The following is a 115343-nucleotide window of genomic DNA, read 5'->3' as shown; positions in this document are numbered from 1 at the left end:
CACCTTCTACCTGCCGCACCGCCCGGGTGCAGCGGTGCAGCAGCAGGCCAGCGTGGCGCTCACTTCCGTGCACGACCAGGACCGCGACCGCACCAGCAGCATTTATTCCGTCGAGTACGGCGCACACCACAAGGATGCCCTCAACCACTGGAGCGGCCACGTCGAGCTAAACCAGCTGCAGGCTGCCACCAACAGCACCAATGCCCCCGTGCTGCTGCGCGCCGAGGCACGCTACCTGCGTTACTACTCGCGCACCAAGCGGCTGCAGGTGCGCCTGTTTGGCGGCCGGTTTCTGGAGGATGCAGCGCAGTCCGATTTCGTGCTGGGCCTGAGCGGCAGCCCCGACTACCGCCGCCAAACGCCCTTCTTCGACCGCCAGCAGATTTCGCCCGCATTGGCGGCCCAGGTGCACCAGACCGACGGCCGCGACGGTGCGTTCAAGGCCTTTATTCCCGTCGCGAGCAACTCCTGGCTCAGCACCCTCAACCTGCAGGCCGACCTGCCCATTACCAGGCTGGCCGTATTTGCCGACTTCGGCGCTACTGGCAACACGCAGTACCTAGCGGGCCGCCCCCAGGGCCAGCGCCTGTTCTACGACGCCGGCCTGACTGTACCATTCTTCGGCGAAATCCTGCAGCTCTACATCCCGGTAGCCGGCTCCCAATTCCAGAGCGGGACCCCCGAAAGCCGCCAGGATTTCACCGACGCCATTCGGTTCCAGATTCACTTCGAAAAGCTGAACCCCTTTAAGCTGCTGGATGAGGGAGTGAACAAGTAGATTCCCTGTAGTTACTCGGTTGCCGCAATTGCATGCCCTCGTTTTTTATCGGTCTTAATAGGCCTTTGAATAGAAATTACCGGGCTGCAATAAAACTGCATTACCGCCTTCATCTACTCTAAATTTGGTCTCCAGCGAATTGCCCTTCCCAAAACCAGGCAGAAAACACACGAAGTGTAAGTGGGGGCCACTCGACCAACCAACATTACCACTGTAGGCAATTATATCGCCCTTTTTTACCGTCCCCCCCACGCTAAGAGAAGTGCCGTTGTACCGGATGTGCGCATACCGGGCGAAACTGCCATCGGAGTGCATTATGATGATGTAATTATTGAATTTACTGCACTCCTCCCGAGGGCAGGACTCCGTGTTATTTTTCTCAATTTGCACCACCACACCCTCCCGGGCGGCCACTATTTCCGTCCCCTCGGGCATCGTAAAATCTAAAGCTTTTTCGTCCTGATGTGAAAACGGCCCATTATATCCTTGGTGAAGCAGGAATTTTTGCCCTTTTTGAAAAGGCAAGTCATATAGAATTGACTTATCATACGTGGTGATGGTGACATCTCCCATCGTTGAGATAAACTTATAATTAAAAGTGTATCGACTAGAAGCGTCCATTACACTTAGCTCCCCTATTTTAAACTTATTACTACCCGGCGGGATAACGAATATTCTTTTCCCTCCGCCCGAAAAGGACAAATTTGATGATTCCAGATTCAGGGCAATAGACACCGGGTGCAAGGCACTGTTATTAGCATACAGCACGAACCCACCGCTTTTATTCTCATGAAACAGCTTAATTGTTTGAGCTTTAAGAACAATACTAAACAACACGAATAAAATTGTAAGCGGCAAGCGAGCTTTCATCTTTGGCAGATTAGGTAAAACGGTGTTCAACTCCCAGGTACTGATGCCCGCGAAGTTACTGCGGATGTATAGGCAGCAACTAACTGCTTAGTAGCAGCCAGTGGTTTGCTTTGCGCCTTCTTCTAGCTTTGACGCATGCCCTCCGCACCCGAAACAACCTGGCCTTCCCTGCTTTCGCAGCGCCGCTACCCCGACCGCCCAGCCGAAATGCCCGCCCCGGGCCGCTCGCCCTACCTGGCCGATTACGACCGGGTGGTTTTCTCTTCCGCGTTCCGTCGCCTTCAGCGCAAAACCCAGGTGATGCCGCTGCCCGAAACCGACTTCGTGCACACCCGCCTCACGCACTCCCTCGAAACCGCCTGCGTGGGCCGCTCGCTGGGCCGCCTGTCGGCCCGCCGGGTGCTGGAAGCCGACCCAAACCTGGCCCAGGAAATGCCCGATTTCGCCCAGGACTGCGGCGATATTGTGGCGGCCGCCTGCCTGGCCCACGACATCGGCAACCCGCCGTTTGGCCATTCCGGCGAAGATGCCGTTTCGGCTTACTTCGCCAGCCGGGCGGCCGAGCGGTTCATCACCGGCCTTAGCGCCGCCGAGCAGGCCGACCTGCAGCACTTCGAGGGCAACGCTGCCGGCTTCCGCATTCTCACCCATACTTACCCGGCACTCAGCAGCGGTTCGGGCGGGCTGGGGCTCACGTATGCCACGCTGGGCGCCTTCACCAAGTATCCGCGCCCGTCCGTTATCGACGAATCGAAAAAGCAGCGTGGGGCCAGTGAGAAGAAATACGGCCATTTCCAGACCGAGAATGCGCGCTTTAAGCGGGTAGCCGAAGAGTTGGGCTTGCGCCCCAAGGATGCCGCGGCCGGCTTCTATCACCGCCACCCTCTGGCGTTTCTGGTCGAAGCCGCCGACGACATCTGCTACCGCATCATCGACTTTGAAGACGGCCTCAAACTCGGCCTCATCGATAACGAGCGCGGCCTGCAGCTCATGCGCGACCTGCGCGCTGCCGCGCCCAATGCCCGCCCCAAAGCCAGCGGCGGCAGCGGCCTGCAGTGGCGCGACTGGCAGGAAGAGCTGGGCTACCTGCGCGCCACCCTCATCGGGCAGCTGGTGGATGAAACAGCTACCCGCTTTGCCGAGCACGCGCCCGCCATTCTGGCCGGCACCTACGATGCTTCGCTGGTGAAGGAGCTAACCGGCTACCAATTTCTGGAAGAAATCCAGCGGCTGAGTGTCGATAAGCTCTACCGCTCGCGCCCGGTGCTGGAAATTGAAGCTGCCGGCTTTGAAGTGCTGGGCGGCCTGCTCGATGCTTTCCTCTGCGCCATCTTCGACTCCAAAAGCAACCACCGCTCCCGCAAGCTGCTCGACCTGCTGCCCAACCAGTTTCGCGCTATTGGCCCGCAAGCCGGTGCGTCGGCCTACGAGCAGATTCTGCTGCTCACCGACTACGTGGCCGGCATGACCGACCAGAACGCGCTGAGCTTGTACAAGACGATTAAGGGGATTGAGTTGCCGAAGGGCTTTTGATACCCCTTCCCATCATATTCCTGATACTGTAGCCGTCACTTCGACTTTTCGAAGGCGGTTATTGCTGCGCCCAACCTTTCCACTCTGCTGCCTTCTTCTGCATCGCCATGATATTCCCCTCCCTGCAACGCATTGCCGACGAAGCAGAGCGCGTGTTGCGACGTTTCCCGCTGACGCTACTGTGCAGTTTTGTACTGGGCGGCGTGGGCATGTTCGTCATCCACTTAGATGCTGAGCGAGCCGAACAACTCACCTGGACGTTCCCGGTGCTGTCGGCGGCGGGGATGGGATTGTCGCTCACGTTGGCCCTTTCGCTGGCGGCCGAGCGCTACCGCTGGCCGAGCTCCCTGCGCTGGGCCACGCAAATAGGGGCTGTTGTATTGCTGGTAACCTGGGCCCTGCTGGCCCCGCCGAGGCCCGACAGCGTCTGGGGCATTCGGCTGCTGCTGTTGCTGCTTGGGCTGCACCTGATGGTGGCCGCTGGCCCCTATTTGGCGGAGTTGCGCCGCAAAGCCGACACGCCCGGATTCTGGCGCTACAACGAAACCTTGTTTCTGCGCATTCTCAGCGCCATGCTGTACTCGGGAGTCCTGTATGCAGGGTGCGCCCTGGCCCTGCTGGCTGTCGAAAAGCTGTTCGACGTCAACCTCGGCCATCACGTTTACCTCGACTTGCTGCTCTTGCTGGGCACAGTGTTCAACACCTGGTTTTTCCTGGCTGGGGTGCCCCACGATTTCGCGGCACTAGAGGAAGAGGCGGCTTATCCGAAAGGCCTCAAGCTCTTCACGCAGTTCGTGCTGCTGCCGTTGGTAGTGCTCTACCTGGCCATTCTCTACGCCTACCTGGCCCGCATTCTACTGGCCATGAAACTGCCCCAGGGCTGGGTGTCGACGCTGGTATTGGCGCTATCCGTAGCGGGCATTTTCGCCCTGCTGCTCATTCACCCCATCCGCCAAACCGCCGAAAACGCCTGGATTCGCACCTTCGCCCGCTGGTTTTACCGGGCATTGTTTCCCCTGCTTGCCTTGCTGGCGGTGGCTATCAGCACCCGCATTAGCAGCTACGGCATCACCGAAGAACGGTATTTCGTGCTAGTGCTAGCCGCCTGGCTGTTTGGCATGGCGGTCTATTTCTTACGGCACAGCGGGCAGGGCATTATCTGGATACCAGCCTCGCTGGCGGTGGTAGCGTTTCTGGCGGCAGGCGGGCCGTGGGGCGCTTTTGCGGTGGCCGAGCGCAGCCAGTTCAACCAGCTGGTAGCCCTGAGCCGCCAATACCGCCTGCTCAGCGCCGGGCACCTCGACGACGCGGGCCAGCGCGTACCAAACCTGCCGCTGGAAGCCCGGGTGCGCATCACGTCCATCTTCGAATTTTTCGCTGACCGCTACGTGGCCCAGCACCTACAGCCTTTGTTTGCCGCCAATGTGGCCCTCCCCGATTCGCTCACCAATACCATTTCTTTATCAACACGTTATGCCCGCTCTTTGTGGCAGGCCGACCGTCTATTCACCCTGAGCAGCCTGAAACGCACAAACAGCAACAGCGATATGATGGAGGATGAAAGTTCGATATCGTTTTTGGCTCGAAGTAGCAGTACCCGAACGTTAGGCAATGGCCAGTACTGGTTCAACGAAATCGGGGTGAATGCTTATAACCCGCAAGCTTCTAAAGTACTAGCAGAGGCCAACCTTCAGGAGGGCAATTTCCGGTTCCGCACGCAAGCCCACGCCCGCCAACTGCTGCTTGAGCAGCTCCGAGCCGACGGTAGCTGGCAACCCCAGCTTACGCTTTTCCCGGGGGCCGTGGCCGACTCCTTAGCCCGTATTCCCAGCGGCCGCACGCAGGATTTGCCCACCGAGGCGCTCACGCTGCACCGCACCGCGGGGCGCATCACCGTGCATGTGTTCATGCAAAACGTTAGTCGATACCAGCAGCACGACTCCATCCGCTATGCCTACAATGCCCAGGCGTTGCTGGAACTGAAGAAATAATGCGGCCCGTGCGTACGTGCCGTAAAACGTTAAGCAGTTGCCTCGGCATGATGCAATGCCACCAGGTTCTCCAGTAGGGTCTCCAGCAGCTTGCGCCCCTTCCACACCGATTTCAGCTTGGCGCGAATCTGCTCCGCGGTCTGCACGAATTCCTGCACCTCGGCCTGCTCGTGGTTTTCGTCGGCCATTAGCTGCTCAACCATGGGCACCGTCATTTCGGGGTGAAACTGCAGGCCAATTACGCCATCGCCCCACACAAAGCCCTGCGTCGCGCAGCCCGCCGACATGCCCACCCGCATGGCTCCCGGCGGCATCGTAAACGTGTCGAGGTGCCAGTGCAGCACAGCGGCCTTCTCGGGCCACCCGCGCAGCAGCGGATGCTCCAGCGACTTGCCCGAAAACCGCACCGTCCAGAACCCGATTTCCGGCGCGTGGTTGGGTCGCACCTCGCCGCCCAAGGCCTCAGCCACCAGCTGCGCGCCCAGGCAAATGGCCAGCGTAATCTTGCCCGCCCGCAGCACCTCACGGATGAAAGTTTTTTCCTCGCGCAGCCACGGTAGGTTTTCTTCGTCGTGCACGCTCATGGCCCCGCCCAAAATCAGCAACCCGTCAAAATCGGCCAGCGCCGGAAACTGCGGATTGGGATCGAACAGCTTCGTAAAAGTGAGCGAATGGCCGTGCGCGACCAGCCAGTCAGCCGCGTGGCCCGGCCCTTCGTGGGGCATGTGTTGGATAATACTAAAGCGCATTGTACCTAAATAATTTTGGCTAAATCAAAAGCTCCTTTTCAAATGCTAGATGTTTTCTGCGTGACGCAGCATAATGAGAATTTCTGCACCAAATGCTACTGCTATAAAGCCCAAAAAGAAAACAATCCAGAATAACGCTCCCGTTACAAGTTGCGTCCAGACATTTCTGTACTGCTTTCGGCTAAGAGTGCGATAAATCCAGACAGCAGCCATCATGTACGGGATTTCAAACACGTAAAATTCCCAATAGGACAGCAGAAACAGGAATAATTTCATTGACTTTTATAACAGAAAGTCGCTACGGTAACCCGTAGCGACTTTCTGTTATTTGCGCTACTACAAAACGCTAATTTACTCCCACTCAATCGTCGCCGGCGGCTTACTCGAAATATCATACACCACGCGGTTAATTCCCCGCACTTGGTTGATAATCTTGTTGCTCACCTCGGCCAGGAAATCGTAGGGCAAATGTGCCCAGTCGGCCGTCATACCATCCACGCTGGTTACGGCGCGTAGGGCCACCACCCGCTCGTAGGTGCGCTCGTCGCCCATTACGCCCACGCTTTGCACGGGCAGCAGCATGGCGCCCGCCTGCCACACGTGCTCATACAGTCCGTGCTGTTTCAGCAGGTTGATGAATACGCCGTCGGCACGCTGCAGCAGGTCCACTTTCTCGGGCGTGATGTCGCCCAGGATGCGGATGCCCAGGCCGGGGCCGGGGAATGGGTGGCGGTTGAGGATATCAGCCGGCAACTCCAGCGCCGCACCCACCTCGCGCACTTCGTCTTTGAAGAGCATCCGCAGCGGCTCCACAATTTTCAGGTTCATTTTCTCGGGCAGGCCGCCCACGTTGTGGTGGCTTTTGATGGTCACCGACGAGCCGTGCACCGACACCGACTCAATCACATCGGGATATATGGTACCCTGGGCGAGCCAGCGCGCGCCCTGCACCTTTTGCGCCTCGCGGTCGAACACCTCGATAAACGTGCGGCCAATGGCCTTGCGCTTGCCCTCTGGGTCGCTGATGCCGGCCAGTGCGGCGTAGAATTCGGGCGCGGCATTCACGCCGGTCACGTTCAGGCCCAGGCCTTCGTAGGCCTTGAGCACGGTGGCAAACTCATCCTGGCGCAAGAGGCCGTTATCTACAAAAATGCCGTGCAGGCGCGGGCCGATGGCGCGGTGCAGCAACAGGGCCGCCACGCTGCTGTCCACGCCGCCCGAGAGGCCCAGAATCACCTGGTCGTCGGGGCCAATGGTGTTTTGCAGCGCGGTCACGGCCGAATCCACGAAGTGGTCGGGCGTCCAGGTTTGGGCGCACCGGCATATATCGACTACGAAGTTGCGCAGCAGTTGCTTGCCCTCGGCCGAGTGCGTCACCTCGGGGTGAAACTGGATGCCGTAGGTATCCTGGCCCTCGATTTTGAAGGCAGCTATCACCACTTCAGGTGTGCTGGCAATGATGTCGTACCCAGCAGGCAGGCGCTGAATGGTGTCGCCGTGCGACATCCAGACCTGCGACTCGAGGTGCATGTTGGCCAGCAGCGGCGAAGCCGTATCGAGCGACGACAGCCGCGCCCGACCATACTCGCGGATGGTAGCGGGTGTGACCTCGCCCCCGCCCTGCTGCGCCAGCAGCTGCGCGCCGTAGCACACCCCCAGCACCGGAACCTTGCCCAGAATGTGGCTCAGGTCGGGGTTGGGCGCACCTTCCTCACGCACCGAGCACGGCGAGCCGGAAAGAATAACGCCCCGAATATCATCGCTAAGGACGAGGTTCGGGGCGTGAGTGTAGGGGTGAATTTCGCAGAACACGTGCAATTCGCGGATGCGCCGGGCTATCAATTGCGTGTACTGCGAGCCGAAATCAAGGATGATAAGTCGTTCCATGCCGCAAAGCTACTCCCGGATAATGACGGATTAGTAGGGTTAAAGGCAGATTTGTTCGATTTAGTGAACGCCCCCTAATCGTCTGGTCACTTTTTGGAAAGTCGTGAGCCGGTTCCATTTCCAAAGAAATCAGCCCCTTACCTAAGGAGCTGGTGCCCCACCCCGAAACCAGGCCATAAAATCCGACAACTCCGTGCTGAGTTCGACGAATCCGTGATTACCTTTGCATCGGCAAGTCAGAACGACCAGCTCCTGCTGAACTCCCCCAGGACCGGAAGGTAGCAAGGGTAAGTGGTTGTAGCGGTGCGATTTTGGCTTGCTTTTTTTGTCCTTTCGCATCGGCCCCGATGCTGCTCTATTCCGCAATTTTGGCGGGCCAATGAGTAGCTTTGGGGCCGATTCTTTTTCAGTGAGGAATGAAGAATGAGGAATGAAGAATGGACGCTGGCATCGTCCACTTTGCTCAGTCATTCCTCATTCTTCATTCCTCATTCCTCATTAAAAAGCATGAAATTCTTCATCGACACCGCCAACCTGGCCGAAATCCGCGAAGCCGTGGAGCTGGGCGTCCTCGACGGCGTAACCACCAACCCCTCGCTCATGGCCAAGGAAGGCATCAAAGGCCTTGATGCCGTGATGGCCCACTACCGCCAGATTTGCGAGTTGGTCGACGGCGACGTTTCGGCCGAAGTGATTGCCACCGATTTCGACGGCATGGTGCGCGAGGGCGAGGCCCTGGCCGACCTGCACCCCAACATCGTGGTGAAAGTGCCCATGATTAAGGACGGCGTGAAAGCCATCAAGTACTTCGCCGACAAGGGCATCAAAACCAACTGTACCCTGATTTTCACCGCTGGCCAGGCCCTGCTGGCGGCCAAAGCCGGTGCTACCTACGTGTCGCCTTTCGTGGGCCGCCTCGACGACATCGGCGCCGATGGCCTGCAACTGGTAGAACAGATTGTGCAGATTTTCAGTAACTACGGCTACCCGACCGAAGTATTGGCCGCTTCGGTGCGCCACGTACCGCACCTCATTCAGTGCGCCGAAATCGGGGCCGACGTGGTGACCTGCCCGCTCAGCGTTATCAACGGCCTGCTCAGCCACCCCCTGACCGACAAGGGCCTGGCTACCTTCCTGGCCGACCACAAGAAAGTCAACGCTTAATCTGTTACTTGGGGAGTCGGGGACTGGGAAACGGTTTATTCCTTTGTCGAAGCAAGCCCGCTAAGCAATTCAATTTCTCAGTCCCTACGCCCCATGTACATCATCAAAGTAAAAGGCAAGGCCAAAATTCCGGACTACATCCAGCTGCGGGACGAGGCCTTCGTGCTCATCGCCTACTTCCGGGCCGACCGGCCGCTGAAGGACCTGCACCGCTACGGCCTCGAAGGCAAGGAAAATGAGCTGGCCGCGGTGATTTCGGGCTTGGCTTTTGGCAAATTGCAGGCACTGAGTTTGTAATCGTATGACTGAGAATGTAATTGAGCTGCAGGATGCTACGATAATGCAGGAGCAGCAGGCCGTGCTGCAGGGCGTGTCGTTTACAATAGAGAAGGGTGCCTTTGCCTACCTAGTGGGTCGCACCGGCTCAGGCAAGTCGTCGCTCCTGAAAACCCTGTACGCCGACCTGCCGCTGCAAAGCGGCATGGGCACCGTAGCGGGTTACTCGCTGCCGAAGCTGTCGGCCAGCAAGGTGCCGTTTCTGCGCCGCAAGCTGGGCATTGTGTTCCAGGACTTCCAGCTGCTCGGCGACCGCACAGTGGCCGAGAACCTCATGTTTGTTCTGAACGCCACGGGTTGGAAAGGCAAGTCGCAAAAGCAGCAGCGCATTTCGGACGTGTTGGTGCGCGTGGGCCTGAGCGGGGCCGCCAACCGCATGCCGCACCGCCTCTCGGGTGGCGAACAGCAGCGCGTCGTCATCGCCCGCGCCATGCTGAATGAGCCGGTGCTGATGCTGGCCGACGAACCCACCGGCAACCTCGACCCCGACGTTTCGGCCAGCATCATGCAGCTGTTTGGCGAGATTAACAACGCCGGCACGGCCATTCTTATGGCCACACACAACTTCCAGCTGATTGAGCAATACCCGCACCGCGTGCTTACCTGCAAGGATGGTGAGCTGCTGGATTCGGCGCGCACCACGCTTCCGGGCTAATGTTGCCGGGTACCGAAGCCGGGCTATCGGTGCTCATCCCCGTGTATCAGCGGGAGGTGAGCGAATTGGTTACGGCCCTGCTTGCACAGCTGCCCGACTGGCCGGGCCCGGTAGAAATTCTCCTGTTTGATGATGGTTCGGCTAAAGAATTCCGTTCGTTAAACCGCTCGCTGGCTTCGCTACCCGGTGTGCGCTACCATGAGTTGCCGCACAACGTAGGTCGCGCCTCCATCCGCAATCAATTGGCCAACGCGGCGCAACACCAGTGGCTGCTGCTGCTCGACAACGACAGCCAACTACCCGATACGCACTTTCTGGCACGCTACGCAGCAGCCTGCAACCAAGCTCACCTCCTCATCGGGGGCACCAGCTACGAAGCAGTACCGCCCGCCGACCCGTCCCTGCTCCTGCGCTGGCGCTACGGCCACGAGCGCGAGGCCCGGCCCGCGGCCGTGCGCCAGGCGGCGCCCTACGCCCAGCTTACGATTAACAATGCCTTGGTTCGGGCCGACGTTTTCCGGCGGTTTCCGCTCGATGAAAGTCTGCAAGGGTATGGCCACGAAGACACCAAATTTGGCGCAGAGCTGGCGGCAGCGGGCATCCCCATCCTTCACCTCGACAACCCCGTGATGCATGACGGGCTGGAGCCAGCCTTGGCTTTCCTAGCCAAGAGTGAGCAGGCCGTGCGTAATCTGGCCCGCGTATACCGCGAAAGCGGGGTTGGGACCGATTCCCGACTGCTGCAAACGGCCCTGCGGCTGCGGCGAATGGGTGCGGCCCGGGTGGCACGGCGAGCGCTGGGCGCGGCGGCTCCGGCCCTGAAGCGCCAGTTGCTTTCGCAACATCCAAACCTGCTCGCTTTCGACTTGCTAAAGCTGTACTGGCTCCTGAGTGAGCTGGCAAACTAATTTTCGTTCGGCCCGGGAAGTTTAACTGGCTGCGTTCGGCCGGTATCTTTGGCGGCAATTCTTCGCTACTCCTTTGATTCTTCCCGCCCCGTCCTCCCCTATCCAACTCCTCGATTTGGCCGCCGAGCACGCGCTGCTGCAGCCGGCCCTGAACGAGGCGATGGCGGACGTGCTGAAATCAGCAGCTTTCATTCAGGGCCCACCCGTAGCACAGTTTGTGGGGGAGCTGGGTGAGTATTTGGGCGGCGCTCACGTCATCCCCTGCGCCAACGGCACCGATGCCCTCACCCTGGCCCTGATGAGCCTGAACCTACCAGCCGGGGCCGAAATCATTGTGCCCGCCTTCACCTACGTGGCCACGCTGGAGGCTGCGGCGCTGCTGGGCCTGCGCCCCGTGCTGGCCGAGGTGCAGCCCGATACCTTCAACCTCGCCCCGGCCGCCGTGGCTGCTGCCCTTACTCCCCGCACCGGGGCCATTATCGCCGTGCACTTGTTCGGCCAGTGCGCCGATTTGCAAGCCTTGCGTGCGCTGGCGACCCGCCACGGGGTGGCCCTGATTGAGGATAACGCGCAGGCCATTGGGGCCACTTTTCAATTCGAAAGCGGCGAAACTGCCTTTGCGGGTGCTGTGGGCGAGGTGGGCACCACTTCCTTCTTCCCATCTAAAAACCTGGGCTGCCTCGGCGACGGCGGCGCCCTTACTGCCCGCGACCCGGTCCGCGCCGCCCTGTTGCGCCAACTGGCCAACCACGGCCAAAGCCAGAAATACTATCACCAGCGCATCGGTCTCAACTCGCGCCTCGATACCCTGCAAGCCGCCTTGCTGAGCGTGAAGCTGCGGCAGCTGCCACACAATACGGCTGCGCGCCAAGCCGTGGCCGCACGTTACGACGCAGGCCTGGCCGCCGTGCCCGGTCTCATTCTGCCGGCCCGCGACCCGCGCAGCACCCACGTATATCACCAATACACCATTCAGGTAGCCGAAGCCGACCGCCGCGACGACTTGCAAAACCACTTACGCCGGCTGGGAGTGCCCACCATGATTTACTACCCGCTGCCGATACACGCGCAGCCCGCCTATGTTTATTTGGGCTACCGCGCCGGGCAATTTCCGGTAGCCGACCGGCTGTGCGGTGCGGTGCTGTCGTTGCCCATCCATCCGTTGCTGACGGCGGAGCAGCAGGATTATATAATCGGGAGCATTAGGGCTTTCTTTGGGAGTTAATTCTGTTTCGTGCGCAACCTTTCCCTTCCCGTCCGCTTCGCCATCTGTGGAGTGGGCCATATTGGCCGCCGCCATGCCACGCTGGTTGCCCGCCACCATGGCGCCGAACTGGCTGCGCTGATTGATGTTCGAAGCGACCTACAGCCCAGCCTGGCCGCGGAGTTTCCGGACGTGCCTTTCTTCGCTTCGCTCGAAGAATACCTGCAAAACGGCCCGGCCGCCGACGTGCTCACCGTGGCCACGCCCAACGGCCTGCACGCCCGGCAGGCAATGGCCGGCCTGCATCACGGCCTGCACGTCGTCATCGAAAAGCCCATTGCCCTGCACTCAGCCGACGCTGAAGCCATTGTGCAAACGGCCCGACAAACCGGCCGGCTGGCCTTTGGCGTGATGCAGAACCGCTACTCCCCGCCTGCCGCCTGGCTGAAGCAGATTGTGGACGAGGGCCGCCTGGGCCAGGTGTTTCTGGTGCAGCTGAACTGCTTCTGGAACCGCGACGCCCGCTACTACCAGCCCGGCGGCTGGAAGGGCACGCAGGCCCTGGACGGCGGCACGCTCTTCACGCAGTTCAGCCATTTCGTCGATTTGCTGTACTGGGTGTTTGGCGACATCACCAATATTTCGGCCCGCTTCCGCGACTTCACCCACGAAGGCCTGACCGAGTTTGAAGACAGCGGCCTTGTGACCTTCGACCTCGCGCGTGGCGGCAGCGGCACGCTCAGCTATAGCACCGCCGTGTGGGACCGTAACCTCGAAAGCTCCCTCACCGTGGTGGCCGAGCGCGGCAGCCTGCGCATTGCCGGCCAGTACATGGACAAGGTAGAGTATTGCCACCTGCAGGACTACCAGATGCCGGTGCTGCCCCCCACCAGCCCCGCCAACGACTATGGCCCCTTCCAGGGCTCGGCGGCCAACCACGTGCAGGTCATCGAAAACGTGGTGGAGACCGTGCAGCAACGCAGCCACGCCACCACCAATGCACTGGAAGGCTTGAAAGTGGTGGAAATAATTGAGCGTATTTACGCCCTGCGGTAGTAGACTTTCAAATACTCTTTTGAAATGAATTGTCTCAGAATAAGTAGCTGCTTTTTATTTATGCTCTGCTTTACGCAGTGCGCTTCGCCCGTCAAGGAGTAAGAGCAATTTACAGGGAATAAAGTACCGACTGAGTGGATTGAGAAGGTTCGCAAATACAACTATAAGCAGGACAACTTACCGCTACTGAAACAATTCGAGCAGTTCGTGAAGCCCGATACGCTGGACTGTGCGAGTGAAGCTCCACACCTTGGCAAAGGCATCATGGAGCCCGGACCAGCGGCGGAATTAACGCCGCTATTTCTCAACCTTGATGAGGACCCCGGGGAAGAATTAATTGGCATTTTGCGCTATGCACGGTGCGAACCCATGCTATTCGTGTTTAAAATGATAGGCAATTCGTGGTATTTGCTCCACCACGAATCCATCTTCGTTCATAATGAAGAGCCGGAATTACTTGTCGCGAATACTCCTTCTGCACACAAAACTTTTTATGTGCGTTTTCTCCAAGACCGAGGCTCCGGAATTTACCGCGATTCGTATCGATTTTATAAACTAATTGGCAATAAGGTGCACGGCTGTTTGGAGCTAACCAACCGCGCTTCGATTTATGGGTGGGGCCTGTACCTGAATCAGAAAGTTGACTTGAGGCTCCAGTTTAACAGCACCTACGAGGATGCTATTGCGGCGAGTTATCGATACTCATTTTTCCCAGGTGCGGTATTTGACCACGAGATGAGTTGGGCCGCCCACCCGGAAATTCCGTTCGTGCAGGGGTCCGACCTCGCCTATTACAAATGGGATGCGTCAACGCTGACATATCAGCTCATAGCGCCAGCACTTGATGAACCAACGAATTTGAATAAAGCCAAAATAGCCACGTTCGGCAACTTTGGCAACGACTCACTGTTCGTCAGAGCCTTTGCTTACGAAATTGACGAAACGCTCCGCGAAGGAACCCCCGCAGCAAAAAGGTTATTGGCCTCCTACCTGCGTTTTGTAAAGCAAAAACAACGGCCCCCGGTGCATTTTGGCGAGCTAGAAGAGAAGCAACACGTTAAGGGAACAAAATTTTACGGCCCGAAGCCCAACTAGCATTCATGCCAGTAGCAGCAGGGCCCCAACCCCAAAAAAAAGCGTCGGCCTTTCCCGGCTCTTGCGCTGCTACAGGCACTGCTGTTTTGAACTCCACCGATAACGCCCAGCCCGAGGACCTGCGCGTACGGCTCCTCACGGGCCAGGTCTTCGCCTTGGGCAGGTTGCCCAGCGCGTTTACAAATGGGCTGGTCTGGGCCGCTGTTCGCTTGCCCGGGCCGAAGAGCTTAAAGTCATGCAACCGCCGCCTGGGCTCGAGGAGAAAGCCAGGGTGGACACCCCAAAACGCTACGCCCAATGCATCGCTAGCGCTTTCCTGCTATATATTTCCCGCCGGACTTCTTTGCTCACTACCACCTCCTGCTGATGAATACAACCCGCAAAGAGTGGCTTTTTTTTGGCTGCGCATGTTGCGTTAAACTGCTGCTGACCTTTCTTATCCACCCGGGGCTGGCGAGCGGCACGGCTACGACCACCGGGATTTTCGCAGTGCGCGGCGGCGACACCTTTTCCTACCTCGACCCCATCGAGAACCTCATCAGGTACGGTACCTATGCTCAGGACCTGGGCCGGCTTGAAACCTACGCCGGCCGCATGCCCGGGTATGGAATAGTTTACGGGGCACTGCGGCTTGGATTTGGCCCCGGCGGGGCAGCCGACGGCGTAGTGCTGCTGCAAATTTTGCTGAGCTTATGCGCGCTGTATTGCCTGGGGCAGCTGGCACAAGCAGCCACGCAGCGCCGCACCGCCTTTCAATGGACGGTGCTGCTTTTCGCGGCCAATACGTTCACCACGGTTTTCGATATCCGGCTGCTCACCGAGAGTTTTGCTATAAGCACCTTGATTATTGGCATTTATGCATTTCATCGGGCACAACGGCAGGCTTCCGCCGGCTGGCTGCTGTGCACCGGCGGCTTCCTGATTTGGATGATTTTTCTGCGGCCTTTTCTAGCGCCGGTGCTGGGGCTTGCAGCGGGCTGGTATTGGGGGCAAGCGTTATTGCTGGGCCTGCGCCGGGTCCCGGCACGGCTGGCGCGCTACATGCTGCGGGGCACTTTACTGTTCCTGCCCTTACTGATAGCTGATGCCGCTTGGATGGCCCGCAACTGGCCCTGGTACCATTCGCTGGTCCCTTTGCAAAGCAATACCTGGGCTGGGTATAAGAATGCTCCGGGCCTACTCGAGCTGAACGGTTTCATGGGGGCAATCGGCGAGGAGCACGCCTGGTGGAATGAGGCCAGCGACATGGCGTGGTTCTACAAGCCCATGGCCGACCCGGCCCCGAATTTTCGGGGTGAAGCCAGTAAGTTCGCCCCCCCGGCCTACACCTACGACTCGCTGCTGCTCGTGCGACGGAACCTGGGTGTAGCCCAGGATAGCACGCAACTGCCTTCCATCCGCGCGGCTGCTGCGGCCAAAGCCAGCCGCGCGCTGGTTGCCTAAAAGCAGGCGTATCAGCAACGACGGCCCGTGCGGGCTTTTCTGCTCAATCCTTTTAAGTTGATGTACCGCATGGTGCTGGCGCATCCCGGCGACTACTTGTTTCAGCAGCCGTTCGCCCAGCTGCCACCCGGGCAAAAGGGCCTTAAAATCCTGGTTCACTTGTGGTACCTGCTGGTAGTGGCACTGGGTATGGCGGGCACTCTGATGGTAGGGTGGCGGCGCCAATTTGTTGCCTTTGCTGTGAAAGCCATTCCAATTTACCTGGTTGGTCTATTCTGCTTTATACTGCACTTAGTTGATGCCCGGTATTTTGCCATCGCCTATCCGTTTGTCCTTATCAGTGCTGTCAACTTGCTATTGCATGCAGAAGCCGCGGTTCGCAAACGCATGGCAACGGCACGCTCATAACAGGCCAAGCCATCCAGGCATCTCGACTCAATCTCCTACTTCTTCGCATCCACGTAGTTCTGGAAAGCATAGGCCACGCCAATGGTGAGCCCCTGCGAGAACTGCACGTCGTGGTCCTGGTCGTAGTCATAGAGGGCAATTCCGTTCAGGGCTACGTTCACATATTTGCCCACCTTGGCTGTGAGGGCCAGGTCGAGGCGGTGGTCGATTTCCTGGAGGTTGAGGTGCTCGTAATTCGCAAACAGCACGTACCGCGTCTTTATGTTGACGGTGGGGCTGAGGTTTTTATCGTATTCGGCCAGAATTTGGGCGGCCAGCACCTCGAAGCGGGTGCTATGGCCGGGGTTCACGCCGTAGGGCCTGTCGCCGAGGGCCTCCACAAAACGCTCAGCACGGGTTACCACAGTCAGGCGTGGGGCAAAAGGGGCCAGGCGCAAATGGAAATAAGTAGTGGGGTGGTATTCAAAGCCGTAGGCGGCCGTTAGAAAGGCCGGCGCAAAGAAATCGGACGTAAGCCGGGCGCGGGCGTTGCCCGCGGCGTCGGTATCGTATTTATAGCCGGGAGCAAACTGCGTGAGCAGGTTCAACGACAAAAACATGTCCCACCGGTCGGTAAGGGCCCGGCCATACTTGGTGTCCAGAAAGAGCCGGTCCTGCCCCTTGCGGTAACCCAGCCCTTTCGTTTGCGAGAAGGCAAAGAGCAGGTCAGCCTCGTTGTCGAAGTTGTGCGGGCCGACTTTGCGGTTGGCCTTGGCGTTGAACAATGCATTGAACCCGATGCTATTAACGCCCCCACCGCGCCAGTTGCTGCTCAGCAAGGACTCGTTCAGCCCCAGCCCCGTTTTGACGGACTTGTGCCAGGCCGGGTCGGGCGCCGGAGCGAGAGGCGCGGGCGCGGGGATAACGGCAGGCGTGGTCTGGGCCACCGCGGCGGGCGCGGCCAGCAGCAGGGCCAGGGCAAATGGTTTCATTGCGTAGCAAAAAAGGAAATAAAATCAGGGATTAGCAGCGGAAATGTACGCCAACAGCCGCAGGGAGCAGCATACCGCAGGAAGTGCGAAACGAAAATTTAAAAATAGCCCCTGCAGCCTATTGACTTCTTACCATTTTTAATTAATATTGTCCTCCTCCGCCTTCTAGCATCCTGGTTGCTTTCCTTCTGGTTGCCGGCTACCCGCTTTGTTGTTCGTTTCGTAATCGTATTCCCTACGACGATGCCTATGAGCCTGTACCAGCTTATTTATCAGAGTTATTCGCTGATTCCTTTCGAGCCCCAAGAGCTGCAGGAACTGCTGGATAAATCCCGCGTTCGCAACCAACGCCACCACATCACCGGCCTGCTGCTCTATACCCCCGATGGCCGCTTTCTGCAGGCTCTCGAGGGCCCGCGCGAGGCCGTGCGCGACCTCTATTACCAGCACATCGTGGCCGACCCGCGCCATTACAACTGCCAGGTGCTGGGCGAAGGCCCCAGCGAAACGAGCAGCTTCGCGAACAATGCCCTGGCCTTCCGGCCAGCGCAAGCCCAGGACCTCCGCCAACTGCTGGCTCCGGTGCGGCTCCAGGGGGCGGCACTGCTTGTGCCCCGGCCCCACACCCGCCCCGAGCTCACCGAGCTGCTGGTCGAATTCATGCGCGGTGAGCTAACAACGGCGTAGGAGTTGCTCGAACAGGCCGGGTTAGGCCCGGCATAGACCCCGGCATCCGGGCCCGCTCCGGTATCTTTACGTCGATGCCCGCCCGCCCTGCCTCCTACCCTGCTGCTCTTCCGGCTGCGCTTCCCGAGCGGCCGGCCTCTTTCCTGGCCACCATCGCCCGCCAGCTGCTCGACCGCTACGGCTCGGGCCCGCTCGATGAGCTCTCGGACATCATTGTGGTGGTGCCCACGCGCCGGGCGGTGGTGTACCTGAAGAACGAACTGGCACTGGCCCTGCCCATGGGCGAGCCGCTGTGGGCCCCGCGCGTGGCCGCGATGGAAGACTACATGGTGGAGCTGGCCGGTGTGCAGGTGGAAGAGCCTATTGCGCTACAATTGCTGCTCTACGACATTCTGAAGGGCATCGACACCGGGCTAAATTTCGACCAGTTCGTGGGCTGGGCCGGCCTGCTGCTGAGCGACTTCTCCAACCTCGACCAGAACCTGGCCGACACCCACAAGGTGTTTGAGTACCTGAGCGAGGCCAAAGCCCTTGAGCGGTGGGACCTAGCCGAGCTGCCACCCAAAAGCCAGGCCGCCGCGCACTCCTTCGGCTTCTGGAACCAGCTCGAACGGGTGTACCACTTGCTCAAAAAGCGCATGCTGGCCAACCACCTCGCCTACCCTGGCCTGGCCTACCGCCGCGCCGTGGAGCGGCTGGAAAAGCAGCTACAGGACCCCGCCGCGCCTACGCCCGCCGTGCACGTATTTGTGGGGTTGGGTAATTTGTCGAAGTCGGAAGAGAAGCTGGTGCGCCTGCTGCTGAATGTTGGCCGCGCCGAAATACGCTTCGATGCTGACCCCTTTTACCTCGAAAAAGACTCGCCCAACCGCGCCGGCCAGCACCTGCGCCGCTACTTCGAGCAGTGGAAGCTGCCCCTCGACACCTTTGGGGGCGGCGTGGAATGGCTGCGCGGCATGCCCCACCACGTGCGCTACCTGGGCGTGGCCAACCCCAGCATGCAGGGCAAGCTGGCCGGCCAGCTCCTGGCCGAGGCCCGCCAGCGCTACCCCGATGCGACTGTGGCCGTGGTGCTGCCCGACGAAACGTTGCTACTGCCCGTGCTGCACGGCTTGCCACCCGACGAGGTGCCCGACTACAACGTGACCATGGGCCTTAGCTTTCAGGCCACGCCGCTGTTCAACCTGGTCGATTTGCTGTTTGAGGTGCACCTCACGGGCATTCGCGAAGGCAGCGCCGAAACCGGCTACGGCGTGCCCCGTTACCATCACCTGGCCGTGAGCAAGCTGCTCAGCCACCCTTTTCTGCGCCGCTACCAGCAGTGGCAGGACCAGCAGGCCCACCAGCCCCAGTACCACGGCGTGCTGGACCAGATTTGCCGCGAAATTGTGCGCCTGAATGCCGTGCTGCTGCCCGCCGAAGAGCTACTGCGCCTTGGCGCGCACCACCCGCTCGTGGAGGCGCTGTTCAAAACCTGGAACAACTGCGACGACATCATTGCTGCCTGCTACACCGTCATCGACCTGCTGCGCCAGGTATATGCGGCCGAAGTAGCCACGACCGACCGAGAGACCAGCCTCGGGGCCGAATACCTGTACCTGTTCTATACCCTCGTCAAGCAGCTCGATTCGGCTTTCGACTGCCGCGAGCAGCGCCTGTCGGTGCGCTCGTTCCGCCGCTTTCTGTACGAGCAGATGGGCCGTACCCGCCTGCCTTTCTCGGGCGAGCCGTTGGCCGACGTGCAGGTAATGGGTTTGCTCGAAACCCGCGCCCTCGATTTCGACCACCTCATTATCCTCAGCTGCAACGAGGGCGTGCTGCCGGCGCCCAAAAAGCAACAGTCGCTGTTTCCCTACGATGTGCTCATGGCAGCCAACCTGCCGACTTATGCCGATGCTGAAGCCATCACGGCCTACAATTTCTGGCGGCTGCTGCAACGGGCCCAGCGCGTCGACCTGGTGCACGTGCTGCCCGGCGCCGAAGGCATGAAGAGCGGTGAGCGCAGCCGGTTTCTGCTGCAGCTGCAGAACGACTTGCTGCCCCAAAACCCCCAGCTTATCCTGGAGGATTTGACAGTTGCCGTAGCCGGACCGGATGTAGAAGTCGGCGTGGACCCTTACGAAGGCGACCTCGTTCTGGAGAAAGACCCCGAAATGCTGGCCGCCCTGCGCGGTGTACTCGAACGCAATATTTCGCCCTCGCGCCTCAACGATTTCCTGGCCTGCTCGCTGCGTTTTTACTTCTCGAAAGTGGCCCGGTTCCACGAAAACGACGCGGTGGAGGAGACCCTGGAAGCCAGCAGCTTCGGCACCATGGTGCACGAGGCCCTCGAAAACCTGATGTTGCCGTTCGAGCAGGATGCCCGCCCGATTACAGCCGATGACATCCCGGAGCTTATCAGGCAAGCTCCGGCCGAGGTGCAAAAGGCCCTGCGCCAGGAAGAAACCGAGAAGCACGCTCGCGCCGATGAAGGCCTGAACCACGTGTATGGCCAAGTGGCTACGCGCCTCGTGGTGCGCTTGCTCGAAAGCCTCACGGAACAGCCCGGCCTGCTCCCCATTCGCCTGTTCGGGCTGGAGAAAGAGTTGGCAGCCACCGTATTCGTCGATGTACCCGGCCAGCCTGAGCCGCTGGCAGTGCGCTTGTTTGGTTTCGCCGACCGCGTGGACGAACTTCCCGACGGCCGCCTGCGCGTGGTCGACTACAAGTCGGGGCTCGTGAAAAAGAGCGACCTGCAGCTGCGCGGCTACCGCGACAAGTTCAGCCCCGCCGAAGCCGTTGACCGCCTGCTACACGAAGCCAGCAGCAGCGCCGATAAGGTGCGCCAGCTCTGGCTTTACCGCCTCATGCTGGCCCACACCGCCAACCGCGAAACGGCCGAAACGGCCATCCTTTCGCTTCGCAACATCGACGAAGGCCTGCTCTCGGCCGACCTCAGCTTCCTCACCGAGGGTGGCGAAGACTTCTTAGCCGTTTCCGAAGCGCTGGTGCGTAAAATTGTGCTGCGCATTCTGGACCCCACCGAGCCCATCCGCAAAACCGACGACTTCACCAAGTGCGAGTACTGCCCCTACAAAGGCATTTGCGCACGCTAAACCCTTCGGTCCCTGCCCTGTGCTCGCTGTTTTATTCGCTCCACTTGCCTTCCTTATCATCAATGGCTTTTCGTTGATGTTGCTCACCGGGCTGGCACGCGTATTTCCGTGGTTAGCACCACCCACCGCTGCCAGCGGCGCTGCACCAATCATCAGCCGTCGAATCGTTAAACTCAGCCTGGCCTGGCAGTTAGCGCTGCTAGTGCCGTCGGTAGTCCTGAATCTGAACCGCGAGGTGGTGCTGTTAGTGCTGGCCCTAGCTTCTTTTGTGGTGCCGCTGGGGCTGCTCCTGCTTGCCAATCGGCGCAACGCTCTTTAACCCGCTAACTCTTTTTACTATGGATGAATTCATGCAAGCCGCCATCGACGAAGCCCGCCTGGGCCGTTCGCAGGGAGGTATTCCCATCGGCTCGGTGCTCGTGCGCGATGGCAAAATCATTGGCCAGGGCCACAACAAGCGCGTGCAGGAAGACTCCGCCATCAAGCACGGCGAGATGGACTGCCTCACCAACGCCGGCCGCCAGCGCACCTACCGCGACACCGTTATCTACACCACGCTGATGCCCTGCTACATGTGCGCCGGCACCATCGTGCAGTTCAAAATCCCAAAGGTGATGGTGGGCGAGTCGCGCACGTTCGGCGAGTCGCGGGCCTTCCTCGAAAGCCACGGCGTAGAAGTGGTTGACCTCAACCTGCAGGAGTGTGTGGACATGATGAACGAGTTCATCGAAGACGAGCCCACACTCTGGAACGAGGACATCATGGAATTGTAAGCAAGGAATTCCGCTATCGATTGCTGGAAATTATTGCACTGGCAATAAGCACAGTGAGTGCGCACTTACTCATAAGTGAGGTTATACTCATCGCGCAACGCTGCATGTTACCCTACCTTTGCTTGCAGTACCGGAAACCAGTTCACTGGTGGTTTCTAATTCCCAAATTTTCCATACTCTTTTTTCCGGGTGACTCCCACCCCATCCGGAGAATATAAGTTGAAAGCCGTTCGGTCTTCCTGCTTGCAGGAAGCTACGTTACCCGGGTTTCAACGTGTTGCAGCCGGCTAAGTCGACCACGCGTCGGTTTAGCCGGCTGTCTCGCTTTTGGGTGGTTCCGGAACAGTTTCTTTTGCGGTTCTCTCCCCTGCTTTACGCGAAGCCGACCCTGCTTTTGCGCGCTCAGGTTGTTATTTGCCGTTTCATTTACTTGGGCCCGGCCATGACCAGTCATTCCAAAATCGAGCAGGCAGCCCTGCAGCTTTTCGGCGAGAAAGGCTACGACAACACCTCCACGGCCCTCATTGCCCGTCAGGCAGGCGTATCGGAAGCCCTGCTATTCAAGTACTTTCTGAGCAAGGAAAAGCTGTTCGAATACCTCATTAAGCAGGGCTTTCGGCGCATTGTGGAGGCCAATCGGGGCATTTTGGCCGAGAACGACCCGCGCATCCTCATCGAAAACGTCATCGACTTGCCCTACAAGCTGGTGCACGACGAGCCGGATTTCTGGAAAGTACAGGACAAAGAATTCAACCGGCCGTTGGTGCAGAAGTATTTTCAGCGGTTCATGAGCCCCATCGATAACCTGCTGAAAAAGGCCTTCGTCGAAGTGGGCGCCCCGAGCCCCGAGCTCACGACGCTGCAATTATTACTGCTCATTCAGAGCCTGTGGCGCAACCTGCTCTACCCGCACGACGCCAACCTGCCCAACCTGGCCCGGCACCTGAAGCAGAGCTACGGCTTGGGCCGGCCGGCGGCGGGCTAGCTAATAGTGGAAATGCAAGGGTTGGCATGCATCCGCCGGCCCGAAATTTGCGTTGCTGTTGATGCGTCCATTTACCGCCGCCGTTTATGCCCCATCACGCCGTTCACCGCCTGTTGCGCCCGCTGCTCGTTTGGCGGGCACGCCACATCAGCGAACGGATGTACATGCTCATTTTAAGCATGCTGGTGGGCGCCACCGCGGGCTTGGCCGCCGTATTATTGAAAACGTCGGTGCGCTGGGGCCAGGAAATGCTGCGTAGCGGCATTACGGAGCCCAAACGGGTTTTTGCACTGTCGATTTATCCGGTGGTGGGCATCGGGCTCACAGCGCTGTTTACCAAGCTGTTTCTGGGTGGCAAACTGGGGCGGGGCATTGCGCCTATTATCTACAACACGGCCCGCGAGGGCAGCGTAGTGCCGCGCTCCAAGCTCTATTCGCAGCTGATAACGGCCTTTTTAACAGTAACGTTTGGCGGCTCGGCCGGTACCGAGGCACCCATTTCGGTAACGGGCGCGGCCCTGGGCTCCAATGCCGGCCGCGTGCTGCACTTGGACCGGCGGCGGCGGCGCCTGCTCACGGGCTGCGGGGCAGCGGCGGGCGTGGCGGCCATCTTCAACTCGCCCATTGCGGGGGTGCTGTTTGCCGTCGAAACCATTCTGATTGAGTTGCCGGCACAATATTTTATTCCGCTGCTGATTTCTTCGGCCACGGCCACGGTAATATCGAAGGCGCTGTACGCGGGCCAGCCGTTCGTGCTCATCACCACCAGTTGGCCGGTGAATGCCGTGCCATTTTATATACTGCTGGGGCTATTCACGGCCTTCTTCTCGGTATACATGATTCGTTCCTACGCGTGGTTCGAGCATTTCTTCGAGCGTTGGCCGGGGCTGAACTGGCGCAAGGTGCTGGTGTCGGGGGCCATGCTGGGTGGCCTGATTTTCCTGTTTCCGACGCTCTACGGCGAAGGCTACAACACGGTGGAGCTGCTGCTGCGCGGCCACGCCGAGCACATCACCGACGGCAGCATCTTCTCAGTTTATCAGGACAATAATCCGTGGTTGCTGCTGGTGCTGGTGCTGTTCAGCATGCTCCTGAAGGTAGTGGCCACGAGCATTACCGTAGGCGGCGGCGGCAACGGCGGCATGTTCGGCTCGTCGCTGTTTGCGGGGGCGCTGGCGGGGTTCTTCTTCGCCCGGCTCATCAACCTAAGTGGCGTCATTCACATTCCGGAGGTGCATTTTGTGGTGCTGGGCATGGCCGGTACGCTGGCGGGCGTTATTCACGCGCCGCTCACGGCCATCTTCCTCATTGCCGAAATCACGGGTGGCTACGCCCTGTTTGTGCCTTTGATGGTGGTAAGCTCTTCGTCTTACCTCATTACCAAGTACTTCGAGCCTTACTCGGTGTATACCCGCAAGCTCACGGCGCGGGGTGTCGACGTGTACGCCAACCGCGACCGTGGCTTGCTGGCCCAACTCGACCCGCGCAAGCTGCTCGAAACCGACTTTATGCCGGTGCGGCCCACCACCACGCTGGGCGAGCTGGTCGATGTTTTCCGACACGCGTCGCGCAACCTGTTTCCGGTGGTGGCGGCGGGTGGCCGCCTGCTGGGCGTGGTATCGCTCGATTCGGTGCGCGATGCCTTGTTCGACGATGCCCACTACAGCACCACCACCGTGGGCGAGCTCATGAAGCCCCCCCCCGCCGTGGTGGGCCCCACCGACGACCTGGAGCACACCCTGGCCTTGCTCGACCGCTACGGGGCCTGGGCCTTGCCTGTGTGCGAGGAAGACGGCCACTACCTCGGCTTCATTCTAAAATCGACTATCCTAGTGCGCTACCGCCGCCAACTCATCCAGGAAAGCGAAGCCTGACGCTACGCTCAATGAGGAATGAGGAATGAGGAATTTACTTTTGTGGAGTTGTTCATTTGCTTTCCTTCACTTTTAATTCTTCATTCCTCATTCTTCATTCTTCATTGAGCGTAGCGATAATCGGCGGCGGCCCGGCCGGGCTCATGGCGGCGCAGCGACTGGCCGAGGCGGGACACCGCGTGCAGTTATTTGAGGCCCAGGCTACCATGGGACGAAAGTTTCTGGTGGCCGGCCACGGCGGCTTCAACCTCAGCAACAGCGAGCAACTGGCTGGTTTCGCCAACCGCTACGGAGCGGAACAGGCCCGATTCTCGGTGCTACTTACCCATTTTTCAGCCGACGATTTACGCGTCTGGGCGGCTGATTTGGGCATCGACACCTTCGTGGGCACCAGCGGACGCATTTTCCCCTTGGCTGCCCACAAGCCAGCTGATTTGCTGCGCGCCTGGCTGAACCGCTTGCGGACGCTGGGGGTGGAAATATTTACCCGTCACCGCTGGCTGGGCTTTGCCGGGAGCACTGGCGTGCGGCTGCGCGATGAAAGCGCGGGACAGGAAGCGGGCCGGGAATTCATTATTGAGCCCAACGCTACGGTGCTGGCATTGGGCGGCGCCAGTTGGGCCAAAACCGGCTCCGATGGCGCTTGGGTACCCCTGTTGCAGGATATTGGGGTTGCCACTGTGCCTTTTGCGCCCGGCAACTGCGGAGCCGAAGTGGCGTGGTCGACATTCTTCCGGGAGAAAGTGGGGCGTGCGCCACTCAAAAACATTGCCCTAAGCGTGAATGGTGGCTTGGCCGTGCGTGGCGAGCTCATGCTGACGGAGTACGGCGTGGAGGGCACGCCCGTATACGCCCTGACACCGGCACTGCGCGCCGCCCCGGCCAGCGCGGAGCCAGCCATTCTGCACCTCAATCTCAAACCCGACCTGCCCCTCGGGGCGTTGCTCCAGAAGCTGCGCCAGGCGCGCGCAAAAGCCTCTTTTGCCGATTTCCTGAAGAAAACCCTGCATCTGGCCGCACCCGTGCCCACGCTGCTGCGCGAGCTTCGGCCCGACTGCGCTACCCTGAACGCCGAGGAGTTAGCGGAGCTCATCACTGCGTTGCCTATTCTGGTTAGCGGCCTGCGCCCGCTTGACGAAGCCATTTCTACGGCTGGGGGCATCTCCTTCGCCGCTGTGGACGAGCACCTGATGCTGCGGCAGCGCCCGGGCACTTATGTAGCCGGCGAAATGCTCGATTGGGAAGCGCCCACGGGCGGTTATTTGCTGCAGGGCTGCTTCAGCACGGGCGCATGGGTGGCCCGGGCCATAGCGGGCGGTGAACAAACCGCCGAAACAACAGCCTGATAGAAACAGTAGACGAAGCTTGGCGAGGCCTGAACGGCAGTTTATCCTAGGTTCAGGATTCGGTTCGCACGCGGCTTTTTTCTTCGGCTTCGCGCAGAATCTGGCGGGCCTCGCCGAGCAGGCGGCGGCCGGGGTTCAGTTCATCGCGGGCGATGAGGGCGAAGAGCAGGAAAAATGAGGCAAACGGCAACAGCCACCCCAGCGCAAACCACAGCCAAAACGAGCGGCCCCGGCTCTGGGCGCAGTAGCCCGTTAGAATCGGAATAAACGAAATGGCCACCGCCATCACGAACAGCATGTCGACAAACAACATAGGCGGGCGGGGTAAGAGGATGAAGACGAACCTGCGACGGCAGCCGGGGCATCCCGAAGATACGTCGGCGCGGGCAGCAATAGAAGCACCGAACAGGAAATTTGTTCTGAAACACCACTACTAAGGGTATTTTTCCGTAGTTCGGGGCGAAGTCGTGCCTGCAGCGGGGGGCGGCCGTTCGGTTATCGTCTATGTGGGAACACCAAAGCTTGTTTCGCGTCTCGGCTCAACTCTTTGCCGAGGGAGTTTTTAATTTGCTCGACCGCAGCCTGCGGCCCGAGGTCTTTCTGCTGGGCTTTGCCGCCGGGCGCGAGGCCGAGGCTCCCCAGGCCGTGGTGCTCGAACCTGCTTCGCACCGCTACTCACCCGCCGACTTCCGGCACGTGAAAAACCGCGCGGCCACCCTCGAAGCCAACGCTGGGCCCCAGGGCTCCGTGTACCACCTGCACCCCAACGACCACGACCGTTCCGAGAAACAGCACTGGTACGAGCTGGTGTGCCAGGCCACCGAAAGTACCCTCAACGAGCTTACCGCCACCCTTGGAGAGAACCGCCGCTCCTTCTGCTCGGCACCGGTGAACTTGCAGGGCTACCTCGTGACCGTGGTGCTGCAGCTAGCCGCCGACTGCTACGAGGGGTATTATTCCCTGCCCAAGCCCGGCAACGGCCGCCCCATCAACCTGCCCCACGCGGCGGTGCTGGAGTTTATGCACGACTGCTCCCGGGCCTTGCGCGAGGCCGATACCGCCGACAACGACCAGCCCGTGCTTGACCGCGACTACAACGAGCTGCTGCGCTCGGCGGGCCGCCGCCTGATGCTGCGCGTGGCCCCGGCCGGCACCCACGGCCTCTACGATGCCTGCAACGGTGTGGCCGCCCTGCGCCACGAGGGCGACGAGGCCATCGGCACCATGCTGGTGAGCCGGCGGCTGCACCCGGCCGTGGTGCCCGTGCTTACGCTTGAAACGCCGGTACCCATGCGCGACCACCGCTCCATCCGCAAGCTGTTGGAGCTGAGCGAGGGCCACACGGCCCTAATTTCGGACGCCTCGCACGTATTTGGCCTGGGCCAGCTGGTGCCGCAGTCCGACTCGCAGTTTGAGCCCCTGGTAACGGTGCACTTCACCAACCACTACAGCTGGGAGGTGAGCCACGCCGGCCACGTGCTGATGCGCGTGGTGAGCAACACGCCCCGCCTGCCCCAGGGCCAGGTGGCGGCCGACAACTTTGCCCGGGTCATCCGCATCGTGTTCCCGGAACTGAGCGTGGACAGCAGCGACTACCTCTGGGACCTGGCTCAGAAGGCCACCACGCAGCCCAATGGCACCATCCTCGTCATCAGCGCCGGGGCAGCACACGAAGCGCAACGCCTCACGCGGCAGTGTTTCCGGGTGGTGCCGCGGATTATGACGCCGACGGTGCTGCGCCTCGTCACCAACATCGACGGGGCCGTGCTCATCGAGCCCAACGGCATCTGCCACGCCATTGGGGCTATTCTCGACGGACTGGCAACGGCTAAGGGCGACTCGTCGCGGGGTTCGCGGTACAATTCGGCCCTGCGCTACGTGAACAGCAGCAAGTACCCGGTGCTAGCGGTGGTGGTGAGCGAGGACGGCTGGATTGACTTACTGCCGAGTTAAGGCCACTTACTAACGGTATATGGCGCAAGCATGGCGCCCTGGTAGTACATTTAACCGGCCTTTCCGACGCCGTGCTGAATATGACTACTCCTGCTGCTGATTCATCTGTTAACATTGACTACCCCCGGGCCCTGGCTGCTGCGGAGCAAAGAATCAATGAGTTGACGGCTGCGCTGGCCTACGCGCAGGCCAACGAGCAGGCCGTACAAGCCTTGGCCTACCTGCCCGACGAAAACCCCAACCCGGTGGTGCGCATCGGGGCCAACCAGCAGCAGCTCTACGCCAATACGGCCGCTCGCGCTTTAGGCAGTCACCTAAGCCGGGCCGAGCGGGTGCGGGTGCAACACATCCTCCGCGAGGGTACCCGCCAGGCCCTGGCCCAGAACACCCCTCAGCAGCTGGAGCTGCAGGTAGGCGAGTACAATTACGACGTATCGGTGGTGCCCCTGCCCGGGCAGCGGCACGCCAACCTCTACTTTGCCGACGTGACCGAGCGCGAAGCCGCCCGCTTGCAGCTGCGCGAAAACCAGCAGTTTATGGAACAGTTGCTCGACACCATTCCGTCGGCGGTGATGGTGCGCGATGCCAACCAGCAACTCGTGTTTGGCAACCAGGCCATGTACGCACTGTGGGAGATTTCGCCGCTCAGTGGCCCCCGACCCATGCCTCCGCAAACCATTGCCGAGCTCAAAAAGTCGGCGGCGCTCGATGCGCAGGTGCTCGCGACCGGCGAAGAAGTTACGCTGGAGGAGTCGCTCACGCTCAGCGATGGCAGCACGCGTTGGTTTTATGCCGTGCGCCGCCCCCTGCACCGGCCCGATGGCACCGTGCAGGTGCTGGCCGTGAGTACCGACATCACTGCCCTGAAGCACGTGCAGCACACCCTCGAGCGCAGCGAAAAGCAGTACCGCGACCTGATGACTTACGGCCAGGCCCTTATCGGAACCTGCGACATGCAGGGCACCGTGAGGACCGTGAACCCGGCCCTGGCCCGGCTGCTGCGTGAAGATGCCGCCGCAATGGTGGGCACGTCCGTAACGGCACACATGACGGAAGAAGACCGGGAAGGCTTTCCGTTTTATCTCCAACAGATTGCCCAGACCGGTGAGGCCGAGGGCGTGCTGCCGGTGTACCCCCGCGGCAGCGACCAGCTACGCTACCTGCACTACCACAACTACGTGGTGCGCGAACCCGGCCAGGACCCCTACATCGTGTCGCACGGCCACGACATCACCGAGCGCGTGCTGGCCAGCAAGGAGATGAAGCGCGCCAAAGAAGCCGCCGAAGCCGCCGTGCGCGCCCGCGAAAATTTCCTGGCCAACATGAGCCACGAAATCCGCACGCCCATGAACGGCGTGCTGGGCGTGGCCAACCTACTGGCTAAAACGTCGCTCACCCCCGAGCAGCGCGAATACGTGCGCATCATCAGGGGCTCGGGGCAGCACCTGCTCACGGTGCTGAACGATGTGCTCGACATGGCCAAAATTACCTCCGGCAAGCTGGAGCTAAACCCCGAGCCGTTCGACCTGACCACCTCAATACAAGAGGCAGTGAAGCCTTTGTCGCTGCAAGCCATCGACAAAGGCATTGCCTGCGTGATGCACCGGCCCTCGGCCCCCTACCCGCCCGTGGTGGGCGACGCGCTGCGCCTCAACCAGGTACTGCTCAACTTGGTCAGCAACGCCATTAAGTTTACCCCGGCCGGTGGGCAGGTGCTGATTACGAGCGAAGCGTTGGCCGAGACGGCCGACGAGCTAACGCTGCGCTTCGAGGTGAGCGACACCGGCGTGGGCATGGCTCCGGAAGTGGTGGCCCGCATTTTTGAAAGCTTCACCCAGGCGTACGCCGACACTGCCCGGCAGTTTGGCGGTACGGGCCTGGGCCTCAGCATCAGCCGTGCGCTGGTCGAACAAATGAACGGCACCCTCACCGTCGAAAGCACGCCGGGCGAGGGCAGCACCTTCGCCTTCACCCTCACCCTGCCCAAAGCCGACCAGCACGCTCCTGAACCTATTCCGGCCGACAACTTCGACACCGGCGTGCTGCAAGGCGCGCGTGTGCTGCTCATCGAAGACAACGAAATCAACCGCATGGTAGCGGCCTGGACGATGCAGAACTGGGGCATTGAGGTGGTAGAGGCCGAAACCGGCTTCAATGGGCTCGACCGCTTCGAGAACGACGGCCCCTTCGACGCCGTGCTGATGGACATTCAAATGCCTGGCATGAGCGGCGTGGAGGCCTCGGCCCACCTGCGCCAGCACCCCGACCCGGTGCGCGCCAGCGTACCCATCCTGGCCCTCACCGCCAACGCCTTCCGCAGCGACCACGAGCGCTACCTCGCCGCCGGCCTGAACGACTGCCTGGCCAAGCCGTTCGAAGAGCCCGAGCTCTACGCCAAGCTGCGCAAGCTCCTGCACCGCTAGCCGACACTACTTTATTCTAATGGATAGAAAAAGCTCATTTCCAAATCGGAAATGAGCTTTTTTCTTACGCGATGGAATAGAACAATTCCCGCCGCTACGCCTACACACGCTGCCTGACACGCCCAGCCGTCAAAATAGCACGGTGGATTAATACGCTAATACGGTGCCCGATTTTCCCACCACGAAGCGGGCGCTGTCAAGAACCAATGCCCCCAGCTTGTTTTTGGACCGGTATACATGCCAGACAACGGTACCAACCCGGGTTGTATCGGTGCTTTCTTTCAGCCGCTGGCCAATTTCTTCAAGTTTATCGGCTTTCCCGGCTGCAGCCATCATCCGCCGCTTGATATCGTCCTCCATTTTGGAACCGCGCTTAACAGCTTTGCTGCGTAAGCTATCGAGGCCCTGTTCAGCACGCATGACCTGTGCTCTATAAGAGGCCTCCAGCGTAGCCGCTGCAGCTAGGTCGGCATCGGATTTGCGCCACGGTTTTTCTGTGCCCCACCGCACCGGCTCGTAGCTGGCAGGGTCATTAAGCTTGGTTTTCAAATAGCCCGGTACGGCTTTCTGCGTTGGGTTTTGCGGTGAACAGGCCGAAAGAGCAATACCAAGAAATAAGAAAACAGGTAAACATTTCATGCCCGAAAGCTACAAAAGACATTGCTGGCCCTAGCCCACAGTGAGAAAATTATTCGCCAGCCACTGGCGAAGCGGAGGAAGCACCTGAGCGAGAAAAAGCCCCGAAAAACACTTGCATTAAGTATTGTCGGGGCTTTTTCAGGCAACTTGTTGAGGGGATGGGATTCGAACCCACGATGAGCTTTTGACCCATACACACTTTCCAGGCGTGCTCCTTCGACCACTCGGACACCCCTCAAGGATGGTGGTTGATGGGGCAAAGATAGGGCGACTCCGCTGGCCGGGCAAGTAGCACGCAGCCTTTGCTGCGTGGCGCCGGGTTGGTACCGAGCAACGATACGCAGCAAAGGCTGCGTGCTACAGCGTGATTTCGCCACGTAAGTCGGTGGCCAGCAACTCGCGGGTGCGCGCTTCGCTCACGCCCAGGCCGAGCACGAACATGAGCTTGGTTACCGCTGCCTCGGTGGTAATATCGTCGCCGCCCACGATGCCCATTTCCGCGAAGCGGGCACTGGTCTCGTACTTGCCCTGCACCACGCGGCCTTCTTCGCACTGGCTCACGTTCAGGAGCCACACGCCGCGCTGGCGGGCTTCGGCCAGGCAGTTGAGGAACCACTCGGCGGTGGGCGCATTGCCCGAGCCGTAGGTTTCGAGTACGCAGCCGCGCAAACCGGGCACGTTTAGTAGCGCCGAAACCACCGCCTCGGTAATGCCCGGAAACAGCGGCAGCACGGCTACGCCGGTTTCGAGGTTGGCGTGCACCTTGAGGCGGGCGCCGGGCAGCAGGCGAATGCTCTTGTCATCAAATTCGAGCCCGATGCCGGCGCGGGCCAGCTCCGGGTAATTCTCGCTCTTGAAGGCAGCAAACTGTTGGCTTTCCACCTTTTTGGCTCGGGTGCCGCGGATGAGGACGTCGTTGAAAAACACGCACACCTCGGGCACGCGCACCGTGCCGGCGCGCGGGTGGCGAGCGGCCGCGATTTCAAGGGCCGTAATGAGGTTGCGCTGGGCATCGGACCGGTTGGCACCCACTGGTACCTGCGCCCCGGTGAACACCACCGGCTTGCCCAGATGCTCGAGGATGTAGCTGAGCGCCGCTGCCGAGTAGGCCATGGTATCGGTGCCGTGCAGCACCACGAAACCATCGAAATCGGCGTAGTGCCGGCCGATGAGTTGGGCCAGAAAGAGCCAGTCGGCGGGCGTGACGTTGCTGCTGTCGATGGGCGCGGGCAGGCTGAGCAGCTCCAGCCGAAAGGGCAAGCGCGTGAGCTCGGGCATTTTGCGGTCGAGCCGGCCGAACTGCATGGGCACCAGGCCGCCGGTGCGGTTCACGGCCATGCCCACGGTGCCGCCGGTGTAGATGATGAGCAGGCGCGGGGCCGTGGTATCGGCCGCGTCGGCGCGGGTGGGCAGGGGCAACAGGGGCAGGTCGAGGTCGGGCATGGGGGCAGTCATTGAACTGCAAGTTGGACAACAAATACGTAGCACGCAGCCTTTGCTGAGTTGGCATTGCACGTGCCGAACCAGCCGCGCATATACCGTTCAGCGCGACGCAGCAAAGGCTGCGTCCTACTTCGAGGGGAAACGTTTTTTCCGCAACAACCAGCCTTGCCCCTTTGTCCGCCGTATTGCCCCCGACACCTTACCACTGCTTATGAATTCAACTGACACCTCCCCTGCCAAACCCGTTTCCGACGTCATCCTCATAGGCGCGGGCATCATGAGCGCCACGCTCGGCGTGCTGCTCAAAGCCCTTGACCCCGGCCTCACCATCAGCGGCTACGAGCGGCTCGATGCCGTGGCTGCTGAAAGCTCCGATGCCTGGAACAACGCCGGCACCGGCCACTCGGCCTTCTGCGAGCTGAATTACACGCCCGAGCGGCCCGATGGCTCGATTGATATTTCCAAAGCCGACAAAATCGCCGAGCAGTTCGAGCTGAGCAAACAGTTCTGGGCTTCGCTGGTACAGGAAGGCACCTTGCCCGACCCCACGGCCTTCATCCACAGCATTCCGCACATGAGCTTTGTGTGGGGCGAGGCCAACGTGGAATACCTGCGCAAGCGCCACGCTGCGCTGCTCCACTCGCCCCTGTTTCAGGGCATGGAATTCAGTACCGACCCCAACCAGATTGCTGAGTGGGTTCCGCTGGTGATGGACGGGCGCGACCCCGCCCAGCCGGTGGCCGCCACGCGCATGGCCGTGGGCACTGACGTGAATTTTGGCGCCCTCACCCGGGCACTGTTGGATAACCTGCAGGCCCAGCCGGGCGTGGATTTGCACCTGGGCTTCGAAGTGGAGGATTTCCGGCACAAGGACGACGGCATCTGGCGCATCAAGGTGCGGGAGCTGGCCACTGGCGAAAGCCGCATTGTGCGCGGCCGGTTCGTATTCATCGGTGCCGGCGGCGGTTCGCTGCCGCTGCTCGAGAAATCGGGCATTCCGGAAGCGCATGGCTTCGGCGGCTTCCCCGTGAGTGGGCAGTGGCTGAAGTGCCAGAACCCCGCCGTGATTGCCCGCCACGAGGCCAAAGTGTACGGCAAGCCGGCCGTGGGCTCGCCGCCCATGTCGATGCCCCACCTCGACACGCGCCAGATAAATGGCCGCAAAGAGCTGCTGTTCGGGCCTTACGCGGGCTTCAGCACCAAGTTTCTGAAGCAGGGCTCGTACACTGATTTGTTTAAATCCATCGAGTTGGGCAACATTCGGCCGCTGCTTTATGCCGGCGCGCGCAACCTGGGCCTCACCAAATACCTCATCGGCCAGGTGCTGCAATCGCCGGAAGAGCGCACCGCCGCCCTGCGCGAGTACTACCCCGAAGCCAACCCCGCCGACTGGCAGCTGGCCGTGGCCGGGCAGCGCGTGCAGGTCATCAAAAAAGATAAGAAGGAAGGCGGCGTGCTGGAATTCGGCACCGAGATGGTGACTTCGGCCGACGGCTCCATTGCCGCGCTGCTGGGTGCTTCGCCGGGCGCCAGCACCGCCGTGGCCATCATGCTGGAGTTGGTGCAGAAGTGCTTTCCCGAACGCGCGGCCTCGCCCGAGTGGCAGGCCCGGTTCCGGCAACTGGTGCCTTCCTTTGGCCAGAAGCTGGCCGATAACCCGGCGTTGGCCGCCACCGTCCGGGAGCACAGCCGTGCCGTGTTACAGTTGGAGGCATAGGGCCTTACAATGATGTAAAAACAACGTCATGCTGAGCGTAGCCGAAGCATCTCTGCCGCAGTAGTAATCCTGTCGATGGATTAGTTACGCAGTAGAAATGCTTCGACTGCGCTCAGCATGACGCACCTTTTTTATCCACTAGTTCCTACCGAAAGCTACAATTCCGGCTAGCTTTGCGCAGTACCTCTATTCTGCGCAAACATGCTGAAAGCCTACTTCTTCGCACCGCTACTTTTGGTAGCTGGTGTGGCCTATTCCCAAACCCCACCCACCGAAACCCTACTGTTGCGCGAGCCGGCCATGAGCCGCGACAAGCTGGCCTTCAGTTACGCCGGCGACATCTGGCTGGCCAACCGCGATGGCTCGAACCCGCAGCGCCTCACCGTAGGCCCAGGCGTGGAAACGAGCCCCCACTTCTCGCCCGATGGGCAGTTCATTGCCTTCACCGGCGACTACGACCGCAACGCCGACGTGTACGTGGTGGCCGTGAGCGGCGGGCAGCCGCGCCGGCTGACGTGGCATCCCTCGGGCGAAGTGGTGCGCGACTGGACGCCCGACGGCCAGCGCATCCTGTTCAGCAGCTCGCAGGAAGCCTACGCACGCTCGTTGCAGCTGTTTACGGTGCCGATGAGTGGCGGCCTGCCTACACGCTTGCCTTTGCTGATGGGTGAAAAGGGCAGCTACTCGCCCGATGGCAAGACGCTGGCCCACACCCATATTACCAACGCTACTACTACCTGGAAGCACTACCGGGGCGGCCAGACCGGCCCCATCTGGCTGACGGATTTGCAGACGCTCGCCACCGAGGAAATTCCGCATGAGAATGCCACTGATACTAGTCCGCTGTGGCTGGGCGGCAAAGTGTATTTTTTGAGTGACCGGGCCCGCACCAACAACGTGTTTGTGTACGACCCGGCCACCAAAAAAGTGGAGCAGCTGACCCGCCACAACGACTACGACGTGAAGGCGCTCAGCGGCAACGGCACCGATTTGGTGTACGAGCAGGCCGGCCGCCTGCACGTCATGAATACCGGCTCGGGCCAGACTACCGACCTAAAAATCAGCATCTCGCCCGAAGTGCTGGCCCTGCGGCCGCAGTACCGCAGCGTGGCCGGCATGCTGCGCGGGGCGGCCATCTCCCCCACCGGCGTGCGCGCCGTGGTGGAGGCGCGCGGCGACGTGTTCACAGTGCCTGCCAAAAAAGGCGAAAGCCGCAACCTGACGCATTCCGACACTTCGCACGAGCGGTACCCGGCCTGGGCTCCTGATGGCGCGCACATCGCCTACGTGTCCGACGCTTCCGGCGAGTACCAGTTGATGGTACAGGACCAGCGCGGGCTGAAACCGGCGCAGGCGTATTCGCTGGGTCCGAACTCGTTTTACTTCCGGCCGATGTGGTCGCCGGATAGCAAGAAAATTGCCTACACCGACAAGAAGCTGAACCTGTGGTACCTCGACCTGGGCTCGAAGAAAACCACCCGCGTGGCGGCCGACACCTACGGCCCATTGCTCGGCGAGCCCGCCCTCGACCCGGCGTGGTCGCCCGACGGGCAATGGTTGGCCTACGCCCAGCAGATGCCGAACCACATGCGCACCGTGTGGGTGTACCACCTGCCCAGCGGCCGCCGCGTGGCCGTGAGCGACGGTCGCAGCGATGCCACCGCGCCCGCTTTCAGCCGCGACGGCAAATACCTGTTCTTCACGGCCAGCAACGACGTGGCCCTGCGCGCCACCTGGCTCGACATGTCGTCGTACGACCGCAACAGCAAGCGCACTCTGTACGTGGCCGTGCTTAACCGCCGCGATGCTTCGCCTTTCGCGCCGCAGAGCGACGAGGAAAAGGAAGCCATCAGCAAGCCCGACTCGATTATCGTGGGCAAGCCGGTGGGCAACCGCCCCGCGCCCAAAGTGGCCGTGAAGGACTTGAAGCCGCGCAAGCCGGAAACCACCGCCAAGGTCGTGATTGACACTGTAGGCCTTGGCCAGCGCATTTTGGCGCTGCCCGGCTCGGCAGTGGGCGAGTTGAGCAACGTGCAGGTGGCCGACGGCGACAAAATCTTCTACCTGGAGCAAATGCCCGCTGCCGTGGCCGCTGGCCCCGATGCGCCCCAGCTAGCGCCCACCCAGCGCCTGCACCGCTACGATTTGAAGGAGCGCAAAAATGAGCTGTACCTGACCGAGGTGAACGATTACGCCCTGAGCGCCGACGGCAAAAAACTGCTTTATATGGCTCCGCGCGATGCTTACGGTATTGTGGAAGCGGCCGGCAAACCAGCGGCCAACGACGGCAAGCTGGCCCTCACCGGCCTTGATGCCTACGTAGACCCGCGCCACGAGTGGGCCCAGATGTTTGACGAAGTGTGGCGCCTAGAGCGCGACTACTTCTACGACCCCGGCATGCACGGCCTCGACTGGGTGGCTACCAAGAAGAAGTACGCCGGGTTCCTGCCCTACGTGGCGCACCGCGCCGACCTCAATTACCTGTTTGCCGAGATGATGGGCGAGATGGTGGTGGGCCACAACTACGTGAGCGGCGGCGATATGCCCGCCATCACGCCCAACCCGGTGGGCCTGCTCGGGGCCGACTACGAGGTAGTGAATGGCCAGTACCGCTTCAAAAATGTGTTCAACGGCGAGAGCTTCAACCCCGGCCTGCGGGCGCCCCTCACCGGCCCTGGCGTGGGCGTGAAGGCCGGCGACTATTTGCTGGCCGTGAACAACCGCCCCCTGCGCGGCACCGACAACGTGTACAGCTTCTTCGAAAACACCGTGGGCAAGCAGATTACGCTGCTGGTGAACGACCAGCCCAATACGCGCGGAGCTAGGGAGGTAACCGTAGTGCCGGTAGCCAGCGAAGCCACCCTGCGCCGCATTGCCTGGGTAGAGGAAAACCGCCGCACCGTCGACCGACTCACCGGCGGCAAAGTGGCCTACGTGTACCTCCCCAACACCGGGGCCGAGGGCTACGAATTCTTCAACCGCTACTACTTCAGCCAGCTCGACAAGCAGGCCGTGATTGTAGACGAGCGGTTCAACGGCGGCGGCTTCGTGGCCGATTACATCCTCGACCTGCTCAACCGGCCGTTGCTCAGCTACTGGGCCCCGCGCGAGGGCCGGGCGTTCACCACGCCGGGCTCGTCCATCTACGGGCCGAAGGTGATGCTGGTGAACGAGTTCGCCGGTTCGGGCGGCGATGCGCTGCCGGCGTTTTTTCGGCGGCGCGGGTTGGGCACCGTCATCGGCAAGCGCACCTGGGGCGGTCTGGTGGGCATTTCGGGCTACCCGCCGCTCATCGACGGCGGCAGCGTAACCTCGCCCAGCTTCGCTGTGTACAGCCCCGACGGCAAGTGGGAAATCGAGAACGAAGGCGTGGCGCCCGACATTGAAGTCGACGTGCGCCCCGCCGATACGCAGAACGGCGCCGACCCGCAGCTCGCCAAAGCCATCGAGGTGATTTTGCAGGACATGGCCAAGCAGCCGGCCAAGTCGCAGGGCATCCCGGCGCAGTACCCCATGCGCGGCCGGGAGTAGTTGTAGCGTGGACACTGCGAATCCGCGCGTGGTAGGACCTACTGGCGCAGCCACACGCGGACTCGCAGAGTCCACGCTACACTACCGATTATTCATCACCCGGAACTGTTCGTCCAGCTCGGCCCGCGAGGCCAGCCGCGACGTTTCCGACGTACCGAAGCCGACCTCCTGCTCGCCGGCAGCTAGGCGGCTCATCACCGAATCGGCAAACTCGTCTACGTTCACGCCGAAGGTGTGCAGGCCGGGGCCGCCGAGGTCGGTATTCACGGCCGGGGGCACAATTTCGAGCACCGCGATGCCTTCCGGCTTCAACTGGTGGCGCAGCGAGAGCGTGAATGAGTGGAGCGCCGCTTTGGTGGCGCTGTAAATCGGCACGAAGGCCGCGGGGGCAAACGAGAGGCCCGACGTGACGTTGATGATGGCCGCGCCCAGCCGGTGGCGCAGATTCGGCACCAGCAGCGTGCTGAGATGAATGGGCGCTTCGACGTTGATAACCAGCTCTTGCCGGCGGGTTTCCCAGTTGGTATCGTGGTCGTGGGCCAGCTGAATGCGGTTCTGGATGCCGGCATTGTTTACCAGCACGTTCAGGTCGGGGTAGGTTGAAGTGGCCCAGAGCACCAGTTCCTGACGCTGGGCGGGGTCGGCGATGTCGCATTGGCGCACGACCAGGCCGGGGTGATTTTGCTGGGCTTCGGTGAGTTTATCTTCACGCCGGCCCACGATGATGACGGTGCTGCCGGCCCGCAGGAAGCGCACGGCCAATGCTAGGCCAATGCCCGATGCGCCGCCGGTGAGCAGGATGGTGTTGGTAGCTAGATTCATAGCGAAACGGGAAATGAAGAAGTACGGCCTTGCCAACAAAGCGGCCGGCGGCCCGGTTATCCCCGGCCCAAAATAAGCCCGGCACTACCTGCGCCGCGTCCTTATCTTGCAGATTCATCCGCGCCAATTTCTATTTCACCATGATTAAACTCGAAGCCTTCACTTCCGACGATTTTACCCAACTCATGGAATGGGTCGACGATGAGCGGCTGATGAAAGAGTGGAGCGGCTCGATGTTTTCCTTTCCGCTCACCGAGGCCGGCCTGAGCTGGTACATCGAGGGCTCCAACGACATAAACGACCCCAACGTATTCATCTACAAAGCCGTCGACTCGAAAACCGGCATCACCGTGGGGCACATTTCACTGGGCGGCATCAGCGAGCGCGACCGGGCCGGGCGCATCACCCGGGTACTGGTGGGCAACAGCACAGAGCGCCGCCGCGGCATTTGCCAGGGCATGGTAAAAGCCATTCTTCGCATTGGGTTCGAAGACCTAAAACTACACCGCATCAGCCTGGGAGTCTATGACTTCAACCACGCGGCCATCAACTGCTACTTGAAGTGCGGCTTCCAGGAAGAAGGCCGGATGCGCGACGTAGTGCGCCACGGCGACGGCTACTGGACGCTGGTGGAGATGGGCATTCTGGAAGACGAGTGGCGGGCGTTGCACCCGAAGGCGCACGCGCCGGCCTGAGCCCCTGCGGCCGCAAGCTGCAGCCGCTAAAAGGCGTAAATTGACACACTTTCCATTTCCGCCTTTCGCTTACCTGCCATGAAGTTGCTTCTACTCGGCACCCTGGCCCTGCTGCTGGGCCGCTCCGTTGCATCGGCGCAACTGGCCCCGACGGGCCTCGAAGGTGCCGCGGGCGAGAGCAACCTGCGCGACTTTACGCGCGGCCTGCCCGCCGTGCTGCCCAGCGGCACGGAAGAACGCGTGGTGGGCTCGCCTTACGCCGACAGCCGCTGGCTGCCAGCCCGGCTCGACGTGTACAATGCCCGGCCACTCCCGCCCGTGTCGCTCAAATACGACGTGCTGGGCCGCCGGCTCCTGATTCGCCCGCAGCTGAGCGGCCGTCCCGACTCGCTCGTGCTGGACGACACCCGCGTGGCCGGCTTTGTGTTGTTGGAGCCGGCTACGCCGCTTGGGCCTGGCCGCCAGCGCCGGTTTCGCCGGTTCGAAGAATCGGCCGTGCCCCTGCAACGCCTGAGCTACGTGGAAGTGCTGCACCAGGGCCGCTACGCGTTACTCATTTACCGCCACAAAACCCTGATTCCGCCCGATGTGCAGAGCGCCTACAACACCGGCCGCCGGGCCCCTACCATCGTCGACCACACCGAGTACTACCTCCGCACCCCCGAAGGCCGACTCCAGCCACTGAAGCTGTCGTTGAAGGCCCTGCAACAGGGAGCCCCCACCCTGGCCACGGCCCTGCAAGCCGCCGTTCAGGCCCTTAAGCCCAACAGCGAGGCCGATTGGGGCGTGGTGCTGGACGTGGCCGACCCGCCAGCAGCTAAATAGCGCTATCCTAGGAGAATAGCCTGCTCACCGGCTCGGGTAGCCGAATGCCAAAATACTGGTCCAGCGCGGTCGCATAGGCGCCATCATCGGCCAGCACCGAAATGGTGCTGCGGCCGTCGGGCCGGCGGACTTTCAGCTCGCGGTCGACCAGTGTGGCGCGGTACTCGGGCGTGGCGCGGGCGCAGATGCGCTGCTGCCGAAACGGGGAGTCGGGCGAGTTCGAGTAGAAGTAGCTCATCATCTGGTAGTCGCTGGGCTGGGCCTCGTCCAGGGTAAACGTGTAGAGGCTTTGCCACTGCCCATCCATCAGCAATTGCACGTGGTAGTTGTGCTGGGGCGCTGCCTGCAAGCGGTAGCTATCGAAGCCCATGCGGTGTTCGGGCCCTATTTCCAGCGGAATCGGCTCGAGCAGGGTATTGCCGCCAAAGCCGAGGTCGGCCACCCAGGGCTGCCCGTCTACTTCAACCAGCAGCAGCTGATGAGCCCGCGGGCGCAGCGGCTCGCCGGCTATTAGGTTGCGACCTACCAGGTTGGTTACCGTAAATCCCAGCTGCCGCAGCACACGCCCAAACAGGCCGTTTAGCTCGTAGCAGTAGCCGCCTCGGCGCTTAGTTAGCAGCTTGCGGCTCAGGCTAGGCGCATCGAGGCCAATGGGGCGGCCGAGGTGAATGTCGAAGTTTTCGAACGGAATGCTGTAGGCCTGCGCCCGGTGCAGCCCCACAAAGGTTTCGCGGGTGGGCGTGAGCGGGCCAGTGTAGCCAGTACGGGCCACGTAGGCAGCAATATCAATAGCAGAATCGGGCATGACGGACGGGAGCAAAGACAGAAACGACCAGCCAATTACGCCATAAACTGCGTGTCCGTCAACTTTTCACTAAGCTCCCACAGCTGCCGGGCATGCTCAGAGGTGTTGAAGGAGTTCTTAACCGGCGTGGTCTTTTTCTTGTCGTAATAGCCGCCACTCGTAGTTGCCACTTCCGGCGCCGAGGCCAGGAAAACACTGGTTTCGGCCCCTTTAGCAGCCGAAATCATGAAGGGGCGCCCCAACTGCACAAAGAAGCTCATCAGGCCGTTGGCTTCGCTGCCGAAGCTGCTGGCCACCACGCCGGGGTGCAGCGCGTTGGTCGTGATGTTGGCGATGCGGTGCGTGCGCAGGCGGCGGGCCAGCTCCTGCGTGAACATGATGTTGAAGAGCTTGGTGTTGGCATACACGGCCAGCGCGCCGTAGCTGCGGGTCGACTGTGGGTCGGCCAAGTCAGGCCGGGCCATGCGGTACACCGTGGATGCTACGTTGACTACCCGGGCGGCGGGGCTGGCTTTCAGCTTTTCAAACAGCAGGCTGGTGAGCAGGAAGGGCCCGAGGTGGTTGGTAGCCAGGCCCAGCTCGTAGCCCTGGGGCGAAACCTGCCGCTCCGCGCCTAGAATCAGCCCAGCGTTATTTACCAGAATATCCAAGCGTGGGTACCGGGCATTAAACTCGTCAGCAGCGCGGCGCACCTGTTCCAGGTCGGCGAGGTCGGCCAGCAGCACGTCCACGTTCTCGTGGCCGGCCGCGGCTTTAATCTCCTGCTGAGCGGTGGCGGCCTTGTCCGCGTTGCGGGCCAGGATGACGACGTGGGCGCCCATTTTGGCCAGTTCGGTGGCCGTAACCTGGCCGATGCCGGACGTAGCTCCGGTAACGAGGACAATTTGATTCTGGAGATTAGCCATGAGGAAATAGTTTTGCGGATTATGCTTGCGCTAACGTAACCCCACCACCTATACTTGGTTTTACCTAAAGAAATACGCCAACCGCCGGCTCGCGTCGGCTTCCTCCCTCCTGCTTATGCGCACTCTGCTGCTTATCGATATTCAAAACGACTTTCTGCCCGGCGGCCGACTGGCTGTGCCGGCCGGCGACGAAATCATCCCGCTCGTTAACGCCCTGCAGCCGCAGTTCGACCTCGTGGTAGCTACCCAGGACTGGCACCCGGCCGGCCACCAGAGCTTTGCCAGCAGCCACGCCGGCCGCGCTCAGTTTGACCAAATCGACCTGCACGGCTTGCCCCAGGTGCTCTGGCCCGACCACTGCACCCAGGCCAGCGAGGGGGCAGACCTGGCGCCCGGCCTGCAAACCGAGCGCATCGAGGCCATCTTCCGCAAGGGCATGAACCCCGAAATTGATAGCTACAGCGCATTTTTCGACAACGGCCACCGCAAAAGCACCGGCCTGGCCGACTACCTGCGCGGCCGTGGCGTGACGGAAGTGGTAGTAGCCGGCCTGGCCGCCGACTACTGCGTGTACTACTCGGCGCTGGATGCGCTGGCCGCCGGTTTTGCCACCACCGTCATCACCGATGCTACCCGCGCCATTTCACCCGAAGGCTGGGCTACCGCGCAGGCCGACCTCACGGCCAAAGGAGCGCAGTTGGTCGCCAACGCTGCGGTAACCGCCTGAACTACTTCGGCAATGATGACAGGCAAAAAGGCCCGACAAATTGCCTTGTCCTTACCCAAAACGCGTTGCCTGCCTGCTGGCGGCACTTGACCGGTCCGGTCCGACCGCCCTAGGCGGTCCGACCGGTTGTTGGCGGAGCGAAACCAGGGGTTCTTCAACCGGTCGGACCGCCTAGGGCGGTCGGACCGGAGCAACGACCGCCGTTTTGGGTAAGGACAAGGCAAATTGCCGGGCCTTTTTGGTTTTCAAATGGTTGAGCAACGGTGTTATAACGTCATGCTCATCTGGCGTCCGCTTGTCGAAGCATCCCTACCTCAGTAGTAAGCCAATGGACTCAACGAAGCGGTAGAGATGCTTCGACTGCGCTCAGCATGACGTTCTGACCAGATTCCGGCTGCTTAGTTATTCACCTTCACCAAGCGCATGTCGAGCGTTTTCTTCTTTTTCAGGTAGTCGGCAATCAGCACGTAGCCGGGTTTGGCGGGGTAGAGATACGAGGCCGTGGGCCCGGCGGGTATTTCGATTTTGTCGACGGTGTACTTGCCGTTGTCGCCGAAGGCAATGTTGCCCACGTAGGTTTTGGCGGCCTCGCCTTTCTCCTTATCGAAGTTGACGTAGACCACGTTAAACTTCGTGTTGTCGTCGTTTTTCTGGATGAACTGGTAGTCGAAGTCGCCCTGCATCTTCATAATCTGCCCCAGCAGGCCCGCGCCCATAAAGCCCGTGCCGGCGGGTAGCTCGGCGTTGGTCACGGTTTTGGGGTAAAATTTCACGTTGGCCAGCTTGGCATCCTGATCGAGCTCGAAGATGAGCAGGTTGCCCACTTTGCCTTTCGAAACGCTCGCGTTGGTGTGGCCGCCGTTCAAAATATTGGCGGCAATGCCCAGGCCGTCGCCCACAATCTTGAACTGCTCGGCCACCACAAACATGTGCCCGTTGGCCCCTTTCAGAATGGCCTGGTTGTAGTTCACGTAGTTGTCTTCGAGGCTGGCTTTGGCTTCGGCGGGCATGAGGGCGGCCACTTCGTTTTGCCAGCCGTAGTTTTTGGTGCTCACCGGCTTGCCGGCTTCGCTGAAGCGCTTCACGTAGAAACCCTGGCTCTTATTCACAAAGGGCTTGTCGTCGAGCTTGTAGTATTCGCCCACGGCCACGAACTCGCGCTTGTCGGCATCGAAGGTGAAGGAGCTGAGCGAGAGCTGTTCGGTGGTTTTGGTTTCGACGGGCAAATCGAGGAGCTTCTTGCCGGTTTTGGCATCCAGGGCCACCATGTACGAGGTGGCTTTGCGCGAGAGCAGGCCGTCGCGCCGCAGCATCACGCCTAGCAAGTACTTGTCGGCGGCCTCGGTGAGGGTGAGGGATTCGTACTCCTTGGCATTCTCGTTGGAGGCAATGCGCCAGTGCAGGCCCAGCTTGTTGTCGTAGATGCCCAGGGTGTAGCCCTTGGCCATGCCGCCGGTGTAGCCGTTGCGCACAAAGCCCAGGCCGGGCACCGGAAACAGGTTCAGGCCCATCATAAAGCCGCCGGCGGCGGGGTCGGCCGCGCGGGTCTGCATCTGAAGCACGCGCAGGTCGCCTTTCGTTAACTCACCGATTACCTTGGTGCCCAGCTTTTGCAGGCTGGTATCGTAGGTTTCAATCTCCAGCGTTTCGTCTTTGCTATTAAAGAAGTAAAACGCGAAAGCCGAACCGTTGAACGTGTTTTTCAGCAGGATGTAGCGGCCCGAAGGCTTCTGCATGGTGATGGAGGACATCTTCTTCAGGTCCTGGTCATACAGGTCGAGCAGGTAGTTGTCGTTTTTGCGGTCGGCCTTGTCGCCGCGGGCAAACGTTACGTAGCCCTTCACTTCGTTGCCGGCGTAGATGGGCGACAGCAGCGAGCGGCGCATGTTGCTGATGCCGTCGAGCGTGATGGTTTGGGCAAAGGCCATGGGAGCAGCCAGCGCCAGCACGGCCGCCAAGGCCGCGCGTTTCACAATTTGCATGAAAAAGGGTAAGAAGTGGGAAATAATAAACTGGAAATCAGCTAAAGGGAAATTGAACCGCACATGAGCCCTAGCGGTGGCGAACCACAACGGGCGCGGGGCGCAACGCCGCAAACCGGCCCTGGGGGTAGCGCCGCCGGTAGTCGTCGCGCAGGGCCAGCACGGCGGGGTCGGTGGGTGGGGCGGCCAGGGCGGCGGCCGCGTAGCGGCCGGCCAGCGCAAACTCGTCGGCCGGAGCTAGGGCTTCGGTAAGTGGGGCGGCGCGGGCAAAGCAGGCACTCAGCTCCCGAAAATCGTCGGGGCGCAACTGGTACAGCGTCCGCAGCAGCTCGTTGAAGTTGGCCGCCTGGTGCTCCGACACGTTGCTCACTACTTCGGTAAACGTGTGGTCTTGCAAGTGCTGGCGCAACTCGAACAGGCTGAGCTGCACCATGGCACGCAGGTAGCTGTTCTGCGGCTGCTGGGGCAACAGCTGCAGCGCTTCAAACAGGGCGTGGTCGTAGCAGTCGTAATCGAACCAGCTCTGCACCAGCTCCAACCGGCTCAAGCGGCGGATGCGGTCGAAATCGGGTGGGCTAGGCGGCTGGGGGCCCTCCGCCACGCGGCCCTGGGCCAGGCCCTGCACAAAGCGCATGCGCTTGCCGCAGTCGGGGTGCGATTTTAAGGTATCGGAGGTTTCAAGCACTGTTTTCGCGGCCGCTTTCACCGTGAAGATGGAGGCCGACGCCACCGGTGCCCCACCAAACGCCCGCGGAAACTCGGCGCAGCTGAACTGGGCGGCCAACGGCAGCGGCGCGGGGTTTTCGGGCTGGTCGATTATGTCGAGCAGCTGCAGGGTGCGGTAGGCCTGCGGGGCCTCGTAGGTGGTGCGGGCCAGCAGCACGTAGCCCAACGAGTCGGCCTGCCGCTCGAAACGGCGGTGGTGGTAGCTGCTGCTCAGCGAAAAGCTCAGGGCTAGCGCCTTCAGCTGCGAGCCAATGTTGTATTCGGAATCGACGATACGCCGGAACTCGCGCTTGAGCTCCTTGCTGTGGATGGTGGCAAGCCGGTCGCGTAGGCCGGTTTCGAGGTGGTGGCTGGCGCCGTGGGCCAGTTCGTGGCAGAGCACGTAGGCCAACTGGCTCTCGTTTTCGAGGCGGGGCAGCAGGCCCAGGTTCAGGAGCACGGTGCTGCTGCCCACGGCGCGGGCGTTGGGCTCGGGGTTGCGGGTGAGCACGAGCCGGGTGCCGGCCGGCAGCTGCGGGTTGGCGCGCAGGATGCGGGCGAATACCTGCTGCACGTAGGGCTCCACCACGGGGTCGAGCAGGGCGGCGTAGCGAATGGCGTTGTACACGTCGGCCGAAGCTTCCTGCACCACGCGGCGGTAGTGCTCGCGGTACTCGCTGCTGCCGGTTTTGGGCACGGGCATTTCGGCCCGCAGGGCGGCGCGCTGGGCCACGGCCAAGTCGTGGCGGCGCGTGGTATCGCGCGAGTAGAAAGGCCGGTACGCCTCATCCTGAGCCCAAACAGCGCTGGTGCTCAGCAAGCCCAGCAGTACCAGGCAGAGAAGTCGACCCATGAAAGGAACACGCAGAATACTGTTAGAGCGCAAATTTGCTATTTACTAGCCTCAAATCTAGCAGAATAACCAGCGCATATCCAATGCCTTGCGGGAAATTATTTCTACCCCAAACGCCAAAAGGGTGGCGCAGCGCTACCAGCACCACGCCACCCCAACAACCGGCTTTTATTTGCTTTAGGACGTGCCTACAAACGCTTGCTTAGCAGCAGGCCCGAGTAGGCGTAGCCGTTGGCATTCAGGCCCTGCATGGGCACGAAGCTAACCCCGGCCCGGCCGGCTACTTTGTGCAGCTGCGGCACCAGAATGCCCATGGTGGTGCCCACCGTGTAGCCCACGATGTTGTCGGAGAGGAAGTGCTTGCCGGCCTCGATGCGGTAATAGGCTACTGCCGCTGGCACCAGAGCTGCGGCACCCCACACAAAGGCCTCGCCGGCGTAGCCAGGGTTGAAATCGTGCAGCACTTTGGCGGCGAAGAACGTAGCCGTGGCCGTGTGCCCGGTGTGGCCGGCGAAGAAGGAGTTGGTTGCAATGGCGCCCGAGCGGCCGCCCCCACCCTCGGTACCGTAGAGGTAGGGCCGGTAGCGGTACACGTTGCCCACCGTGCTGGTGAACAGGGCATCGGTGGCCAGCATTGTTTCGACGTAGAGCCCCAGCACCTGCCCGTAGTGGCTGCGCACGTCTTTGTTCAGGGCCAGCAGGCCGGGGGCAATAACCAGCGTAGGGTAGCAAAGCAGGTCGCTGACAGTTTGGGCGCTTTCGCTGTAGCGGCCGGCCGAGAACCGGTCGAAGCTGGGGACATCTTCCTTGCGCAACGCGGCTAGTTCGGCATCGCTCAGGCCGCTTTTCTGCTGCACGCGGTAGAGGCCGAAGGCACTGGCCGCGCCGAGGCCCAGAATAATGGGGCCATCGACCGCGAAACGGGTGTGGTAGGGCGAGTCTGATTGCTGCGCTTGGGCGGCTGGAGCTGCGGCGGTGAGCAAAGCGCCCGCGAGGGCGATTGAGGCAAGAATTTTCATGGGGAACAATTGGGTAATGTGGCCCAAACGAAATTCAGCCCCTTGGGTTTTTCCACGGTTGTGCTTGGCAAGGCCGCGCTGTGTGATTCACCAATCAATCCTGCCCTACAGATACGACAGCCACCAGTATGAATGCCGCTGTTTATAGCCCTGGTACCAGCGGCAGGGCCAGTACAGGGCCAGCACCACCACGGCCCACACTACATAAGCCCGCAACAAGCTGGGCTGATACGCCGCTGGCTGGGGCACGCCGGGCGGCGCAAAAGCCAGGTTATAGGGATAGCCAAATTGCTGCCAGGTCCAGAGCAGCGCGCTCCCGCTGATAAGGACCAGGTGCATCAGGTAATAGAACATGGGCACTTTGCCAAAGGCGCTCAGCCACTGGCGCAGCCGGCCGGGGGCTTCTTCGGCCACCGAGAGCAGCAACAGCGCTGTGCCCAGCGTGAGGCTCAGAAACAGCAGCGACGGCGGGTACTTGGTGATGTTCACAAAGGACAGCGCGGTGTAGAGCGGCCCGCGTGCCTGCACCGCCCAGGGCTGCGGGTCGCCGTACCAATTGGTGAAGCGCAGTGCCACGAACAGCAGCAGCGCGCCCGCCCCAGCCAGGCGCAGCAGGCGCTTGCGGGTTGCTAACGGTGCCAAAAACCACGGCCCGATGCTGTAGCCGGCCGCCAGCACGGCCGCCCAGGGCAGGAAGGTGTAGGCCGCCAGCAGCGTCAGTTTGGGCGTGTGCGGGTAAGGAAACGGGCTGTTATACACCAACGCCGGCAACAGGGTAGCAGCCGTTACGGGCTGAATATTGGGCAACGCGTTGTGGCCCGCAATAACCAGCAGGGCCAGCGCGGCCACCAGCCAGCGCGGCAGCCAGATAAGGCCGGCCAGCACCACCATGCCCCAACCAATGGCCCAGATTATCTGGAGCAGAATGATAGCGTAGGCGCCCCATTGCAGGAGGAAGTTGATAACCACGATTTCCAGCACCACCAGCCACAGCCCACGCGTGAGCAGAAAGCGGCTTACGCCTTCCTTGCTGGCTTGCTTCTGCTGGTACAGAAACACGCTGGTGCCCGCCAGAAACACGAAGATGGGCGCGCAGAAGTGCGTAACCCAACGCGTGAAAAATAGCAATACCGAGGCGTGGGCCACGTCTTCGGCCCGCACTGCCATGGGGCTCCAGAATTCGCGAATGTGGTCCAGCGCCATGATGACCATGACCAAGCCGCGCACCACGTCGATGGCCTGAACGCGAGGCGTGGCAGCCCGGCTGGTTGGCGTAAACGACTGGGAATAAGCAGTGGGCGTCATCGGCAAAGCGGATAGGCGAACTACCCGCCAAGGCAGCGGCTTTTCCGAAAATCCAGCCTCTGCTCCCCTATTGCTGTACCGTGGCCCCGTGCACGGCCAGCGCGTCGCCCAGCAGCCAGTGCCGCAGGAAGTTAGGGTCGGCTGACACCTTGCCCAGCACCCGGTATTTCGAAGGCAAAGCGGTGCTGCTTGCCGCCGCCTCGCGCACCACCGTGCCCGGCCCCAGGTAAGTGGAATGCACCATTTGGACTCCCCCGTCGGGGCGCACCCGCAAAAAAGCGGCGTGGAAGTCGAGCCCCAGCACATACAGGCCCGGCCCCAGCGCTTGCGCCTGCCGCACAAAATCGGCCTGGCTCAGGCCCCGGTAGCGGGTAATGTAGGCTTCAGAAGTCAGGTTTTTGATGAGGACTTCGGAGGCTTGCTTGGCCAACACGGTGCGTTGCAGGCGCAGGCCGGCATCGTGCAGCGTGGTCGTGACGAAGTAGCCGCAGGCAATGCTGCCGCGCCGGGGCTCCCAGCTGGTGCCATAAAAAGCCCACGCGGTGCCTTCCCAGGCCGGAAAGATGGTGCTGTCGAGTTCGGAGAGCAGCAGCTGGCGGGCCTCACCCAGGCAGGCGGTCCGACGAGCAGCGGTGGTAGCCCGCCGGTACCGGCCAGCAAGTTGCCGACGCCGGACGTCGAATCGGCGCAACGCCGCGTGGTACGCAGGGGCCGAGTAGGCGGCCTGCGCAGTGGGCAAGCCGGAACCGGCGGCAGATGTATCGGATGCGGCCGTATCGGAGGCGCCCGACTGCCCAAAGCAGCCGCGCAGGCCAGTCAGCAGCAACACGGCCACAAAAGTGAGTTTCATATTAAATGATGAGCCGGCAGCAATAGGAACCAGCCAGATGGCCAACGGGAAACGCGCGGAATATTGTGAGGTGTAAGGGCCAGTAATTGGGAACGAAGCAAGGGCCACCGCAGTCGCTTGGCGCAACAGTCGTCGGATATTTCCCGTTGGCAGGCAAGCGCTTGCTCCGTACCTGTCCTTCATGTTGTTTCGCCTGTTACTGCTGTTGCTGCTAGCCACGCCGCTGGCTCCCGCCACAGCCTATTCTGTGCTCACCCACCAAGCCGTTATCGACTCGACCTGGGATAAGACGCTGGTGCCCCAGCTACAGCATCACTACCCCAGCGCAACCAGTGAGCAGCTCAACGAAGCCAAGAGCTACGCCTACGGCGGCTCCATTTTGCAGGATATGGGGTACTACCCCCTGGGTTCGGCCCTGTTCACTAACCTCGCCCACTACGTGCGGGCCGGCGACTTCGTGCGCAACCTGCTGCGCCAGGCCCGCGACCGCAACGAGTACGCTTTTGCCCTGGGCGCGCTGGCCCACTACACTGCCGATAACGTGGGCCACCCCGAAGGCACCAACCAGATTATGCCCACGGTGTACCCAGATTTGCAGGCCCAATTCGGGCCGGTTATCACCTACGAGCAAGCTACCAAGCGCCACACGGAGCTGGAGTTTTCGTTCGACGTGGTGCAGGTCGCAGCTGGCCGGTACCGCACCCAGGAGTACCACAAATTTATTGGTTTCCGGGTGAGCAAGCCGGTGCTGGAGCGCGCCTTTCAGCAGACGTATGGGCTGGAGCTGGGCCAGGTGGTGCTGAACGTGGACGCAAGCATAGCCACCTTTCGCTTCGCCGTGAACCAGCTGCTGCCGGCCACCGCCCGTGCCGCCTGGCACAGCCAGCGCAAGGCAATCAGGAAGATTAGCCCACGGGCCCGGCGGCGCGATTATCTGTACAGCGCCAACCCGCATGCGTTCCGCAAGGAATTTGGGGAGCGATACAAGCGGCCGGGGTTGGGGGCCCGGGTCATGGCGTTTTTCATCAACCTGATGCCTAAAATTGGCCCGTTGCGCACCTACGCCTTTAAGCTGCCCGATGCGGCGGGTGAGGCAAAGTTTCGCGCCAGCTACCGGGCAGTACTGGCCCGCTATGCCACGCTGGTACGCGAGCAGCCCACCGACACTGCCCGCACGCTGCCCCTGCCCAACAACAACCTCGACACGGGCCAGCCCACTCGCCCGGCCGCCTACGCCTTGGCTGACCAGACGTATAACGAGCTGCTGCGCGAGCTGCACAAACGCAAGTTCGAGCACCTCACCCCGGCCCTGCGCCAAAGCCTGCTCGCCTACTACGTCAACGGCGTGCCCACTCCAGCCCAGGAAACCGAACACGGCGACCCCAAAACCGAGCGCAAAGCCGAGAAGCAGCGGCCCGATACCGAAGCAGCACTGACAGCGCTGCGGGCGTTGCCCCGCTAACCAAACCGGGTTGCGGATGATGGAAGCAAGCTCCTGCAGAGTCAGGCTCGATAGGCGACCTATCAGCAATTAGCGAACTGGGATATTTACTTCGTTAGAAACCGGCTGATGGCCGCGCTCATCTCCTGCTTTTCAGCCTTGGTTGCCCCGTCCCACATGTCATTGTGAACGGTGTTTTTGAGCTGCACTAGCATCGTCCCAAACTCCGCTTGCTCGGCTGGGGTGGGCAGCACGCCGGGGTCGGCTACCTGGTCGGATGAGCGCAGGGAGAGGACGCGGGGCCGCGCGGCGCGCGGCAGGGGCATGCGGCAATTGTCCAGCGAAATAACCCGCGCCGCCAGCGCCGGGTGCTCTTCGGCAAACAGCATAGCCGAGTCGCCACCCTTGGAGTGGCCCACCAGCAGCAATTCGTTCAACTCGACGCCGGGAAATTTCCGCGCCAGCGCCTGCCGCACAAACAGCATGTTCTGCACATCGCGCTCCCAGAAGGGCTGCCGCACCTGGCGCACGTTGCCCACCGTGGGCATGGGCGCATCGGTGGGCAATTCGTGCTGGATGCTGGCCACGACGTAGCCCTGCGCCACCAGTGTCTGGGCCACGAAACCGTACTTCGTGTTGCGCCCGCCGTAGCCGTGGCTGAGGATGGCGGGCTTCAGCTGCTGCTTCGAGCTGCCGCGCGCCGGCAGATACAGCATCACGGGAATGGTCCGCTGCCGTGCTGCATCGAACAGCATCCACCGCTCCCGCACCATTTTACCGGGCGCAATCGGCGCATGTTGAGCGGCAGGGGCGGCAGTTCGGGAACTGGTGGCGCAGCCGGCAATGCCGGTAAGGAGCAGTGCCAGTCCGAGGAGTCGTTGATATGTCACGACGCAAATATCACGCGCTGGCTTTTTGCAGCAGGCGCACCACGAGGCCGGTCCAGCCGGTTTGGTGGCTGGCCCCGAGGCCGTGGCCGTCGTCGCCGTGGAAGTATTCGTGGAAGAGCAGGTTATCCCGGAAGTGCGGGTCGGTCTGATGTATTTCGGTGTTGCCCATGGCGGGACGGCGGCCATTTTCATCCTTGAGAAACAGCCGGGCGAGGCGTGCCGAAAGCGCCTCGGCTATCTGTGCCAGGGTGTGCAGCTGGCCCGAGCCGGTCGGGTATTCCACCGTGAAGGTGTCGCCGTAATAAGCGTGAAAACGCTGCAGCGACTCAATTATCAGGTAATTGACTGGAAACCAGACCGGGCCGCGCCAGTTGGAGTTGCCGCCGAACATATCGGAGTCGGCCTCGCCCGCTACGTACGACACCGAGAAGCTGTCCTTCTCGCCCATGTGGTACCAATACGGGTTATCGAGGTGGTAGCGCGAAAGCGAGCGAATGCCAAATTCGGAGAGAAATTCGGTTTCGTCGAGCATGCGGGTGAGTACGCTTTTCAGGCGGCTGCGGCGCAACAGGCCCATGAGGTGGCGAGCGCCGTGGCCGGGCTCCTGCCAGCGGCTCACCAGCTCGGCCAGGCGCGGGCGGCGCTGGATGAGGGCCAGGGCGCGGGCGTGGAATTCGGGCACGGTGGCCAGCAGCTCGTCGTCAATCACCTCCACGGCAAACAGCGGAATCAGGCCCACCATGCTGCGGATGCGCAGGAGGGTGCGCGAGTCGTCGGGGGCGTGCAGCACGTCGTAGTAAAACTGGTCCTCGTCGTCCCAGAGGTTGAATTTGCCGCCGCCGCCGCGCGTCATGGCATCGGCAATGTAGAGGAAGTGCTCGAAGAACTTCACGGCCATTTCCTGGTACACGGGCGTGGTTTGGGCCAGCTCCAGGGCCATGCGCATCAGGTTGAGGGCGAACATGGCCATCCAGCTGGTGCCGTCGCTCTGCTCGATTTTGCCGCCCGTGGGTAGCGGGGCCGAGCGGTCGAACACGCCGATGTTGTCCATGCCCAGGAAGCCGCCCTCGAAGATGTTGCGCTCGTCGCGGTCCTTGCGGTTCACCCACCAGGTGAAGGTCATCACCAGCTTCTGGAACACGGCTTCGAGGAATTCGGTGTCGCCCTGCCCGTCGTGCAGCTTGCGGTCCATCTGGTACACGCGCCAGGTGGCCCAGGCGTGTACCGGCGCGTTCACGTCGCTGAAATGCCACTCGTAGGCGGGCATCTGGCCGTTGGGGTGCAGGTAGCCGTCCTGGCACAGCAGGCGCAGCTGGTGCTTGGCAAAGTCAGTGTCTACCATGGCCAGCGGCAGGCAGTGGAAGGCCAAATCCCAGGCTGCGTACCAGGGGTATTCCCACTTGTCGGGCATCGACACGATGTCGGCGTTGTGCAAATGCCGCCAGGTCGAATTGCGGCCCTTGAGGCGCTGGGCGGGCGGCGTGGGGCGGGCCGGGTCGCCGTCGAGCCACTGGCTCACATCGTAGTAATAATACTGCTTGCTCCAGAGCATGCCGGCGAAGGCCTGGCGCTGCACGTTGCGGGCATCGGGGTCGGAGAGGCCTTCCTGCACGCAGTCGTAGAACGCGTCGGCCTCCTGCTGGCGGCGGGCGAACAACTGGTCGAAATCAGTAAACGGCGCGGCGTGCGCGGGCTGGCTGAGGCGCAGGCGCACCACCTGGGGCTGGCCGGGCTGGACGGTGAGCTGGTAGCGGGCAGCGGCCTTGGTGCCGTGCTGGGCGGGGTTCACGGCCGTGGCCTGGCCGTTCACGATGTATTCATTGATGCCGTCCTTGAAGTAGCGGCCGGCCTTGTTTTTCTTCTTGCGCTTCTTGCCGAAAAGCGTGGGACTGGTTTCGTTCTCACAAAACAGCAGCTCCGCCGGCTGGTCGCAGTAGAGTTGGAAGCAACCCAAATCGCGGTGTTCGGCCGCCATCGTATGGGGCTGGACGCAATGGATTTCGGGCTGGTGGTCGTCGTAGCCCAGCGTCCAGGTGTTGCGGAACCAGAGCTGCGGCAGCACCGTGAGCGGCGCGGCTTCGGGGCCGCGGTTGTGAATGGTGAGCTGGATGAGGATGTCCTGCGGGCCGGCTTTGGCGTACTCGATGAAGACATCGAAGTAGCGGCTTTCGGCAAAAATGCCGGTGTCAATCAGCTCGTATTCGGGCTCGCGGCGGGTGCGGCGGGCATTTTCGTCCCGTACTTCTATATAAGGGAACGCGGCCTGCGGGTACTTGTACAGCATCCGCATGTAGGAGTGCGTCGGCGTGCTGTCGAGGTAGTAATACTGCTCCTTCACGTCTTCGCCGTGGTTGCCCTGGCCGTTGGTCAGGCCGTAGAGGCGCTCCTTGAGGATGGCATCCTGCCCGTTCCAGAGGCCAATGGCGAAGCACAGCAGCTGCTTGTCGTCGCTGATGCCGCCGAGGCCTTCCTCGCCCCAGCGGTAGGCGTAGGCGCGGGCCATGTCGTGGGAGATGTAGTTCCAGGCGTCGCCGTTGGCGCTGTAGTCTTCGCGCACGGTGCCCCACTGGCGCTCGGTGAGGTAAGGGCCGAATTGCTTCCAGGCTGCGGTGTTGGTGCGGGCTTCGGCAAGTCGTAGTTGTTCTTGCATGGGGAATGAGGGCGAGCGAGGCCGGGCGCGAAAAACGTGGCGCGGGCGCAGCTGCTGCGGTTGGCGGGAAATGGCCCTTACGCAAGCGGCCGGCCCTGTGGCCAACACCCGTCCGACAAATTCCACTGTTTCACCTGCGCCGCCGCCGAGCGCAAAGGATTACGCAACCCGCAGCCAGGGCTGCACCGCCTGCACCAGGTTTTGGTCGGCAAACTCAAAGTTCACTCGCCCATTTCCGACCTGCACCGCGGTGGTATAGTAGGTTACCCAAAGAAACTTACGGGTTTGGACTGGCTCCAGCGCCAACCACGGAATCAGCAGTGGCGGGTGGCCCACCCGAAACACAAACACGACTGACAGCGCCAGTCCTGCGGGCGCAACGCTGGCCCGAATAACGCCATTGTAAGAAACCCACCCAAGCTTGGCCCGCGCCAAACGAAACCGCCCCGGTGACACCAGTTGTTCTGAATTCAGGTAATAGCCTGCCAACCGGTTCCACGCCAGCAAGGACAGGAATTTACTTATCAGGCACCAGAAAGCGGCAAAAACGAGGAGAAAAGCGGGGATAAGCCAAATAACAGCTTGATTATTCATCCGGTAAAGTACGGCACGGTCAGCCCGGCAGTGCCCCCACAAACCACACGATGCTCCGCAAGCGCAAGTCGAGCGCACCATCCTGCCACCCCACACCGAGGAGGCTATTCCCGCCGGTATTCGCGGCCCGGAATGCCTTGCGCGCCGTGGTGCATCACCTCTTTGGCGAGGGCCGTCAGGGCATCGGGCACCCCTGCCGCGACGGCGGGCAGGAAGGCCGCTACTTCTGCCTCTGTGAGGCGCAGGTACACTTCGTACCACCCAATGGTACCGCACACGACTTCCAGATAATAAGCGCCCGCCGACTCGTCCTTCAGCAGGCTATACATCCAGGGCAGGTTTTTATAGAGCTCCGTCATTTTCCGGGGGTTGTTCATGCAGCGGCGTACGTAATTTGGGTTGTCGTTGCGAACCTGGGCAGGCCGCCGCGCCGGGGAAACAGTTGCCCATTCGAACCTGCGGCCTGCCCCCCTTCCCTCCCACCGACGCGTGGGCCCGCCAAGGTGCAGGAGTATTGGGCGCAGCGCAACACGCTGAGCCTGGACGGCAAGCCTACCGGGATTTAAGCCCGGGTACCCGGCGGAGGCAGCTGCCGCGGGGCGTCGTAGCCCGCAGGACGGACCAACCCCGCGGGTTTGGCACCGCTGGTTGCTTTGCAGCACGCACTCTTCCCTGGCGGGCGCGGGCTTCACTACCAGCCGGGATGCCGAAACACGGCAAACGCGCGCAACACGGCCAACCGGCAAAACACGGCGCTTGCCGCGATTCGCGGGGCACTTATCTTGATTTGCAGGGCCCTTGCGGCGGTTGGCGGGCCGCGTGGTGCGTTTCGCGGGGCACTTGCGGCGGTTGGCGGGGCACTTGCGGCGGTTGGCGGGCCGCGTGAAGGGGTTGGCGGGGCGCATGCGGGCATTCGCGGGGCGTGACGGGGGCTTGGCGGGGCGAACACGCGGGATGCGGGGGACGAGGCGCTCGGTTTTTATTCGCTTACATTTAAGGCGGTTGCGCTACCGTAGCGCGGCTATTACTTTCCACTGTAAGCATGTCAAAATCTACCGCAGAAACAGCCCGACTGTTTCGGTGCCGGCTCGAAGAGCTGGGCCCCCTCAACGACATGGTGCTCGCCATGTTCACCACCAATCAGGCCGATTTCGGCAAGGCTTCGCCCGACTACGCCGACAAAGGCTACCGCAAGGGCTGGGATGCCTCGCAGGCAGCTTTTGCCGGGCTGGTGCCGACAGGCGTCCGCCGGGCATCGGACAAGGACGTGACCAAAACCATGGCGCAGGTGGCGAAAAGCCTGCGCGACCCGCTCAACTTTCTGGACCTGCGCCTGAGCCGGGCCGCCAAAAAGGGCGGCCTCACGGCCAGCGCCGCTGATTTCGGGCTGGGCAAGGTGCGCGCCGGAATCACGACCCGCGACATGGAGGGCCTCGACGGCGCGTTGGGCCACCTGCTGCAACTCGTGGAAACGCCCGCCAACCTGACGGCCCTCACGGCCCAGGGCCACACGGCGGCCGACACACAAGCTTTCGCCGATGCCCGCCAGCAGCTCGGCGACTTCAACACCGCCCAAAACACCAACCAAAACGCCGCCCTCGAACTGACGGAGGAGAACATCAAGGCCGGCAACGCCCTCTGGGAGTACGTGGTGGACGCGCTGGGCACGGGCGCGCTGATGTACAAGGAAAGCCAGCCCAAGAAGGCCAAAACGTTCTCGATGGCGACGCTGCTTAAGCGCATCCGCAAGGAGCACGCGGCCAGTGGGGAAGGGACGCCACCAATGCCGGGCGTAGCGTAGGGGTTTGGTTGGTTGGAAAAGGGACGGCCCCGCTGCATTTGCAGCGGGGCCGTTTTTGGTTAATGAGTTTCGAGTTTAAACACGCTTTATGGCTCGAAGGCGCGTCATGACATTATCGCCATATGGCGTCAATTGCCAATATGTATCCTTATCATGGATACTTCTTTTTCTATTACTCTCAGTTATTAAACCAAGTGCTCTAAACTGGACTTTAATGGTCTGCAAAGTATCGTTAGCCTTAATTTCAGCGAATTTACGATTTGTTTTAGCAAGACTTTCAGATATATTATCCTTTTCTTTTTTAAATATAAATGATTTTAGAGTGCTGTTAATTGAATCGTCAGTGGCTTCATCAATCATTAATGGACTGATAGCAGCAAAAATTTCATTCCAAGTAACCGAAAACTCACTTTCGTATTGATAGCGTGTGTTAGGATATGATTTTTCAACTCCTATATACATGAAAGAAAAATCTACCTCATCTTCTCCTTGACTGAAATCTTCTGTACCTTCCGGCCCTTGGGATTTTGATGCATCAGCTTCTAATTTCATTCTCTCAATTTTGGCCTTCAAATCTAGAATCTCCCGAATAGCGTCTTCTGTAGGTAAATCTGTTGCCTTAACCCAGCCTGGCCTTGGATTAGTTTTGATGAGTTTAACAAGACTTCTACTTACCTGAGAACCTAGGTCAGCAGGTGTAATCCAATATCTACACATCTTATTCTGTACAACTGCTAAAAACTGCTTTAGCCTTTCCTTGGCCTTGGGGTCTTGCTCTGTTTTCCCCGACGGAATCTCATCTGGATTCTTATGCAGAAAAGATATTATAGGAATTTTACCCTGAACAGCATATTCGTATTCTTTTTGAGTATAACTCATTCCTTCATCGTCTACAGAACCATATCTAGCCCCTACTATTAGCACATAATAATCACAGTCATTGATTAGGTTTTTAATCAATGTCCATTGGTCATCGTCAGCAGCTGGAAACATTTCCATTCCTACAGGTATACAATCCAGCTCCAGCAAAGCTTGTATAACTTCCTTACGCTCATCTGTTAAATCTTTATAAGTTGAACTTACGAAAACTTGATACTTTTTTTCCATTACAAAGTCATTTTATTATTTTGACACATTAAAAGCAGACACTAAAAAATTATTTAAACACCCGGTGCCTTCATGTAACGAAATATTTTATTGGGATTAAATTCCTGTCTATTTTTATCAGACATTATTTCCCAAGCAAATACTTGATATTGGTTATTTTTACATTCAGCTGGAAATGGTTGTGTACGTCTAGTCACAATCCTATGCGGAATAGGAACATCTTGGACCTTCCCAAACACCCTTTGAAATACAGGTATTCTATATGGTTTATCAGGAAGAAGAGAAAGAGTAGTAAGTTGATTATGCGTAGTGCTTAATATAGGCAATACACCCGGTGTATTTGGTGGCCCAGAAAAATCTTTGCGGTTGAACAATTTTATTAAATCACTCCTTTTCCCCGCCAAAATAAAAATGGAGGAGGTACCATCATAATGGGCCACCATCTCAAGCCTAATTAAGTCCCAAATAATACTCTCAATTGTTGTATGACTCGAACCAGCCCACTTAGTTTCTACTGCAACCTTTACGGTCGGATATGGGTCGCAATAGACAAAATCAATAGCTGGCCTGCGCCCTCTCCCTTTCATCAATGGCGCTAATATTGGATGGTCAAATTCTGAATTGACTCTGTTACCAAAAGCGGCGCTCATTAACTGCCCTAGTGCAAATGATAGATAATGCTCATTAAAAAGGCCACTTCTATTACACACATATTCAAAATGTAACCAAGCACCAACTCCTTCAGTAAGCCTTCGAGTAAGATTCATATATTAATTTTTTTTGCAGATTAACACGTAAACTAATCTCTACTTTGACCCCTGAATATTCGCGACGTGTTTAAATGCAGGTGTGAACCCAGCGATAAAGTAGCGGCGCAAGCTACACCAGTTTCTCAAGAAGCAGCTATTGGGAAGGGCCGAGAGGCGGACGGGGATACCAGAACTCCGCTGGTGTGCGCCAGCCGGGAGGCCACATACAAGCAGCTGTTCAGCGTAGTGCGAACGGGCCGAATTGAAAATCCGGGGTACTCCGCCTGCGATTTCAGCTAACCCAAACAGCTTCTTAGCGGCTAAAGCGCAAGGCGTCTTTGCGCATCCAGCCGGTGGTCGTTACTTTTTCCCAGTTGGTGAAGGTGACGCGCACGGCATCACCGCTCGATTCGAGCACGCGCACTTTGTCGCCGCGCTGGCAGAAGGCCTTTCGGGGCTGGCCGAGGTCGGGCGAGTTATAGAAGTAAGCCCGGTCGACTTCAACTAGTGCTTTGGTGGCGCTGGTTGCCGGTGCATTTCCCTGGCCTTTAGCGGTACTGCTTGCGCTTGCATTGGTTTCATAGGCAGCATCGGTCTGGGTTGCAGGCGGGCGCGTTGCCGGGCGGGCCGCAGGAGTTGCTTTCGCCGCGCCCGTGGCTGCACCACCCGGAAGCTTGCGCAGGCCCTGCGCCTTCAGCCAAGCCGTGCCGCTGGCGCCGTTCGGTTGCACAAAGCCGGCTTTCACAAAGCCGTTGCTTTCGCCCTGCCCATAAAAGGTATCGCCCCGGCGCAGGTATCGGCCGTTGGGAGTTGACTGCACGGGCCGGTCGAAAAAATACGCCGTTTCTACAATTACCTGGTATTTGCGGCCATGCTGAGGCAGGGCACCGGAGGGCTCCTCGACCGGCGTTTCGTCAGCCGCACGCGCCGCTGGGGTTTCGGCAGTAGCGGCAGGCGGAGCGTCCACTGTCATTTCAGAATCTTTGCGGTGGGGCGGGTCATCGGAGCAGGAAGTCAGCCCGCTCAGGCCGAGTAACAACCCGCAAACCAGCGCCCAGGCGCTTGGTAATCTGCCGCTTTGATGGGTGAGGCGACCATCTTGCTCTTCCGCCGCGCCGAACTGCGGCGAATTAATTTCTGCTTGTTTAAGACTGCTCATTGCGTTTCGGGGAGTAGCTCCTTATTCGTTTTAGGCTACTTCGCATACGCAGTTCGGCCCGGGGTTGATATACCAAAGGCTTTGCTGGTCTAAAAACGGACTCTCTTTTTAATGAAGCGCAAATGCTCCACAGCCACTCGTCAGCTTATGCCGTGCTAATAGCAGGCCCAAGCTGTCAATCAGCCAATTCCAGCCAAGCCGAATTTCACTCGCCGCTTTCTTCAGCAAGGGCTGAAGAACTCCACTGCTTGCAGGCGGCCTTTCTTGAATAGCAGGTTTAAAGAGCCATCGAGGGGCACGTCCTTATCAAAGAACGGCAGGCTCATTTCTTCACCGGAGCGGCCTGTGGAAGGCTTATCAGCTGCTTTAGCCGATATCGGGAAGAAGCGGCGAACATCTTCCAGCGTGGTATTTTGGTCGAGCACGAGCTTTCCGACCTTGCCCCGGAACTTGCCCGACGTTACATCAAAGCTGCACAGGATGGCATGCGTGCCGCTTACTTCGTACAGCGTTTTGCCGTAGTACCAGGAGTCGCCGTTGGGGGCGCCCATGGGACTGTTGAGGCGGCCGCCGCACTCCACGGCACCTTTGGCAATGCTGTCGGGGCGGCCCAGTTGCTGCGTTAGCTGTTTGGTGGTCAGTTCCTCGTCGGGCAGGCCAATGACGGTCACCATGGTCGGGTCGATGTGCTCGGGGTTGGCAGGTTCTGGCTGGGGCGATGCCGGGGCCGTTGCACTGGTTGCGGCGGGAACTGTGGGGTTGCTTTGGCAGGCGGCCAGACACAGCACCAGGGGCGCTAGTTGCAGCAGTTGTTTCATGAGGATTGGTAGGTGGGTAACTCGCATCGGCGCGGCTACAAACAGCCGTGGCGGAGTTGGTGTGGAAACCATGCAATGAGCGCGCACTCATTTAACTGGAAACTGCCGGGGCAAGCCAACGGAATCGGGGCGCCAGTTCAACTCACGCCGCGCCCGTGCCCTTAGTGCCGTTTCGTATACTTGCTCATTGAGCATATCGAAGCTGGCCGCGAATAGAGTCCCGGTGCGCCGGTCGTTTTTTTCCAGCAGCAGGTAGCTCCGCTGCCCCAGCCAATGCCATTGCTCTGGCACCGTGTCGGCCCGCGGCGGCCCGTAGCGAGCAGTTAAGCGGTGCAATAGCTCGTCATAAACTTCTGGTGCTTTCAGTTGAGCATCAACGCCAATAAAGCGGCCCAGCCGAAACCAGTAGGTGAGCGGCACACGCATGCCGGCAATGGTCGTGGTATCGCCGGGGCGGCTATACAGTCGGGTCGTGCGCCAGCGTTTGCCAATGCCGGCAAACTGCTTTTCAAAGCCGGTTATCTGCTCCGCTCGCACGCCAAATACCAGTCCACCTACGCCATTGGCTTTGTCTAGTGCCAAAAGCGGCGCCTGCGACGGCAGGGCGGCCATCACCAGCGCGGCGAGGACGAGCAAAGGCACAATGCGAATACTCTTCATAGCATATGATTCCAAGATTTTAGCTGACCGACGCTAGTCCCGCTTCCCTACTGCAGCCCCGGAATCTTGGCGCCGCGCTCGCGGGCCACGTCCTGGGCCAACTCGTAGCCGGCGTCGGCGTGGCGGAAAATGCCCATGCCGGGGTCGGTGGTGAGGACGCGCTTCAGGCGTTCGGCTTTTTCGGGCGTTCCGGTCGCTACTATCACCATGCCGGAGTGGGTGGAGTTGCCGATGCCCACGCCGCCGCCGTTGTGCAGGCTCACCCAGTCGGCGCCGCTGGCGCAGTTGGCCAGGGCGTTGAGCAGGGGCCAGTCGGCCACGGCGTCGGAGCCGTCCTTCATGCCTTCGGTTTCGCGGTTGGGCGAGGCCACCGAGCCGCAGTCGAGGTGGTCGCGGCCGATGACGATGGGCGCCGACACTTCGCCCCGCGCCACGAGGTCGTTGATGACGAGGCCGAACTTCTCGCGCTCGCCGTAACCCAGCCAGCACACCCGCGCCGGCAGGCCGATGAAGGGCACTTTGGCCTGGGCCTTCTCAATCCAGCGGGCCAGGAGCTTATTGTCGGGGAAGGTTTCGAGCAGGGCGCGGTCGATGCGCAGAATGTCTTGCGGGTCGCCGCTGAGGGCCGCCCAGCGGAAAGGCCCCTTGCCCTCGCAAAACAGCGGGCGGATGTAACCGGGCACGAAACCGGGGTACAGGAACTGGCCGTTTTCGTCGCGCACGTTCAAGCCGCCCTTTTCGGCCTGCCCGCGCAGGTTGTTGCCGTAGTCCACGGCGATGGTGCCGCGCTTCTGCATCTCCAGAATGGCCTGCACGTGCTTTACGATGGAGGCCAGCGCCTGCTTTTTGAAGGCATCGGGGTTAGCGGCACGCAGGGCCAGCACTTTGTCAATTTCACCTTCCGGGATGTAGTCCATCAGGTCGTGGGCCGAGGTTTGGTCGGTCACGATTTCAGCCTGGAAGCCCAGCGCCAGCAGCTGCGGTAGCACGGTAGCCGCGTTGCCAGTAAGGCCCACCGACCAGCCTTTTCCTTCCGCTTTGGCGCGCTCACACAGCTCCAGGGCGTGGGTGAGGTCGCGGGCCTGCTCGTCTACATACCCCTCGCGCACTTTCTGCTTCACCCGCTCTTCAATCGGCTCGATGACGAGGCAGACGCCGTCGTTCATGGTCACGGCCAGGGGCTGAGCGCCGCTCATGCCGCCCAGGCCCGCCGTCACGGTAATGGTGCCGCGCAGGCTGCCGCCAAAATGCTGGTCGGCCATGGCTGCAAACGTCTCGTACGTGCCCTGCAAAATGCCTTGGGTGGCAATGTAAATCCAGGAGCCGGCCGTCATTTGGCCGTACATCATCAGGCCCATTTTGTCGAGCTCGTCGAAGTATTCTTGGGTGCTCCAGGCGGGCACGATGTTACTGTTGGCGATGAGCACGCGGGGCGCGTGGGGCCAGGTTTTGAGCACGCCCACGGCCTTGCCCGACTGCACGAGCATGGTTTCGTCGGCTTCCAACTCCTTCAGCGTTTTCACGATGGTTTGATACTCCTTCCAGTTGCGGGCGGCCCGGCCGGCACCGCCGTACACAATCAGCTCATCATACACCAAACTCACGGCGGGGTCGAGGTTGTTTTCCAGCATGCGCAGGGCGGCTTCGGCCTCCCAGGTTTTGCAGCGCAGGGTGGTGCCGTGGGCCGCTTTGATGGTTTCCTCGGGCTTGAACTCGTAGAACATCGGGCGCTTGCCGTCGCCGCGGAACTTGGTGCCGCTGGCTTGGGCAAAGGAATTGGCTTCCAGATTGAGTTCGGGTGGGGTGGTGGTCGAGGCAGTAAGAGCCATGGGTGGGGTGGGAATTTGGTGATGCGTTGGGTGGGTGGCGAAGATAGGAAAGTACCGGGTAGCGGGCCCTCAACGAGGGCAAGCCAAAGCTTTTCGGCGGCTTTAAGAACCTATACTCATGCGCTGGCAGGCAAACCGCTATATTTAGCTACCCATCCCAACTGCTTTCCCGCCATGTCCCTCTCCTTCCGCGACCTGCGCTACCTGCTGGCTTACACCCTGCCCCTGTCGGCCGCCGCGGGCTTGTGGTGGGGCGGGGTTGCCACCTGGCTCACCGTAGCCTACGCCTTTGGCCTGGTGCCCCTGCTCGAATGGCTCCGGCACCCGGCACCGCCTATTGCCAATGCCCCGGCGGCGACCGAAGCGCGCCGCCACGCCTTTTTCGACGGCCTGCTCTACCTGAACGTGCCGCTGCAATACGGCCTGCTGGCGTACTTCCTGCACACCCTGGCCACGCGCGGCTTCACTGCGGTCGAAATTGCCGGGGCGGTGAGCAGCGTGGGCATCTGCTGCGGGGCGCTGGGCATCAACGTGGCGCACGAGTTGGGCCACCGCGCCCGCGGCTGGGAGCAGCGCCTGGCGCAGGCCTTGCTCCTGAGCACCTGGTATCCGCACTTTTTCATCGAGCACAACCGCGGCCACCACCGCCACGTGGCCACGCCCGCCGACCCCGTAACGGCCCGGCTGCATGAGCCCTTTTGGCGCTTTCTGCCCCGCGCCGTGTTTGGCGAGTACCGCGCGGCCTGGGCCCTAGAAGCCGAGCGGCTGCACCGACTGGGCCAGCATTGGTGGCGGCCCGCCAACCAGATGCTGCAGTTTCAGGCGGTGCAGCTGGGGCTGGCAGCCCTGGTGTGGGCCGGGTGGGGCCCGGCGGGGCTGCTGGCCTGGGTAGCAGCGGCGGCCGTGGGCTACATACTGTTTCAGTTGGTGAACTACGTGGAGCATTACGGCCTGCTGCGCCGCCAAACGGCCGCTGGCAGCTACGAGCGGGTGCAGCCCCACCACTCCTGGAACTCTGAGCACGCGCTGGGCCGCATCCTGCTCTACGAGCTTACTCGCCACTCCGACCACCACTACCAAGCCAGCCGCCCCTACCACACGCTGCGCCACCAGCCGGCGGCCCCGCAAATGCCCACCGGCTACCCCGGCATGATGCTGCTGGCCACCGTGCCGCCGCTGTGGTTTCGGGTGATGAACCCGCGCGTGCCCACGCCCCAAGCCTGACCCGGGCCCGCCCGCGCAACCCTGCCGGCCGGGTGCCGGTTTAGCTCAACCAGCCAGACTTCCCCGCGTCAACCTTCGTCCCATGAGTGCCCCCTACACCCCCATCGACTGCAACTACTACGACCACCTCGAAGCCGCTGCCACCCAGCGCCACCGCGTCGAACTGCAATATTTCAACGACCTGCGCCAGCTGTGCCTGGGCTCGGGCGTGATTGACACCCTGTTCATCCGCGAAAAGGTTGAATACATGCGCCTGAAATCGGGCGAGGAAATCCGGCTCGACCACCTCATCCGCATCGACGACAAGCCCGCGCCGCTGTACGCCGACTACCCCGATTTCAGCTGCGGCTGCTGAGACATAGGTAAGCAAACACCAATAAAACGTCATGCCGAGCGCAGCCGAGGCATCTCGCGTGCAGCAGTAGACTCATCGATTGAGTTACTACCACATGCGAGATGCCTCGGCTACGCTCGGCATGACGTGCTTGTTTTATACCTTCTGGGAAGAAACTATTGCTAGTCCCGCTCCTGGCTCACGCTGATGCCGCCGTTGGTGGTCACAGCCTTCACCATGGCCCCGCCCTGGCCCAGGGTGGCTTCCACTTCTTTGTGGAACATGCCCGTTTTCGTCACCGGCAATTCGGTGCGGATGCCACCCATGTTGGTGCTGGTAATGAGGCGGGCCGAGTACGTGCGGGGGAGTTTCCAGTGAATGCCGCCGTTGGTCGTGCTCACGTCGAGGCCCTGCCCCTGCCACTGGCTACCGCTGAGGGCAATGCTGAGGCCGCCGTTGGTGGTTTCGCCTTTCACGCTGCCGCCCAGGTTCTCGAGCGACACGCCGCCGTTGGTGGTTTCGAAGCGGATGGCGGCCTGCACGTTGTCGATGTGGATGCCGCCGTTGGTCGTGTTCAGGGCCAGAGCGGTGGTGCGGGGCACAAATATTTCGTAGCTCACGCTCCAGTCGTGGTCCTTGTTGGGGTCGGTGGCGCGCAGCGTGTTTCCCTGGGTGGCAATGTTGATGCGGTGAGCGCGAGTAGCTGCCTCCGCTTCGCTGGAACCCCAGGCCTGCACTTTGGCCCGCACGCGCACGTTGGGGCCGTCCCAACCCCGCACCGTGATGCCGCCGTTCGGGCCGCCGTCCACGGTCAGGGCCTGGCCGTTGGGGGCGGGCATGGTCAGGTCGCGGGTTTCGCAGAACTGTTTCATCGCCTTATCGCCGCGGCTCCACGAACTATTATTGCAGGTGGTTTCGAACTGAGGCTCGGTGGTGGTTTGGGCAGTGGCGCCAAGCGAGGCAGCCAGCATCGCGAGTGCAGAAAGCAGGGTCTTCATGATGAAACAGGAAAAGGGTTGGAGATGTGAAAGCAGAGATGCACACCCACCCAATGCGGTTGCCCGGTGAGGGATGGCGAAAGGGGTACCGGCCGCATGTCGTTTCGTTACCGGGCTGCCCAATTTTTTTTTCGAACACTGCCCAGCCTCTTTTCCGTATCTCGTACAGTTCACCTTCCGCTCCCACCAAATCACCAAGCCTATGGATACCGTTGCCGCCGGCGTCACCCAGTTGCGCATTCAGCGCTTTGTCAATGTGTATTTTGTTGAAACCGGCACCCCGGGCGGGTGGGTGCTGATTGATACCGGCCTACCGGGCAGCGCCAAAACCATTATCGCCGCCGCCGAGGAGTTATTTCAACCGGGCACACGTCCCGAGGCCATCCTGCTCACCCACGGCCACCTCGACCACCTGGGCTCGGCCCGCGAGCTGGCCGACCACTGGCACGTGCCCGTCGTCGTGCATCCGCTGGAACTGCCCTACGTTACCGCCCAGGCGCTGTACCCTCCGCACGACCCCACCGTGGGCGGCTCGCTGGCTTTCATGAGCCGCTTCTTTCCGACCCAGCTGCCCAATCTGGAAGACCGGGTGCAGGCCCTGAACGTGGAAGACCCCAATGTTCCCCACCTCATGGCCTGGCGCTGGCTGCACGTGCCCGGCCATGCCCCGGGCCAACTGGCTTTCTTCCGCGCTGCCGACCGGGTGCTGATTGGGGGCGATGCCTTCGCTACCTGCCACCACGACTCCGTGCCGGCCATTCTGCTCGACACTCCAAAAATCAGCCGCGCCGGCACGCCTTTCAACTACGACTGGGAAGCCTCGCGCGCATCGGTGCAGGCATTGGCGGCGCTCGAGCCCAAGGCCATTGGCTGTGGCCACGGCCCGGTCATCACTGGCTCGGAAGCTGCTGCTGGCCTGCACAAGCTGGCCAACAACTACCCCATCCCCGCCCACGGCCGCTACGTGAACGAGCCCGCCCGCACCGACGCCAGCGGCGTCGAGCACCTGCCGCCCGCGCCCAAAGACCCGCTCCGCATGCAGCTGGCCATCATTGGTGGAAGCCTGCTGGCGGCGGGCGCTGCCTGGCTGCTCAGTGGCGGCCGGCGGCGCAACCGGAAATCGAAAGCCTATAAAAAAGCCGCGAAAGCCGCCAGAAAAGCCCAGGGCTACTCGCCGCCCCCGCCCTTGTACCGCGATGGCGTCGGGAGTTAAGGATGTTGAATTCCACCAGCTACCCCCGTTAGATAGGCGGTGATGATGGTGGCAGCTAACCGAGCAGTCTGGTTGTCGCGGTCGAAGAGCGGGTTCAGCTCCACGACCTCGAACAGCCGGACTGCTTCATTTTTACCGGCCAGAAAGGCTGCTTCCACGGCCTGCCGGGGGGTAAAGCCATCGGCGCTGGGGGCCGACACGGCCGGGGCATACGCTTCGGCGCAGCCATCAATGTCGAAGCTGACGAATGCCGGGCCCTCCTGCGTGGCCCGGCTCAATGCCCGGCTGGCGCACCCCTCCATCCCGTCTTTTTGCACGTGGGCCAGCGGCACGATGGTAGCTTGTTGCTGGTGCAGAAAGCCAATATCTTCGCGGGTGTTGAGGTTGGAGTGCAGGCCGATTTCGGAAAAGCGTGCCCCGGCCAGGAAACCCTCGCGCAGCAATTTACCAAAAGGAGTCCCGCTGCTGATGAGTTCGGGCCTGTCCTTCACATCGGCGTGCGCGTCGAAGTTAATGCCGCCCACCGGCTGGGCCCCAGTCGCGTCAAACAGCCCGCGCACTGTAGAGTAAGTGCCGTCGTGCGAGCCTCCCAGCACCACCACGCGCGGGTATTGGCGCAACAGTCCGGCCAGTTGCTCCCGAATGTGGGCATGGTTGCGGGCATGGTCGGCGTGGCGCAGGTCCAGGTTGCCAGCGTCGGCAATTCGCAGGCCTTCCAGGCTGATGTCGTGCTCCAGATTATAGGTTTTGTGGTAGCGGCGCAGCTCGCGCCGGATGGAATCGGGCGCATGCACCGCGCCGGCACGGCCGCCCTCGAGCACCGTACCAAAATCGAGGGGCAGGCCCACGAGGCACACATCGGCTTCGGGTAGCTCAGCAGCGGGGCGAATCAGGTCGCAGAGGAAGGTGGGCATGAGCTAGGCGCAAAAGTTAGGCCGCGGCACTCGACTTTTGCAATTGGCCACGACGCTGCAAAGGTGGTACGATTTTGCCTGAGGCCTGCTGCCTTTATCGACATTCGCTTTTATGTTCTTCACCCGTTACGCTCCCTTAGTCCTGGGGCTGCTGCCAGCATTTTCCCAGCCTGCCGCCGCCCAGGCGCTTCCCATGCCACGCCCCCTGGCGGGCACCTACCGCTACACCGGCTACACCGTTTTTGATGCCGAGAGCCCCAACGAGCCCACGGCCGTGCGTGGCGTGGGCGGCACCCTCACGCTACGGCCCGATGGTAGCTACGCCAAACGCCTGAGTCTGGCATTGGGCTCGCGCACCGTTCCCTTCTCGCAGGATGGCACTTACACCCTGGCCGGCGACAGCATCCGCTTCGCCTTCCGCGACCAGAAGGGGGCCGATGTGCAGCGTGGTACCGCCCGCCTCGATTCTGCCGGGCGGCACCTCACGCTTACCATTCTAGGGTACCCGACCGGCAACCAGGGCGTGTATGAGCTTGAAGCTGTGCCGGCAGAAACAATGGTAGCGCCGGCTCCAATTCCAGCCCCGTTGCCACCCACCAAAACCGGCCGAAAGCGCCGCCGCTAGCGCGCCCAGTGCCATCCCCTTTGCCACCCCCGTCCCTTCTGGCTAACTTGCGGCCCGTTTCGGCCCCGCTGGCCCGCCAGCGCGCCGCCACGGCACTGTTAATTGCTCATTGCTACTTGTTAATAGACCTAAATGGGACGCGCGTTTGAATTCAGAAAAGGCCGCAAAATGAAGCGGTGGGATAAGATGTCGAAAGACTTCACCCGCATTGGCAAGGAAATCGTGATGGCCGTGAAAGAAAACGGCCCTAACCCCGACACCAACGCCCGCCTGCGCGCCGCCATGCAAAACGCCAAAGGCGTGAACATGCCCAAGGACCGCGTGGAGGCCGCCGTGAAACGCGCCAGCAGCAAAGAAGAAAAAGACTACGCCGAAGTGGTGTACGAAGGCTACCTACCCCACGGCATCGCCATCGTCATCGAAACCGCGACCGACAACCCCACCCGCACCGTGAGTAACGTGCGCCTCATCTTCAACCGCAACGAGGGCACGCTTGGCACCGCCGGCAGCAGCGACTACACCTTCACCCGCAAGGGCGTCTTCAAGCTGGCCGCCGAAGGTCTCGACCGCGACGAACTGGAGCTGGAGCTAATTGATTTCGGCGCCGAAGACGTGTACGAAACCACCGAGGAAGACGAGCACGGCGCCGAGCACAAGTTCATCGTGGTCGAAACCGCCTTCACCGACTTCGGTCAGATGCAGAAAGCCCTCGAAGCCCAGGGCCACCACGTGGTGAGCGTAAACCTCCAGCGGGTACCCAACACAACGGTATCCCTCAACGACGAGCAGCTTGAGGAGATTATGACCATTATCGAGAAGTTCGAAGACGACGAGGACGTGCAGGCCGTGTACCACACCGTGGGGTAAAGCGAGCTACTGTAACACAGAACGTCATGCTGAGCGCAGCCGAAGCATCTCTACCGCGCAACTAATTAAATCGTTGCAACGAAGTGGCAGAGATGCTTCGGCTGCGCTCAGCATGACGTTCTGTTTTGATGCCAATTGGCCCTACGCCCACCACCGCCCCCGCACCGCTCGCCTACCGCCCCGGCCTCAACGGCATCCGGGCTATCTGCGTGTGGCTGGTGGTGCTGGCGCACTGGACGCTGCCGGGCTTCCCCATTGGCGAAATGGGCCGCATCCCGTTTTTCGTACTCAGCGGCTACCTCATTTCGGGCATCGTCTGGAAGCAGCAGGTGCACCCCGGCGCTCCCAGCGGCTGGCTCCGGCGGCTGGGCACTTTCTATCAGCGGCGCATGCTGCGCATTCTGCCACCTTACTACTTAGCTCTAGCCCTGGGGGCGCTGCTACCGCTGGCTACCCTGCGCGAGTTTCCGGGTTGGTTTATCCTGCCGGTTTCCAACCTGCTGTTCTACCGCCTGGGCCACTGGGGCGAAGGCGTGGGCCACTACTGGACCATGGCCGTCGATGAGCAGTTTTATTTGGTTTGGCCGTTACTGCTGGGCCTGTTGGGCCGCCGTGTGGGCACCCTGCTGGCGGTAGTAGTGGCCAGCGTGCTTTTCCGGGTGTGGTGGAGTTTGCACGTTACTCCCACGCTCACCTTCGTGCTGCTGCCCGCCTGCCTCGACATGTTTGCCCTCGGCGGTGTGCTCCGCATCCTCGAGCCCCAGCCCTGGGTGCGCCGCTTGGCCCGTGGGCGCTGGATGCTGCTGGCCTGGGTGGCCTGGGCCAGCCTGTGGGCTTTGCTGGAGGCAGTGCATGCGCACCACATTTGGCTGCTTATCTCGACTGCCGCTGGTGGGCTGGCCTCGGTGGTCACGCTCAACTGGGCGGTACAGCTGGCCGGGCCGGCCGCTACTGGCAGTGCGCGCCTGCTGCAGCATCCGGTGCTGCAATGGGTGGGCGTGCGCAGCTACGGCTGCTACTTGTACCACTTGCTGCTGGTCGTATTTTATCAGCGGGCCGTGTACCATGTTTTCCCGACCGCGGCCACCCGTAACCTCTGGCTTAGCCCGCTGCCCACCGTGCTGCTGCTTACGCCACTGCTGCTGCTGCTGGCCGCCGCTTCCTGGGCCTGGCTCGAAGCCCCGTTGAACCGGGTAAAGGACCGGCTGCGCTATTCGTAAGTTTGTACCGTTCAATTTCTGCGTTCACCGACCACCCTCCCGATGCTCAACTACCTTATCAATTCCTTCAAGCGGAAAATGGCCCGCCGCATCACCCAAAAGCACCCCATGGTGCTCGATACGTTCGCCATTACCGGCATCGGCAACGGGCAGGTGCAATTTGCCAACTGGGAAAATCCGCTGGTCGAAAAGAAGGTGTTCACCAAGGAGACGGTCGACTTTTTCAAGAAATTTCTCCATCCCGGCGACTTCGCCATCGACATTGGAGCCAACATCGGCCACACCACTGTGCAAATGGCCCTGGCTACCGGCCCCACCGGCCTTACCCTCGGCTTCGACCCCAATCCTTACGTCTTCGAAATCCTGCAGCGCAACGCCACCCTCAACCCCGAGTTGGTGCGCATCGGGGCCCACAACCTTGCCATTTCGGAGCAGGACGACGAGTTTTACTACAACTCCTCCGAAGCGTCCTTCAACAACGGCGGCATTTCCAAAACCCCGAACAACAAACACGGCAAGTATTCCCTCAGCACGAAAATTAAGGGCGTCAACCTCGAAGCTTTCCTCGAAAAGGAGTACCCCGATTTCCTTCCCAAGCTGACGTTGATTAAAATCGATACCGAAGGCTACGACAAGGAAATTATCCGCTCTATTTCCAGCCTCATCACCAAATACAAGCCGATTATCATTTCCGAATGCTTTGGCAAGAATTCCGATGAGGAGAAATTCGAGCAGTTCAACCTGCTACAATCCCTCGGCTATTCGCTGTTCTATTTCACCGACTTCGTTGCCACCACCGAAATTATCCCCATCAAGCAGAAGGAAGAAATGCTGAAGTATAAGCACTTCGACTTCTATGCAACGCCTAACGCTTAGCGCGTTTTTTTCAAGGACGATGGAACACCTATGCGCTGTATTTCAGCCATAATATGCAAAACAAGGGCAGTGGGCATCAGTTGAATACTGGTTTCTAATAACCGGCCCCTATTATATGCGGCTAAGCTATTCCCTGAGCTCGTTTAAATGGCTATGGCTTTTTGCGATACTAGTGGCTTGCTTCCACGGCCAGGCTTCCTACGGCCAAAGCCGCGAGCAAGTCGATGTTTACTATAAACCGATTGCGCCATTGTTACGCCTGAATCAGGCCAGCCAAACTCTTGCAAAAAACCTGGACAGCCTTACCACAACTGTTCGCTTCTCGCGTAGCACTGTTTCAACGGAGTTTGACCGGGATATCGACTTTGGGGCTACCCATCGCCGGACGGTAATTAACGCCAATGGCATCATATTCCAGCTTGATGCCGTTTCCAGGAACGGGCACATTATCGCGCTGGCAGCGGCCACCACCGAACTAGGCGCTGACTCCATTAAGCAGAAAAACGTGCTGCTTCAATCCTGCGATACCGCGTCGGTACTGCAATTTGTGGCCAACCGAAATGCATTCTATCAGTCCCGCAAAACGTTACCTGACTTCTTCGTAGAGCTGCAGGCTAACGAGCTCTATGCCCTGACCTGCGGAGATTCATCACCTAAAACATCTCGGTACCTGCAAATCGAGGACCTGGCCCGCCATAACCAGGTCAGCATCTTAGCCGAGTGGCTCGCCAGCATTCATTGCGAAACCCAAGCTTATGCAGTAACCGGCTTCGACATGATTAAGAGCAAGCGTAAAATCCTGCTTCAACAGCAGTTGCTGATAAAACATATCAAGCAGCGCAACGCTGTACTTGTCACCTGCGCTGGCTGTTTAGCTGGTTTGAAAAGAACAATCTATTGACACGGGCATGGTGACGCACTGCGCCATATTCACAAAAAAGCGCCGCTGCTGAGGATATCAGCAGCGGCGCTTTTCGCTTTAACTAAACCAATTACTTAGTCCACGTTGTCGTGCAGGAAGCGGTTATCGCCCAGCAGCTCGTTATCATCTGATAAGTTGAAGCGGGAGATATTCTGAGCCGAGCTGGGCTCCACGTTCTCCAGCTTTACCTGGCGGCGCAGGTAGGCAGGCGTGTCGTACTGGCTCACGGCCTCGGGCGGCAGGCCGTTGCTCAATTCCTGCAGGCGGCGGCGGCGCTCCAGTGCCTGGGCATCCATGGCCGGGCGCGGACGGTGGGCTTCCGGGCTCGCTGCCGGCACCGGCGCACTCGACGTAAGCACCGGCTCGGTTGGCGCACTGGCCGGAATGCCAGCCAACGGCGGCGCGTTGTGCGCCGAGGGGCCGTTCAGGTCAAACGTCACGCGGGCGGGCTCGGGCGAACCAAAGCTGGGCACGAAAGGAGCCGAAGTAGCCAGCGACGCTGGCGTAGCTTCTGGACGCGGCGCTTCGACTGCAGGAGCCGAGGCAGTTACCGGCTCGGCTGAGGTGCTGCCACCCATTGCGGGCGTGGTGATGGAGTGCGCGTCGCGGGCAAAACCCGTGGCAATTACCGTGACCCGGATGCTCTGGCCCAGGCTGTCATCAATGCCGTGACCAAAAATCATCTCGGCGTCCTGGCCAGCTTTTTCCTGGATGTACTCCGTGATTTCCGTCAGCTCGTCCATTTCCAGCTCGTGCTCGACGCCCGACATGATGGAAAGCAGGATGCGCTGCGCGCCGTGGATGTCGGTGTTGTTGAGCAGCGGCGAGTTCAGGGCTTCCTCGGCGGCGCGGCGGGCGCGGTTTTCGCCTTCGGTCACGCTGCTGCCCATTACGGCGGCCCCGCTGTCCTTCATCACCGTTTTCACGTCTTCAAAGTCAACGTTCACATCGGCGGTCACCGTGATGATTTCGGCGATGGATTTGGCAGCCGTGGTCAGCACGGTATCGGCTTTAGCAAAGGCGGCGCCCATCGTCAGGTTGCCGTAAATCTGCGGCAGCTTGTCGTTGAGAATCACCAGCACCGTGTCGCAATGCTCGCTCAGCGCTTTGATGCCTTCTTCGGCCTGCTGGCGCTTTTTCTTCCCTTCGAACATGAAGGGAGCCGTTACGATGCCTACCGTGAGAATGCCCAACTCCTGGGCTACCTGCGCAATTACGGGAGCTGCGCCGGTACCGGTACCGCCGCCCATACCGGCCGTGATGAAGAGCATTTTGGTGCCCTGGTTCAGCAGGTCGCGAATTTGCTCTTTGCTTTCGATAGCGGCCTGACGGCCGCGCTCGGGCTTGGCACCCGCGCCGAGGCCTTCGGTGAGGTCAACGCCAATTTGCAGCTTGTTGGGCACCGTGGAGCTTTGCAGCGCCTGGTGGTCGGTGTTGCAGATGATAAATTCCACGTCCTTGATGCCCTGCTTATGCATGTGCTTCACGGCATTGGAGCCACCGCCGCCAACCCCAATCACCTTGATGATGGACTTGCTCTGGGCGGGAATATCGAATTTGTAATTCATAATGGAATGGTTGAATAGGTGGATGACTGAATTGTCAAATTGTGCCTGCAGGTAATTAGTAATCGGTGAGAACGAAACCGTTACACCGCACCTTCCCGCAATTTAGCAATTCAACAATCCGCCAATTCAACAGTCTTAATAAGATTTATCGTCGTAATCGTCAATCAGCAACCCCTTGGTGCGGGTAATGATGTCCTTGAAGAAGCGGCTGGCGGCACCGGGCTCTTTGGGCTTGGCGGGCTGCGGAGCAGGGGCCGGAGCCACGGCAACAGCAGCGCGGGTTTCCACGGGCGCGGGCGCTGCCTGAGCTACTGGTGCAGCAACGGCGGGCGCAGCGTAGTAAGAAGGCGTAGTGACCTGCTCCTCTTCGTAGCTGGGGCGCGTCACCTGGCGCTCATCCAGCGAATGGTAGCCCGACAGCACGAGGCCCACGGTGGTCGCGTACATCGGCGACTTCACGGCTTCGATGCGGCTCTTGCCGAGATGCTGGTTGGGGTAGCCGATACGCGTATCGAGGCCGGTGATGTATTCGGTAAGCTGCTCCAGGTTCTGGAGTTGCGAGCCACCGCCGGTGAGCACGATGCCGGCCGACAGCTTGTCGTGCAGGCCCATGCGGTAGATTTCGGCATACACCAGCTCCATGATTTCCGACATGCGGGCCTCAATGATGTAGGCGAGATTTTTCAGCGAAACCTCCTTAGGTGGGCGGTTGGGCAGGCCGGGGATGCTCACGATTTCGTAGTCGCTGGCTTCCTGCGCAATGGCTTTGCCGAACTTTACTTTCAGCTGCTCGGCCTGGCCGGGGGCCACGTTGCAGCCGGTTTTGATGTCCTGCGTGATGATGTTGCCGCCGAATGGCAGCACGGCCGCGTGGCGGATGATGCCGTCCTTGAACACTGCCAAGTCGGTGGTGCCGCCGCCAATGTCAATCAGGGCCACGCCGGCTTCCTTCTCCTCCTCCGAGAGGATGGACATGGAGCTGGCGAGGGGTTCGAGAATGAGGTCGGCGATTTCGAGGCCGGCCTTGGTCACGCACTTGTTGATGTTGTTGATGGCCGTACTCTGGGCCGTGATGATGTGGAAGTTGCCTTCCAGCCGCACGCCTTCGTAGCCCACGGGGTCGGAAATGCCTTCCTCGTAGTCCACTTTGTAGTCCTGCGGCATCACGTGAATGATTTGCGAGCCGGGCTGCGTAACGAGGCGGTACATGTCCTGCGTGAGGCGCGCCACGTCGTCTGGCCCGATGGTATCGTGCGAGTTGCGGGTGATGCTGCCGTTGTGCTGGAGGCTCTTGATGTGCTGGCCGGCAATGCCGACGTTTACCACTCCAATGCTAATTCCAGACTGTTCTTCGGCCTGCCGAATGGCCCGTTTAATGGCGTCTACGGTCTTGTCGATGTTGAGCACGATGCCCCGCGAAACCCCCTCCGACACGGCTTTGCCCATGCCCAGGATTTCGAGTTTACCAAATTCGTTTTTGCGGCCCACCAGGGCACAAATTTTTGTGGTACCAATGTCGAGCCCGACGACGATTTTGTCTTGTTGCATAGGATGCGGTGCTGGCGAGCAGTGAAGAAGCGGTGGGTTGGGAAAGAGTTTTTTTTGACCTAACGGCCTATTTTTCAACGAATTGTTATTCGCAAATAATCTGATTTTGATATTCCACGTTTACGCGGTGGTAGGTATCCCACCCCAAAACTGACGGAATTTGACGGTAAAATACCATAAGCTTGGCGAATTTCTCCGAAATATTTTCGGGCAGCCCGAATTCAACACGTTGGTCGCCCACTTGCTGCGTGAAGGAGAGCTTCCCACCCGGCTCAATAAATACCTCGGCCACCTGCGCCTTCCAAAATTCATGCTCGTCTACGTAGCGCAAAAACTCAAGATACCGCCTCCCGGTACTATCCTGGAAAAATCCAGTTGGCAGATTACCGCCACTAGGGCGCGCCACAGTGGCTACGCGGGCCGTGAATAGCGGCGAAAGTGGCAGCGTACGCCCCTCGGCATCCACGTAGGTATCGAGGCGGGTATCGGGGTGCGTGAGGCGGGCAATGGGCCGGTTCTGGCGCACGTCGGCATGCAGGTTGCCGGCGAGGTCGCGGTACACCTGAGCGTCGCGCACGAATGCGTGCGCCTTCAAACGGGCCTCGAGGACGCGCAGGCGCGGGCCTTCGGGATGAGTGCCGATGACGGGCTCCTTACCGCCCTTGGTGAGCAGGGCCGTAACGCCGCGCTCGGAGATAAAATAATTATCAAACTCGTTGGCGATGTTCACCTTCACGGCGTCGACCGAGCGGTTGGCTTGGCGCACGGCGGCGAACGCGCCCAGCGCGCCCAGCACCAGCAGGCAGGCAGCGGCCACAAGTAAGTTTCTAACGGTGCGTTCCAAAACGGAGGGCTTGAGGGTGGGGGTAGGCGGGTGTGGGGGTTAGTCTCGGCTGTCATCCTGAGCGGAGCGAAGGACCTTATCACGACTGCATCGTTTAGGTTACCGCAATCCGTTCATTAGTGATAAGGTCCTTCGCTGTGCTCAGGATGACAGAGGTTGTTAAGGTTCTACTTCCACCGCTCCGTTAGTATCAGCTTCAACTGCGGAACCAGCGTATCAATATCGCCGGCGCCAACGGTGGCCAGCACGCCGAACGACGTGTCAGTTTGAGCGGCGGCCAGGGCTTGTTCTTTGGTCACGAGGGCTTTGGTGGGAGCGGTAATTTCAGCCAGGAGCATTTCTGCATTTATGCCGGGTAGCGGCTTCTCGCGAGCGGGGTAAATATCCAACAAAAACACCTCATCTGCAATACTTAAGCTTTGGGAAAAGCCGGCAGCAAAGTCGCGGGTGCGGGTGAAGAGATGAGGCTGAAAAATAACGCGCAGCCGCTTACTGGGGTAGAGCGTGCGCACGGAACGCAGGAAGGCGTCGATTTCGCGTGGGTGGTGGGCGTAATCGTCTAAATAGACGTTTTCAGGAGCAGTCACCACGAACTCAAAACGCCGCTTCACGCCGCGGTAGGCCGCCACGCCAGCGCGTAGCTGCTCCTCCCCTACGCCCTGAAACTGAGCCACGGCGGCCGCAGCCAACATGTTCTCGACGTTGTGGTAGCCAGGCACTGCCAGTTCCAGGCCCTTTAAGGTGCCTTCGGGGCGGTGCAGGTCGAAATGGAAGCGGTGGCCATGGGCGGTGATGTTGGCGGCGAACAGTTCGGGGCCTTGCTCCGGCGTGAGGCCGTAGCGGATGACGCGGGTGCCGGGTGACACGGCAGCAGCGATACTGGCATCGGCGGTGTGGTTGAGCAACAGCGTGCCGCCGGGCTTGATTTGGGCCACAAACTGGCGGAACGACTCAATAAGAGCCGACTGGTCGCCGTAGATGTCGAGGTGGTCGGCATCGGAGCTGGTTACAATGGCCACATCTGGGAACAGCGTCAGAAAGCTGCGGTCGTACTCGTCGGCTTCGACCACAATGGGCGCTTCGGGGGTAGCAGGCAGCAGCAGGTTGCTGCCCAGGTTCACCGAGATGCCTCCCAGGAAGGCTCCGGCGGCGAGGCCGGAATGGTGCAGCAGGTGCGCCACCATGCTGCTGGTCGTGGTTTTGCCGTGGGTGCCGGCCACTGCAATGGTGTAGCGGCCCTGGGTAAGCACGCCCAGCACCTGGCTGCGCTTGCGGATGTCGTAGCCTTCGGCGCGCAGCCAAGCCCATTCCACGCTATCGGCCGGAATGGCGGGCGTGAGGACCACCAACGTCTGCTCGCGGTTTTCGCGAATTTCAGCCGGGATACTCTCTACCGCATCGGCGTAGTGAATGGCAATGCCTTCGGCGGTAAGGGCGCGGGTGAGGGGCGTTTCGGTTTTGTCGTAGCCGCTCACGTGGTGGCCGTTGGCACGAAACCAGCGGGCCAGTGCCGACATGCCAATGCCGCCAATGCCAAGGAAGAAAACGTAGGGAAACTGGTTCAAATTCAGGGGTATTTATACTTTCTTGACCGTCATGCAGAGCGCAGCGAAGCATCTCGCGTGGAATGGTAACTCAATCGTTGCAGCGTTAAATAAATTAGTGGCGGCACGCGATATGCTTCGCTGCGCTCTGCATGACGTTTAAATTACTTCTTAATCAGTTTCAGCAACTCGTCTACAATCGTCACGGTTGCATCGGGCCGGGCGAGCTCGCGGACGCGGATACTGAGTTGCTGCTGGCGCTCGGGGTCGGCAAGCAGGCGCAAGGCTTCGTCATAGAGGCGGGCGGGGGCATGCTCGTCGGTGATGAGGACCGCCGCCCCTTTGCTGACCAGGGCCAGGGCATTTTTGGTTTGATGGTCTTCGGCCACGTTGGGCGAAGGCACCAGAATGCTGGCTTTGCCGGTGAGGCACAGTTCAGACACCGACAATGCCCCGGCGCGGCTGATAACCACATCGGCGGCCGCGTAGGCCAGGTCCATGCGCTGGATGAATTCCAGGGCGTGCAGGCCGGCGGCCTGGTCGGCTTGCTGGCGGGCTTCAGGGAAGTAGAGCTTGCCAGTTTGCCAGAGGAGCTGAACGCCCGCCTCGAGCAAGCGCGGCAGGGCGGCGGCCGTAGCCTGGTTCAGCGTACGGGCCCCGAGACTACCGCCGACGACCAGCAGGGTTTTCTTGTTCGGGTCGAGACCGAAGAAGTGCAGGGCTTCGGCGCGGTTCCCCTGGGAAATCTCGGTGCGCACGGGGTTGCCGGTGAGCACGAGCTTATCGGCGGGGAAGAACTTCTCCATGCCATCGTAAGCCACGCAGATGCGGTTCACGCGTTTGGCGAGCAGCTTGTTCACTAGGCCGGCGTAGGAATTCTGTTCCTGAATGAGAGACGGAATAGCCCGTGAAGTAGCCGCCAACAGCACCGGGGCCGAAGCGTACCCTCCTACCCCCACCACGGCATCGGGCCGGAATTCCTCAATCAGCTTGCCGGCCTTGCGCACCGAACGAAACACCCGCACCGGAAACATCAGGTTCTGGGGCGTAAGGCGGCGCTGCAAGCCGGTGATGTCGAGGCCCACAATTTTGTAGCCGGCTTCGGGCACTCGGGTCATCTCCATGCGGCCGTTGGCACCCACGAAGAGGATTTCGGCGTTGGGCAGCCGGCGGCGCAACTCGTTGGCAATGGCCACAGCCGGGAAAATGTGCCCGCCCGTGCCGCCGCCGGAGATGATAAAACGAAGTGGAGGATTGGTCATACGGAATGGTCTGTCATGCAGAACGCAGTGAATCGCTGAAGCCAATGAGCTAATCAAAACTCAGAAGTCATCATGCGTTCAGCTTGACGTTCTTTTTAGCATGCTTTACGCATACTGGGCGCGCTGGCTGGGGATGCGGGCGGTATCCTCCGGTTCGCCGGTCATGGGCCGAATTTCCCGCTCGCCGCGGCTTACAGCCAGGATAATGCCGATGCTGATGCCGGTGAAGATAAGCGAGGTGCCACCCATGCTCAGCAGCGGGAGTGGCAGACCGGTAATGGGGCCCAGGCCCACAGCTACCCCCATGTTCACGAGCGCCTGCAGTACGAGGCTGAAACTGAGGCCCGCCGAGAGCAGGCCGCCGAAGGCTCCGTAACTGTTCATCACCGTTTTCAGCCCTCGATAGAGAAAGGCCAGGTAAAGGAACAGGATAACAAACCCGCCCAGCAGGCCATATTCCTCAATGATGACAGCGTAGATAAAGTCGGAATACGGGTGCGGCAGGATATTTCGTTCGGTGCTTTTGCCGGGGCCCTTGCCAGCGATGCCGCCGGTGGCAATGGCAATGTAGCTGTGTTCGAGTTGGAAGGGTGTTTTCTTGGTTTTGTCGGTGAAGTTGGTAACGCGCGATATCACCGTGCCCAGCCGTTCACCTGCCCACAGACCGGTGCCGCCCAGCACCGCGAAAATGCCCACCATTACGGCCATGTGCTTGAGCGGCACCCGACCAATAAACATCAGCAGCATGCAGGTAGCGAACAGCAGCAGCGCCGTGGAAGCGTTACTGAGGATGATGAGGCTGCAGATGGTGCCTACCCACAGCATCACCGGGAGCATGGTGGTTTTAAAATCGTCAAGCTGCTGCTGACGCCGGCTGAGCATACTTGCTAGGTGCGAAATGAGGGCGAGCTTGGCCAGGTCAGAGGGCTGGAAGGTCTGGTTGATTACCGGGATGGTCATCCAGCGGGAGGCATGGTTCACTTCGCCACCCATGAAAAACGTGAACAGCAGCAGCGGCACGCTCACCAGCAGCGCATAGAGCGACAGCCGCGAGTAGTGCCGGTAATCGACGCGGTGCGCCAGCCACATGCAGCCCAGCCCCACGAAAATGAGGCTACTGTGCTTGAAAAGGAAGGCTTCGGTGTTGCCGTCCATCTTCTTATAAGCCAGCGTGCCAGTGGCCGAATACACCACGGCAATGCTGATGAAGGAGAACAGGAGCACGATGGCCCACAAAATGGGGTCGCCTTTGAGGTTGCGTTGCAGCCAGTCTTTCATAATCGTTGATTTTAAAACAAGTTGCTCAGATTATAGTGACTCCGACAGGCCTCCCCCGAGTTGGGTGTGCACCGCCGCCGCAAACTGCCGGCCCCGGTCTTCGTAATTTTTGAACAGGTCGAAGCTGGCGCAGCAGGGCGAGAGCAGCACTACGTCGCCGGGGGCGGCGAGGGCGGCCGCGCGGGCCACGGCGTCGGCCATGCTCTGGGTTTCCTCCACGTGCGGAACGATGGAGTCGAAAGTCGTGCGGAGCTTGGCGTTGTCGATGCCGAGGCAGATGAGGGCCTTCACGCGGTGCTCGGCTAGGTTGAGCAGGCTGCTGTAATCGTTGCCTTTGTCGGTACCGCCGGCAATCCAGACGATGGGCTGGTGAATGCCGTCGAGGGCGTACCAGGCGGCTTCCACGTTGGTAGCCTTGCTGTCGTTGATGTAGCGCGCGCCGTTGATTTCGCCCACCAGCTGCAGGCGGTGGTCGGCATTCTGGAAGGTGGCCAGGGCGGCTTCAATCTGCGCGGTTTCGAGGCCGGCTACGCGGGCGGCAAGTACGGCGGCCAGCGTATTCTGGCGGTTGTGCTGCCCAATGAGCGGCGAGCTGGCGGTGTTTACTTCCATCCCGGCGTGTTCGTCGATGCCGGGCGTGAGGTTGGTGCAGAGCATGTACTCCGACACGTAGTAGCCGGCGAGGTGAACATCGTGGCGGTGGTGCAGGCTGAAGGGCAGCTGGCGCGTTTCCAGAAAAGCCGACTGGAAATACTTGCCCGTTACCTCGTCATCGGCGTTGTAGATGAAGGCGCCGTTGCCATCTAGGTTGCGGGTGATGCGCAGCTTGGCTTGGGCGTAGTGTTCGAGCGAGTAGCCGTAGCGGTCGAGGTGGTCGGGGGTGATGTTGAGCAGGATGGAAATCCAGGGCTGGAAGTCGTGCGTGTCATCGAGCTGGAAACTGCTCAACTCCACCACGTAGTAATCGTGCTTGTCTTCAATCACCTGCTCGGCCAGCGAGAAACCCACATTGCCGGCCAAGCCTACGCTCAGGCCGGCGCTTTTCAGCAAATGGTAAGTGAGCAGCGTGGTGGTGGTTTTGCCGTTGGTGCCCGTGATGCAGATGCACTTGGCGCGGGTGTAGCGGCCGGCGAACTCAATTTCGGAGATAATTGGAATGCCCTTTTCGCGCAGCGCCTGAATGACCGGCGCTTTCTCGGGGATGCCGGGGCTTTTCACCACTTCGTCGGCGGCCAGGACTTTATCCAGCGAGTGCTGGTTTTCCTCGAATGCGATGTCGGCGGCAGTGAGTTGCTGCTTGTAGTCGGGCTGGATGGGGCCACGGTCCGACACGAATACCGCGTGGCCTTTTGCCTGTGCCAATAGGGCCGCGCCCACGCCGCTTTCGGCCGCTCCGAGGATTATAACGTTCATTCTTAGCGCAGTTTCAGGGTAACCAACGTGATGACGGCCAGCATGATGCCGACAATCCAGAAGCGCGACACGATTTTGGATTCGTGGTAGCCCAGCTTCTGGTAGTGGTGGTGCAGCGGCGACATGCGCAGCAGGCGGCGGCCCTCGCCGTACTTGCGCTTGGTGTATTTAAACCACCCCACCTGCACCACCACCGACAGGTTTTCGATGATGAACACGCCGCACAGAACCGGAATCAGCAGCTCCTTGCGCACCACCAGGGCCAGCACCGTAATAATGCCGCCTAGCGTCAGCGAGCCGGTGTCACCCATGAAAACCTGCGCCGGGTAGCTGTTATACCACAGAAAGCCGATGCAGGCTCCCACAAAGGCCGTACAGAAAATGACCAGCTCGCCCGAGTCGGGAATGAACATTACGTCCAGGTAATCAGCCAGTAGCGCGTTGCCGCTCACGAAGGCGAAGATGGCCAGCGTGATGCCGATGATGGCCGAGGTGCCGGCCGCCAACCCGTCGAGGCCGTCCGTCAGGTTGGCGCCGTTGCTGATGGCCGTAATCAGGAAGATGACAATGGGGATATAGAGAAAGCCGTAGAGGCCATTGAAGAACGTGCCAGCTGTGGCAAACAGGTCGCCGTAGTTCAACTCGTTGTTCTTCATAAACGGCACGGTGGTAATCATTAGGTGCACGTCTTTAAATACTTTGGTGGCCTCAATGGCGGAGAAGGTGCCGTTGGGCAGCAAGTACTGTCGCACGGTGATTTCGTCGCTGTAGAACAGCACCCAGCCCACCGTGATGCCCAGACCCACTTGGCCCAGCACTTTGAAGCGGCCGCTCAAGCCCTCCTTGTTCTTGCGAAACACCTTGATGTAGTCGTCCAGAAAACCAATCAGGCCCAGCCACACCGTACTCAGAATCATGAGGATGATGTAGATATTGCGCAGGCGGCACAGCAGAATGACAGGCACCAAAATGGCCAGGATGATGATGATGCCGCCCATGGTGGGGGTACCTTTCTTTTCATTCTGGCCCTGCAAACCGAGGTCGCGAATAGTTTCGCCCGCCTGCTTCCGTTGCAACACCTTTATCAATCGGTGCCCAAACAGCTGAGCAATGAGCAGGGAAATAACCACCGCTAGGCCGGCGCGGAACGTGGTGTACTGAAACACGCCGGTACCCGCCAGGTGGTAATGTTCGTGCAGGTAACGGAAGAGGTAATAAAGCATTCGGGAAGCGTTTTGGCGGGAGGCGGCGGCCGGTCGGACTGCCCTAGGCAGTCCGACCGGTTGTTTGTCGAACGATGGCGGGTCCGTCGTTCGGGTGTCGTACTGACGGCAACCGGTCGGACCGCCTAGGGCGGTCGGACCGGCGCACGGCGCATTACTTGTTCAGTTCAGCAAAAATTTCGGCAAGCACCAGCTTGTCGTCAAAGGGTGATTTCACGCCGCGAATTTCCTGGTAATTCTCGTGGCCCTTGCCGGCCACCAGCACGATGTCGTGCGGGCCGGCCAGGCGCACAGCAGCTTCGATGGCAGCGCGGCGGTCGGGCACGGTCTGGACCTTGGCCGAATCGGGAGCCGTTACGCCGGCCTCCATTTGGGCCAGAATCTCGGCGGGGTCCTCAAACCGGGGGTTGTCGGAGGTGAGAATGACGTTGTTGGAAAGCCGCGCCGCCAGGTTGGCCATAACGGGGCGTTTGGCCGCGTCGCGGTTGCCACCGCAGCCTACCACCGTGATGATGTGCTGGCTGGGTTGGCGAATTTCGTGCAGCGTCTGCAGCACGTTTTCCAATGCGTCGGGTGTGTGGGCGTAGTCGATGATGCCCGTAATAGCCTGTTTGGCTGACACCACCGGCTCGAAGCGGCCGGGCGCGGTGGTCAGGCCCGAGAGGATGGTGAGAACCTCGGTGGGCTCCTCCCCCATCAGTACGGCCGCGCCGTACACGGCCAGCAGGTTGTAGGCGTTGAACACGCCGATGAGGCGGAACAGAATCTCGCGGCCCTCGATTTCGAGGTGCAGGCCATGCACTTCGTTGGCCACCAGCTTGGCGCGGAAGTCGGCCGACCCGCGCAGTGAGTAAGTGGCGCGCCGGGCCACCGTGTTTTGCAGCATCACCGGGCCGCGCTTGTCGTCGGCGTTGGTGAGGGCAAAAGCGGTTTTGGGCAGTGCATCGAAGAAGCCTTTTTTGGCCTTCAGGTAGTTGTCGAAAGTACCGTGGTAATCGAGGTGGTCGTGCGTGAGGTTGGTGAACATGCCGCCCGCAAAGCGCAGGCCGGTTACGCGGTGCTGGGCCACGGCGTGGCTGCTCACCTCCATGCAGGAGTGGGTGCAACCGGCCGCCACCATGCGCGCCAACAGCGCATTCAGCCGAATGGCATCGGGGGTGGTGTGGGTGCTCGGGATGACTTCTTCGTCAATCTGGTTCTGCACCGTGCTCAGCAGGCCGGCGTGGTAGCCCAGCTCGCGCAGCAGCTTATGCAGCAGCGTAGCGCAAGTGGTTTTGCCGTTGGTGCCGGTCACACCCACCAGCGTGAGCTGGCGCGAGGGGTGCCCATGAAACGCCGCAGCCACGTGGCCCAGCGCCTCGGCCGAGTCAGCCACCAGCACATAAGCAGTGGCAGGGTTCAGCACGGCGGGCAGCTCTTCGCAGATAACGGCAGCCAAGCCCTTTTCTACTGCGCCCTCGATAAACTTGTGGCCGTCGTTGGCCGTGCCACGCAGGGCGCAAAAGGCCACACCCGGTCCGGCTTCGCGCGAGTCGAGGGTGAGGCCGGTAATGGGCACGTCGGTGGGACCGTGCTGGGCGAGCACGTTCACGTCGGTGAGCAGGGAAAAGAGCGGCAGGGAAATCATGAGAGGAGTTAGAAGTTAAAAGGGAGACGTTAAGAGTTGAGGTGTTTTGCTTTCAACTTTTAACCGGTGCTTTTAACTGTTTCAAGCGCGGCGCACAGTGGGCTTGACTGGTGCGGGCTTTTTGGAGCCCTTGCCCGCAGCCGGCTGGCGAGTTGCATCTTTAACTTTATCGGCGGCTCTTGCTCTGCTGCTGGTTGTCGCCGGCTTGGCCGTTGCTGCAACACCAGGTTTTACCGTGGGCTTGCCGGCTTTGGCATTCGGTTTCACGCCGGCCGAACGTTCGGCTACCGCGGGCTGCACATGGGCCTTCTCGCCATCGGCAAATGACTTGCGAACTTTAGTTGGCTCCATATCGACCGGCACCAGCAGCTTGTTTTCGGCCAGGTCGGTGTGTTCGGGCTCCGGTAAGGCCACGGGCGCGGCGATGCGCGGGCCGGACTCTTCCATAGTCAGCGTTATGAGCGCGCCGCGCTTGATGGGCGTGCCAGGAGCCAGCGACTGCTCGCGCACCCGGCCCGAGCCGACAGCTCGAACGTGCAGCCCCCGGTTTTCAAGCAAAAACAGGGCATCACGCAAGCTCAGACCGCGAGCCAACGGCACCCGGCCGGGCAGCACTGGGTTCACTACCAAGGCCACGGTGCGGGCGTGGAAGGCGGTGTCGGACGCGCCGCGCACCCACTCTTCGCCGCCCGTGGCCTGAGTATTGCCCACCAAGCCCAGCTTCTGGCACACGAGGGCCAGCTCGTCGTTCATGCCGGCGCGCACCAGCGGCACGTGGCTCTTGTTCAGGCGGGCCTTGGCCAGCAGCGGGCGCTGGCTCAGCAGGTCGCGGGCCATGCACTTGTCGGCCACTTCGCGGAACACCGGCGCGGCCACGTCGGCCCCGTAGATGCGGCCATTGCGGGGCGAATCCACCACCACGATGCAGCTGTACTTGGGCTTGTCGGCCGGGAAGTAGCCGCAGAAGCTGGTCGAATACGTTCGGGTATACTGCCCGTTCTTGAACTTCCAGGCCGTGCCGGTTTTACCGGCAATGCTGTAGTCCTTGGGCCGAATGCTCCGTGCCGTGCCAGCCGTCACCACCCCTTCCATCATCGACTTTACCTTGGCCAGCGTGCCGTCGGAGCAGATTTTGGGAATCAGGACCTTGGTTTCGTTGTGCTGCAGCACTTGGTCGGCCTGCTTGATTTCGCGCACAATCATAGGCTGCACCTTCACGCCCCCGTTGGCTACGGCGTTATAAAGCGCCAGCGTTTGCAGCGGGGCCAGTTTCAGCTCGTAACCAATGCTCATGGTCGTGAGCGAGGTGCGACTCCAGCTGCGGTCCTTGGTGTCCTTCACGTAAGGCAGCGCCTCGCCGGTCATCTGGAAACCCAGCGGCTTGTCGAGCCCGAATTTCTTCAGGTAGTCGGTGTATTCGGTGGGGTTACCCGAGAAGTACTTATCCACCAGCTTGGCCACGCCGATGTTGCTCGACTTTTCAAATACCTGCTGCACCGTGATGCGGCCGTAGCCGTGCGAGTCCGACTTCACGGCTCCGCCCACGTACATGCGGCCATTGCCGGTGTCCACCATGTCGTCGAGCGTCAGCTCCGGGTGGGCCTCAAACAAGGCCATCATCGAAGCCAGCTTGAAGGTGGAGCCCGGCTCCGTCCGGCCCTGGTCGGCGAAGGCGTAGTTGTAGTCTTCCTTATAGGTATCGTCAGAGGCCTTGCCCAAGTTGGCCACGGCTTTGATTTCGCCGGTCGCTACTTCCATCAGAATCACGCAGCCGTACTGGGCGTTGTTATCAACCAGCGACTTGTACAAGGCATTTTCGGCCACGTCCTGCAGGTTGATGTCGAGTGTGGTTTTCACATCGTAGCCCGGCAGAGGCTTGATTTCGGTGCCATCGTACACCGGCTTGATGCCGCCCGGCACGCGCTCAAACAAGGCCTCGCCCGATTTCCCGGCCAGGCTCTGTTCGAAGGTGTACTCGAGGCCCGCGCCGTGCTTGTCCTCGTTCACGAAGCCGATGGTGCGTTGCGCCAGCCCGCCAAAGGGCCGGAACCTCTTATCCACTTTCTCAAAAATGGCCCCGCCCCGGTTCCGCTTCTCGCGGAATATCGGCCAGTTCGCCATCATTTTCTTTTCCTGAAAATTGATTTGGCGGGAGTTCAGGCGGATGTAACGCTGCTTTTTCTCGTGCGCATTGGTTAGGCGCTGCATATAATCCTGTTTGCTGCGGTCGCCGAAGAAGTGTGCCAAGTGCCAGGCCAGCGAGTCCACGTTGGCTTTGAATTTATCATCATCTACCACGCCCGGGTCCCAGGCCACCCGGTAAAACGGCAGCGACGTGGCCATAATGCTCTCGTTATCCGAGTAGATATTGCCCCGCGTGGCCGGTACCGACTGGTAGCTGATGCGCCGCTCCTGCTCCAAAGCGCGCCACTTGGCGCCCTCCTGAAATTGAATCTTGGTCGCCTTCCAAAAAATGGCGCCCGAAAACACGGCTACCCCCAGAAAGGCCAGCCGTACGCGCGTCACTATCGACTTCTTAACACTGCCTTTCATCGGGAATGAGCTTTAACGGTCTGCTTATCTGCCGATTGTTTCTTAAGCGAACTTGTACCCTTTTGTACTTTATTCTTACTGTCGTGCTTATCCGACTTGCTATTAGTGCTCTTAGCTCTAGAAGCTTTTGTAGCTCGAGAAGCAACATCCCGCCGCGCAGCCTGCGGCGTAGCTTCACTGTTTGGCGTGGGAGCTAGCGGCACCGAGTCGCCTTCCAGCGCCTGGGGCGGCGCAATGATTTCGGGTCCGCTGTCCACATCGCCGCCATCGGTTGGGTGCTTGCGGCCGGCCAGTTGGTCGGCGCGTAGGGCAGCGGTGGAGTCGCGGTCGGCACGGGCGGCCAGCGTATCGGCGGTGAGCACGGGCATCAGCTCCAGTTCGGCCGCGTCGAGGTGACCGGCCGGCACGCTGATGCGAAAGGGCGGCGAGGAACTTTCCACCAAGCCAATCGCGGCCACTTTGCGGGCCACTTCGCTCTGCTTGCTGGCTTCCATGTAGTCCGATTTCAGCGTCGTATAGTCGGCCCGCAAGTCTTCGGTTTCCTGCTTGAGACGCTGGATATTGCGGTTCATGCGGTTGCCGTAGTGCGTGTTACCAATGTAGAGCAGCACCAGCAGCATCACGAATAGCAGGTGCGGCAGAAAGCGCACCGGCAGGCCTTCGCGGAAAAGCCCGTCCACACTTGTGGCGCGGTCGAGCAACGAAAACAAGCTCCACGAGCTGCGGGGGGCTGCTGCGGGGGCAGGCTCGCGGCGGCGCTTCTCGCGCTTGGGCGCGGGTGCCGCTGCGGGCTCAGGCTCGGGGGCAACGTACTCGGCCACGGGAGGCGCGGGCGCTACTTCCGGCTCGGGCACGGCAACCGGACGCGGCACATTGGCGCGGCGCGGGGCATCGGTGGGACGGAGCGTGTTAGCGGCCATCGGCAAGGTCTAGTTTCTGATTGCAACCCGCAATTTAGCACTTCGCGCGCGGCTATTCAGCACGACTTCGGCCGGGTCGGCTTCTTCGGGCTTGCGGTTCACGGCCTCAAAGGGCTTGCTTTCATTGCCGAAGAAGTCTTTTTCGACGGTTCCGAAAAATTTGCCCTTCCCGATGAAGTTTTTCACCAGCCGGTCTTCCAATGAATGGTAGCTCATCACCACCAACCGCCCCCCGGGCCGCAGCACGTCGGCGGTTTGCAGCAGCATCTCCTGCAAGGCCTGCATTTCCTGGTTCACCTCAATACGCAAAGCCTGGAAAACCTGCGCCAGGTACTTGTTCTCCTTGCCACGCGGGGTGCAGGGCTGAATGGCCTGCTTGAGTTCGGCAATGGTTTCGAGGCGGCGGCCGCGCCGGGCCGCACCCACGGTGGCAGCCAGCGTGCGGGCGTTGGTCACCTCCCCGTACATCCCGAAAATGCGGTGCAGGTCGGCTTCTTTGTAGTCGTTGAGGATATCGCCAGCCGTCAGCGGGCCGTCGGGGTCCATGCGCATATCCAGCGGCCCGTCGAAACGGGTCGAAAAGCCGCGCTCGGGCGTGTCGAACTGGTGCGAGCTTACGCCGAGGTCGGCCAGCAGCGCATCCACGGGTAAGGCACCAATCTGCTGCAATTCAGTGCCTAAGTCCCGAAAGTTGGCTTTTACAAACGTAAACTGCGGGCAGACCAGCTTGGCGGCTTCGGCCTCGGCATCAGCGTCCTGGTCGAAGCTGTAGAGATGGCCCGTAGTCAGCTTCTCGAGGATGCGGGCTGAGTGGCCGCCCCCGCCAAAGGTGACGTCGACATAGCGGCCGTCGGGCTGCAGGTCCATGGCGGCCAGGCATTGGGCCAGCATCACAGGGCGGTGGTAAGCTTGGTCGTTGTCGTATTCGGTCATGCTCATGCGGCCAGGCCGGCGAGCGGCGGAATTTCGGACGATAAAAACTTCTGCGCCAGCTTGCTAAAGCTCTGCTGGTCTTTGATAAGGAACTCATCGTAACGGGCCGGGTCCCAGATTTCGCAACGGTTTCCCAGGCCCACAATGATGGCCTCTTTTTCGATGCCCGCGTAGCGCAGCATGCTGCGTGGCAGCATAAACCGGTTGATGCTGTCCAGCTCCACCTCGGTCATGCCCCGAAAAAAGTTGCGCTGAAACTGGCGGTACTCCTCGTTGAACTCGTCCAGGGCCATCACCTTCTCATGGATGACGCGCCAGGCCGCTCGGGGGTACAGCACCAGGCAAGGCTCGAAGCCGCGCACGAGCACCAGTTGGTTGCCCGATTGCTCGGGCAGGTTGCCCTTCACCTTGGCCGGCAACACCAGCCGACCCTTGGGGTCGAGCTTGCATTCATATTCGCCGGAGAGCAGGTTCATGGGCACAAACCGCTGGGTGAGGAAGCGGTGACATTGGCAAATGTACGCGAGCCCCATCGAAAATCAACCACGATTTACCATTTCCTACCACAAATGCAAAATGGCCTTTACAGGCTTTAAATGCACTTTTGCGACACTTCTATTTAAGACATTTCTAACATACGGCTAGCTATTCCAGAAATTTGTCAGAATGTCAGGTGGTTTTACCCTGGCAGTGAATCATGCGGAGACGCACCCATGTTCCAGCTTCCAAAAGAGGGAAGCTTGACAATTTTTAGCCATGCCCTAGCAGCTGCACCTAGGGAGGGTGCCTGACTCTCATCTTCTCCGGAGTGGGCCAACCATGAGGCAAACGCGCCCCGATGTTGTACCTCCCCGAGCCGGATTTCGCACGTCGAACAACTTCAGGCAGGCCGTATCTTTGTAGCAGCTATGCGTCCTTATTCACTGTTCCGTCGCTCCGTCAGCATGCTGCTGGCTGTGCTGGTGCTCATCACCTCGGTGGGCCTCACAGTGCAGCGCCTGACTTGCCGCTTGAGTGGGCAGAGCACCGTGGCTGTGTCGGTAGCCGGCCGGGCTGAGCTGCGCGGCTGCATAGGCGAGTTGGCACCGACAACCTCCAAAGCCAAGGACGGCTGCTGCGATTTCAGCAAGCACGAGCACAAGTTGACCAGCCCGGCGCACGAGCTAGCGGCCAAAATTCTGGTGCCAGTTCCGGCGTTGCTAGGGTTGGTCCCGTCCATGAGCTGGTTGGTAGCACCAGCTGGCGTAGCCGCGCTGGCCGGTGCCGGGCCACGCTGGTTCGCAGCCGATGCCTCGCCCCCACTTCTGGGAGGCCGGGAGCTGCTGGCCTTCGTCTGCACCCTGGAAGTCTAAGCTTTTCTGAGTCTTGCTGACGCTGCCCATAAAGCAGCCGAAGCTGTCGCGGCAAGTTGTAGCGGCAATTCATCAGAAACGTTTAACTTCCAGATAACATGAAATCTATCGGCGGTTTTATCCCGCATTTACTAACTTGGGTGCTCCTCGTGGCTTTGCTTCCTGCGGGGCAGGTAGCCGCGCAATCATCGGCCATCGCGCCGGTGCGGGGCGAGGTAACGGAGGCCGGCAAAGCCACTCCCCTGCCCGGTGCGGTGCTGCGCTGGCTCTACGATGCGGCCGATGCGGGTGCGCCGGTTATCACCACAACCTCGGACGATGCCGGACGCTTTACGCTGGTGCGGCCGGCGCGGGCAGCCTCGCGGCTGGTGGTGCAGGCGCTCGGCTACCGGGCCGATACGCTGGCCGTACCCGTGAGCGGCGCGCCGTACCTGCGGGTGGCCCTGCGCGCTGGTGCGGAGCTGGGCGAAGTGGTGGTGACGGACCGTGCCCCGGCCTACTCCTCCCTCACACCGGCTAACGTGCAGATGATTTCGAGCCGCGACCTTACCAAATCGGCCTGTTGCAACCTGGCCGAGAGCTTCGAAACCAACGCCTCGGTGGAAGTCACGACTTCTGACGCGGTATCCGGGGCCAAACAGATTCAGCTGCTAGGGCTTGATGGCAGCTACTCGCTGCTGACCGTGGACAACCAGCCGGCGCTGCGCGGGTTGGCCGCCCCCTACCGGTTGGGCTATCTGGCCGGGCCATGGATTGAAAACATCGAAATCATCAAAGGCACCGGCTCGGTGGTGAATGGCTACGAGGCCATTTCGGGGCAGGTGAACGTGAAGCTGAAGGAACCCGAGAAGACGGACCAGTTGCTCTTCAACACCTATGCCAACGACCTGGGCAAACTCGACGTGAACCTCAACGCCTCGGCCCGCATCAACCCGAAGTGGAGCACGGTGCTGCTGCTCCACACCGACCACCTCGGCAGTCGAGCGGACCGCAACCAGGATGGCTTCCTGGATTTGCCGCTGGCCACGCAGTTCAACGCCTTCAATAAGTGGAAATACCTCTCGGGGCACGGCATCGTGAGCGAGGTGGGCCTGGGTGCACTGCGCGAAACCCGCCAGGGCGGCCAGCTCGGTTTCCGCGATAGCGGCGAAGCGGCTTTTACCCAGAGCTACGGCACCACGCAGGCCACCACGCGCTACACCGGCTACGCGAAAGCATCCTACAACTGGCCCTCGCGCCCGTTCCAGAGCCTCGGCCTGCTGCTAACCGGTACCGACCACGACTTCACCTCGCAGTATTCATACGGCTACCAGACCTACCACACCGGCCACGACCCCAGCCTGCCACCCTACCCGGTTACCAACCGCAGTTCGCGCGCCTATGATGGCAGCCAGCGCACCGGCCAGGTCACGCTGCTCTTCCAGAGTGCGCTGGGCAATACGGCGCACGTGTACCGCACGGGTCTGAGCTTTCTCTACGACGACTACAACGAGCGCCTGACCGCCGGCCGCAGCTACCTGACCGACACGCCGGCCGATGTGGAAGCCCGCGAGCACCGCACCCGGCGCGAACTGGTGCCCGGCGCTTTTGCCGAATACACCTACCAGAACAGCCGCAACCTGACCCTGGTAGCGGGCCTGCGCGCCGACCACCACAACCTCTACGGCTGGCAGCTAACGCCCCGCCTGAACCTGAAGTACGATGTGCTGAAGAACACGGTGCTGCGGGCTGCCGCCGGAAGTGGCTTCCGCGTAGCCAACCCCATCGCCGACAATGCTGCAATGCTGGCCAGCGCCCGCGAGTTCGTCATCGGCAGCAACCTGCGGCCTGAAAAGGCCTGGAACGTGGGTGGCAGTGCTACCCAATACTTTACAGCGTTGGGGCACCCGGCTACCTTAATTCTCGATTATTATCACACGGAATTCGAGAACCAGGTAGTAGCCGATATGTACACAGCACCCGACATTATCGCCATCGATAACCTGCAGCCGGGTGGCCGGTCCTTTGCCCGCAGCTTGCAAGCAGAGCTTCAAGTGGAACCCCTGAAAGGGCTGCAGGTCAAGGGCGCATACAAGTACCTTGATGTGCGCACCAGTTACGACAACCAGCTACTGCCCAAGCCCCTCACCCCTACTCACCGCGCTTTCTTGAATCTGGGGTATGCCAGCGCTTTCGACAAGTGGCGGGTCGATTTTACGGTGCAATGGTTTGGCGAGCGGGCCCTGGCGCACATTACTAGTGCGCATGCCCACGGCACCGGGCAGGACTACACGCCCGAAACCGCCCCGCGCTACGCCCTGCTAAACACCCAGGTCACCCGGGCATTCAAGCGTCTCGAAGTGTACGCGGGCGTGGAGAACCTGACCAACTACCGCCAGCCCAACCCCATTGAAGGCGCAGCCACTCCCTTCGGGCCCACGTTTGATGCAGCCATGGTTTGGGGCCCCGTATTCGGCCGCCTGACCTATGCGGGACTGCGCTACCGCATCGAGTAACAACAAGGAATACGCTTACTTTAGAATCAATTTTTTCGGCCGCAAGTTTGTTATGCGTCCGGCATCCCAACGCCTCCTAACCTCAACCATGAAATTAATCCTCCCGCTTTCGCTGCTGGCCTTGCTTAGCTTCTCTTCCAGTGTTCAGGCTCAGACGGCCCCGGCATCTGTGCAAGCCGCCACCCAAGGCACCGCCACGGCGCAGTTTAAAACTTCGGCGGTGTGCGACATGTGTAAAACCCGCATTGAAAAGAGCCTTGCCTACGAAAAAGGGGTGCAAAGCGCTGTGCTCGACGTGCCAACTAAAGTCCTCACCGTGACCTACAAGGCTGACAAAACCACACCAGCTGCCCTGCGCACCGCCGTGCAAAAAACCGGCTATGATGCTGACGAGCTGACGGCAGATGCCCGCGCTTATAACCGCCTGCCCGACTGCTGCAAGAAAACCAACCCGGTGCACTAATTCGCGCCGTCTGTCATTGCGAGGGAAGTTTTGCGATGCATCCGTTCCTCTCAATGCGGTACCCTTAGAGCTGTGACAAGTCTTTTTGAAAATGAAAAGCCCCGACTCAAGAGTTGGGGCTTTTCACTTTACGGTTGCACGCTGAGCAGGAAAGTTGTCGCATCTATAGCCATGCACTTCCAATTAGGCCTTGGTCCGCCATAACCGCCACCACGGCAGATACGGCTGGTCGTGGTGCTCGTAGTGGTAGCCGAAGAAGTAGCAGCTCACAAATGCCCACAGATGATGCCGGAACTGGCTACGCGACTTGTGCAGGTTATCGTCCGCATGCTCGCCCCGGTGCGGCAGGTAAGTACCGAAGAAGAATAGTTGGAGTGTTGCCAGCACCGCCGGTATCATCCAGAAGGTAATGACATTGGCCTGCGGGAAGTAGAGTTTTAACACGTTGTAGGTCACAGCCATTAGCAGCACCTGCCACCAGGTCACGTAGTTCCAGGCGAAACGCAGGAACCAGGGCAGGAAACCCGGGTGGCGCCCATCATGAAAGTCGGGGTCGTCGGAGGTGCCGACGTGGCGGTGGTGGGCGTGGTGCTTGGGCAGTTGACCAGGAAACCAATTGTAGGCAAACAGCCCGGCGGCCAACGTGCCTAACCCATTATTCAAGCGCTTGTTGGAACTCACTACGCCGTGCATGGCATCGTGCGCGGTGATAAACAGACCGGTATAGAGGTGTGTTTGCAGCAAGGCCAGCAGATAAGGCGCCGGCGAGTGCCAGTTGGGCTGGTAGCGGGCCAGCAGAAAGCTCAGCAGCGCTGCCCATAACAGCAGAATCAGCCCAGCAATGACTGCGCCAGTGGTACCTACGGGCGCAGGCGCAACCCGAGGAGCCATCACCCTATCTGGAGCTGAAGTCATCATCAGTCAACGATAAATAGCGCAGCCCCGCCCACGGTATTGCTGCGGTGCGCTTCGGCCCCATCGGCTACCTGGTAGCTCATCCCCGCCGTGAGCGTGAATATGCGCCCGTCGGCCAGTTCCGTTATTAATTCTCCTGCCGTCACCAGCAAGAAATGCCCCTTTTGGCACCAATGGTCGGCTAGGTAGTCGGGGCTGTAATCGACCATGCGCACCCGTACCGGCCCAAACTGCCGGGTCCGCCACGTGGCCACCCCGGTAATGCCCGGGTGCTCCTCACCGGCAACTTCCGCCCAATTTGTGACGCCGAATGGCAAATCCGTTATCTGCATGACTCCGTGAAAAACGTGGCTATAGGCTCAACAGCCGGTCGCGCACCTGCTCCATCAGCCACATGGGGGTACTGGTGGCCCCGCAAATGCCGACTGACTGCCCCGGTCGGAACCATACTTGCTCTATTTCACCCACGTTGGAAATGAAGTGGGTTTGCGGGTTGGTTTCTTTGCACACTTGGTAAAGCACTTTGCCATTGGAGCTTTTGGTCCCCGACACAAACACAATCTGGTCGAACTGGGCGGCAAAGCGGCGCAAGTCTTTGTCGCGGTTGCTTACCTGCCGGCAAATGGTGTCGTTGGCATTCACCTGATAGCCCCGGGTCTCGAGCTGGTTCTTAATGTTATAGAAGCTGTTCGTGCTCTTGGTCGTCTGGCTGTAGAGCGTGATATTCTCGGGCAGCTCGTGGCTTAGCAACTCGTCCAGGTTCTCGAATACCACGGCGTTGCCGCTGGTCTGGCCCAGCAGGCCTAGTACCTCGGCGTGCCCGTGCTTGCCGTAAATGAAGATTTGCTCCTTTTTGTCGTAGCTGGTTTTGATGCGGTTTTGCAGTTTCAGCACCACCGGGCAGCTTGCGTCAATCAGGGTCAGGTTGTTCTCCATGGCCATTTGGTAGGTGGCCGGGGGCTCGCCGTGGGCCCGAATGAGCACGGCTTCGTCGCGTAGCTCAGCCAGCCGTTCGTGGCAAATGATGCGCAGGCCACGCGCTTCGAGGCGCTGCACCTCCTCATCGTTGTGCACAATATCACCCAGGCAATAGAGGTAGCCTTGCTCATCGAGCAGGTCTTCGGCCATTTGAATGGCGTAAATTACACCAAAGCAAAAGCCAGAGTTAGGGTCAATTCGGACGCTGAGCGACAGGTTCGGCATAGGACCTCGGTAACCAGTAACCCGCCCGCAAAGTTGTGTAAAAAAGGGCGGTGCACCGAAAATACGTTAGGAAAGCCTATTCTAGTTTGCATCATGCGCTAATGAAGCAAATACTTCAGCTTATTCCATGAGCAATAAGAAGCGGCAGCAAGCCTTCCAACTAGTCAGGAGCGAGTTGCTAGTATGGTTTAGACTCCTGAAGGACAAGAATTTCCCAGTATCCGGCTACTCCTTCACTTTGCTTAGCTTATGTGCATCGCTCTCGGTCACGTGGCCCCGCTCCACCAAAAAATCTCGCACCGTGCGGAATGCTTCCGAATCGAGGCCCGATTTAGGATGGCTGAGCGCCGCGCTGAGCAGCATTTCCTTGTCTTCGTCTACGTGCTTGCTCAGGCCCAGAAACGCCGGCAGGTTACTTTCGACGGAGAAGCGCAAAAAGCGGATTTCGGGATTTTGTGGGTCGATACTTACCGCCTGCTCGAAGGTTTTGGCCGCATCCTGCACATAAGTGAGCTTGTTGAACATCGACGCATCGCGGGCCCGAATGGCTTCGGAAGCACCTTTATAGGCCAGCACCAGGCCGTCACGGTCTTTATAATCGGCCAGCAGCTTATAAAACTTTTCGCCAGCGGATTTATCAGCGGCGGCCAGCTCGTAGTGGCGACGCAAATTGGAAGGGTGGTAAGGAGAAGACGACACGGAATGCAGGGAAATAAGGGAGGGAGAAAAACGAACGACAAGGGTCGCCCGCCCGGCACTACTACGCAAACCAGCCGCCGAGGATGATGAGCCAACCCCAACTATCACCGCAAAAAAAAGAACCTTGAGAATCCGCATATCGGCAAAAATAAGGCGCACGGCCTCAACACCGCATCTGCAGGCAAAAGCCGGGCCCAAAAATGCCCTCAGATACGCGAAAGCCGGTAACGGAAGTACGAGCCCAGTAGCAGTAATAGTTTGGTGTTGTCGGGTACCCGCACGCGCTCACCCAGGATGCGGGCCGCGGGAAGCTGCTTAATTTTGTAGAACAGCTTGAGGTAGTACACATAGGCCAGGTACACGCCCAGCTTGGCCGAGCGCGGCAACTGCTGAATACCTGCGTAAGCCGCCTCAAAATCAGCTTTAATGTCGGCCTCTATTTGGGCCTTGGTAGCGTCGTTGAAGCGGGAGTAGACTACGCCGGGAAAGTAAACCCGGCCCCGGTCCTCGTAATCGGAACGGATGTCGCGCAGGAAATTCACTTTCTGAAACGCCGAGCCCAACCGCCGGGCCGGCTCGCGCAGCCGCTCAAACATTGCCTCGTCGCCGTCGCAGAAAATGCGCAGGCACATCAGCCCCACCACTTCGGCCGAGCCATAGATGTATTCCTGGTACAGGCCCGGATGGTAATTCTGGTCCTCCAAATCGAGGGCCATGCTGTGCAGGAAGGCTTCAATAAACTCCCGGTCAATGCCGTACCGGTGCACCACGTGCTGAAAGGCGTGCAGAACCGGGTTAAAGCTTAGACCTTTATCGAGGGCCTCGTACGTCTGCCGGCGGAAGTCGGCCAATAGCCCGGTCTTGTCGTGGTCGTGAAAGGTGTCCACAATTTCATCGGCCCAGCGCACAAAGCCATACACGGCATACACCGGCAGGTGCAGCCGCTCATCGAGCGTGCGAATGCCCAGCGTGAACGAAGTGCTGTAACGGCCCGTGATGAGCTTGCTGCATGCCAGGCTGGTGTCGGTGAAGAGTTTAACGTGGTCCATATGTTCAATTAACAACTAACAGTGAGCATTGAACAATTCGAAGCAGGGCGGTTTCGCATACCCGATTGCACACTGTTCATTGCTCATTGTTCATTCTCTTTCAATACTTCGCCGGCCACTACCTGGCCCGAAATGAGCGAAGGGGGCACGCCGGGCCCGGGTACGGTGAGCTGGCCCGTGAAATACAAATTTGCTACTTTTTTACTCTTGAGCGTAGGCTTCAATATAGCTGTCTGCTTCAACGTATTAGCCAGACCATAGGCGTTGCCCTTAAAGCTGTGGTAGTCGGCAATAAAGTCGCGGTGCGCGTAGCTGCGTTTGAACACCACCGCGTCGCGGATAGAATGGCCGCAGTGTTTCTCGAGTCGGGCCATCAGTAGCTCGTAGTACCGCTCGCGGGTGGCTTCATCGTCGGTCAGGCCCGGGGCCACGGGAATGAGCAGGAACAGGTTTTCCTGCCCTTCGGGGGCTACCGTGGGGTCGGTTTTGCTGGGCACCGAGGCGTAGTAGAGCGGCCGCGTGGGCCACTGCGGCTGCTCGTAAATCTCGCGGGCGTGCTGGTTCAGGTCCTCATCGAAAAAGAGGTTGTGGTGGCGCAGCTTGTCGAGCTTTTTATTCACGCCAAGGTAGAACAGCAAGCTCGATGGTGCCATCACCCGCGAATTCCAGTATTTCTCGTCGTAATGGCGAAACTCGGGTTTAAGCACCTGCTGCTCGATGTGGTGGTAGTCGGCCCCGGCCACTACCACGTCGGCAGCAAAGAAACCATTAGCGGTGCGCACGCCGGTGCTATGCCCGTTTTCAACCACAATCTCGGTTACCTCTTGGTTGTATTCGATTTGTACGCCCAGTTCCTGGGCCAGGCGTACCATGCCGGCCACAATCTGGTGCATGCCGCCCTTAGGGTACCAGGTACCTAGCGCCAGGTCGGCGTAGTTCATCAGCGAGTATAGCGCGGGCGTATTCTCCGACGTGGCCCCCAAAAAGAGAATGGGAAACTCCACCAACTCCAGCAGGCGCGGGTCCTTAAAGAACCGGCGCACGTGCTTGTGCATGCTTTGCAGCACGTCCATCCGCACCATGTCTACCAGAAGCTTGGGGTCGGCAAACTCGAAGATGGACCGACTTGGCGCGTACACCAGCCGGTTGATGCCAACCTCGTACTTGTACGCTGCCTGCTTCAGAAACTCGTCGAGGCGAGCGGCGCTACCAGGTTCGTAGCGTTCGAACAGGGCCCGCAGCTCGCTCATTTTGGCCGGAATGTCCACCGCTTCCGGCCCGCGGAAAATTACCTGGTACGAGGGGTCGAGGCGCACCAGCTCGTAATAATCAGCTACTTTTTTGCCGAACCGGGCAAAGTATTTCTCAAACACATCGGGCATCCAGTACCAGCTCGGGCCCATGTCGAAGGTGAAGCCCTGGGCATGGAACACCCGTGCCCGCCCGCCGGGGCCCTCATTTTTCTCGAGGATAGTAACGCGCCAACCGGCCTGGGCCAACGTGGTGGCGGCCGCCAATCCGGCAAATCCGGCCCCGATAACGATGGCCTGTTTTGAATGGTTTAGGGGGGAAGGCAAGAGCAAGCAGTAACGGACTGGGGTGAAGAGGCAGGCAAAGGTCGCCCAAAAAGAAACCGCCGGCCCAGCGCCGCAAATGCAGCAGCAGGCCGGCGGCCACCGCGCGGGCGCGGTGAAACTAGTCTTCCAGGGTTTCGGCAGCGGCCGATGCCCCTACCGGCGCATACACCTGCAGGGCCGCCTTCAAATCTTTGCGGGCAATGTGGATGCGGTTTTTAACGGTGCCAATCGGAATTTGCAGCTTCTCGGCAATTTCCATGTACTTGTAGCCGATGTAGTACATCATGAACGGCGTGCGGTAGTCGGTACCGAGGCTGGAAATAGCCTCGTTGATGTCGCGCACCACAAAGTCAGAAGTGGCCCCGTTGTGGGTGATGTAGTTCTGGTCGGTGTTGAAATACTGAAAATACTCCGTCGAATCGATGTTGGAGCTCCGCTTGGTAATCTTGTTGTAATTGTTGATGAAGGTGTTGCGCATGATGGTGTACAACCACGCCTTCAGGTTGGTACCAGCTTTAAACTTATCCTTGTTTAGCAGGGCCTTAAGAAGGGTTTCCTGCACTAAATCTTTGGCGTCGTCAGCGTCTCGCGTCAAGTTCATGGCGGCGGGCCGGAGCGTCAGCGAAATTTTTTGCACTTGCGAGGTGAATTCGAGCGAAGTCATGCTGTTTAGCTTTTCGTGACCGATTGTTAAACAAATATACGAGCCGGTCACCATTCCGACTAGTCCGGGCCAAAAGTATTTTGTTCGGCACGCCTACTTTTCGTTGTAGGCACGGCAAGGGACGGCCAGGGCCTATTTTAGCCCGTTGAATATTCTAAAAAATTCGGATGTTTTGATGCGCCTTTCGTGCGTAGCTACGAAGCCCGGCCCGGAAAAAAACTGCTGCCTCAGGCTGCCACGGGTTCGGGCTCCTGCTCGCCCACCAGGGCCAGAAAATCCGTCATTAGTTGCGGCGAAACGCAGTTAGCGGGCAACTCCAGGCCTTCCTGCCGGGCCAGCGGACCATACAGCACCACCAGCTTGTTGCCACAGTGGGCCGATACTTCGCGTGCAAACTCGGCCACCCGGCTTCGCTCGGGCTGCGAAGTGAGCACGGTAACGACGGCATCGGGCAGGTAGGTGTCGCACACAACGCCCAACTCTTCCACGGGCAGGTTCTGGCCCAGGTACAGCGTGTGCTGTCCCCGCGCCCGGAGGGTGTAGTTCATGAACAGCAGCGCCAGTTCGTGCAGTTCATTAGCAGGCAGAAACAGCACCCACCGGCGTGCCGAAAGGGGCACCCCGGGCAACGCATCGGTGGCGGCCAGCAGTTTTTGGCGCAGCAAATGCGTTAATAAATGCTCCTGGGCCGGGTTCATGGTGCCGGCCAGCCACATCAGGCCAATGCGCTGCAGCAGCGGATAGGCCACGTACAGCATCATTTTCTCGAAGCCCAGCCAGGCCGCCGCCTCGTTGAACAGGTGGTTGAGTTGCTGCTCATCGAAGCTGAGCATGGCGGCCAGCAGGGCATTCACCTGCTGGTGGTAGTCGTGCGCGTCGTTGCAGCAGGCCAGCACGGCCTCCTGCATCTCGGCATCGCTGAGGCTGGCCACCTGCGAAATGCGCTTGCCCCGCGCGCACAGCGTGCTCACATTGAGCAGGCGGCGCAGGTCGTCGTTGCAATACATCCGAATGTTGGTGGCCGTGCGCACCGGCCGCAGCAGGCCATAGCGCTGTTCCCACATCCGGATGGTGTGCGCCTTGATGCCCGAAAGCTGCTCTAAGTCGCTGATGGAGAAGTGGCCCATGGTAACTAAAAAATATTATTGACGAATACAGATTTGAGGACAGCGAGATTAGCAAATGAGTGCCCTTCTTATTCGTTCTTTATTTCCCGTTTCTTAATTTTTGATTGACGTTCCCGGGCCAACTCCAGGTATTTGGGCGAAACCCACAACAAACCGAATTCGGCCGAGCCATCGCGGCCCGTAGTTTTATGGTGCGTTTTGTGGGCCATATTCAGGGCCCGCAGGTAGGTATTCTGTGACTTCTTCCAGAAGCGCAGCCGGCCATGAATCAGCACATCGTGCACAAAGAAGTACACCGTGCCGTAGCAGGCGATGCCCACGCCTACCCAAAACCACCAGCGCCCGCCATTGTCGCCGGTGATGAACAACGCAGCCGAAAGGGCACCGTAAACAATAAAGAACAAGTCGTTGCGCTCCACCGGATGCGGGTGGCGCACGTGGTGCGAACGGTGCAGAAACCACAGCGGGCCATGTTGCACAAACTTGTGCATGAACCAGGCCCAGAATTCCATGAACCCGAACGTGGCGAGTGTAATGCCGAGGGCAGCCAGTGCAGTCATGCCGAAGTAACCGTTGCAGAGAAAAAGTTGTTTGGCGTAAACGTAAAAACGCCGCTTCGGCCTATTCCAGACCAAAGCGGCGTTTAAGATACTACTTTCCGGCGGGCTACGGGTAAGGCCCCGCGCCCGGGCGGACTACCACACCAGCTTCTCCTTGTTGAGGAAGGCGGCGATGCCGCGGCGGCAATCGTCGGAGCCCCGGGCTTCGGCGTTGCGCTGGGCAGCATAGCGCAGACCTTCTTCGAGGCCCAATTCGGGCAGGCGGGCCAGCATTTCCTTGGTTACTTCCATGCTTTGCCCCGAGTTTTCGCGGCACAGGCGCTGGGCGTAGGTGCGCACGTTTTCGGCCAGTTCCTCCTTCGAAGCCAAGAAGTTGACGAGGCCCATGTCGAGGGCCTTTTGGGCCGGAATCACATCACCGCTGAGCAACAGCTGCTTGGTGCGGGCTTCGCCAATTTTGCGCACCAGAAACACACTCACAATGGCGGGGATGAAGCCAATTTTGACTTCGGTGTAGCCAAACTTGGCTTCGGGCACCGCAAACGTGAGGTCGCAGATGGCGGCCAGGCCGCAACCGCCGGCCAGCGCGTGGCCCTGCACCTGCCCGATAACCACTTTCTTGAGGGTATAAATCTGGTGGAAGAGTTGCATGAGGTGCGTGCTGTCTTCCAGGTTGTCGGTGTAGCCAAAGCCCTGCAAATCCTGAATGTAGGCCAGGTCGGCCCCGGCGCAGAATACGTCGCCGGCAGCACGCAGCACAATGACTTTGGCAGCTTCGTCGTTTTCGGCAAACTCGAAGGCCTGTTTGAGTTCGGTTACTACGTCGGCATTCAGGGCGTTGCGCTTGTCGGGCCGGTTGAGGGTAATGTAGCCGATGCGGTCCTGGGCTTCATACTGAATGTAGCGAAGGGCTTCGAGCTCGGGAGTAAGCAAATTTTCCATGAGGGGCGGGGAACGGCGCGGATGGATGGTTGGAGCAAGGATGCCTATAAGGGGGGGAAAGGTGGCATGCACTCGTGGCAATTAACGCAAAAAACGGGCGGATGGTCTGCTCCAGTCGGCCAATAACCTGACTGGGCCGTCGAAACCGGCTGACAACCGGACCATTGGCCGTTGGCCAGCACTCGAAGGAATTGCGCCCGCCGGTTGCCTGGCCGGCCGGCTCAGCGCCGGGCCAGCGGAGGCACGCAGCGGAACGCGCCCCGCGCCGTCACGTCCCAGGTGCGAAAGCCCCGCGCCCGCAGCAGCGAATCCTGCCGGGCCACGTACCAGATTTTACACGAAGAATCGAAGACAACCTGCGCTTGGGAGCCAAACACGGCAGCCATGGTTTCGGGCTTTACGCGGGCGTTGCGGCGCAGCACCAGCACGTCGACCGGCGTTGGCTGCATAGCCGAAGAAATGCGGTTGGAGACGAAGGCCACGCGCAGCCCTCGCCATTGGGCCAGCACCACCGGGCCGGGCCGAAAGAACAGGTTGCCGGTGGCGCTATCTGGGTCGGGCAGGCGCTGCACAGGCACATGGCAGCCTCGCCAGCCCACGCTGTAGGATGTGCGGCGCGCGGCACGGCGAATGATGCCCGGCAGCAGGCGGTAGGTACGCTCGGTTTCGGTGAGAGGCAAGGAGTCGGGCGTGACAAACTCAGCCGCCGCACCCTGCCAAAACCCCACCGCCGAGCGGCGCGGAATACTGTACACGATGAATTCCTTGATGGGGGCCACGGCGCGGGCTTCGGTCACGCGGCTGCCGGCGTAGCAGCAGAGCAGCAGCGCCAAGCCGCGCAACCAACCCAGACGGCGAGTACTCAGCCAAGCTAATCCCGCCCCAATCATGCCAAATAGTAGGACTGTTTGCAGGGCCGAAACGTGGATATCGCGCACCACCCAACCGGAGAAGAAGCTGCTAATCAGGAAGATGTATTCATTGAACATCCACACCATCCATTCGAACAGCTGCGCCACCGCACGCGGGAGCAAGTCGAGCCACCACGCGGCACCGGCGGGCAGCACAGAGCCAATTGCAGCCGCAATGCCCTTCACTGCCAGCAGCGCTAAGCCTACGTACACGGCCCCACTCGAAATAGGTACGGCTACCAGGTTGGAGAATAGGAAGCTGAACGGGAACTGGTGGAAGTAATACAGCCCCAGCCCGAACGTGGCCACCTGCGCGGCCAGCGACAGCGCCACCGCCTGCCATACCTTATCAAGAAACCAACCGCTGCCGCGCCAGGCCCACTGCACGGGTCTGGGCTGCCAGGGCCGGCGGCGGGCGTAGAAGTAGGCTTCTACATCGACCCAGCCGGCAATGCGCGGCTGCACATACACAATGCTGAGCACTGCCAAAAAAGAGAGCTGAAAACCCACATCGGCGACTAAAAACGGGTTCCAGACTAATAGTAGAAAAGCCGCCACACCGAGCGTATTGAATATGGAATCCTGCCGCCCCAGGGCCCGGCCGATGATGATAACCGTGAACATGACTGTGGCCCGCAGCACCGACGCCGACAGCCCCGTGAGAAACGCGTAGCTCCAGATGACGCCCAGCCCTACCAGCGAGGACCACAGCAAAAAGCCCTTCAGCCGCCCAAACAGCTTGCGCAGCACCCACGACATCGCCGCAAATAACAAGCCCACCTGCAAGCCACTCACGGCCATAATGTGCGTGGTGCCGGTAGCCGTATAGGCCTGCTTGGTCGCCAAATCCACGTCATCCTTGATGCCCAGCACTAAGGCCGAGGCAATGGCGTATTCGCGCTTGGCGTGGATGTAGTGCCGGAAAACCGCATCGAGCTGCGTAGCGGCGCGTAAGCTCACGGCCACTAGCGGGTTGGGCGGGGCCAGGCCCAGTACGCGGTACTGGTCGGGGTGCACATATTGCTGGTGGTAAACCTGTCTGTATTCGAGGTAGCGGGCGTAGTCGAACTCGCCGGGGTTGAGTGGTGGCTTGCTCAGGTCGGGGTGCCCGGCAATCAGCCATACCTCGCCGTACCGCGGCTGCGCAATGCCCGCCACCCGGGGCAGCGACACCCGCACGCCACCGGTAGCCCGCCGCCAGCGGCCGGCCACGCGCACCGCCCGCACCCGCAGCGTGGTAGCGTAGGTAGCAGCCCGCACCACCGGCGCTTCATCCACTACGGCGCGGTAGGCTTCGATTGTATCGCCGAAACGAGCGAGGTGGTCGGCCCGGCGGCTTTCGGTGGCGCGCTGGGTGAGCGTGGCGCCCAAGGCCACAATGGTAAGCAACGAGAGCAACCCCACTGCATCGGTGGCCATAGGGCGCGGCCGGCGTACTGCCCAAAACGTTAGCCCTATACTAAGAAGCGCCAGCGTAACGGTGGCCGGCCACAGCTCGGGCCAGGCGGCGCCGAGGTAGAGGTAGCCCACGATACCCAGAATGAGCGCCGGGGTATAGCGCACGAAGGGAAAGGTGGCCCAGGTAATCATTGAATTGGTAGAAGCAGGAAAGGTACTTGGCTGGCAATGTAGCGGTTTGGGGCGAAACGGCCTTCCAGGGCACCGGTCGCCAAGCCCCCGCCGTACCTTGGCCCCCTCAAACCTGCCCTGCTCCATGTTTTCCTTTCTGCGCCGCCTCAAGCTCAGCTACGCGGCATACAATCTTTTCCAGCGCCGCCGGCTCACCCACAACCTGCCCATCTACCAACGGTTGGGGTTGACTAAGAGCTACTTCTCCCCCATCAGCAGCCGCGACTTTGCCGCTCTGCCGGCCGATGCCGGCCTGCCTCCGGTTGCGCCATTGGCCGAGCGCCTGGCTACCAACCGGGCCTTTCGGTGGCTGCCCGTTGCCACCCAAGCCAGCCTGCGGGCTTTTGAGGACCAGGGCTTTGCCATCCTGCCCAGGTTTTTCACCAGCGAGGTGGTCGACGGCATTAATGAGGAGTTGCACCAGCTCATTACCAGCCGGCAAATTGGCGTGCGCTACGCCAACAAGTTCATGTTTGCTTTTCAGAAATCGGCGCGCATCCGGGCGGCGGGCGAGGGCCAGTTGCGCGAACTGGTGAGCCTGTTGCTGGGCCACGAGGCCACGCTGTTCCAGAGCATTAACTTTCTGACTGGCAGCCAGCAACGCACGCATTCCGATAGCATTCACATGAGCACCTTTCCGCTGGGCGGCATGGCGGCCGCCTGGGTTGCGCTGGAGGATATCACGCTTGACAATGGCCCGCTGCACTATTACCCCGGCAGCCATAAGCTGCCTTATTACCTGAATGCCGACTACCACAACGAGGGCTCCGAGTGGCTTATTGGCGACAAGGACTACGCCGAATACGAGCGGTTCATCGCCGGCCGCGTGGCCGAGTTGGGTTTGCAAAGGCAGGTGTTTTTGGCCCGCAAGGGCGACGTTTTCATCTGGCACGCCAACCTGATGCACGGCGGCGAGCCACACCTCAACCCGGCCCAGACGCGCAAGAGCATGGTGTTTCACTACTTCAGCCGCGCCCACATCTGCTACCACGAAATCACGCAGCGGCCGGCCCTGCTTGGTTAAGTGCCGGTCAGCTTAAGCAATGCCCTGCGCCACCTGGCTGAAAAATGGAAAGTGGTGTGTTTCCGAAAAACTGGCCACCTCGGTCCGTAACCGGATAACCTGCGCAGCCTCGCCGGCCAGGGCGGCCAAGTGCAGCTCCACCAAGGCAATGTGCACTTGGTAGTAGTCGAGCAGCCAGCTGTGGCTTTCGAGCTGAAAAAGCGAATGCGCCGGCAGGGCATGGTCGGATGGCCGGCCGGTGCGCAGCTGGGCTACGGCCGCGAAGCCCCGCAACAACTCGTTGTATACGTTGGCCTCAAGGGTGGCGAGTTCCGGAAATTCGGCTTGGGTGAAATCCAGCCAGCCGTGCAGGGTCTCGAACTGACCAGTCAGGAACAGGCCCTCAGCCACGAAGAAATGGTAGCCCGCCGGAAAGAAGTTATAAAAGGCCGGTATCGGCGACGGCGGGGCTACTGGCCGGGGCACGCGGGCCGCATCAGCCAGCAAGCGGGAGAGCAGCTCGGCAGGCACCTGCGCAAAGTCGGCATCGTGCCAGGCCGCTACAATCTCGGCAAATGCAAGGCGGCCGCGGGGGAAAGCGTGCAGGTCGGCAGGTATTGGCAAAGCCCGCAAGTGCTGCAGCCGGCTGCGCCAAGCGGCTTCATCGTTGGCCAGAAACTCCTTCAGAAACAACGTGCCGTGCCCGAACACCTGGGCTTCGGGGGTGTGCTTGTGGCGCAGGTATTCGGCCAGCACTTCGCCAAAGGCCCCGTTGAGGTGGGCCAAATCCACAAACGACTCCACAAAGAATTCCTGACCGGCCGGGTGGGCCGCCAGCCGCAGGGCCAGCGGAGCCGCCGCGCCGCCGGGCTGAGCCGGGCGCGTTACCCGCCCCAGAAAGTAGCCCAGCAGCAGGCGCTCGGGGGCCGCCAGGCGCTCCATGGCCAGCAGCTCGGGGATGTCGGTGGGCGAGGCAGTGGTTTCGGCGGTGGCGTGGCCGGCAACCGACTTGCCAAAGTCGGCAAACGTGGCGTGCCCGGCGTAGCGCGCCAGCGTATCGAGCGTGTGCAGGTGAAAGCCGCCTTCCTTATCGACCAGCCCAAAAAAACGGCGCAGCGTACTGGGGCTCAAGCGCCGCGCACCCAACCCACTCGCTTTCTGCAATTCGGCTTCGAGCGCATCGCAGTGGCTGGGATAGCGCAGCGGCTGGCCAAAACGGTTGGCAACGGCCGCGCGCAATGCGGCTTGTAGCGGTGCAGAAAGGCGGGGCATGGCAGAGACTTCGGGGAACGCTCACCAAAGAAAAAGAATTTTTTGGCCTTCGCACGAATCAGTCAACTTCTTCACCTTTGCCATTAGGAAGCAAAGCCCTGATTGCTAACCCATCCGAGGATTTCGCAATGCGGCTTTATTTACTATCCCTCACTCCTTTCCTTCTGCATGGTTTGCCTCGACTGTGGCCGGCCCGCCACCGTATTCTCCAGCTACTGCGTGGGCTGCCGCACCACCCACCGACAGCATCCAGGGGCCCAGCCCGGTTTCTGGGACAAGTTCACTACTAAATCGAGTCGCTATACCCGCCAATACGACTTTGCCCGACCGGCCGTAGAACGCAGCTTTTTTTCGGGTTGGTGGCCGCTAAAACTACTGTTTCTCCCATTTTGGCTGCTCTGGAAACTCGTTCAACTGCTGCGGTAAGCGGTTACTACCTGCCATTGCTGGTTCGTTAGCTACGCCTATCCCTCGTCCATTTATACCGTCTCTCTTTTCTCTAATTACCCTTATTTGCAATAATTTACCAACAAAGAAACCACTCAGCTAGAGTGGTTTCTTTGTTGGTAAAGGGCAAGTCAACTGCGCGCCCGGCCTCCTTATCCCAGTATCATTTTGAAGTGCTGAATGCCGGCCTCCTCAAACATCTCCCCTTCCTTCCGGAATCCGTGCCGCTCATAGAATGGAACGGCGCGCAGCTGCGCGTTCAGGTACACTTCGGCATCGGGTAGCTCGGCTTGCACCTCGGCCAGCACGGCATGCAGCAGCGCGGCCCCAAGCTGCTGGTTGCGGTAGCTTTCGAGCACGGCGAAACGCTCCAGCTTCACGCCGTTGTCGGTTTCGCGCCAGCGGGCGGCGCCAGCGGGCGTGCCATCCTCGGTGCAGGCCAGGTAGTGGCGGGCGTCGGTGCGGTCGTGCAAGTCGTTCTCGAGGCTGGCTGGCACCCCCTGGCCTTCCACAAACACTTTTTCGCGGATGGTGAAGGCGGCGTCGAGATCGCGCAAGTCGGTGATGCGGTAGGCGGTAGCGGGCATAGTGGTATAGTTAAGACGAAAAACTGTCATCCTGAGTATAGCGAAGAACCTTATTACGTTGGAATAAATCCGTATGACGTGATAGGGTCCTTCGCTTCGCTCAGGATGACAGCTTGTAAAAGATGTCACATAATGAGGCTTACAGCGGCTGCTCGTGGTTTACGGGGAGTTCGCCTTCGGCGGCAGCTGGCTGGCCATCTTCCACCAAGCCCTGCTCGCGCAGGCGGCGCTCGTGGCGCTCATCGCGGCGGGCCGGAGCACCGGGCTGGGCCTGGCGAATCTGCTCCTCGCCGTCGAACTTGTCGTAGGCTTCCACAATTTCCTTCACCAAGCGGTGGCGCACCACGTCCTCGGACGTCATCTCGACGTAGCCAATGCCTTGCACGTTTCTCAGAATATCGAGCGCCTGCATCAGGCCCGATTTCTGGCGGGTGGGCAGGTCAATCTGGCTGCGGTCGCCGTTCACCATCACCTTGGCCGTGGGGCCCATGCGGGTCAGGAACATCTTTAGCTGCGAGGGCGTGGTGTTCTGAGCCTCGTCGAGCAACACAAAGGCATTGTTGAGCGTGCGGCCGCGCATGTAGGCGAGCGGAGCTATTTCGATGATTTTGTTCTCCTGGTAAAACTTCAGCTTTTCGGCCGGAATCATATCTTCCAAGGCGTCGTAAATCGGGCGCAGGTAGGGGTCAACTTTCTCCTTCATGTCGCCAGGCAGGAAACCCAGGCTTTCGCCGGCCTCTACCACAGGACGCGAGATGATGATTTTCTTCACCTCCTTATTCTTAAGCGCGCGCACCGCCAAAGCCACCGAAATGTAGGTTTTACCGGTACCGGCCGGACCGAGCGTGAAGGTGAGGTCGTGGGCCATTACGGTATCCACCAGCTTTTGCTGGTTGGGCGTTTTGGCTTTGATGACGCCACCTTTCGCGCCGAACAGAATCACGTCAGGAGAGGCGGCCAGCACCCGGCCTTCGGCTTCTTCGGAAGTAGCCGAGAGGTACTGGTTAACGGTTTTGTCGGTAATCTGACCGTACTGGTGGTAGTGCTCGATAAGCGAGGAGAAAATGTCGTTGATGCGGGAGATGACTTCCGTCTGGCCCTGGATTTTGATTTCGTTGCCGCGGCTGATGATTTTGGAGCCGGGAAATGCGGCGGCCAGCTGGCGGATATTCTGGTTGTCGGGGCCGAGGAAATCGACCAAAGACATGTTTTCGAGGGTGATGATTTTTTCGACCAAGTTGGAAGAGAGGGGGAAAAAGAAAGGGAGAGGGAAAAACGGCCCGTTTTCGACCCGAACCGGCTACTTTTGCCCCGATTCGGGCGGCGAAACAATACTACGAAAAACTACGGAACACTGGCATGGGGTTGATTACGCTGCTCACCGATTTTGGCTACCGCGACCATTACGTGGCGGCCCTAAAGGCGCGGCTGCTGCAATTGGCCCCGGCAATTTCGGTCGTCGACATCAGCCACGGCATCGAACCCTTTAACATTGCGCACGCCGTTCACGTTCTCCAAAGCGTATTTCGGGATTTTCCCGTGGGTACGGTGCACGTCATTGGTGTGGCCGACCATGGCGCGGGCCCCGAGCCCGGCTGGGTAGCGGCCGAACTCGAAGGGCACTATTTTGTGAGCGGCGACAACGGTATTCTGGCTCTGATGGCCAATGGCACGCCCGAAAGCCTAGTAGCCCTGCCGGCCGCCGTTACGCCCTCGCCTACCCGCGACGTGCTATTGCCCGCCGCCGTGGCCCTGGCCCAGGGTGCACCGCTTGGCAACCTTGGCCTGGCCATTACGACACAGCACCAGCTCAACAACCGGCAGCTGCGCCTGCAGGACCACCGCATCACCGGCCACGTGGCGCACGTCGACCACTACGGCAACCTGGTCACCAACATTTCGCGCACGGCGGTAGATGCCGTGGGTCATGGTCGTCCGCTGGCCATTCATTTCGGGCGCGACGTGGTGCGCGACCTGCACCCCCACTTCTCGGCCGTGCCGCCCGGCGAAGCGGTGGTGGTATTCAACAGCCAGAATTTCCTCTGCCTGGGCATTTGCCAGGGCAATGCGTCGGAGCTGCTGGGGTTGAATTTTGACTCGCAGGTAGACGTGCGCTTTGCCGCGGAATAGTCGGCTGTCATTGCGAGTGGAGTGGAGCGCGGCACCCGCGACCAAGCGGCACGCGTAGCTAATCTGTCCTCTCGATGCGACCAGCTCTTAAATGCGACACTGTTTTTCTAATACGGGTATGTTAAAAGCAAAAAAGCCCCAACTCAATTCAGAGCCGGGGCTTTTTACATCTTTGCTGTTGGTCGCATTGAGAGGACAGATTAGCTACGCGTGCCGCTTGGTCGCGGCTCCTTCGGGTGCCCCGGCCTACGGCCTCGCAACGACAGCTACCTCCTGAGGCCAACGCAATTACTTCAGCGCGCCTTTCAGGTCGCTTACTACTACGCCCTGGGCATCTTTTGCCTCTGGCACTGCGGCGGCCATGCCGAAGAATTCGTGCGTCGTGCCGTCGTAGAGCTTGTAGTTGGTTTTTACGCCGGCGGCGGTGAGCTTATCGGCCAGGGTTTTGCCTTCGCTCATCAGTGGGTCGTACTCGGCCCCGATGATGGTGGTGGCGGGCAGGCCTTTCAGGTTGGCGGCTACGAGGTTGATGCGGGGGTCTTTCAAATCGGCAGCGGTGCGCTGGTAGTTCTTGAAGAACCACTCCATGCCGCCCTTGTTGAGGGGCGCGGTTTCGGTGTTGGCCTTGTAGGAAGGCGTGTTGGTGTCGGAGCCGGCGATGGGGTACACCAATACCTGGTACTTGGGCAGGGCTACCTTCTTGTCGCGGGCCATGATGCTGACGTTGCAGGCAAGGTTGCCGCCGGCGCTTTCGCCTACTACCGCCACTTTGTTGGGGTCACCCTTCATGCTGGCCGCGTTTTTCAGCACGGCCTGATACGCGGTGAAGGCGTCGTCGTGGGCAGCGGGGAATTTATGCTCCGGCGCTTTGCGGTATTCCACTGAAACCACCACGGCGCCGACCTGCTCGCACAGAGCCTGGGCCGAGGCAGCGTAGGTATCGTTGGTGGCAATTACCCAGCCGCCACCGTGGTAATACACGATAACCGGGTACGGGGCCGCGCCGCTTTTGGGCGTGTAGATGCGGGCCTTGAGGCCGGGCGCAATGGTTTGGGTGGCGGTGTCGCAGTTGAGGGGCGGCACGGGAATATTGCTGGCGCGCATCTGCTTCATAGCCGCGTCGGCGGGGCTGGGCTGCTTGCGGGCCTGGGCGGCGGTGAGTTCGGGCAGGGGCTTGTTCTTGAAGCTCATCAGCTGCTCGATGACGGCCTGCATTTCGGGGTGCACGTTGGGCCCCCAGGCGGGCTTGACGCCGGTAGGCTTCACAGCGCCAGTGGCATTGGCCGTTACGGCGGCGCTGTCGGATGCGGCGTTGGTTTCTTCCGAAACGACCGTAGCCGTCTTGTCGGTCTCGGTAGCGGTGGGCTGGCTATTGCAGCTGCTCAGCAGCAGGCCTGCAGCCAGAGTAGGAGCGGTTAGCCAAGCAAAAGCGGCCAAACCAGATGAGGAATGCTTCATGAAAAAGAATAGGTAAAGGATGGTGAAGAAGTATTTGTTTCGGTTTACGCTCGAAGCTCGACAGAGTTGGAAGAGGCCAAATTTTATCACGTAAAGCCATATTCAGGAATTGCCCGGGGAATCTGGCTGCGGCAGGCCCGACAAGTGTAGCTGGCAGGCATTCGTTGGCTGTGGCGGGCTGTTACTTTTGCAGCTTCCATTTTTTGCTTTCTGCATGCTGATTCGTATTGTTCGGATGACCTTTGAGCCGACGCAGGTCCCCGAATTTCTCGCCCTTTTCCGGGCCACTGCGCAACGCATCCGTGAGCAGCCCGGCTGCCGCCACCTGGAGTTGTGGCAGGATGCCGACAACCCCGCCATTTACTGCACCCATAGCCACTGGAACGACGAGGCTGCCCTCAATGCCTACCGTAAGTCTGGCCTGTTTGGGGAGGTGTGGCCGGCCACCAAGCGGCTTTTTGCCGCGGCGCCCGTGGCTTTTTCTTCGACCCTGGCTATTAGCGTTGTCTCGGCCGATTCGCCCACTTCCAGCCTGCCTTCGTAGTTTATTGGTACCACTGCTAACGAAAACAGCCGCAGGTTGCCCGGCTTGCCACCTCCTTCCCATACCTGCTCAACGAATTAAAACAGCCAGCAATGCAAGCGAGCACTCTAAATCCCAAGGTTAATTTCTACTTCACGAAAGCCGAAAAATGGCAGGTCGAGCAGGAGGAATTGAGAATAATTATGCTTACCAGCGGGCTGACCGAAGAGTTGAAGTGGGGTGTTCCGTGCTACACGCTGGCGGGAAGTAACATTGCCTTGATTCATGCCTTTCAAGAATACTGCGCGGTTTTGTTCCATAAAGGAGCCCTGCTGCAAGACCCCAATGGCGTGCTGATTCAGCAGACCCAGAATACGCAGGGCACGCGCCAAATGCGGTTTACCAACATCCAGAGAATAGCCGAGCAAGCACCCACCATAAAAGCCTACGTTGAGGAAGCCATTGAGCTGGAAAAAACCGGGGCAAAAGTACGTTTCAAAGCAACAGCCGAATACCCTGTCTCCGATGAGTTCCAGCAGAAGCTAGCGGAATCTCCAGCGTTGACAACGGCTTTTTCTACCCTGACGCCCGGCCGCCAAAGAGCGTATCTGCTGTATTTCTCAGCCCCCAAACAGGCCAAAACCTGGGAAGCTCGCGTTGAAAAAAGCATCCCACAAATCCTCACCGGCAAAGGCCTGAACGATTAGACCAGCCGAAACCTGGCACATTGCTCGTATTGGCTACCGCGGCGTTTTCACGTATTACGTTGGGTGGGTTATCAAGCCGCCGAAGAAGAAGAAGAAGCCAAGCCCGCCAACTGCCCAAATGCCCAACCGTCTCCTCACCAATTCCATGACTGATTACTTCGCCTTCTACGGCCTTTCTGAATCCTTCCGCCCCGATGGGGCGGCCCTCAAGCGTCTCTACTACGCCAAGAGCCGCGAAACCCACCCTGATTTTCACGCTACTTCTTCGCCCGAGAACCAAGCAGAGATGCTGCGCCAGGCCACTCTCAACACCGACGCTTACCGGACCCTCGCCGACCCCGACCAGCGCATGGCCTACCTCCTGCGCCAGCACGGCCTGCTCGAAGAAGGCAAGCAGGAGCAGCTGCCGGCCGATTTCCTGATGGATATGATGGACCTCAACGAGCAACTGATGGAGCTGGAAATGGAGCCCGACGCGGCGGCGCAGGCCAGGGTTGCCGCCGAAGCCCAGACCATCTCCGACACGCTCGACGCCGGCATCGAGCCGGTACTGGCTGGCTATGAGCAACTCCCCGCCGACCACCGCCCCGCTGCCCTGCAGCAAATCCGCACCTATTACCTAAAAAAGCGCTATCTGTTGCGCATCCAGCAGCAAGTTGCTACCTTTGCAGCCCGCTCCTGATACCGGCAGAGCGGAATTGTTCTGAATCAAGTTCATCCTGCCCGGATGGCGGAACCGGTAGACGCGTTGGTCTCAAACACCAATATCGCAAGATGTGCCGGTTCGACTCCGGCTCCGGGTACTAGGAAGGTCTAACGACCACCCTCTTTTCAAGCCTCAAAAGCTGTAAATCTGTTCGCAGATGCAGTTTTTGAGGCTTTTTTGCGTTCAGCCCAAATTGGATTTACCAGCGCTAATACCTGGACTTACCAATGGGTTTACGCCACCTCCTACGCCACCTCTTTTTTCCAAGGCTTATGAAAGTTGTGTTTGAGCTCCGGCATGATAAACAGGATAAGGCCGGCACGGTGCCAGTTTATGTATCGGCATACTTCGATGGGCAGCGGCTGCGTTGCTCGACCAAGGAGCGTTGCGAGCCGCGGCAGTGGAACGAGAAGGAACAGGAGTTCCGGCGCTCTTTTCCGGGCTTCACCTCGGCCAACCTGGGGCTACAGGCCCTGGTGCGCCGGCTGGAAGACAAGTACCGGGAACTGCGGGCGGCCAACATCGCGCCGGGCGTGGCGCTGATGCGCGAGGCGGTGAATCCGACGGCCGTGGTGGTGAAGGAAGAGCCTACGCTCGTGGCGCGGTTTGCGGAGTTTCGGGACGTGCTGGCCGGGCGGGGGTATGCCTTCCACACGTTGCGGCACTACAAAACGGCGTGTAACCACCTGGAAACATTTTTGGAGAAGACCCGGCGCAAGGGGCTGCTGCTGGCTGGCTACACCTCGGCGGTGCATGATGACTACGTGAGCCACTTGCGGGCAGGCTGCGGCTTGTCGGCCAACGGGGTATACACGCTGCTGAAAGACCTGAAGACTTTTCTGCGACATGCGCAGGATGAGCGCGGGCTGACGCTGGGGCTGGAATTGAAGCGGCTTGAGGTGAAGTACACGGACCAGGCAAAAACGTACCTGACCGGGGCCGACATGGCGGCGCTGGTATCGGTGAAGCTCTCGAAGACTTTAGAGCCGGCGCGGGACGTGTTCTTGTTTTGCTGCTACACGGGGTTGCGGTATTCTGACGTGGCGGCGCTGCACGCCGGCAACCTGCATTCGCTGGGGGCTAATGGTGATGGGGACCGGGTGTTGCGGCTGATACAGACCAAGACGCGGGCCACGGTGAGCATCTACCTGAGCCGGCTGGCGACAGAGATATTAGACCGGTACGCAACTCCGGAAAGGCAGTTTGACGGGGCGCGGCTGCTGCCGGTGCTGGCCAACCAGCCAATGAACCGATACCTGAAGAAAATAACGCAGCTGGCGGGGCTGTCGCGACCGGTGGAAGTGGTGAGCACGGCCGGCGGACAGGTAGTGAAACAAGCCGTACCGCTGTACGAGCTGGTGACAATGCACACGGCCCGGCACACATTCGCGGTGCAGAGCCTGCTGCGGGGAATGCCGGTGACGGTATTGCAGCGCGTGATGGGCCATGCCAAGATTCAGAATACCATGCGGTACGCGCAAGTGGTCGAGGAGCTGCAGCACCAGGCCATGCGGGCGGCGTGGGATGGGCCGGCCACCGCGCCGGCCGTGAGCGCCTTGGATGGCGCGGTGTGCACGGTGATGGCGGCGTAGTAAGTTGGTGCTTGTATCATTGTGGTCGACAAAAAAATCTACTCTGTTATGAGCGACATCAACCAGCAGCGGGCGGAACTACAGCAACGCGGGCTTTCTTCGATGGCCGACCTGGTGAACCTGCTTCGCCCGTTGCAGCGACCGGCCAGCAAGCTCACGCTCCGCAAAGCCCGCCAGTCACTGGACGGCTCGCAATTGCGTTCGCACTACGGGGGAAAACCTTATTTTGAAAAGGGTGAAGCCTGGCCAACTACCCAGACGGGCCAGCCGCTTGATTTTATCATGCAAGTGGTGGCCAGCGAAGGTGCCTGCCTACCCGCGGGCACGGCGCTGGCACAGCTATTCTACAGCTGGGAAGCCTTTCCGTGGAAAACGGAAGAAGATGGCTGGTTGGTGAAAACCTATCCCACTACCTCCCTGGAGCAGGCGCAGCTTATCGAGCGGCCGCCGGCATTGGGCAAGCCAGCCTTTTGCGACATTGTCTTCACAAGCATCCAATCGTTGCCTGATTGGGGAGGGATAAACGAATTGCTGGCAGGGGCCGATGCCACGACATTGGCCGAGGTGCTTAACGCAGAAGACCCCTGGGATGCGTACGATGAGGCAGTTACACAGCTCTTAGGCGAGTCGGACTATCAGTCCATCATCGGGGGCTACCCCCAGGGTAAACGCATTAAAATGGGGTTATCTTACAGTGGTCCCGGAGGGTCTGTTCTGCGGG

At 60.3% G+C, this 115343-nt stretch carries 103 protein-coding genes, 2 tRNA genes and 1 other RNA gene (1 of these 106 running past the window's edge); 49 read left to right on the top strand and 57 right to left on the bottom strand.

All coding sequences use genetic code 11. From position 1 onward, the window contains the following. On the top strand, positions 1-778 hold the 3' end of the coding sequence (locus ABD837_RS00530) for a M1 family metallopeptidase (protein ID WP_345049060.1). It extends 2228 nt beyond the left edge of the window; only the last 778 of its 3006 coding nucleotides appear in the window; its start codon lies off the left edge, out of view; it ends in the stop codon at positions 776-778. 54 nt (positions 779-832) lie between these two features. On the opposite strand, the gene ABD837_RS00525 is transcribed toward ABD837_RS00530, so the two are convergent. Then, positions 833-1648, bottom strand: a complete 816-nt coding sequence (locus ABD837_RS00525) for a M23 family metallopeptidase (protein WP_345049058.1) — start codon at positions 1646-1648, stop codon at positions 833-835. A gap of 135 nt (positions 1649-1783) precedes the next feature. Here ABD837_RS00525 and dgt point away from each other — a divergent pair, with 135 nt between their 5' ends. Together dgt and ABD837_RS00515 are read left to right on the top strand one after the other, a co-directional pair. Next, positions 1784-3181, top strand: coding sequence for a dGTP triphosphohydrolase (gene dgt, locus ABD837_RS00520; RefSeq protein ID WP_345049055.1), 1398 nt, complete (start codon positions 1784-1786; stop codon positions 3179-3181). A 107-nt stretch (positions 3182-3288) separates the two neighbouring features. Next, positions 3289-5172 carry a DUF4153 domain-containing protein gene (locus ABD837_RS00515; protein ID WP_345049053.1) on the top strand — a complete coding sequence of 628 codons (1884 nt, stop codon included), beginning with the start codon at positions 3289-3291 and terminating at the stop codon, positions 5170-5172. A gap of 29 nt (positions 5173-5201) precedes the next feature. On the opposite strand, the gene ABD837_RS00510 is transcribed toward ABD837_RS00515, so the two are convergent. The 3 genes from ABD837_RS00510 to guaA all read right to left on the bottom strand — a co-directional run bounded on the left by ABD837_RS00510 (position 5202) and on the right by guaA (position 7808). Beyond that, positions 5202-5897, bottom strand: a complete 696-nt coding sequence (locus tag ABD837_RS00510; protein ID WP_345049052.1) for a type 1 glutamine amidotransferase — start codon at positions 5895-5897, stop codon at positions 5202-5204. 69 nt (positions 5898-5966) lie between these two features. Continuing rightward, positions 5967-6197: a hypothetical protein gene (locus tag ABD837_RS00505; RefSeq protein WP_345049049.1), complete on the bottom strand. Its 231-nt coding sequence runs from the start codon at positions 6195-6197 to the stop codon at positions 5967-5969. 75 nt (positions 6198-6272) lie between these two features. Next, the gene (gene guaA / locus ABD837_RS00500; RefSeq protein ID WP_345049047.1) at positions 6273-7808 is read right to left on the bottom strand and encodes a glutamine-hydrolyzing GMP synthase; all 1536 of its coding nucleotides are present in this window, start codon (positions 7806-7808) and stop codon (positions 6273-6275) included. Positions 7809-8036: 228 nt separating this feature from the next. Between guaA and ffs the strand changes: the two genes are divergently transcribed. The 10 genes from ffs to ABD837_RS00450 all read left to right on the top strand — a co-directional run bounded on the left by ffs (position 8037) and on the right by ABD837_RS00450 (position 16077). Continuing rightward, an RNA gene (gene ffs / locus ABD837_RS00495) (signal recognition particle sRNA small type) lies at positions 8037-8134 on the top strand. A 181-nt stretch (positions 8135-8315) separates the two neighbouring features. Beyond that, entirely contained in the window at positions 8316-8972 is a 657-nt protein-coding gene (fsa, locus tag ABD837_RS00490; RefSeq protein WP_345049045.1) for a fructose-6-phosphate aldolase, read from the top strand. 93 nt (positions 8973-9065) lie between these two features. Next, entirely contained in the window at positions 9066-9269 is a 204-nt protein-coding gene (locus ABD837_RS00485) for a fructose-6-phosphate aldolase (protein ID WP_345049044.1), read from the top strand. Positions 9270-9273: 4 nt separating this feature from the next. After that, positions 9274-9963 (top strand): cell division ATP-binding protein FtsE, encoded by a 690-nt coding sequence (locus ABD837_RS00480; protein WP_345049043.1) that lies wholly within the window; start codon positions 9274-9276, stop codon positions 9961-9963. After that, positions 9963-10871 carry a glycosyltransferase family 2 protein gene (locus ABD837_RS00475; RefSeq protein WP_345049041.1) on the top strand — a complete coding sequence of 303 codons (909 nt, stop codon included), beginning with the start codon at positions 9963-9965 and terminating at the stop codon, positions 10869-10871. The genes ABD837_RS00480 and ABD837_RS00475 overlap by 1 nt, the downstream gene beginning before the upstream one ends. A gap of 73 nt (positions 10872-10944) precedes the next feature. After that, on the top strand, positions 10945-12096 hold the full coding sequence (locus ABD837_RS00470) for a DegT/DnrJ/EryC1/StrS family aminotransferase (RefSeq protein WP_345049039.1): 1152 nt from the start codon (positions 10945-10947) through the stop codon (positions 12094-12096). Positions 12097-12105: 9 nt separating this feature from the next. Beyond that, complete coding sequence (locus ABD837_RS00465) at positions 12106-13131, top strand: Gfo/Idh/MocA family protein (protein WP_345049038.1); 1026 nt, start codon at positions 12106-12108, stop codon at positions 13129-13131. Between the two features lie 207 nt (positions 13132-13338). Continuing rightward, positions 13339-14226, top strand: a complete 888-nt coding sequence (locus ABD837_RS00460; protein WP_345049037.1) for a hypothetical protein — start codon at positions 13339-13341, stop codon at positions 14224-14226. Between the two features lie 366 nt (positions 14227-14592). Next, positions 14593-15669, top strand: a complete 1077-nt coding sequence (locus ABD837_RS00455) for a hypothetical protein (RefSeq protein ID WP_345049036.1) — start codon at positions 14593-14595, stop codon at positions 15667-15669. Positions 15670-15729: 60 nt separating this feature from the next. Next, the gene (locus ABD837_RS00450; RefSeq protein WP_345049035.1) at positions 15730-16077 is read left to right on the top strand and encodes a hypothetical protein; all 348 of its coding nucleotides are present in this window, start codon (positions 15730-15732) and stop codon (positions 16075-16077) included. Between the two features lie 35 nt (positions 16078-16112). On the opposite strand, the gene ABD837_RS00445 is transcribed toward ABD837_RS00450, so the two are convergent. Beyond that, positions 16113-17048, bottom strand: a complete 936-nt coding sequence (locus tag ABD837_RS00445; protein WP_345049034.1) for a DUF3078 domain-containing protein — start codon at positions 17046-17048, stop codon at positions 16113-16115. A 243-nt stretch (positions 17049-17291) separates the two neighbouring features. Here ABD837_RS00445 and ABD837_RS00440 point away from each other — a divergent pair, with 243 nt between their 5' ends. The 7 genes from ABD837_RS00440 to ABD837_RS00410 all read left to right on the top strand — a co-directional run bounded on the left by ABD837_RS00440 (position 17292) and on the right by ABD837_RS00410 (position 25808). Next, positions 17292-17735, top strand: a complete 444-nt coding sequence (locus ABD837_RS00440) for a BLUF domain-containing protein (protein WP_345049033.1) — start codon at positions 17292-17294, stop codon at positions 17733-17735. Positions 17736-17809: 74 nt separating this feature from the next. Further along, on the top strand, positions 17810-20830 hold the full coding sequence (locus ABD837_RS00435) for a PD-(D/E)XK nuclease family protein (RefSeq protein WP_345049032.1): 3021 nt from the start codon (positions 17810-17812) through the stop codon (positions 20828-20830). Positions 20831-20849: 19 nt separating this feature from the next. Next, positions 20850-21149 carry a hypothetical protein gene (locus ABD837_RS00430; RefSeq protein WP_345049030.1) on the top strand — a complete coding sequence of 100 codons (300 nt, stop codon included), beginning with the start codon at positions 20850-20852 and terminating at the stop codon, positions 21147-21149. 19 nt (positions 21150-21168) lie between these two features. Beyond that, the gene (locus ABD837_RS00425) at positions 21169-21603 is read left to right on the top strand and encodes a nucleoside deaminase (protein WP_345049029.1); all 435 of its coding nucleotides are present in this window, start codon (positions 21169-21171) and stop codon (positions 21601-21603) included. 442 nt (positions 21604-22045) lie between these two features. Beyond that, entirely contained in the window at positions 22046-22588 is a 543-nt protein-coding gene (locus tag ABD837_RS00420) for a TetR/AcrR family transcriptional regulator (protein WP_345049028.1), read from the top strand. Positions 22589-22674: 86 nt separating this feature from the next. Next, positions 22675-24462, top strand: coding sequence for a chloride channel protein (locus ABD837_RS00415; RefSeq protein ID WP_345049026.1), 1788 nt, complete (start codon positions 22675-22677; stop codon positions 24460-24462). 104 nt (positions 24463-24566) lie between these two features. Next, positions 24567-25808 (top strand): BaiN/RdsA family NAD(P)/FAD-dependent oxidoreductase, encoded by a 1242-nt coding sequence (locus ABD837_RS00410; protein ID WP_345049025.1) that lies wholly within the window; start codon positions 24567-24569, stop codon positions 25806-25808. A gap of 52 nt (positions 25809-25860) precedes the next feature. On the opposite strand, the gene ABD837_RS00405 is transcribed toward ABD837_RS00410, so the two are convergent. Continuing rightward, entirely contained in the window at positions 25861-26121 is a 261-nt protein-coding gene (locus tag ABD837_RS00405) for a hypothetical protein (RefSeq protein WP_241934269.1), read from the bottom strand. Positions 26122-26312: 191 nt separating this feature from the next. Here ABD837_RS00405 and ABD837_RS00400 point away from each other — a divergent pair, with 191 nt between their 5' ends. Beyond that, positions 26313-27761, top strand: coding sequence for a diadenylate cyclase (locus ABD837_RS00400; protein ID WP_345049023.1), 1449 nt, complete (start codon positions 26313-26315; stop codon positions 27759-27761). An 80-nt stretch (positions 27762-27841) separates the two neighbouring features. Next, a complete protein-coding gene (locus tag ABD837_RS00395; protein ID WP_345049022.1) occupies positions 27842-30184 on the top strand; it encodes an ATP-binding protein in 2343 nt (780 codons plus the stop codon). Between the two features lie 147 nt (positions 30185-30331). Here ABD837_RS00395 and ABD837_RS00390 read toward each other — a convergent pair whose 3' ends face one another. The 3 genes from ABD837_RS00390 to ABD837_RS00380 form a co-directional block, all read right to left on the bottom strand. After that, positions 30332-30823: a hypothetical protein gene (locus tag ABD837_RS00390; protein WP_345049021.1), complete on the bottom strand. Its 492-nt coding sequence runs from the start codon at positions 30821-30823 to the stop codon at positions 30332-30334. A 150-nt stretch (positions 30824-30973) separates the two neighbouring features. After that, positions 30974-31061, bottom strand: a tRNA-Ser gene (locus tag ABD837_RS00385). A gap of 119 nt (positions 31062-31180) precedes the next feature. Continuing rightward, positions 31181-32278, bottom strand: a complete 1098-nt coding sequence (locus tag ABD837_RS00380) for an asparaginase (protein WP_345049020.1) — start codon at positions 32276-32278, stop codon at positions 31181-31183. A 199-nt stretch (positions 32279-32477) separates the two neighbouring features. On the opposite strand from ABD837_RS00380, the gene ABD837_RS00375 reads away from it, so the two are divergent. Together ABD837_RS00375 and ABD837_RS00370 are read left to right on the top strand one after the other, a co-directional pair. Then, entirely contained in the window at positions 32478-33983 is a 1506-nt protein-coding gene (locus ABD837_RS00375) for a malate:quinone oxidoreductase (protein WP_345049019.1), read from the top strand. A gap of 201 nt (positions 33984-34184) precedes the next feature. Next, complete coding sequence (locus ABD837_RS00370; protein WP_345049018.1) at positions 34185-37514, top strand: S41 family peptidase; 3330 nt, start codon at positions 34185-34187, stop codon at positions 37512-37514. A gap of 81 nt (positions 37515-37595) precedes the next feature. Here the strand turns inward: ABD837_RS00370 and ABD837_RS00365 are convergent, their stop codons facing one another. Beyond that, positions 37596-38336: an SDR family oxidoreductase gene (locus tag ABD837_RS00365; protein ID WP_345049017.1), complete on the bottom strand. Its 741-nt coding sequence runs from the start codon at positions 38334-38336 to the stop codon at positions 37596-37598. A gap of 140 nt (positions 38337-38476) precedes the next feature. On the opposite strand from ABD837_RS00365, the gene ABD837_RS00360 reads away from it, so the two are divergent. Together ABD837_RS00360 and ABD837_RS00355 are read left to right on the top strand one after the other, a co-directional pair. Continuing rightward, positions 38477-39031, top strand: a complete 555-nt coding sequence (locus tag ABD837_RS00360) for a GNAT family N-acetyltransferase (protein WP_345049015.1) — start codon at positions 38477-38479, stop codon at positions 39029-39031. 78 nt (positions 39032-39109) lie between these two features. After that, a complete protein-coding gene (locus ABD837_RS00355) occupies positions 39110-39856 on the top strand; it encodes a hypothetical protein (protein WP_345049014.1) in 747 nt (248 codons plus the stop codon). Between the two features lie 7 nt (positions 39857-39863). On the opposite strand, the gene ABD837_RS00350 is transcribed toward ABD837_RS00355, so the two are convergent. After that, entirely contained in the window at positions 39864-40661 is a 798-nt protein-coding gene (locus ABD837_RS00350) for an arylamine N-acetyltransferase family protein (protein ID WP_345049012.1), read from the bottom strand. Positions 40662-40696: 35 nt separating this feature from the next. Continuing rightward, on the bottom strand, positions 40697-41566 hold the full coding sequence (locus ABD837_RS00345) for an SDR family oxidoreductase (RefSeq protein WP_345049011.1): 870 nt from the start codon (positions 41564-41566) through the stop codon (positions 40697-40699). A 115-nt stretch (positions 41567-41681) separates the two neighbouring features. On the opposite strand from ABD837_RS00345, the gene pncA reads away from it, so the two are divergent. Further along, entirely contained in the window at positions 41682-42293 is a 612-nt protein-coding gene (pncA, locus tag ABD837_RS00340; protein ID WP_345049009.1) for a bifunctional nicotinamidase/pyrazinamidase, read from the top strand. A 398-nt stretch (positions 42294-42691) separates the two neighbouring features. On the opposite strand, the gene ABD837_RS00335 is transcribed toward pncA, so the two are convergent. The 5 genes from ABD837_RS00335 to ABD837_RS00315 all read right to left on the bottom strand — a co-directional run bounded on the left by ABD837_RS00335 (position 42692) and on the right by ABD837_RS00315 (position 49007). Next, positions 42692-44275, bottom strand: a complete 1584-nt coding sequence (locus ABD837_RS00335; RefSeq protein WP_345049008.1) for a DUF6770 family protein — start codon at positions 44273-44275, stop codon at positions 42692-42694. Positions 44276-44345: 70 nt separating this feature from the next. After that, the gene (locus ABD837_RS00330; RefSeq protein WP_345049006.1) at positions 44346-45833 is read right to left on the bottom strand and encodes a M48 family metalloprotease; all 1488 of its coding nucleotides are present in this window, start codon (positions 45831-45833) and stop codon (positions 44346-44348) included. Between the two features lie 188 nt (positions 45834-46021). Further along, a complete protein-coding gene (locus ABD837_RS00325) occupies positions 46022-46852 on the bottom strand; it encodes a phosphatase PAP2 family protein (RefSeq protein WP_345049004.1) in 831 nt (276 codons plus the stop codon). A 105-nt stretch (positions 46853-46957) separates the two neighbouring features. Further along, a complete protein-coding gene (locus tag ABD837_RS00320) occupies positions 46958-48157 on the bottom strand; it encodes an acetyltransferase domain-containing protein (protein ID WP_345049002.1) in 1200 nt (399 codons plus the stop codon). A gap of 67 nt (positions 48158-48224) precedes the next feature. Continuing rightward, complete coding sequence (locus tag ABD837_RS00315; RefSeq protein WP_345049001.1) at positions 48225-49007, bottom strand: hypothetical protein; 783 nt, start codon at positions 49005-49007, stop codon at positions 48225-48227. A gap of 181 nt (positions 49008-49188) precedes the next feature. On the opposite strand from ABD837_RS00315, the gene ABD837_RS00310 reads away from it, so the two are divergent. Next, positions 49189-50469, top strand: coding sequence for a zinc dependent phospholipase C family protein (locus ABD837_RS00310; RefSeq protein WP_345048999.1), 1281 nt, complete (start codon positions 49189-49191; stop codon positions 50467-50469). Between the two features lie 86 nt (positions 50470-50555). Here the strand turns inward: ABD837_RS00310 and ABD837_RS00305 are convergent, their stop codons facing one another. The 4 genes from ABD837_RS00305 to ABD837_RS00290 all read right to left on the bottom strand — a co-directional run bounded on the left by ABD837_RS00305 (position 50556) and on the right by ABD837_RS00290 (position 54959). Further along, positions 50556-51338, bottom strand: coding sequence for an alpha/beta hydrolase (locus ABD837_RS00305; protein WP_345048997.1), 783 nt, complete (start codon positions 51336-51338; stop codon positions 50556-50558). Between the two features lie 10 nt (positions 51339-51348). Next, positions 51349-53988: an MGH1-like glycoside hydrolase domain-containing protein gene (locus tag ABD837_RS00300; RefSeq protein ID WP_345048995.1), complete on the bottom strand. Its 2640-nt coding sequence runs from the start codon at positions 53986-53988 to the stop codon at positions 51349-51351. Positions 53989-54147: 159 nt separating this feature from the next. Then, positions 54148-54582 (bottom strand): hypothetical protein, encoded by a 435-nt coding sequence (locus ABD837_RS00295; RefSeq protein WP_345048993.1) that lies wholly within the window; start codon positions 54580-54582, stop codon positions 54148-54150. A 104-nt stretch (positions 54583-54686) separates the two neighbouring features. Continuing rightward, positions 54687-54959: a hypothetical protein gene (locus tag ABD837_RS00290; protein WP_345048991.1), complete on the bottom strand. Its 273-nt coding sequence runs from the start codon at positions 54957-54959 to the stop codon at positions 54687-54689. Between the two features lie 665 nt (positions 54960-55624). Between ABD837_RS00290 and ABD837_RS00285 the strand changes: the two genes are divergently transcribed. Continuing rightward, positions 55625-56383 carry a hypothetical protein gene (locus ABD837_RS00285; protein ID WP_345048988.1) on the top strand — a complete coding sequence of 253 codons (759 nt, stop codon included), beginning with the start codon at positions 55625-55627 and terminating at the stop codon, positions 56381-56383. A 75-nt stretch (positions 56384-56458) separates the two neighbouring features. Here the strand turns inward: ABD837_RS00285 and ABD837_RS00280 are convergent, their stop codons facing one another. The 6 genes from ABD837_RS00280 to hutU all read right to left on the bottom strand — a co-directional run bounded on the left by ABD837_RS00280 (position 56459) and on the right by hutU (position 62705). Then, positions 56459-57490, bottom strand: coding sequence for a DUF4062 domain-containing protein (locus ABD837_RS00280; RefSeq protein WP_345048986.1), 1032 nt, complete (start codon positions 57488-57490; stop codon positions 56459-56461). A gap of 53 nt (positions 57491-57543) precedes the next feature. Beyond that, entirely contained in the window at positions 57544-58257 is a 714-nt protein-coding gene (locus ABD837_RS00275) for a hypothetical protein (protein WP_345048985.1), read from the bottom strand. Between the two features lie 295 nt (positions 58258-58552). After that, positions 58553-59398, bottom strand: a complete 846-nt coding sequence (locus tag ABD837_RS00270) for a hypothetical protein (RefSeq protein ID WP_345048983.1) — start codon at positions 59396-59398, stop codon at positions 58553-58555. Between the two features lie 221 nt (positions 59399-59619). Then, the gene (locus ABD837_RS00265; RefSeq protein ID WP_345048980.1) at positions 59620-60216 is read right to left on the bottom strand and encodes a hypothetical protein; all 597 of its coding nucleotides are present in this window, start codon (positions 60214-60216) and stop codon (positions 59620-59622) included. Between the two features lie 87 nt (positions 60217-60303). Continuing rightward, a complete protein-coding gene (locus tag ABD837_RS00260; protein WP_345048978.1) occupies positions 60304-60876 on the bottom strand; it encodes a hypothetical protein in 573 nt (190 codons plus the stop codon). Positions 60877-60923: 47 nt separating this feature from the next. Next, entirely contained in the window at positions 60924-62705 is a 1782-nt protein-coding gene (hutU, locus tag ABD837_RS00255; RefSeq protein ID WP_345048976.1) for a urocanate hydratase, read from the bottom strand. Between the two features lie 174 nt (positions 62706-62879). On the opposite strand from hutU, the gene ABD837_RS00250 reads away from it, so the two are divergent. Continuing rightward, positions 62880-63929 carry an alkane 1-monooxygenase gene (locus tag ABD837_RS00250; protein ID WP_345048974.1) on the top strand — a complete coding sequence of 350 codons (1050 nt, stop codon included), beginning with the start codon at positions 62880-62882 and terminating at the stop codon, positions 63927-63929. Between the two features lie 82 nt (positions 63930-64011). Continuing rightward, on the top strand, positions 64012-64284 hold the full coding sequence (locus ABD837_RS00245) for a Rho-binding antiterminator (protein ID WP_345048972.1): 273 nt from the start codon (positions 64012-64014) through the stop codon (positions 64282-64284). A 161-nt stretch (positions 64285-64445) separates the two neighbouring features. Here ABD837_RS00245 and ABD837_RS00240 read toward each other — a convergent pair whose 3' ends face one another. Next, positions 64446-65261 (bottom strand): DUF4097 family beta strand repeat-containing protein, encoded by an 816-nt coding sequence (locus tag ABD837_RS00240; RefSeq protein ID WP_345048970.1) that lies wholly within the window; start codon positions 65259-65261, stop codon positions 64446-64448. Positions 65262-65463: 202 nt separating this feature from the next. On the opposite strand from ABD837_RS00240, the gene ABD837_RS00235 reads away from it, so the two are divergent. Next, positions 65464-66474 carry an MBL fold metallo-hydrolase gene (locus ABD837_RS00235; RefSeq protein ID WP_345048969.1) on the top strand — a complete coding sequence of 337 codons (1011 nt, stop codon included), beginning with the start codon at positions 65464-65466 and terminating at the stop codon, positions 66472-66474. Here the strand turns inward: ABD837_RS00235 and ABD837_RS00230 are convergent. Next, complete coding sequence (locus tag ABD837_RS00230; protein WP_345048966.1) at positions 66471-67388, bottom strand: arginase family protein; 918 nt, start codon at positions 67386-67388, stop codon at positions 66471-66473. The genes ABD837_RS00235 and ABD837_RS00230 overlap by 4 nt on opposite strands. Before the next feature lie 193 nt (positions 67389-67581). Between ABD837_RS00230 and ABD837_RS00225 the strand changes: the two genes are divergently transcribed. The 5 genes from ABD837_RS00225 (at position 67582) to ABD837_RS00205 (ending at position 71877) form a co-directional block, all read left to right on the top strand. Beyond that, complete coding sequence (locus ABD837_RS00225; protein WP_345048965.1) at positions 67582-68013, top strand: hypothetical protein; 432 nt, start codon at positions 67582-67584, stop codon at positions 68011-68013. A 132-nt stretch (positions 68014-68145) separates the two neighbouring features. Beyond that, entirely contained in the window at positions 68146-68880 is a 735-nt protein-coding gene (locus tag ABD837_RS00220) for a YebC/PmpR family DNA-binding transcriptional regulator (protein WP_345048963.1), read from the top strand. Positions 68881-69008: 128 nt separating this feature from the next. Next, on the top strand, positions 69009-70100 hold the full coding sequence (locus ABD837_RS00215; RefSeq protein WP_345048962.1) for an acyltransferase family protein: 1092 nt from the start codon (positions 69009-69011) through the stop codon (positions 70098-70100). A gap of 42 nt (positions 70101-70142) precedes the next feature. Next, positions 70143-70976 carry an FkbM family methyltransferase gene (locus ABD837_RS00210; RefSeq protein ID WP_345048960.1) on the top strand — a complete coding sequence of 278 codons (834 nt, stop codon included), beginning with the start codon at positions 70143-70145 and terminating at the stop codon, positions 70974-70976. A 115-nt stretch (positions 70977-71091) separates the two neighbouring features. Then, on the top strand, positions 71092-71877 hold the full coding sequence (locus ABD837_RS00205; protein WP_345048958.1) for a hypothetical protein: 786 nt from the start codon (positions 71092-71094) through the stop codon (positions 71875-71877). A 95-nt stretch (positions 71878-71972) separates the two neighbouring features. Here the strand turns inward: ABD837_RS00205 and ftsZ are convergent, their stop codons facing one another. The 13 genes from ftsZ to mraZ form a co-directional block, all read right to left on the bottom strand. Next, the gene (ftsZ, locus tag ABD837_RS00200; RefSeq protein WP_345048957.1) at positions 71973-73466 is read right to left on the bottom strand and encodes a cell division protein FtsZ; all 1494 of its coding nucleotides are present in this window, start codon (positions 73464-73466) and stop codon (positions 71973-71975) included. A gap of 135 nt (positions 73467-73601) precedes the next feature. After that, positions 73602-75014, bottom strand: a complete 1413-nt coding sequence (gene ftsA, locus ABD837_RS00195; protein ID WP_345048955.1) for a cell division protein FtsA — start codon at positions 75012-75014, stop codon at positions 73602-73604. A gap of 85 nt (positions 75015-75099) precedes the next feature. Continuing rightward, positions 75100-75831, bottom strand: coding sequence for a cell division protein FtsQ/DivIB (locus ABD837_RS00190; protein WP_345048953.1), 732 nt, complete (start codon positions 75829-75831; stop codon positions 75100-75102). A 194-nt stretch (positions 75832-76025) separates the two neighbouring features. Continuing rightward, on the bottom strand, positions 76026-77423 hold the full coding sequence (gene murC, locus ABD837_RS00185) for a UDP-N-acetylmuramate--L-alanine ligase (protein ID WP_345048950.1): 1398 nt from the start codon (positions 77421-77423) through the stop codon (positions 76026-76028). Between the two features lie 143 nt (positions 77424-77566). Next, positions 77567-78664 carry an undecaprenyldiphospho-muramoylpentapeptide beta-N-acetylglucosaminyltransferase gene (gene murG, locus ABD837_RS00180; RefSeq protein ID WP_345048949.1) on the bottom strand — a complete coding sequence of 366 codons (1098 nt, stop codon included), beginning with the start codon at positions 78662-78664 and terminating at the stop codon, positions 77567-77569. Positions 78665-78769: 105 nt separating this feature from the next. Further along, on the bottom strand, positions 78770-79942 hold the full coding sequence (locus ABD837_RS00175; protein WP_345048947.1) for an FtsW/RodA/SpoVE family cell cycle protein: 1173 nt from the start codon (positions 79940-79942) through the stop codon (positions 78770-78772). Positions 79943-79972: 30 nt separating this feature from the next. Then, positions 79973-81355, bottom strand: coding sequence for a UDP-N-acetylmuramoyl-L-alanine--D-glutamate ligase (gene murD / locus ABD837_RS00170; RefSeq protein WP_345048944.1), 1383 nt, complete (start codon positions 81353-81355; stop codon positions 79973-79975). Positions 81356-81357: 2 nt separating this feature from the next. Beyond that, positions 81358-82578, bottom strand: a complete 1221-nt coding sequence (gene mraY / locus ABD837_RS00165; RefSeq protein WP_345048943.1) for a phospho-N-acetylmuramoyl-pentapeptide-transferase — start codon at positions 82576-82578, stop codon at positions 81358-81360. A gap of 154 nt (positions 82579-82732) precedes the next feature. Beyond that, the gene (locus ABD837_RS00160; protein WP_345048941.1) at positions 82733-84205 is read right to left on the bottom strand and encodes a UDP-N-acetylmuramoyl-L-alanyl-D-glutamate--2,6-diaminopimelate ligase; all 1473 of its coding nucleotides are present in this window, start codon (positions 84203-84205) and stop codon (positions 82733-82735) included. An 81-nt stretch (positions 84206-84286) separates the two neighbouring features. Continuing rightward, positions 84287-86758 carry a penicillin-binding protein gene (locus tag ABD837_RS00155; RefSeq protein ID WP_345048939.1) on the bottom strand — a complete coding sequence of 824 codons (2472 nt, stop codon included), beginning with the start codon at positions 86756-86758 and terminating at the stop codon, positions 84287-84289. Then, positions 86755-87678 (bottom strand): FtsL-like putative cell division protein, encoded by a 924-nt coding sequence (locus ABD837_RS00150; RefSeq protein ID WP_345048936.1) that lies wholly within the window; start codon positions 87676-87678, stop codon positions 86755-86757. Before ABD837_RS00150 ends, ABD837_RS00155 begins: the two co-directional genes overlap by 4 nt. Positions 87679-87687: 9 nt before the next feature. Further along, positions 87688-88611 carry a 16S rRNA (cytosine(1402)-N(4))-methyltransferase RsmH gene (gene rsmH / locus ABD837_RS00145; RefSeq protein ID WP_345049936.1) on the bottom strand — a complete coding sequence of 308 codons (924 nt, stop codon included), beginning with the start codon at positions 88609-88611 and terminating at the stop codon, positions 87688-87690. A gap of 2 nt (positions 88612-88613) precedes the next feature. Then, positions 88614-89087 carry a division/cell wall cluster transcriptional repressor MraZ gene (mraZ, locus tag ABD837_RS00140; RefSeq protein WP_345048934.1) on the bottom strand — a complete coding sequence of 158 codons (474 nt, stop codon included), beginning with the start codon at positions 89085-89087 and terminating at the stop codon, positions 88614-88616. A gap of 432 nt (positions 89088-89519) precedes the next feature. Here mraZ and ABD837_RS00135 point away from each other — a divergent pair, with 432 nt between their 5' ends. From ABD837_RS00135 to ABD837_RS00125, 3 genes are all read left to right on the top strand, one after another. After that, positions 89520-89963, top strand: coding sequence for a hypothetical protein (locus ABD837_RS00135; protein ID WP_345048933.1), 444 nt, complete (start codon positions 89520-89522; stop codon positions 89961-89963). Between the two features lie 149 nt (positions 89964-90112). Beyond that, a complete protein-coding gene (locus ABD837_RS00130; protein ID WP_345048931.1) occupies positions 90113-92458 on the top strand; it encodes a TonB-dependent receptor in 2346 nt (781 codons plus the stop codon). 88 nt (positions 92459-92546) lie between these two features. Beyond that, positions 92547-92921: a heavy-metal-associated domain-containing protein gene (locus tag ABD837_RS00125; RefSeq protein ID WP_345048930.1), complete on the top strand. Its 375-nt coding sequence runs from the start codon at positions 92547-92549 to the stop codon at positions 92919-92921. Between the two features lie 183 nt (positions 92922-93104). On the opposite strand, the gene ABD837_RS00120 is transcribed toward ABD837_RS00125, so the two are convergent. The 11 genes from ABD837_RS00120 to ABD837_RS00070 form a co-directional block, all read right to left on the bottom strand. Continuing rightward, positions 93105-93812 (bottom strand): fatty acid desaturase, encoded by a 708-nt coding sequence (locus tag ABD837_RS00120; RefSeq protein WP_345048928.1) that lies wholly within the window; start codon positions 93810-93812, stop codon positions 93105-93107. Positions 93813-93838: 26 nt separating this feature from the next. Beyond that, positions 93839-94168 carry a DHCW motif cupin fold protein gene (locus ABD837_RS00115; protein WP_345048926.1) on the bottom strand — a complete coding sequence of 110 codons (330 nt, stop codon included), beginning with the start codon at positions 94166-94168 and terminating at the stop codon, positions 93839-93841. A 19-nt stretch (positions 94169-94187) separates the two neighbouring features. Next, on the bottom strand, positions 94188-95039 hold the full coding sequence (locus ABD837_RS00110) for a 4-hydroxy-3-methylbut-2-enyl diphosphate reductase (RefSeq protein WP_345048923.1): 852 nt from the start codon (positions 95037-95039) through the stop codon (positions 94188-94190). 225 nt (positions 95040-95264) lie between these two features. Then, positions 95265-95738: a hypothetical protein gene (locus ABD837_RS00105; protein WP_345048922.1), complete on the bottom strand. Its 474-nt coding sequence runs from the start codon at positions 95736-95738 to the stop codon at positions 95265-95267. 206 nt (positions 95739-95944) lie between these two features. Further along, positions 95945-96787, bottom strand: a complete 843-nt coding sequence (locus ABD837_RS00100) for a phytoene/squalene synthase family protein (protein ID WP_345048921.1) — start codon at positions 96785-96787, stop codon at positions 95945-95947. An 83-nt stretch (positions 96788-96870) separates the two neighbouring features. Next, positions 96871-98364 carry a phytoene desaturase family protein gene (locus ABD837_RS00095; protein ID WP_345048919.1) on the bottom strand — a complete coding sequence of 498 codons (1494 nt, stop codon included), beginning with the start codon at positions 98362-98364 and terminating at the stop codon, positions 96871-96873. Positions 98365-98482: 118 nt separating this feature from the next. Continuing rightward, positions 98483-99028: a sigma-70 family RNA polymerase sigma factor gene (locus ABD837_RS00090; protein WP_345048918.1), complete on the bottom strand. Its 546-nt coding sequence runs from the start codon at positions 99026-99028 to the stop codon at positions 98483-98485. Between the two features lie 227 nt (positions 99029-99255). Further along, positions 99256-100155: a MerR family transcriptional regulator gene (locus ABD837_RS00085; protein ID WP_345048917.1), complete on the bottom strand. Its 900-nt coding sequence runs from the start codon at positions 100153-100155 to the stop codon at positions 99256-99258. 68 nt (positions 100156-100223) lie between these two features. Beyond that, positions 100224-100715: a sterol desaturase family protein gene (locus ABD837_RS00080; protein WP_345048915.1), complete on the bottom strand. Its 492-nt coding sequence runs from the start codon at positions 100713-100715 to the stop codon at positions 100224-100226. Positions 100716-100850: 135 nt separating this feature from the next. Beyond that, positions 100851-101657, bottom strand: coding sequence for an enoyl-CoA hydratase/isomerase family protein (locus tag ABD837_RS00075; RefSeq protein WP_345048914.1), 807 nt, complete (start codon positions 101655-101657; stop codon positions 100851-100853). A 221-nt stretch (positions 101658-101878) separates the two neighbouring features. After that, positions 101879-104158 (bottom strand): ComEC/Rec2 family competence protein, encoded by a 2280-nt coding sequence (locus tag ABD837_RS00070; RefSeq protein WP_345048912.1) that lies wholly within the window; start codon positions 104156-104158, stop codon positions 101879-101881. Between the two features lie 124 nt (positions 104159-104282). Here ABD837_RS00070 and ABD837_RS00065 point away from each other — a divergent pair, with 124 nt between their 5' ends. Further along, the gene (locus tag ABD837_RS00065; protein WP_345048910.1) at positions 104283-105221 is read left to right on the top strand and encodes a phytanoyl-CoA dioxygenase family protein; all 939 of its coding nucleotides are present in this window, start codon (positions 104283-104285) and stop codon (positions 105219-105221) included. 12 nt (positions 105222-105233) lie between these two features. Here the strand turns inward: ABD837_RS00065 and ABD837_RS00060 are convergent, their stop codons facing one another. Beyond that, positions 105234-106472 carry a hypothetical protein gene (locus ABD837_RS00060; protein WP_345048909.1) on the bottom strand — a complete coding sequence of 413 codons (1239 nt, stop codon included), beginning with the start codon at positions 106470-106472 and terminating at the stop codon, positions 105234-105236. Between the two features lie 168 nt (positions 106473-106640). On the opposite strand from ABD837_RS00060, the gene ABD837_RS00055 reads away from it, so the two are divergent. Further along, positions 106641-106898 carry a hypothetical protein gene (locus ABD837_RS00055; RefSeq protein ID WP_345048907.1) on the top strand — a complete coding sequence of 86 codons (258 nt, stop codon included), beginning with the start codon at positions 106641-106643 and terminating at the stop codon, positions 106896-106898. Between the two features lie 173 nt (positions 106899-107071). Here ABD837_RS00055 and ABD837_RS00050 read toward each other — a convergent pair whose 3' ends face one another. Both ABD837_RS00050 and ABD837_RS00045 read right to left on the bottom strand, forming a co-directional pair. Next, positions 107072-107506: a GNAT family N-acetyltransferase gene (locus ABD837_RS00050; protein ID WP_345048906.1), complete on the bottom strand. Its 435-nt coding sequence runs from the start codon at positions 107504-107506 to the stop codon at positions 107072-107074. Positions 107507-107645: 139 nt separating this feature from the next. Further along, positions 107646-108743: a PhoH family protein gene (locus tag ABD837_RS00045; RefSeq protein WP_345048904.1), complete on the bottom strand. Its 1098-nt coding sequence runs from the start codon at positions 108741-108743 to the stop codon at positions 107646-107648. 122 nt (positions 108744-108865) lie between these two features. On the opposite strand from ABD837_RS00045, the gene ABD837_RS00040 reads away from it, so the two are divergent. Continuing rightward, positions 108866-109636, top strand: coding sequence for an SAM hydrolase/SAM-dependent halogenase family protein (locus ABD837_RS00040; protein WP_345048901.1), 771 nt, complete (start codon positions 108866-108868; stop codon positions 109634-109636). 288 nt (positions 109637-109924) lie between these two features. Here ABD837_RS00040 and ABD837_RS00035 read toward each other — a convergent pair whose 3' ends face one another. Next, a complete protein-coding gene (locus ABD837_RS00035; RefSeq protein WP_345048900.1) occupies positions 109925-111094 on the bottom strand; it encodes an alpha/beta hydrolase in 1170 nt (389 codons plus the stop codon). Between the two features lie 214 nt (positions 111095-111308). Here ABD837_RS00035 and ABD837_RS00030 point away from each other — a divergent pair, with 214 nt between their 5' ends. The 6 genes from ABD837_RS00030 to ABD837_RS00005 all read left to right on the top strand — a co-directional run. Next, entirely contained in the window at positions 111309-111638 is a 330-nt protein-coding gene (locus tag ABD837_RS00030) for a putative quinol monooxygenase (RefSeq protein ID WP_345048898.1), read from the top strand. A gap of 92 nt (positions 111639-111730) precedes the next feature. Then, the gene (locus tag ABD837_RS00025; RefSeq protein WP_345048897.1) at positions 111731-112324 is read left to right on the top strand and encodes a YdeI/OmpD-associated family protein; all 594 of its coding nucleotides are present in this window, start codon (positions 111731-111733) and stop codon (positions 112322-112324) included. A 145-nt stretch (positions 112325-112469) separates the two neighbouring features. Then, positions 112470-113006, top strand: a complete 537-nt coding sequence (locus ABD837_RS00020) for an iron-sulfur cluster co-chaperone HscB C-terminal domain-containing protein (protein WP_345048896.1) — start codon at positions 112470-112472, stop codon at positions 113004-113006. 39 nt (positions 113007-113045) lie between these two features. Further along, a tRNA-Leu gene (locus ABD837_RS00015) sits at positions 113046-113127 on the top strand. A 175-nt stretch (positions 113128-113302) separates the two neighbouring features. Then, positions 113303-114622, top strand: a complete 1320-nt coding sequence (locus tag ABD837_RS00010) for a site-specific integrase (RefSeq protein WP_345048894.1) — start codon at positions 113303-113305, stop codon at positions 114620-114622. Between the two features lie 48 nt (positions 114623-114670). Next, positions 114671-115343, top strand: a 673-nt coding sequence (locus ABD837_RS00005) for a DUF1963 domain-containing protein (RefSeq protein WP_345048892.1), incomplete at its 3' end; no start/stop codon positions are given.

It is taken from the genome of Hymenobacter glaciei, assembly GCF_039539585.1.
GTDB classification, from domain to species: Bacteria; Bacteroidota; Bacteroidia; order Cytophagales; family Hymenobacteraceae; genus Hymenobacter; species Hymenobacter glaciei.
The sequence above is the reverse complement of the archived record's forward strand: the minus strand, read 5'-3'. Positions and strand labels throughout refer to the sequence as shown.

Excerpts from the sequence above, each read along its gene's own strand:
- ABD837_RS00310 (WP_345048999.1), top strand. The coding sequence starts at position 49,189 with ATGTTGTTTCGCCTGTTACTGCTGTTGCTGCTAGCCACGCCGCTGGCT.
- ABD837_RS00360 (WP_345049015.1), top strand. The coding sequence starts at position 38,477 with ATGATTAAACTCGAAGCCTTCACTTCCGACGATTTTACCCAACTCATG.
- ABD837_RS00425 (WP_345049029.1), top strand. The coding sequence starts at position 21,169 with ATGGATGAATTCATGCAAGCCGCCATCGACGAAGCCCGCCTGGGCCGT.
- ABD837_RS00320 (WP_345049002.1), bottom strand. The coding sequence starts at position 48,157 with ATGACGCCCACTGCTTATTCCCAGTCGTTTACGCCAACCAGCCGGGCT.
- ABD837_RS00525 (WP_345049058.1), bottom strand. The coding sequence starts at position 1,648 with ATGAAAGCTCGCTTGCCGCTTACAATTTTATTCGTGTTGTTTAGTATT.
- ABD837_RS00375 (WP_345049019.1), top strand. The coding sequence starts at position 32,478 with ATGAATTCAACTGACACCTCCCCTGCCAAACCCGTTTCCGACGTCATC.
- ABD837_RS00455 (WP_345049036.1), top strand. The coding sequence starts at position 14,593 with ATGAATACAACCCGCAAAGAGTGGCTTTTTTTTGGCTGCGCATGTTGC.
- ABD837_RS00450 (WP_345049035.1), top strand. The coding sequence starts at position 15,730 with ATGTACCGCATGGTGCTGGCGCATCCCGGCGACTACTTGTTTCAGCAG.
- ABD837_RS00475 (WP_345049041.1), top strand. The coding sequence starts at position 9,963 with ATGTTGCCGGGTACCGAAGCCGGGCTATCGGTGCTCATCCCCGTGTAT.
- ABD837_RS00230 (WP_345048966.1), bottom strand. The coding sequence starts at position 67,388 with ATGCCCACCTTCCTCTGCGACCTGATTCGCCCCGCTGCTGAGCTACCC.
- ABD837_RS00380 (WP_345049020.1), bottom strand. The coding sequence starts at position 32,278 with ATGACTGCCCCCATGCCCGACCTCGACCTGCCCCTGTTGCCCCTGCCC.
- murD (WP_345048944.1), bottom strand. The coding sequence starts at position 81,355 with ATGAACGTTATAATCCTCGGAGCGGCCGAAAGCGGCGTGGGCGCGGCC.
- ABD837_RS00110 (WP_345048923.1), bottom strand. The coding sequence starts at position 95,039 with ATGCCGAACCTGTCGCTCAGCGTCCGAATTGACCCTAACTCTGGCTTT.
- ABD837_RS00210 (WP_345048960.1), top strand. The coding sequence starts at position 70,143 with ATGCTCAACTACCTTATCAATTCCTTCAAGCGGAAAATGGCCCGCCGC.
- ABD837_RS00060 (WP_345048909.1), bottom strand. The coding sequence starts at position 106,472 with ATGCCCCGCCTTTCTGCACCGCTACAAGCCGCATTGCGCGCGGCCGTT.
- ABD837_RS00220 (WP_345048963.1), top strand. The coding sequence starts at position 68,146 with ATGGGACGCGCGTTTGAATTCAGAAAAGGCCGCAAAATGAAGCGGTGG.
- ABD837_RS00085 (WP_345048917.1), bottom strand. The coding sequence starts at position 100,155 with ATGGGCCACTTCTCCATCAGCGACTTAGAGCAGCTTTCGGGCATCAAG.
- ABD837_RS00370 (WP_345049018.1), top strand. The coding sequence starts at position 34,185 with ATGCTGAAAGCCTACTTCTTCGCACCGCTACTTTTGGTAGCTGGTGTG.
- ABD837_RS00155 (WP_345048939.1), bottom strand. The coding sequence starts at position 86,758 with ATGAAAGGCAGTGTTAAGAAGTCGATAGTGACGCGCGTACGGCTGGCC.
- ABD837_RS00510 (WP_345049052.1), bottom strand. The coding sequence starts at position 5,897 with ATGCCCCACGAAGGGCCGGGCCACGCGGCTGACTGGCTGGTCGCGCAC.
- pncA (WP_345049009.1), top strand. The coding sequence starts at position 41,682 with ATGCGCACTCTGCTGCTTATCGATATTCAAAACGACTTTCTGCCCGGC.
- ABD837_RS00330 (WP_345049006.1), bottom strand. The coding sequence starts at position 45,833 with ATGGGTCGACTTCTCTGCCTGGTACTGCTGGGCTTGCTGAGCACCAGC.
- ABD837_RS00395 (WP_345049022.1), top strand. The coding sequence starts at position 27,842 with ATGACTACTCCTGCTGCTGATTCATCTGTTAACATTGACTACCCCCGG.
- ABD837_RS00300 (WP_345048995.1), bottom strand. The coding sequence starts at position 53,988 with ATGCAAGAACAACTACGACTTGCCGAAGCCCGCACCAACACCGCAGCC.
- ABD837_RS00120 (WP_345048928.1), bottom strand. The coding sequence starts at position 93,812 with ATGGCTCCTCGGGTTGCGCCTGCGCCCGTAGGTACCACTGGCGCAGTC.
- ABD837_RS00260 (WP_345048978.1), bottom strand. The coding sequence starts at position 60,876 with ATGAAGAGTATTCGCATTGTGCCTTTGCTCGTCCTCGCCGCGCTGGTG.
- ftsA (WP_345048955.1), bottom strand. The coding sequence starts at position 75,014 with ATGCAACAAGACAAAATCGTCGTCGGGCTCGACATTGGTACCACAAAA.
- ABD837_RS00275 (WP_345048985.1), bottom strand. The coding sequence starts at position 58,257 with ATGAATCTTACTCGAAGGCTTACTGAAGGAGTTGGTGCTTGGTTACAT.
- ABD837_RS00055 (WP_345048907.1), top strand. The coding sequence starts at position 106,641 with ATGGTTTGCCTCGACTGTGGCCGGCCCGCCACCGTATTCTCCAGCTAC.
- ABD837_RS00415 (WP_345049026.1), top strand. The coding sequence starts at position 22,675 with ATGCCCCATCACGCCGTTCACCGCCTGTTGCGCCCGCTGCTCGTTTGG.
- mraY (WP_345048943.1), bottom strand. The coding sequence starts at position 82,578 with ATGCTTTATTACCTCTTCCGTTACCTGCACGAACATTACCACCTGGCG.
- ABD837_RS00205 (WP_345048958.1), top strand. The coding sequence starts at position 71,092 with ATGCGGCTAAGCTATTCCCTGAGCTCGTTTAAATGGCTATGGCTTTTT.
- ABD837_RS00505 (WP_345049049.1), bottom strand. The coding sequence starts at position 6,197 with ATGAAATTATTCCTGTTTCTGCTGTCCTATTGGGAATTTTACGTGTTT.
- ABD837_RS00115 (WP_345048926.1), bottom strand. The coding sequence starts at position 94,168 with ATGCAGATAACGGATTTGCCATTCGGCGTCACAAATTGGGCGGAAGTT.
- ABD837_RS00215 (WP_345048962.1), top strand. The coding sequence starts at position 69,009 with ATGCCAATTGGCCCTACGCCCACCACCGCCCCCGCACCGCTCGCCTAC.
- ABD837_RS00075 (WP_345048914.1), bottom strand. The coding sequence starts at position 101,657 with ATGGAAAATTTGCTTACTCCCGAGCTCGAAGCCCTTCGCTACATTCAG.
- ABD837_RS00405 (WP_241934269.1), bottom strand. The coding sequence starts at position 26,121 with ATGTTGTTTGTCGACATGCTGTTCGTGATGGCGGTGGCCATTTCGTTT.
- guaA (WP_345049047.1), bottom strand. The coding sequence starts at position 7,808 with ATGGAACGACTTATCATCCTTGATTTCGGCTCGCAGTACACGCAATTG.
- ABD837_RS00025 (WP_345048897.1), top strand. The coding sequence starts at position 111,731 with ATGCAAGCGAGCACTCTAAATCCCAAGGTTAATTTCTACTTCACGAAA.
- ABD837_RS00295 (WP_345048993.1), bottom strand. The coding sequence starts at position 54,582 with ATGAATAATCAAGCTGTTATTTGGCTTATCCCCGCTTTTCTCCTCGTT.
- ABD837_RS00270 (WP_345048983.1), bottom strand. The coding sequence starts at position 59,398 with ATGAGCAGTCTTAAACAAGCAGAAATTAATTCGCCGCAGTTCGGCGCG.
- ABD837_RS00390 (WP_345049021.1), bottom strand. The coding sequence starts at position 30,823 with ATGAAATGTTTACCTGTTTTCTTATTTCTTGGTATTGCTCTTTCGGCC.
- ABD837_RS00485 (WP_345049044.1), top strand. The coding sequence starts at position 9,066 with ATGTACATCATCAAAGTAAAAGGCAAGGCCAAAATTCCGGACTACATC.
- ABD837_RS00280 (WP_345048986.1), bottom strand. The coding sequence starts at position 57,490 with ATGGAAAAAAAGTATCAAGTTTTCGTAAGTTCAACTTATAAAGATTTA.
- rsmH (WP_345049936.1), bottom strand. The coding sequence starts at position 88,611 with ATGACCGAATACGACAACGACCAAGCTTACCACCGCCCTGTGATGCTG.
- ABD837_RS00445 (WP_345049034.1), bottom strand. The coding sequence starts at position 17,048 with ATGAAACCATTTGCCCTGGCCCTGCTGCTGGCCGCGCCCGCCGCGGTG.
- ABD837_RS00070 (WP_345048912.1), bottom strand. The coding sequence starts at position 104,158 with ATGATTACCTGGGCCACCTTTCCCTTCGTGCGCTATACCCCGGCGCTC.
- ABD837_RS00400 (WP_345049023.1), top strand. The coding sequence starts at position 26,313 with ATGTGGGAACACCAAAGCTTGTTTCGCGTCTCGGCTCAACTCTTTGCC.
- ABD837_RS00175 (WP_345048947.1), bottom strand. The coding sequence starts at position 79,942 with ATGAAAGACTGGCTGCAACGCAACCTCAAAGGCGACCCCATTTTGTGG.
- ABD837_RS00365 (WP_345049017.1), bottom strand. The coding sequence starts at position 38,336 with ATGAATCTAGCTACCAACACCATCCTGCTCACCGGCGGCGCATCGGGC.
- ABD837_RS00440 (WP_345049033.1), top strand. The coding sequence starts at position 17,292 with ATGCCTATGAGCCTGTACCAGCTTATTTATCAGAGTTATTCGCTGATT.
- ABD837_RS00065 (WP_345048910.1), top strand. The coding sequence starts at position 104,283 with ATGTTTTCCTTTCTGCGCCGCCTCAAGCTCAGCTACGCGGCATACAAT.
- ABD837_RS00050 (WP_345048906.1), bottom strand. The coding sequence starts at position 107,506 with ATGCCCGCTACCGCCTACCGCATCACCGACTTGCGCGATCTCGACGCC.
- ABD837_RS00160 (WP_345048941.1), bottom strand. The coding sequence starts at position 84,205 with ATGATTTCCCTGCCGCTCTTTTCCCTGCTCACCGACGTGAACGTGCTC.
- ABD837_RS00080 (WP_345048915.1), bottom strand. The coding sequence starts at position 100,715 with ATGACTGCACTGGCTGCCCTCGGCATTACACTCGCCACGTTCGGGTTC.
- fsa (WP_345049045.1), top strand. The coding sequence starts at position 8,316 with ATGAAATTCTTCATCGACACCGCCAACCTGGCCGAAATCCGCGAAGCC.
- ABD837_RS00420 (WP_345049028.1), top strand. The coding sequence starts at position 22,046 with ATGACCAGTCATTCCAAAATCGAGCAGGCAGCCCTGCAGCTTTTCGGC.
- ABD837_RS00480 (WP_345049043.1), top strand. The coding sequence starts at position 9,274 with ATGACTGAGAATGTAATTGAGCTGCAGGATGCTACGATAATGCAGGAG.
- ABD837_RS00250 (WP_345048974.1), top strand. The coding sequence starts at position 62,880 with ATGTCCCTCTCCTTCCGCGACCTGCGCTACCTGCTGGCTTACACCCTG.
- ABD837_RS00350 (WP_345049012.1), bottom strand. The coding sequence starts at position 40,661 with ATGCCCGATTCTGCTATTGATATTGCTGCCTACGTGGCCCGTACTGGC.
- ABD837_RS00240 (WP_345048970.1), bottom strand. The coding sequence starts at position 65,261 with ATGAAGACCCTGCTTTCTGCACTCGCGATGCTGGCTGCCTCGCTTGGC.
- ABD837_RS00235 (WP_345048969.1), top strand. The coding sequence starts at position 65,464 with ATGGATACCGTTGCCGCCGGCGTCACCCAGTTGCGCATTCAGCGCTTT.
- ftsZ (WP_345048957.1), bottom strand. The coding sequence starts at position 73,466 with ATGAATTACAAATTCGATATTCCCGCCCAGAGCAAGTCCATCATCAAG.
- mraZ (WP_345048934.1), bottom strand. The coding sequence starts at position 89,087 with ATGAACCTGCTCTCCGGCGAATATGAATGCAAGCTCGACCCCAAGGGT.
- ABD837_RS00335 (WP_345049008.1), bottom strand. The coding sequence starts at position 44,275 with ATGCAAATTGTGAAACGCGCGGCCTTGGCGGCCGTGCTGGCGCTGGCT.
- ABD837_RS00030 (WP_345048898.1), top strand. The coding sequence starts at position 111,309 with ATGCTGATTCGTATTGTTCGGATGACCTTTGAGCCGACGCAGGTCCCC.
- ABD837_RS00325 (WP_345049004.1), bottom strand. The coding sequence starts at position 46,852 with ATGAAAATTCTTGCCTCAATCGCCCTCGCGGGCGCTTTGCTCACCGCC.
- ABD837_RS00150 (WP_345048936.1), bottom strand. The coding sequence starts at position 87,678 with ATGGCCGCTAACACGCTCCGTCCCACCGATGCCCCGCGCCGCGCCAAT.
- ABD837_RS00515 (WP_345049053.1), top strand. The coding sequence starts at position 3,289 with ATGATATTCCCCTCCCTGCAACGCATTGCCGACGAAGCAGAGCGCGTG.
- ABD837_RS00090 (WP_345048918.1), bottom strand. The coding sequence starts at position 99,028 with ATGACTTCGCTCGAATTCACCTCGCAAGTGCAAAAAATTTCGCTGACG.
- dgt (WP_345049055.1), top strand. The coding sequence starts at position 1,784 with ATGCCCTCCGCACCCGAAACAACCTGGCCTTCCCTGCTTTCGCAGCGC.
- ABD837_RS00435 (WP_345049032.1), top strand. The coding sequence starts at position 17,810 with ATGCCCGCCCGCCCTGCCTCCTACCCTGCTGCTCTTCCGGCTGCGCTT.
- ABD837_RS00245 (WP_345048972.1), top strand. The coding sequence starts at position 64,012 with ATGAGTGCCCCCTACACCCCCATCGACTGCAACTACTACGACCACCTC.
- murG (WP_345048949.1), bottom strand. The coding sequence starts at position 78,664 with ATGACCAATCCTCCACTTCGTTTTATCATCTCCGGCGGCGGCACGGGC.
- ABD837_RS00035 (WP_345048900.1), bottom strand. The coding sequence starts at position 111,094 with ATGAAGCATTCCTCATCTGGTTTGGCCGCTTTTGCTTGGCTAACCGCT.
- ABD837_RS00135 (WP_345048933.1), top strand. The coding sequence starts at position 89,520 with ATGCGTCCTTATTCACTGTTCCGTCGCTCCGTCAGCATGCTGCTGGCT.
- ABD837_RS00315 (WP_345049001.1), bottom strand. The coding sequence starts at position 49,007 with ATGAAACTCACTTTTGTGGCCGTGTTGCTGCTGACTGGCCTGCGCGGC.
- ABD837_RS00285 (WP_345048988.1), top strand. The coding sequence starts at position 55,625 with ATGTCAAAATCTACCGCAGAAACAGCCCGACTGTTTCGGTGCCGGCTC.
- hutU (WP_345048976.1), bottom strand. The coding sequence starts at position 62,705 with ATGGCTCTTACTGCCTCGACCACCACCCCACCCGAACTCAATCTGGAA.
- ABD837_RS00040 (WP_345048901.1), top strand. The coding sequence starts at position 108,866 with ATGGGGTTGATTACGCTGCTCACCGATTTTGGCTACCGCGACCATTAC.
- ABD837_RS00355 (WP_345049014.1), top strand. The coding sequence starts at position 39,110 with ATGAAGTTGCTTCTACTCGGCACCCTGGCCCTGCTGCTGGGCCGCTCC.
- ABD837_RS00265 (WP_345048980.1), bottom strand. The coding sequence starts at position 60,216 with ATGAAACAACTGCTGCAACTAGCGCCCCTGGTGCTGTGTCTGGCCGCC.
- ABD837_RS00020 (WP_345048896.1), top strand. The coding sequence starts at position 112,470 with ATGACTGATTACTTCGCCTTCTACGGCCTTTCTGAATCCTTCCGCCCC.
- ABD837_RS00225 (WP_345048965.1), top strand. The coding sequence starts at position 67,582 with ATGCCACGCCCCCTGGCGGGCACCTACCGCTACACCGGCTACACCGTT.
- ABD837_RS00345 (WP_345049011.1), bottom strand. The coding sequence starts at position 41,566 with ATGGCTAATCTCCAGAATCAAATTGTCCTCGTTACCGGAGCTACGTCC.
- ABD837_RS00290 (WP_345048991.1), bottom strand. The coding sequence starts at position 54,959 with ATGAACAACCCCCGGAAAATGACGGAGCTCTATAAAAACCTGCCCTGG.
- ABD837_RS00100 (WP_345048921.1), bottom strand. The coding sequence starts at position 96,787 with ATGGACCACGTTAAACTCTTCACCGACACCAGCCTGGCATGCAGCAAG.
- ABD837_RS00010 (WP_345048894.1), top strand. The coding sequence starts at position 113,303 with ATGAAAGTTGTGTTTGAGCTCCGGCATGATAAACAGGATAAGGCCGGC.
- ABD837_RS00125 (WP_345048930.1), top strand. The coding sequence starts at position 92,547 with ATGAAATTAATCCTCCCGCTTTCGCTGCTGGCCTTGCTTAGCTTCTCT.